Genomic DNA, 113717 nt, shown 5'->3' with positions numbered 1-113717 from the left:
AGGAATAACACCACACATCGAGATTTTGTAACTGAGAACTCTCCTATAGAGTTCCTCAGGATCTAAGTTCAATATAGCATCTATGGCAAAAGAGTCGTACTTCTCCGCTTCCGATTGAGAAACGTAATGGGAAAAATCAGTACTGATGACAATTAAAGCGTCTTCTTCCTTGAGTACCTCAGCCAGAACTTCTCCAGCGGCGACACAATCACTGTAAGATATGTACTGATAAACTATTGGAACAACTGAAAGATCCTCTCTGTAGTTAGAGCAGTGCTGCAGAAAGGGAACCTGTACCTCTAAGGAATGCTCATAGATATGTGCCGTAGTATCTGCTTCAAAAGGATAGTTTTTCACAAGCTTAGAAGTTATCCTTTCATTTATAGGAACTTCTCCTATGGGAGTTATCCACATACCATCGGGATAAACAGCTACGGGTTTTCCAAGCCCCGTGTGATTTGGTCCCATGATAACGTTTGTAGCTGGAATCTCAACCCTGCTATACGTTTCACCAGCTATTTTTCCAGAATAGATGTACCCAGCATGAGGAACGATAACAGCTTTTGCGTTTATCTTAGGAATATTTTTTCTACAAAAGGATTCAAGATATAGTTTTAATTCTTCTGAACTTCCCGGATAAAACTGCCCTGCAACCGCCGGATACCTAACCATCCTCCCCTCCTTCCACACACAATTTTCCTTGTTAAACATATATTTACTTTTGACAAATTTCCATCGAGGTGGAAAGAATGAAGAGAATTATGTTTAAATCAAAAATCCATAGAGCAGTAGTGACAGGAGCAGACTTAAATTATGAAGGAAGTATCACTATAGATTCAGAGCTTATGAAATTAGCAGATATCCTTCCATACGAAAAGGTTGACATATACAACATAACAAACGGCGAAAGGTTCTCAACCTATGTGATTCCTGGAAAACCCGGAAGTGGAGAAATCTGTCTCAACGGTGCTGCTGCAAGGAAAGTCCAAAAAGGAGATAAAGTTATAATTGTTACCTACTGTGAACTTGACGAAGAAGAGATAAAAGACTTCTCTCCAACAGTTGTATTGGTTGATGAAGAGAATAGACCTGTGAAAGTATCACAGACTTCAGGGGGTCTTTTAGTCAATGAATAGTAAATAGTAAACAGTGAGCAGTGTGGGTGGGAAATAATCACCCACACTACTAAATTATCTTTCAATTTCCCCTTTTATAAACCTGTAAACAAGCTCCTTTGCCTTCCAGTCAGGATACTGAATCGGTGGATGTTTCATAGTGTACGAGGAGATTGAGTAGAGGGGTCCTCCTATTCCCCTATCCAATCCCACCTTGGCACATCTGATGGCATCTATTGCAGAACCTGCACTGTTTGGTGAATCCTCAACAGAAAGCTTAAGCTCAATATACATAGGAACATCACCAAAGAGTCTGCCTTCAAGTCTGATGTAGGCTATCTTGTTATCTTTCAACCACGGAACGTAGTCACTTGGGCCAATATGGATATTGTTATCATCCATAGGATAAGGAATTAGGGATCTTACAGCCTCAGTTTTTGAAACTTTCTTTGTCTTTAATCTCTTCCTCTCTAACATGTTAAGGAAATCTGTATTTCCACCAAAGTTCAGCTGGTAAGTCCTGTCTATTGGTACTCCTCTGTCACTCATGAGAGTTGTAAGAACCCTGTGAGTGATAGTAGCACCAACTTGGGATTTTATGTCGTCTCCAACAATTGGAAGTCCTTTTTCCTTAAACTTTTTAGCCCACTCCTCATCAGAAGCAATAAAAACAGGAACACAGTTCACAAACGCACATCCTGCTTCAAGGGCACACTGGGCATAGTAGCGTGTCGCTTCTTCAGAACCAACCGGAAGATAGTTAACAACAACTTCCGCACCACTTTCTTTCAGTACTTTTGTAACATCAACAGGTTCTTTATCAGCTGGAACGAACCTCTGGTCCTCTGGATAGTCAAGCATGTGCTCTGCAAAGCCATCCATTATGGGGCCCATCTGTACTTCAACACCCATTTCAGGAATATCAGGACAAAAAACTGTGGTACAGTTAGGCTTTTCAAATATGGCTTTGCTCACATCCTTACCGACTTTCCTGGCGTCTATGTCAAAAGCTGCTACTACTTCTATATCCCAGGGCTTATATCCCCCAATATCGTAATGCATAAGTCCAGAAATTTCTTCTTCCTTTTTGTTCTGATAGTAGTAAATACCCTGAACTAAAGAACTTGCACAATTTCCCACTCCAACTATTGCTAACTTTACCTTTTTAGACATTTATTCTCCTCCCTTTTGGTACTTATCAGCAAGAAGCTTAAACTCCTTTATTTTACTACTGATATCATCAAGTATCTTCCCCATTTCCTCAACAATTAGAGGAAACTTCTCAGCGAGACTTTCAACGACTTCCTGTATGATTTTCTCTCTCTCCTCTTCAGACAGGTAGGGCTTGTTCCTTAAAGCATCTTCTATCAGAGCCATTTCAAGAAGTCCTAAGGTTAACAGAAGAGGATTTAGCTCATCAGCCTTGAATCTTTGTTTAAGGAAATTCTCAACCTGCTCATAGTTACCGTCTGGACGAAACTTAGAAAGTTCAAGGTTTAACCAGAGATCAGCAGCCCTAAGACCGAGCCCTTTTACCGCTTTATCATCTATCATCATCTATCTCTCCAGTTCCATGAGTTTGGCTCTTGCTATACCAGCTTCAGGAGTATTGGGATATTTGCTTATAACTTCTTGAAGTATCTCCTTTGCCTTATCTATTTCTCCCATACCTTTATAACAGAGAGCAAGCTTCAACATTGCAGCCGGAACTTTGTTTGCATCAGGATACTTTTCTATAACCTGATTGAAGTAGTTTACTGCCGTTTCATAATCATTGTGAGAATAGTAAATCTCTCCTATCCAATAGAGAGCATTATCTGCCAGAGGGCTATCTGGATATTGCTCAACAAGTTTTTCAAATATTGATTTTGCGGTTTCAAGATCACCAGCCTCCATTGCGTTAAAAGCCTGCTTGTAGAGATCTTTATCTGAAACTTGAACAACTGGTTGTGGCTTTTCCTCTTGTACTGTTTCTTCTTTAACAGTTGGAGATGGTACAGTGATGGTAGAAACTGTTTTTTCCACATTTTCCATTTTTTTCTTAAGTTCAAAAATCTGCTGTTCGTTCTCCGCCACTTTGTCTTCAACATGAGAAATTCTATTTTCAAGAGAAGTTATCTTTGTTGAATTGAGATCTGTTTTTGCTTTGAGAAGCTCTATCTCTTTTTTCAATTGAGATATTTCCGTATTAATGGGTTGTTGATTCTGAGCACAGCTAAAGAGAACTATAGAAGCTAAAGGAAAAAGTAAAAGTTTTCTCATTGAGCACCTCCTAATAAACAGTTCTACATTTCATCATATTTCCCCATATAACATTAATCTTTCTATACTTGCTCTTTGTATTTACAGAACATAAATTTACTACAAAATTTGAACGGAGCAAATACCTTGCTCTTAACACTCTCCATTGCCTCTTCCAAAAAGAGTACAGTCAATAAACTGGAAAGAGCATTTAAAACCTTCCAGCAGTTTAAAAACCTCCTCTATCTTTGTGCACTGGAATATTACCAGAATGCAGAAGATATAAAACCTTTCTTATCTAGAACATTTCTTGAAAAGTTTATCAAAGGAAGAGAAGAACTTCACTTTGAAAATGAAAAGATAGAAAAGTGGAAAAAAGAGCTTGTTATCCTGTGGATAGAAAAGATAGGCTCAGATACAGCAAAATCACTCGTTGGAGTTGTAGCAAAAGAGTTCAAAAGCGTGTTAGAAAAGTGGAAAAACGGAGAAAAAGCATCACTACCAAAACCGAAAAAACTTGATTCCCTTTACTCCTTCACACTCGAAACCAACCCCAATATGGTGGTTGATAAAAGAAAACTAAAAGGGAAGAGAAAATCTAATCACATAGTGGTTAGAATCGGAAAGGACTTTGGAGCGGTCAAATTCAAAGTTCCAGAGAATCTGGAAATAGAACACATCAGAATAAACTGGTCAGCATCAGGAGAGGTAACCTATCTAATCAGCTATGAAATTCCCGAAAGTAAAGTTAACCTGAACAGAGATTATTTCCTGTCAATTGACTTAGGAGTTAAAAACCTGCTTTCAGCAGTTTCAAACAAAGAAGATTTACCTTCGTTTATTATCAACGGAAATCCAATAAAAGCATTCAACCAGTGGGTAAACAAGCTATCAGCAAAACTCCAGAGTGAAGGAAAAGAAATCGAACACAAAAAGTTGTGGAACTACAGGAAGAAAAGGATAGAGCAGGTATTTGGAATGGTATCAAACTTCATAGTTTCTATCTGCTTGAAAGAAGGAATAGGAAAAGTAATTATTTCGGAATCTCTGACTGAAGAATACCAGAAAGAAGGAATAAAAGGGAAAAAATTCAATCAGGAATTCAGACAGATACCACTTGGGAAATTGATACAGAAACTTGAATATAAGTGCCAGTTAGCAGGAATAGAATTTCTCAAAGAATCAGAACCTTTTACTTCTCAAATTTCGTCAATAACAGGAAATATAGAAGAAATTTCTGGAAAAGACAGGAGAGAAATAACAGACGAAGATATAAAGAAACTTAAATTCACAGGAAAGAGGATAAAGAGAGGTCTTTTCAAAGACCTAAAAATCAACAAGGTTTTTAATGCGGATTTAAACGGAGCATTAAACCTGAATATACCCCACAAGTCTCCAAACCTTTGTCCTATAGGCATTTACCAGACAAAAACCTGCAAGAACGCTTAACACTTAGGCTTAAGCCATCATGGATACTGTAAATTCCTTTGTAAAAGCTATATTTTTTCTGTCCAATCATCTCTCAACTTATTGAGCCAACTGTTCTTTCAATCCATTCCATTCTTAAGACTTTGTATTTCAAGTACTTATGAAAATGTGGGGCATAGTCAGGAGCATTAAACATAGCGATTAAGAAGTTAGGAAAGAGAGTTAGAGAAGGATTTTTAAAACTTTCAAACTGGATAGATAAGCTCTGCAGAGCGGTTAAACTAACTCTCTTCCCTCATCAAAAGTATTCCCTGAGTCTCTTATTTAAAGAGATAAGGGATAGTAATTCCTACCTCACAAGAGGTAGCGAAGAACATCTGATAACGATAGCTAATGGTTACTAACAAAAACTATCATTTTTCAGATGTTCCAAGTTCCATTTCACACTCTTCAACCAACTCCTTAATTAGTTCATCAACGTGGTACATTCTATCAACTCTTCCAACGTTACTTCCAGAAAACACAAGTCCCTCTTCCACATCTCCGGCAGCAGACTTTAACAGAACATCAGCAATACAGTAGATCGAGTCAGAACCCGAACAGGTCTTAAGACAATTATAAGGACACGAATGAGGTATCTTCCCCTCCTTCTCAAGTCTCTCCGTAAAAGGATTTCTCACTGCATGAGCTGGCATACCCACCGGACTTTTTATATAAATAGAATCTTCCGGTTTTGCTTTTATTATATACTCTTTGAATTCTGGAGCGGCATCACACTCATAAGTTGCTATAAATCTTGTGGCAATTTGAACTCCCTTCGCACCAAGTTCAAAAGCCCTTGCCATGTCCTTGCCATCAAAAACACCGCCAGCAGCTATAACAGGAATGTTCTTTACAGCTTTCACTATTCCAGGAAGAACATCCCAGAGACTCTCCATTGTTCCGAGATGTCCGCCAGCCTCACCACTTTCAACAATTATGGCCGCTGCTCCCAATCTCTCGGAAAGCATTGCTCCTTTTGGAGTAGCAACAATTTCTATCAGGGGTATATCAAAGAGATTACATATCTTAAACACATCCTTACCAAAACCTGCTCCCTGAATTATTAGATCAGCCCCTGCATCAATGGCTGTCATTAGGAGCTCGTAAAAGTGAGTAAGAGCATACATTATGTTGACACCTATAATTCCATCAGGTGCCAGCTCCTTTGCTTTTCTAATCTCCTCTGCAAGTTCCCAGGCATAGTGGTAGGGTTTCAAGCCAAGTTTCTCTACTTCAATTCCCTTACAGGTCGTCTTTTTCGGTTTTGATCTATCCTTCTCATGGAGAAGAACTGCAGAGATAACACCTATCCCTCCAGCATTTGCAACAGCAGCAGCAAGTTTATGGAGGGATACTTTTGCACCCATACCACCCTGAATTATTGGATACTTTGGTTTTAAGTGCTTAATCTTTAGCTCAGGCAGTTTGCTCATCCAATCTCCCTCAAAATTTTTTCTATGGATTCAAGGTCATCTGAACTGATAATTTTAAATCCTTTTTTACTCAAAAGTGCAGCAGTCACTCCCATTCCTTCTTTCAACTGGTCGGTTTCAAATTTATAAATTTTTTTCACTCCGCAAGATGGACTTTTCTCCTTCAATATGCAGGCAACAACTCTATCTCTCAAAAGCTCTGCTACATGTAGAGTTTCATAAGCACCTTTTAGAAAATTTTCAGTCACATCTTTCTGATCACCTTCAACTGTCAGAACTTTTCCCGTTCCATTTAGCACGTCTCTTCCATCTTTTCCAAAAATCTTTGCTGGAGGTCTGGGAGTTGAAAGTCCACCAAGCTGCTCAGGACAGAGAGGTATTATCTTTCCCTTTTTGAAAGCCTCAACCAGAATTTCACACCTGTTGTTCCCACCGTTGTACTTACAGTTAATACCAACAAGACAAGCACTCACAATCAAAACACTATCCATCCTTTATAACCACCATGTGATAAGGTTCCGAAGCTATTCTTTCAGCAACTTCTTTGAGACGGGAAAGAGGAATATTTCCAACTAAATCAAGGATTTCTTTATCAAATGAAGTTCCCCTTCCAAGAATTTCCCAAACCCCTAAGTACCAAGCTTTCTTCATTCTCGTTTCATGATCCAACTCAAAGTTTCCCCTAAAAAACTGTTTTGCCCTTCTGACATTCTCTTCAGTCACAAATTCCGGTAAACGCTCTTTTAATTCCAATAAAGCTTTTCTTACCTCTTTCTCTTTCTCTGGAGATGTTCCTATGTAGAAGAAAAGCCTTCCAGAACTTCTTCTTGATGGAAAGAATGAACCGGTAGAGTAAGCAAACCCTCTCTTTTCTCTCAGTTCCTGAAATAGAAGAGAACCTATCCCTTCTCCCAGAAGAGTGTTAAATAGCTTGTAATCAATAAATTCCTCCTGAAAAACAGAAGGAGCATTAACGCAGACCATAATGAAAACTTGTGAAGATCCTTTTCTTTTTACTTCCAGCTCTTCTGTATCTTCTATTTCTTCCACAAATGGAAAACTCTGTTTCACTTCCTTGGTTCTCAACTCATTCAGCAAGTCAAGGACTTTCTCCTGATGTTTTAGTTCTCCACAGAACGAAAAAAGAGTATTTTGCGGTAGAACAACATCTTTAAACCAACTCCCAGCATCTTCAAGTGTCAATGGTTTAACAGTTGATTCACTCCCATAGGGTAACTTCTCGTAAGGGGTACCGCTATAGGTTAAAGCCATCAGTTTTTCATAGGCAAGAGAAAAAGGATTTTCCTTCCTTGATCTTATAGCTGCCAGAAGGGTTTCCTTTTCAACTGAAAAACTTTCTTCAGTAAACCCCGGTTCTTCTATTACTTCCTGAAGGAGCTCCATGTATTCCTTCAAACCATCAGGAACGATTTGAAACTTGATAAAAGAGTAATCGTTTGAAACGTCAGAAACAAACGGAGTCCCCAACTGCTCCTGAACTTTTGCAAATTCAAGAGAACTTCTCTTCAGACTCCTCTTGAATGCCGTTTTAAGAGAGAGAACCGTTATTCCCGTTTTTGATCCTGGTTCAACAGAAGATCCTCCAGGCAGAAAAACCGCACAGGCTAAGATATCAAGTCCATCCACGTGGTTTAATATTACTTTTAATCCATTCTCAAGTTCCACAAACTCCATCAGAAATCCTCTAAGGCTGGAACTACAGGTAAAGAAGAATAGTCTGCATCCTTTACTATTACATTCCTCCCTTTGACCTCTATCCTGCCATCGACAAACCACTTAACAGCTTGAGGATATATCCTGTGTTCAAACTGCAAAATCTTTCTGCCAAGAGTTTCTGGCGTATCATCAGGTAGAACTGGTACTGCAACCTGAACTATTATAGGACCTGTATCTACTCCCTTATCAACAAAGTGAACTGTAGCACCCGATATCTTCACTCCATATTGAAGAGCCTTTTCATGTGGCTTTAAACCGGGAAAAGAAGGAAGAATTGCAGGATGAATGTTCATTATCCTGTTTGGGAAACTATCCACAAAAACTTCTGAAACAATTTTCATATACCCTGCCAGACAGACAAGATCAACCTGGAGATATTTTAAGATAGAAACAATTTTCCTATCGTAATCTTCCCGTGAAGGATGGCTATAGGGATCCACATATATCCAGTTAATTCCTAACCTTTCTGCCCTTTCTATTGCCCCAATATTCTTCTTGTCAACTATAAGGACAGCTATCTCTCCATTTATCTTTCCAGACTTAACAGCTTTGGCAATAGCCTCAAAGTTAGAACCTCTACCCGAAGCTAAAACTGCAATCTTCATTCAATTACCACCTTTCCTGTACCTTCTCTTATCTTACCTATCCTGTAAACTGTCTCTCCAGCTTCTATTAGCACTTTTTCTGCTTTCTCTACATCTTCAGGAGAAACAACAATACAAAGCCCAATTCCCATGTTAAAGGTTTTAAACATCTCCTCTTCCGAAACGTTTCCCTTCTCCTGAATAAATCTGAAAATTGGAAGCACTTCCCACGTTCCCTTTTTAATAACAGCATCAACAGACTCTGGAAGAATCCTTACAAGATTTCCAGGGATTCCACCACCTGTAATGTGGGCAATTCCTTTAACTTCCACTTCTTCAAGAAGCTTTAGAACAGGTTTTACATAAATCTTTGTAGGAGTCAAAAGAACTTCATAAACTTTTCCACTTAGCTCTTCTACAGATTCATCAATTTTAAGCTCAAGTATTTCAAAGAAAAGCTTCCTCACTAAAGAATACCCATTACTATGAATTCCGGACGACGCAAGCCCTAAAACAACATCTCCTGGCTGAATGTTCTTCCCTGTTATATACTTTTCTCTGTCAACAATCCCAACAACAAATCCTGCAAGGTCGTACTCACCTTCAGGATAAAAATCTGGCATTTCTGCTGTCTCTCCACCTATCAAAGAACAACCAGCGATTTCACACCCCTTTGCTATTCCCTTTATAACGTCTGCTGCCGTCTCAACAGAGAGTTTTCCAGTAGCAAAGTAATCGAGGAAAAAGAGCGGTTTCGCTCCAACTGTAAGAATATCGTTAACACACATTGCCACCAGATCTATCCCCACCGTATCGTGGACATTTGCGGCTTGTGCTACTTTTAACTTTGTTCCAACACCATCTGTTCCTGAAACAAGGACAGGATCTTTGTATCCCTTAGGAATAAGGTACCCTGCTCCAAACCCCCCTATTCCTGCAAGAACGTTTTCATCAAAGGTTCTCTTTGCAAAAGGCTTTATCCTATCAACAAGCTTTTCTCCAGCTTCTATATCTACACCAGCATCTTTGTAGGTTAATCCTTTCTTCATTTTTCCTCTCCGTAGTTAAATTCTCCATCAAAGAATATAGGAACCTCAAAAGCAAAGTGTCTTTTCGTCCAGCCCTTACTATTCCCCAGTTCCCTCTCTATGTGTTCTTCAAAACCTTTCACTCTTGAATCAAGAGCATCTGCATAAGCAAGAGTTACTGCTTCAAGGGTTTTCGGCTTCTTCGGAGAACCGTGTTCATACTCCCCATGATGGGAAAGAATGCAGTGAAGCAATTTTACTTTGAGGTCGTGTGGAAACCCCTCTATTCCGTCTATTTTCTTAGCCACCATTTCGCAGCTCATATAGAGATGTCCGAGAAGAATTCCTTCAGTCGTTCTTGAAATCGCTACATCAATCTCATACTCGTAGATCTTTCCAATATCGTGGAGTATAGCTGCGGAAATAAGGAGATCCCTATGGATACTCTTAAACCTCTTGGCTACCGTTTCGCAGATCTCAACGACTCCAAGTGTATGTTCTAAGAGACCACCTATACAGGCATGATGAATGGTTTTTCCAGCGGGAACTCTCAGAAACCTTTCCACAAAGGAATCATCATAGAAGAACTCTTCCAGAAGTTTCTTCAGATAAGGATCCTTTACACTATCAATGATCTCAAGAAGACGGGCAAACTGCTCTTCTATGTCGAAACGGCTCTCACAGATAAACTTCTTTGAATCAAACTCTTCTGGACTGGCTATTCTTATCTCTTTCAGCTTAGGTTGAACATTTCCCTGAAAATGCTCAACATGACCGGAAACAAAGACAACATCTCCTTTCTTAAAAATGGCCAGATCAGCATCCTTTGGAGGCTTCCACCAGAGAACAGGAACAGTCCCTGTTTTATCAGATAAAACAAGTCTCAGATAAGGTTCTCCCGTCCTGTGTTTCTTAATCTCAACATGTTCAATAACAAAATAGCCTTCAAATGGACTCCCAACAGGCAAGGAATAGACATCCCTTATATACGTATCCACACTGTCTCCTTGTTGTTTTTTTCATATGGAATTATAAACCAGCATTTAAATAATTCCGTCCGTGGAGAGAAGCGTATATAAAATTTGCTCTTTTTCTTAACCCCTTTACCAAAGGAGGAATACAAGAACTCTTCTTTTTCTAAAGGGAGTTGGGCAAATTTCAGATAAACTACCAATAAAAAAAGGTCTCCTCATGAGGAGACCTTTCAATCTATACCTGACAATTAGAATCCAATTTTAGAAATAAAAGCAGCTGAAGCGTCAACAACGGGGTTAATCCAGATACCAAGAACGATCAAGAAGACTGCCATAACAGCAAGAGGAATAAGGATGAAGTTCTTATCAGAAGGATTGTTAAGAGGTTTCTCTATTGTAGGTTCTTCAAGATACATCTGCTTCGCTATCCATATGTAATACGCAACAGAAAAAGCACTGTTCAAAAGACCAACAAGCGCAAGCCACGTCATTCCAGCATCAACCGCTGCAGTAAAGACAAATACCTTACTGATAAATCCCGCCATTGGCGGCACACCTGCAAGGGAGAGGAGGAATATCAGGAAAAGAGCAGCAAGAAGAGGCTCTCTCTTACCAAGCCCCTTATAGTCATCCATTGTTCTTGCACCCCAAAGATAGAGAAAAACTGCAAAACAGAGGAATGCAGCAGTCTTCATAAAGACATAAGCAACAGAGTGATAGAGGATACCAGTTACACTAACAGGAACAGCAAGTGCAGCAAATGCTATAAGTGTGTAACCTGCATGAGCAACAGAGGAGTAAGCAAGAATTCTTGAAACTCTCTTCTGAGCAAGAGCTAAAAGGTTTCCGACTGTCATTGTAATTGCTGCAAGAAGAGCAAATATGAAAGTTAGATTGGAAGAAATCGTCGGAAGAGCCTCATAAACAACCCTCATAAGAGCAATGAATGCAGCACTCTTAGATATACCGGTCAGGAGCGCAGCTACTCCAGGGCAAGTTCCATCGTAAATATCTGGTCCCCAGAAGTGGAATGGAAATGCAGTCAACTTAAAGCCAAAACCAGCCAAAATAAAGATTGCTGCGAGAGCAACAAGTGGATCTCTAAGGAGTTCCCTTGCTAGAACTTCAAAATCAAAACTTCCCGTAATTGCATAGAGAAGTGATACACCAAAAAGCATTGTTCCAATAGCCAGAGCACTATTGAAGAAGTACTTGACACCTGCTTCCATTGACTTATCATCGAATGAGAAAAGAACCATTAAGTAAGTTGGCATTGTCATAAGTTCCATAGCAATAATGAGAGAAACAAAGTTGGTACTTGAAATAAGAAGAAGAGCTCCTGCAGTAGAAATAAGAAGAGCTGCTACAAGCTCGTTAACAAATTTATCTCTTTGTGCAATCCAGTAAATGACTAACATTGTCATCCAGGATGCAACCAGAATGAGCATACCTATCAGTTGAGTTACACTATCCGTAACGAAGAATGAGGAGAGAAGTCTCTTTCCATCTCCCGAAAGCAGAATCAGAAATCCAGCAAGGATATAACCAACACTGGAAATAATTGCCCCTAAAACACCAGATATCCTGAATATCCTGTTTATTACCGGCAGGAATGCTCCTGTGAGAGCTAATATCAGTATTCCAGCGAGAAAGTTAATGTTCACCTGCTACCCCCTACTTAAAAAGTTGTGCAAAGGCATCTACTACAGGATTGTAAAGGTTAAAGACCTTAGAAGGCACAATACCAACTAAGATAAAAGCTGCAATGTACATCGCAAGAGATATATTCTCTACTGCCGGCAACTCCTTAAGTGTTTTCAATTCCTTAAAAGCTTCCCTTAGTGGACCAAAGACTGCTCTTTGGAGCATCCACATGAAGAATCCAGCACCGAGAGCACTGGCAAGAGGAACAATAACCATTATCCATCCATAGTAGTCAAATGCAGCAACCATTACAGTAAGCTCACCAACAAACCCTGCAGTTCCGGGAAGTCCAACAGCAGCAAGAACTCCTATCACAAACATGGTCATAAGGCCCGGAATCTTCTTCATCAAACCACCAAGTTCAGAGATATACCAGGTATGGGTTTTGTGATGAATGTAACCAGCAATCATAAAGAGGATAGAGATAATAAGAGCGTGACCAACCATCTCATAGAGAGCTGCAGAAATTCCAGCAGCCGTTATGGCAGAAAGACCTAGAAGAACAAATCCCATGTGGTTAATACTTGAGTAAGCAACCATCCTCTTGATATGGTCTTCGGCAAGAGCTCTAAATCCTGCATAAAAGATCGTTAGAACAGCAATAAACGCCATTAGTGGAGCAAAAAACTTTGAGGTCTCAGGCAACATAAAGATTTCCCATCTTAAAAGACCGTAAGCACCCATCTTAAGAAGAAGTCCTGCAAGAAAAACTGAAATTGGAGAAGGCGCCTGAACGTGAGCATCAGGAAGCCATGTATGGAATGGAACAACAGGCATCTTCACTGCAAAACCTATAAACATGAGTATCCATATAAGCTTTGCTATCCCAGGATCCAGTTTAATGCCAAGAAGATTCATAAAGTCGAAGGTGTGTGCATTCAAGAAAAGAACGATAATTCCGAGGAGAAGGAAAACACTTGCAAGATGGGTATAAATAAAGAACTTCATTGCAGCATAGATTCTGTTTTCTGCACCCCAGATACCAATGTGAAAGAACATTGGAACAAGAGTAAATTCCCAGAAAATAAAGAACCAAAGAAGGTTCAGTGATGCGAAAACACCAACCATAGGACCAAGGAAAGCCAATATGAGGAAGAAATAGGCTCCCGGTTTCTCCACATTCCACGAAGAGAGCGTTACAGTAATTGCGAGAAAAGCAGTAATTGCAAGTAAAGTCAGAGAGATACCATCAACTGCAAGGTGAAGGTTAAAATCAAAAGGCGGATAAATTTTGTAAAATTCCTCAAAGGCAAAACCGTTACCGGGATATTTGACTATCAGATAAGCAGTACACAGTGCAAGGAAAACTCCAACTGCAAGAGAGAGGTATTTGGGGATATCCTTATTTACCTTCTCCCCCAGCCAGGCAAATGGCGCTGCCAGAATTGGTAAAAGTATCATACTAAGAAGAACCATCTACTCCTCCTCATACAGCTAAGATGATCAGAGAAAGTGCTATTACACCTGCTACAAAGTAGGTAAGGTAGTGAATCAGGTCTCCAGTCTGCATCTTCCTACATCTATCCCAGCAGGCTAAGGAAAGTTTTGCAGTTCCGTTCACCGCTCCATCAACAATGTTGGTATCAACCCACTCAACAGCTTTCGCAATAGAACCGTAGAAGATATTTCTACAGACCCACTTGATTGCATCATCAATCATCCATCCTTTGTAGAGGAAGGTGTTTATTGCCGCTCCCATCGGATGAGCAAGGAACTTTTCAGTACTAACAGTTCTCTTGAAGTAAATGAGATAAACGATTGCAAAAAGAACAAACATAACAATTAACGTTGCCACAAGCAGGTTGGCGTAGAAAGGCTCGTGTACTTCACCAAATAGGAAATGGATGATCTGCTCTTTATAGAAAGCGGTAATAAGAGTAAATGCTGCAAGAATGTATAGAGGTACCAGCATTACAGGGTAAGCTTCTCTCGCATGCTTTGATTTTTCAGATGGCTCTCCTGTAAAGACAACAAACCAGAGCCTGAAACCGTAAGCAATACTAAGAACTGCAGCAACAAAGGTTAAACCAAATATCACAGGATTTCCAAAGTGGAAGACTTCAGCAAGTATCCAGTCCTTACTGAAGAATCCGTTAAACGGTGGAATACCTGACAGAGCAAGAATACCCACGAGGAAGAGTAGTGCTGTCTGCGGCATATACTTATAAAGTCCACCAAGCTTAAATGCGTCTTTTGTGTGGTGTGTCATGTGAATAACAGCACCTGCTGCAAGGAAAAGGAGTGCTTTAAAGATTGCATGGCTTGCAAGGTGGAATATACCGGCAGCAACAGAGCCAACCCCAAGACCCACAAACATAAGTGCCAAGTGTTCCATCGTGGAGAAAGCGAGGATCTTCTTGATTTCGGTGTGAGCCATTGCACCTGTCGCTGCAATGAATGCAGAAAGAGCTCCAACAAACGCAACCATGATGAGAGCATAAGAGTAGTCAAAGAACGGGAACATCCTTGCAACAAGGTAAACACCCGCATTAACCATCGTAGCAGCATGAATAAGAGCAGAAACTGTTGTCGGACCTTCCATAGCATCAAGAAGCCATGGAAAGAGAGGAAACTGTGCTGATTTTCCGATTGCACCAATGAATATGAGAATAGAGATTATGAGACCAAGCTTTACGCTGAAAGCACCTGCAACACTTAATGCGTTAAGCTCCTGAAAGTTAATCGTTCCAAGGAATATCCAGGCAACGATGATTCCTGCAAGCATAAAGACATCACCAAACCTCGTCATTACAAAAGCTTTCAAAGCAGCCTCAGCTGCACTCTTCTTCCAGTACCAGTAACCGATCAGAAGGTAGGAACAGAGACCAACACCTTCCCAAAAGATGTAGAGCCCAACCAGATTGCTTACAAAAACGAGTCCCACCATAGAGCCAATGAAAAAGAGCTTTTCAAAGTAGTACCTATGAGGAGACTCATCCTCTTCCATGTAACCTCTGGAGAAAACAATATCAAGGAAACCGATTCCTGTAGCGATCAGAGCCATAATGATCGAAAGATGGTCAACGTAAATTCCGAGAGGAACAGAAAAACTTCCAAATCTGAACCACTCAAACTCATGGGCTATTGGATAGCCACCCATGTTAAGGGCTATGTAACAGGAAAGTCCAAATCCAGCAATTCCTGTAATAGCCGCAACCCAGAAGGAGTTCCATTTCTCTGTAAACTTACCTACAAGGAAAGCAAGAATGCTTCCAAGGAAGAATATTCCTATTGTCAGATAGGCTAACTTCTCCATACTACCACCTCAGGTTCCTGATTTTGGATGGTATAACTTCGCCAAATCTCTTATAGAAGACGATGACTATTGCAAGACCAACTGCTGCTTCAAGGGCAGCAAGACCTATTGTGAAAAAGGTGAAAATCTGCCCGTCAAGATTCCTCTGAGCCGAAAAGATGACAAAGTTCAGGTTGGCTGCGTTAATGATCATCTCTACCGAGAAGAGCATTCTGATTACCGATTTTCTGGATAGAAGACCGTACACCCCAACCGCGAAGAGTGAGAAAGATAAAAACAGATAAGCATGAACATCTGCTTCAAGTAACATTTACTTTGCCTCCCTCTTCTTCGTAATGATTGCATTAGCCATATAGAGAATGGCGGAGACTATAAAACCGAGAATTATCGTGAAGAACGAGTACTTCTCAACAAAAACAGTTCCAAGTTCTTGAGTTGAGTAAACCTTGTAAGGGAATGTATCTATAGCACTCAGGAAAGAAAGTCCCGTTCCAAGAACAAGGATTATGAGACTTAAAACTATAGCAGTTACAGCTTTTCCAGGCGGCTTTTTGTAACTCTCTCCAATCATCATAATTGCAAAGAGAACGAGAATAGTTACACCACCTGCATAGATAGCAAGCTGAACTCCACCAAGAACTGGCATCCCAATCCCAAAGTAAACGAGGGCTATTTCAGAAAGGAGAACCACAAATGATATTGCTGCCCAGAGAAGTGACGTGGCTTCTAAAGCCACTATTGCAGATATGATAATCACCCCATAGATGATCCAGAAGTAAACGTTCATGATTACTCCTCTCCCTTTTTCTGCTTTTCAGCTTCCTGCTTTTTTTTCAGGGCTTCCTGTTTCTTGTTCTCTATCATCTCTTCCATCTTTTTGGCCTTCTCGATTGCTTCTTGAAGGTTTTCTGGTTCAAAGATAAACTTTGTAAGGTTGTCCCAGGTTCCTGGTTCTACGTACATCTCATAGGTATCTGTAAGCTTTATAGCTTTTTCAGGTTTTACCGGACAGGCATCTTCACAGAAACCACAGAACATACATTCATTAGCTCTAACACGAGGCACAGCCCTTGGTTTCTTCACTCCTGTAGGAATCATCTCTATACAGTTAACAGGACATGCTCTTGCACAGAGACTACAGCCGATACAGAGCTCCGCCTTTATAACGTGCTTACCTCTATAGTGATACTCTCTCCTTATTCCCTTGTCCCACCAGATTTCTGTAGCCTTCGGTTCAAATAGTGCTTTTGTTACCCTTATAACCTTCTTGGTCGCTTCTACCGGTATCTTAAATGCATCTTTAAGTTCCATTGGCAACTCCTTAAGCAAAGATCATTTTGATGGAAATGATGAATGCAAGATTTAAAAGGGCAAGCGGGGTTAGAACCTTCCAACAAAACTTAAGAAGTTGATCCATTCTAATCCTTGGTGTTGAAGCTCTTACAACAAAAGTAAATACATAGAGTAAAAATATCTTCAGAAGGAACCATACAATCCCTGGAAGAACCGGTCCCTTAAATCCTCCAAAGAAAAGAGTTACAGCAAGTGCATACAGACCAAATAGCTCAATTAGTTTTGACAAAACAAGAATTGCATAGTTGAAACCACCAAACTCTGTCAGGAATCCATAGACAATTTCCTGTTCTGCCTCAGGAATGTCAAATGGCGGTCTATCTGTAACTATCAGTGTTGCAGTGATGAATATCAAAAATGCAGGCAACAGGACAATAAAACTTAACCAGGAACTGCTTTGAACTATCTCCACGTGATTTAGAGTTCCATAAAAGACAGCAGCAGCAAGTGCTGAAAGCCATAGAGGAATTTCCCCAGAAATCATCTGGTTAACGACCCTCAATCCCCCAATGAAAGAATATTTGCTTTTTGAAGCCCAACCTGCGTAGAAAAAGATAGGAGGCATACTTGTAACAATTGCAAGAGCTATAAGAAGGTCAAAGCTGGTACTTACTATAAATGAGCTACTTGAGAAAGGTATAAACGCAATGAGGATTGCTACCATAAGAAAAGCAACAAACGGTATTAATGAAAAGAGAAGTTTATTGGCTCTCCTCTGAATTATGAATTCCTTTTGTAGAAGCTTAAAAACGTCTGCCGTTGTCTGAAGCAGTCCAAACTTACCAACATAATAAGGACCAGTTCTCAGATGAACATCTGCCAGAACCTTCCTCTCCATGTAGAAAACCATCAGGAAGACTACCAGCAGGAAAAGGAATCCCGGAAATATAAGTGCTTTAATCCACGGTCCCATCTTTCCTCCTACCTGTCAATATCACCATGACACATGTAAAGTGACGCAAAGATTACAGGAACGTCTGCAAGTTTTATTCCCTTCATCATTTCAGGCATTGCCCAGAGGTTTGCAAAAGAAGGAGCTCTCATTTTCAGTCTGTAAGGTCCAGTTCCCCCATCACTTATGAGATGAAATCCAAAACAACCCCTTGCCCACTCAACGTTTACATAGGCCTCTCCTGGAGGAACCTTAACCGGAAACTTTGTTCTATATTCACCTTCAGGAAATCCTTCTATTGCCTGTCTGATTATCTTTGCAGACTCTTTGAGCTCCTCAAAGATGACACAGTATCTCGCGTAAGCGTCCCCTTCTTCTTTTGTAACCACATTGAAATCAAGCTCTCCATAAGCCGCATATGGATAATCTTTCCTGATATCAGAAGCCACACCAGAAGCTCTTAATGCAGGACCTGCTAATCCCAGCTCAATAGCTTTCTCTTTTGGAACAACTCCTACACCCTTTGACCTCAACTTTAGAGTTGGGTTATCAATAAAAACCTCTCCATAACGAGGAATATACTCTTTCTCAAGGAAATCAATTGCTTCAAGCATCTTCTCTATAAACTTTCCAGTAGGTTCATACCTGACACCACCCGGAACTATGGAAGCAGTGGCAATTCGCTGACCTGAATAGACCTCAAATGCATCTAAGAACTTTTCCCTTGCAATCAGAGACCACTGCGTCGGTGTATGAACACCAAGAACACCAACGAACCCACCAAGACCTATCAGGTGACTGACTATTCTTCCACCTTCACAAAGAATAGTTCTCACGTAGTCCGCTTTTTTTGGAACTTCAACACCGGCAATCTTCTCGGCAGCTATAGAATATCCGGTCATTGTTCCAAAGTTATCTATGAAGCAAGCCCTTTCTACGTTAACAATGGCATTAATCCATGTTCTATACTCAACAAGCTTCTCAAGAAGTCTCAAAACGTAACCTATATCCGGATCAACCTTTACAACCTCATCACCATCAACCCAAACCTTCAATCTCATAGGACCACTGGCAGGGTGCTGGACACCCCAGTTAAGCTGGAGAATCTTCTCTTGAAGAAGCCCCAAATCTTCACCACTTATTTCCTTTTTCTCCTCCACTACAAAAGTGAATCCTGCCTGAGTAATGCTGTTCATTACTTTTTCTCCTTGCGATGCTTTTTGAAATCGTAGGATTTTCTAAGTGGAAACGTCCCTTCAGCCCAGTCTGGCAAAAGCATAACCTCAAGCCTCGGATTTCCAACAAACTCTACTCCAAACATCTCCCAGACTTCTCTTTCATGAGGCTGAAGAGCGGGGAAAATGTCACACACACTGGGAACAGTAAGATCATTCTCCGGCAGAGTTATCCTGACAATTACAAATTTCTTTTCCTGAATGTTCTCAATCACGTAGTTGACCTGAAAATCCTCACCTTTCGGCGTATAATCAACAACCGAAACAGTATGAGGATAGTTAAAACCTGAACGCTTTAAGAACTCAAGCAAATCTTTTATTTTCTCTCTATTTCCATGAATGAGTAACATGTTAGTATCGTAGGGTTCAGACTGAAAACCAAATTCATTCTGTACTTTTTCTTTAATCTCTTCTAACATCCTTTCCCCACTTAATAGTTGATCTCTTCCATTCTGTTTGGATATCTCTTTGCAGCATTTTCTCTATCTCTAAGGATTATTTCCTTTAACCTGAGAAATCCCTCAAGGATAGCTTCTGGGTTTGGTGGACAGCCTGCAACAAAGATATCAAATGGTATGTACTGAGAGACATCTACCGCTACGAAGTCTGAATCCCAGTAAGGACCACCACCTGCAGCACAGGCTCCCATCCCGAATACGTATCTTGGCTCTGGCATCTGCTGGTAAACCCTTAGAAGAACAGGAAGAACTTTTTTTGAAACAAGTCCTGTAACGATTATAAAATCAGCCTGTCTGGGACTTGGGGTCATCATAAAACCATACCTTTCCCAGTCAAAACGGGGTCCCATAAGGGCTAAAACTTCTAAGGAACAGCACCCACTACAGAAGTGGACTCCCCAAGGAGAGTTGGATCTTGACCAATCAAAGAACTTTAAAATCATTCTCTCTTTCCTCCAAGCATAACGTAAGAGAGGGGAATCATCAAAAGAAGTGAAAAGAGTATAAATATCCATCCAAATGCAGGGTCACCTTTTCCTATTGCGTAAAGGACAAAAAGAACCCCCGCAATATCCATTGCGATAAATATGATTGCGTAGAAGTAGTACTGAAAGTTGACACTGGAAATAATCGGTTCAGGAGCAGGAAGACCACACTCGTAGGTATCCTCTTTTACTGGATGAGGGTTCTTTGGAGCAACGGCAACCGTAAGGAGCCATAGAGATAATCCTGCAAGTGTCATAACAACTATAAAGGCTATAAAGTTGTAAAGCATTTCCCGTCTCCTATGCCCGTTAGTTTAATATCCTACCAAACTGTAAACAAATTGTAAATGTTTTGTAAACAATCCGTAAAAATACCCTCTTCTGGAATTTTAGATAAAGAATCCACGATTGTCAAGGATTATAAAGTTTTAATAAAAAACACAAGAGCATTAAGGTATACTACCAGAAGCTGTTCTTTCATTCCCTACATATTAATTAGCTAAAGAATTTCTTTCGAAATTCCCCTGACTCTTACTTGTCCTTCAGAACGATAATAAACAAAGTTTAACCAAAACGTCCAGTTATGTAATCCTCTGTAAGCTTCTCTTTTGGTTTGATAAAGAGTTCTTCTGTCTTGTTAAACTCTATCAGTTCCCCCAGATACATAAAAGCCGTATAGTCTGAAACCCTCGCAGCCTGTTGCATGTTATGGGTAACAATTATTATTGTGAGCCTGTCCCTGAAACTAACTACTAATTCCTCAATCTTTCCAGTTGAAATAGGGTCAAGAGCAGAAGTTGGTTCATCAAAGAGAAGAACTTCAGGTTCAACCGCTATGGCTCTTGCTATACAGAGTCTCTGCTGCTGACCACCTGAAAGACCAGATGCAGGATCTTTTAACCTGTCCTTAACTTCATCCCAAAGAGCCGCATCTTTTAAAGCCTTTTCCACCCTGTCTTCCAGTTCACTTTTATTCTTTATTCCTTTTAACCTTAAACCATAGGCAACGTTATCAAAAATAGACATTGGAAATGCCGTTGGTTTCTGAAATACCATCCCAACTCTGCTTCGTAATCTAATTAGATCGTAATCCTTTTCAAGGATATTCTCTCCATCCAGAAGTATTTTTCCTTCATACCTATTTCCAGGATAGAGGTCATGCATTCTGTTAAAGCACCTGAGCAATGTTGTCTTTCCACATCCAGAAGGACCTATCAAAGCCGTTATTTTCTTCTCTGGAACCTTAAATGAGATACCTTTGAGGGCATGTTTAGTCCCATAGTAGAAGTTTAGGTTTTCAACACTTATCTTTGGCTTTTCCTCTATCTCAATTACGTATGCCATAAACTCCTCCGTTACTTCTTAAACTTCCAGTGGGCTATCACTCTTCCAAGGATGTTTGCCCCAAGAACACCGGCAGTCAGGATTATAGCAGCAGCCCAGGCAAGTTTTTGCCAGTATTCGTATGGGCTCATCGCATAGTCATACATCGTAACAGTCAGAGAAGCCATCGGCTGTGCCATATTGAAGGTAAAGAAGTTGTTGTTGAAAGATGTAAAGAGTAATGGAGCAGTTTCTCCTCCAATTCTTGCAACGGAAAGGATAACCCCGGTTAAAATTCCGGTTATTGCAGCCCTATAAACAATATCCTTTATCACCTTAAACTTGGTTGCTCCAAGAGCATAACCAGCCTCTCTGAGCTCCGGAGGCACAAGTCTCAGCATATCGTCAGTCGTTCTCAGGATTATTGGAATCATCATTACAGCAAGAGAAAGAGAACCCGCTATTCCCATAAAGTGTCCAACAGGCTTAACCAGAATTGCATAAATGAATGTACCAATTACTATTGATGGAACGCTCATCATTATGTCCGATAGGTCTCTAACGATGTTTGCCAACCTGCTGTTCTTTCCATACTCGGCAATGTAAGTTCCGGCAAGTATTCCAAGCGGTATTCCGATAACCGTTGCAGTTAGGACAATCATCGCCTGTCCCACAATTGCGTGTTTCAGTCCCCCCGTTTCTTCACCAGGAGATGGTGGGTCTCCTATGAAGACTTCAAGAGATAGCGTAGAAAATCCTTTGTAGAGAAGCGTTCCCAATATCCAGAAAAGCCACATAATTCCAAAGAGGGCTGCTATTGTTGAGAGAACGAGGATAATGTTATTGACTATCTTTCTCCTTGTAAATGCGTCCAACTCTTACCTCTCAACCTTTTTCAGGAATACAAACTTTCCTATAGCTATGACGAGGAAACTCATAACAAAGAGTATGAGAGCAAGGTAAAAGAGACTGGAAAGGTAAAGATCTGTATCTGCTTCCGTAAATTCATTGGCAAGTGTTACTGTAATTGAGGTTGCTGGTTCAAGAAGCGAATGGGGAATTACAGGCTGGTTACCCATTACAAATGTAACTGCCATTGTCTCTCCAAGAGCTCTTCCAAGAGAAAGAATGATTCCTCCAATCACACCAAGCTTTGCATAGGGAATGACAACATCCTTCATAACGTCCCACTTTGTTGCACCCAGAGCGTAGGCAGACTCCTTTAAAATGTTGGGTACCATATTGAAAGAATCCCTCGCAATTGCCGCAGTAAAGGGAAGAATCATTATGGAAAGGACTATTGAAGCTGTTAGAAGGCCTATTCCTGGAGTATAACCAGCAAACCACTCTCCAACCACCGGAATTTTCCCAAGTGTTGCATGAATTAAAGGTTGAACTTTATCTCTCATAAATGGTGCAAAGTAGAAAAGTCCCCACATACCATAAATGATACTTGGAATTGCGGCAAGAAGCTCTACAGCAACGCCCACAGGAGTTCTTAGAAAGTGGGGAGAAATCTCTGTAAGGAAAATTGCTATTCCAATGGCAACAGGAACAGCTATCAGAATAGCAATTACTGTACTTACAAGGGTACCGAAAATTGCTGGAGCTCCACCAAACTTCTCCATAGGTGGATTCCAGACTGTAGAAGTGATGAAATTCCAGACTCCAAAAGTATGAATGGAAAGGGCAGATTCTTTATAAAGAACAAAGATGAGCATTGCCAAGATAACCATCACAAGCAGAGTAGAAGCTAAGGCTATCTTCCCAAAAGTCCAGTCTGCCAGATAGCTTTTCTTCACAGCTTTCATCCTCATTGCAAATTTTCATTGGTAAGTATAGCTTTTTTTCTTGAAAAAGTGTCAACAGAACCAAACAATTCAGACAAGGAGATAACATGGCAAACAGAGGAGATTTCGTTCATCTCCATCTCCACTCCCAGTACTCAATCCTTGACGGAGCGATAAAGATAAAAGACTTAGTAAAGAAAGCAAAAGAGTATGGAATGCCTGCCGTTGCAGTTACAGATCACGGTAACATGCATGCATCATACGAACTCTACAAAGAATGTACCGCTGAAGGAATAAAACCAATTATCGGTCAGGAATTCTACATAGCTAAGGGCTCAAGGTTTGATAAGCAAAAAGGCAGTGAGGGAGAAAAAGGAAGCTACCACCTGGTCCTTCTGGCGAAAAATGAAACAGGTCTCAAAAATCTTATGAAACTCAGTTCGATAGGTTTCCTTGAAGGCTTTTACTACAAACCAAGAATAGACAAAGAGGTTCTTGAAAAGTACAGTGAGGGTTTAATCGCCCTTTCTGCCTGTATTCAAGGAGAAATCCCAATCCTCTATCTCCAGGGAAGGGAAGAGGAAGCCAAAAAGGCTGCAAAGTGGTATAAGGAACTCTTCGGAGATGATTTCTACCTTGAGATTCAATACCACGGCTTAAAAGACCAGCCGAGGGCAAACCAGTTTCTCATTAAACTCTCAAAGGAGCTCGATATCGATCTCGTTGCAACAAATGATGCCCACTACCTCGAAAAAGAGGACTGGGAAGCCCACGACGTTCTCCTCTGTCTCCAGACGGGTAAGAAACTATCCGACGAAAACAGAATGCGGTTTCCAACGAAAGAGTTCTACTTCAAAGATGCTCTCGAAATGCTCGAAGTCTTTAGAGAAGTTCCCCACGCAGTCTTTAACACTCTCAAAATAGCAGAGAAAATTGACGTAAAGATAGAAAACTCTGGATATCTGCTGCCAAAGTACGACGTTCCAGAAGGCTACACCTACGAATCTTTCCTGAGAGAACTTGCTGAAAAAGGGCTTGAAAGGAGATTCAAAGAACAGGGCATAACTGACGGCGAGACAAGACAGAAGTACTACCAGAGATTGAACCACGAGTTGAAGATAATTTCGGACATGGGATTTCCCGGTTACTTTCTCATAGTTTGGGATTTCATTAACTGGGCAAAGAAAAATGGAATTCCAGTAGGACCGGGAAGGGGTTCAGCAGCTGGATCACTTGTAGCTTACGCAATTGGAATTACAGACATAGATCCTTTGAAGTTTAACCTCCTCTTTGAGCGTTTCCTGAACCCTGAGAGGGTTACAATGCCCGATATCGATGTTGATATCTGTCAGGAAGGTAGAGACAGGGTTATCCAGTATGTTAGAGAAAAATACGGTGAAGATAAGGTATGCCAGATAATTACCTTCGGCACAATGAAAACAAAGATGGTTGTAAGAGACGTTGGAAGAGTTCTCGGGATTCCACCAAAAGAAGTTGATAAGTTTGCAAAGCTCATTCCAAACGACGCAAAGTCAATTGAAGATGCAGTTGAAAAAGCTCCAGAAATCAAGGAACTTGCTGAAAAAGATGAAACAATTGCAAGACTTCTCAAGATTGCATCAAGACTTCAAGGGCTTGCAAGACAGACAGGAGTTCACGCAGCTGGAGTTGTTATCGCTCCAGATACCCTTACAAAGTACATTCCTCTTGCAAAGAGCAAGGATGGAGACGTAACAACTCAGTACGATATGGGACAGGTTGAGGCGCTGGGACTCCTCAAGATGGACTTCCTTGGATTGAAAACCCTCACAATCATCGATAAAACCATAAAACTGATAGAAAAAAGACACGGAATAAAAATTGATTTAGCCAATCTACCTCTTGATGATGAAAAAACCTTCAAACTCCTTCAAGAAGGAAACACAGTTGGTGTCTTCCAGCTTGAATCTCAGGGAATGAGAAACTTGATGAAAAGACTTAAACCATCAGTATTTGAAGATATTATTGCCCTTGTTGCTCTATACCGTCCAGGACCTTTGAACTCTGGAATGGCAGAAAGCTATATAAGGAGAAAACACGGTCTTGAGCCGGTTGATTACATATTCCCTGAACTTGAACCCTACTTGAAAGAGACCTACGGTCTTTTCATCTATCAGGAACAGATAATGCAGATTGCGAACGTCCTTGCTGGATACTCCCTCGGAGAAGCTGACATCTTGCGCCGTGCTATGGGTAAGAAAAAGAAGGATGTTATGGAGGAGCAGAGAAGCATCTTTGTTACAAGAGCAGTCGAGAGAGGCTACCCAAGGGAAAAGGTTGAAAAGCTCTTTGACGATATAGCCAAGTTTGCAGAGTACGGTTTCAACAAGTCCCACTCCGCCGCTTACGGTTTCCTTGCCTATGTGACTGCATATCTGAAAGCCCACTACCCGAAAGAGCTTATGACCACAATGCTCTCCATCGATTACGACAAAACCGATGAAATCGTAAAGCTGATAAAGGACTGCAGAGAAAACGGAATTCCCGTCCTTCCACCAGACATAAACAAAAGCAATGCTCTCTTCTCCATAGAGAATGAAGGAATAAGGTTTGGACTTGCAGGAATAAAAGGGGTTGGAGAAAAAGCTGCCCAGCACATCATTGAAGTAAGGGAGAAAAGAGGAGAGTTCAAGGATATTTACGACTTCTGCGAAAGGGTTGATCTGAAACAGGTAAACAGGAAAGTCATTGAATCACTGATAAAAGCTGGAGCCTTTGACTCTACGAGGATCTCAAGAGCCGCAAACCTTGAAGTCCTTGACAAAGCAATGTCTGTTGCACAGAGTCTCCAGAAGACGAAGAGCAAAGGACTGATGAGCCTTTTTGGTGATGAAACCGAAATCGTCAACAAGGAGTTTCCAGACACAAAAGAGTGGCCAGACAGGGTAAAGCTTGAGTACGAAAGACAGGCAATAGGGTTCTACCTCTCAGGACATCCTCTCCTTGAGTACAAAGATATTATCCAGTTCAGTTTTAACTCAACCTCTGAGAAAGATGAGTGGAAAGACGGTCAGGACGTCAAATTAGCTGGTGCCATAACGGAAGTAAAAACAAAAAGAACACAGAGAGGGGACCTCTGGGCAACTGTTGAAATCTCAGACCTTGAAGGAACTGTTTCTGTTTTAGTCTTTCCAAACGTTTACAAGGAAAAGATGGAGCAGATTACAGAAGGAAACGTTGTCATCATAGAGGGAAGTGTAAGGGAAGAAGAGGAATCAAAATCGGTTATAGCAAAAGATATATATCCTTTAAACGATAAAATACTCAGCGAAGTTAACAATATTGTGATCAAAATGTACGATGAAGAGATAACAGATGAATTCCTCTCTACTTTGAAGGAGTTTATAGAGAAAAATCGTAGTGAGAAAGGTAAGCCTGTGATCATAGAGGCAAAATTGAAGGATTGTTTTGTAAAATTGCAACTCCACCCTGACTATTCATTACCCGTCGAACCTGAAGTTTTTAAAGAGCTCCAAAGGATAATTCCAAAGGAGAGAATAACCGTAAACTGAGGTGAAGAATGCAAACGTTGTTTGAATTTGAGAAAAAGGTTGATAAACTAAGAAAGAAAATAGAGGAACTCAAGTCTATGGGAAGATTTGATCCGGTGGTAGTGGAAGAAATAGAGAAAAAATTTCAGAAGAAGATAAAGGAGTTTTACGAAAATCTTTCTCCCTGGAATAGAGTTCAAATAGCTAGGCATCCAGACAGACCTCATACCATTGACTACATAAACAACGTCTTTACAGACTTCATCGAACTTCACGGAGACAGACATTACGGGGATGGGAAAGCGATAATCGCCGGTTTTGCAAAGTTTGAAGGAATCCCTGTCTGCGTAATAGGTCAGGAAAAGGGCAGGGACACAAAGGAAAAGATAGCGAGAAACTTCGGAATGCCACTTCCTGAAGATTACAGAAAAGCTCTAAGAGTTATGAAACTGGCAGAGAAGTTTAGAAAACCGATAATCACTCTTGTGGACACTCCAGGAGCTTTTCCAGGAATAGAGGCTGAAGAACACGGCCAGTCAGAAGCTATAGCAAGAAACCTCTTTGAGATGGCAAAGTTAAAAGTTCCTATTGTTAGCGTTGTTATCGGTGAGGGAGGTTCTGGAGGAGCTTTAGCAATAAGCGTTGCAAATAAACTCCTGATGCTCGAAAACGCAATCTACTCCGTTATCTCCCCTGAAGGGTGTGCAGCCATTCTCTGGCAGTCTCAGGACAAAGTGAAAGAAGCCACCGAAGCTCTCAAACTTACATCAAGAGATCTCCTGAAACTGGGAATAATTGATGGAATCATTCCGGAACCTCTCGAGGGAGCTCACAGGGACTACGAAACAACTTTTAAAAACTTCAGAGAGCACGTTTCAAAAGCTTTGGATGAGTTGCTTGAACTCACTCCCGAAGAGCTTGTAAAACAGAGATATGAAAAGTTCAGAAAAATAGGGATTTAGATTCTACTTAAGAAAAACTGCAACTAAGCAATAAATATCCGTCATTCTGTACAAATGAAAAATTTCAATCTTACTTAACAGAATGACGGAGCTATGTTAATTATCCAGTTATTTTCTTGATTAAAAGAGATACAATTTCTTCTGGATCCCTTTTCTCTAAAAGTTCTCTTGCCACTTCTCTTATTCTGTCAGGAATCCTGTCGGCACTGGCAGAGAGGAGTTCCTCTTTGAGTTCTTTTAAATCGTTTGCTCTGAATCTTTCAGGTTTGATATTTTTCAAGCCCTTTATTCTGTACATTCTCCTCTTTTCGCTATCCGCGACAAGGCTGATTGCAGTCCCTTCTCTTCCAGCTCTTCCAGTCCTTCCAATTCTGTGAACATAGCTCTCAGGATTTTCAGGGAGTTCGTAGTTTATAACAAGCCCAACATCTTTGATATCAATTCCCCTTGCTGCCACGTCTGTTGCCACAAGGGTTTTAATCCTTCCCTCTTTAAAGGCTTTCATTACATTCTCTCTCTGCCTCTGGGAAAGGTCTCCGTGGATCGCTCTTGCGTTTATTCCCCTCTTCTGAAGTTCTTTCTCAATATCCGCTGCATCCCTCTTTGTCTTAACAAAGACTATAGTTGAAGTCCCCTCGTTCTCCTTCAGGAGTTTCTCAAGGGCTTTCAGCTTATCTTCATTTTTTACAAAGATGATCCTCTGATGAACCTTCGGTGTTATTAGACTCTTTCCGACCTTAATCGTCTTGTAACCGGATTTCAGATACTTATCTATGAGCTTCCTTATCTCATAAGGCATTGTCGCAGAAAAGAGAAGAGTCTGTTTCTCTTTCGGCGTTTTTGAAAGGATCTCCTCTATATCCTCAATAAAGCCCATATCGAGCATCTGGTCTGCCTCATCGAGAACGGCAAACCTGACCCTATCCAGTCTCAGAATACCTCTGTTTATCAAGTCCTTTACTCTTCCAGGAGTTCCAACAATTATCTGGTTTCTACCCCTCCTCAAAATGTTCGCCTGTCTCTCTATAGAAACCCCACCATAGATTGGATAGGCAGAAACTCCTTTGTTCTTACCAATAAGTGAAAGCTCGTGAGCAACCTGAATTGCAAGCTCTCTCGTTGGAGTGAGGATTATCGCTTTAATACCTCTCTCTCTTGGACTGATTTTTTCTACTATTGGAATACCAAAAGCTGCGGTTTTACCAGTTCCTGTCTGTGCCTGTCCAACAATGTCATGTCCTTCAAGGGCAAGAGGAATTGCTTCTTTCTGAATCGGCGTAGGATTTTCAAATCCCATCTCCTCTAAGGATCTCTGAATCCTTGAATCAAGCTGATCAAACGTAAACTCCATTTTTTCTCCTTTCTTAATAAAAATTGCCACGATCCCGCCGCCGTTTCAGACGGAACCGTGGCAACCAATTTTAGTTAAATTTCAATTTCCGTTAAAGTCTTTCAACTTCAACAGCTTTAAGACCCTTGTCACTTTCAGTGATATTGAAGGATACTCTTTCTCCCTCTTCAAGAGTCCTAAAACCTGTTCCAGAAATTCCTGTGTAGTGGACAAATACGTCCTGTCCGTTGTCGGCAGTTATAAAGCCGTACCCTTTCTTTGAATCGAACCACTTAACTGTTCCTGTGAGCTTCTCCATGTGTCTTACCTCTCTTAAAAGTTTCTCTTAAAGCAAAAAAGCCCTGAAGGCAGAAACGGCATGCCTTCAGGGCTTCTCTATTTCCGGTGCTGCCTTCAAACCAATAATTGGAAAGTAATTTAATCCTGATGCAACTTTTGTCAAGCTTCCACTTCTACTTCTTCAATAAACTGGTAGGAGCTCTGAGGAATAATTAGAGTTCTCTTTCTCACTCCTTGCTTTTTCAAACGTCTATACTCGTTAACATCTTCACTAAAAGAAAAATAACCAACTACCCTTATGTGTGAATCATTTATGAATTGGAGCTCCTCTGCAAATATAAAACTTCCTTCCCCACAGCGAGGACAATTTGGAGAGCAGACTATAATATAGAGTTTCATAGAAGCTTCCTCCTGAAGTTTTATTGTATTATTAACTACCAAAGTTTACTACTTCCTTTCCCCTGAAAGGAAAAGGAACCAAAGATAGCAAGTTGGATAGCTAACTTCGTAATCTAATTTAGAATAGAAGATGGCAAAAATCAAACAGAAGGCTGAAGATTTCAAGGTAACGGAAGTTCTGCAGGAAAAACTCCAATCAAGAGGCAGACACAGAGTTTACAGACTCTGGAAAAAAGGACTGGAAACTGAAGAAGCTTTAAGAAAAATTGCTAAATTATCAGGAATTCCCATTAAAACTATCTCTCACGGTGGTTTAAAGGATAAAAACGCTATTACTGAGCAATTCATTTCAGTTCCAGAAAAGTTTCGCCTGAAGGAAATTTCCTTTCCAGATCTAAAACTTTCATTTTCTGGCTTTCTTGATAGACCTATTTCTCCTTCCATAGTAAAAGGGAATCTGTTTGAAATTTTAGTGAGAAACGGAAAACCGCCTGAAGATAGAATCAAGATTCTGGAAAAATATGGAATTCCCAACTACTACGGAGAACAGAGGTTTACATCTGTTAGAGGCAACGAACTCTTTGCCAGACATCTATTATCAGAAGACTTAAAGAATGCTCTCCTCTACCTTTTTCGACCGGCTGGATGGGAAGGTTCAAGAAGTAGAAGAGGAAAAAAGGTTTTTCTGAAAGGTGACTATAAAACTGCTGCTAAATTTCTATCCGGCTGGAGAAAGAAAGTTTCACTCTTTTTAGAAGGAAATCCAGCAGATTTTGAAGGAGCTTTCAAACTTATTCCCGAGTCAGAAATTGCTTTCCAATTGAACGTTCTCCAGAGTTACCTTTTCAATGAGTATCTAAAAGAACTGATAAAGGCGAAAACGACAAATTATTTGACTTTCAAATACAAAATGGGAACAATGATCTTTCCTATCGAAAAAGTTGAAATTCTTGAAAAGCTTCCCGCTTTTACTCCAGATATGGAAATTCCATTTTACGAGGAAAAATTAGAAGAACTCAATATCGATAAAAGAGGACTTGAGAAGTTCAACAGGCTATTTCACAGATTTAAGAGAAAAACCGTTGTTCCGATCAGGAATTTTGAAGTTCAGGAAGTGAAAGAAGGAACTCTCTTCAAGTTCCTCCTTCCTTCTGGTTCCTACGCAACAAACGTAATAAGATTTCTGTACGATGCAGTATAATCTTTAGCCCTAAAAGGGATTATAAATCTGGAGGTTTAGATAGATGTACAAAGTCTTGGTTACAGAGCACATAGCAGAAGCCGGAATTGAGCTTCTCAGAAACCAACCAGACGTTGAGTTAACTTACGATCCTGAGCTTTTCAGGAACTTTGACAAAATCCTTGAAATTATTCCAGAGTACGACGCAATCATCACAAGGAGTGGAACACCTGTCAACAAAGAACTCCTTGAAAAAGCCAAAAAGCTAAAAGTTGTCGGAAGAGCGGGGGTTGGAGTTGATAACATTGATCTTGATGAAGCATCAAGGAGAGGAATCTTAGTCGTAAATGCTCCAACCGGTAACACCCTTGCAGCAACAGAACACACAATGGGAATGATGATCTCCGCTGCAAGGTTGATCCCTTACGCCCACAAATCCCTGAAAGAAGAGAGAAGGTGGGACAGAAAGAAATTTATGGGCGTTGAGCTTGCCGGAAAAACCCTTGGAATCATTGGTTTCGGAAGAATCGGTTCAAGAGTTGGAATAAGAGCAAAAGCCTTTGACATGAAGGTGATAGCTTACGACCCATACATTAAGAGGGAAAAGGCAGAAAAGCTCGGAGTTGAACTTGTAGATGACCTTGATGAACTCCTCCGCCGTTCAGACATCATCACAGTCCACACACCTCTTACCGATGAAACCAGAAACATGATCACAAAGAAAGAGATTGAGAAGATGAAAGACGGCGTTATCCTCCTCAACATTGCAAGGGGAGGAATAATAAACGAAAAAGATCTATACGAGGCTTTGGTCAGCGGTAAAGTTAGAGCTGCAGCTGTTGACGTCTTCACAAAAGAGCCTGCAACAGACAACATTCTCCTTGATGCTCCAAACATTATTGTTACTCCCCATATTGGTGCAAACACCTTTGAATCCCAGACAAATGTTGCAGTAATCATTGCAAACCAAGTCCTTGCTGCACTAAGAGGGGATGAAGTAGAGTTTGCAGTTAACGCCCCTTACGAGGATACTGCTGCTGCTAAGGTTCTAAAGCCTTTCATGGAGCTTGCTGAAAAGCTTGGTCTCTTCGCTGTTCAAGTTGCATGCTCAAGGTCAAAGGAGATAGTTCTCGAATACAGAGGAGACCTTGGAGAGGACCTGAAACCTCTTACTACTGCCTTCCTCAAGGGATTCTTGGAGAAGATCGTTGATATTCCAGTTAACCTGATTAACGCTCCATTCCTTGCAAGAGAGAAAGGCATTTCCATTGTAGAGGTAAGAAGACCTGAAGGAATAAACTTTAAGAAGCTTATGAGGGTTACATGCAAATCCGACGCTGGAGAGTTCACAATTGCCGGAACCGTTATGGATGAGCAGTTCCCCAAAATTGTTGAGATAAACGGTTTCCTCTTTGATCTAACTCCAGAAGGGAAACTTTTGCTCATTAAGAACTTTGACGTTCCTGGAGTAATCGGAAAGCTTGGCTCAATCCTTGGAAAATACAACGTTAACATTGCAGGATTCCAGCTTGGAAGGGTTGAAAGAGGAAAAGAGGCTAAAGGTGTAATCTTAGTTGATAATGATGTTCCATCAGAGGCAATCAGCGAGATTAAGGATATTCCGGAGATTTTAGAGGTTAAGCAAATAAATCTATAGATTCACATTCCGCTAACCCCTCCCATCAAGGGAGGGGAAATATCTTCACTATCCACTAACCCACTTCTACAAAATCAAATTTTTCACCAAACCTAAACTTCATAAGCTCTTTAAGGTCATCCAGTCCTTCAAGCTCTGGATTTTTCTCTACCAGTTTCTGGGCTTCTTCCCTTGCTATTTTCAGAATTTCAAAGTCTCTTCTCAAGTCCGCAATCTTAAAATCTCCGAGACCTGACTGCCTCGTTCCGAAAATCTCACCGGGACCCCTAAACTGAAGGTCAGCCTCGGCAATTTTGAAACCGTCGTTTGTTGATTCAAGAACCTTCAATCTCTTTATTGAATCCTCTCCAGCATTTCTCTTTGTAACAAGAAAACAGTAAGACTGCCTATCTCCTCTACCAACCCTACCTCTTAACTGGTGGAGCTGCGCTAGTCCAAAGCGTTCGGCGTGTTCTATAACCATTACAGTTGCCTCTGGAACGTCCACTCCAACCTCAATAACGGTTGTCGACACAAGAACCTGGTAATCCCCCTTTTTGAACTTCTCCATCACATCGTCTTTCTCTTCCTGCTTCATCCTGCCGTGGAGAAGTCCAACGGAGTAGGGTTTCAGTTTCCTTTCCCAGTACTCATGCATTTCGATTGCAGCTTTGAGCTCCAGTTTTTCAGACTCTTCTATGAGCGGATAAACTATGTAAACTCTATTTTTAGCTTTTAGCTCTTTAAGGAGAAGGTCAATTAACTTCTCCCTTTCATCCTCAAAGAGAATCTTCGTTTCCACAGGCTTCCTTCCAGCCGGGAGCTCATCAATCACTGAGACGTCAAGGTCTCCATAGGCTGTCATCGCAAGAGTTCTCGGAATTGGAGTCGCAGTCATTACGAGAACATCTGACATCTTTCCCTTTTTCTTCAACTCAACTCTCTGCTTCACACCAAACCTGTGTTGTTCATCTATTATTGCCAATCCAAGATTTTTAAACTCAACAGTTTCCTGAATAAGGGCATGCGTTCCAACAACAACTTGAATAAATCCTTCTTTTATTGCCCTGTACATCGTCTCTTTTTCCTTCTTTGTCATGCTTCCGGTCAGGAGCCCTACCCTTACCCTGAAAGGCTTTAAAAACTCCTGAAACTTCTTAAAATGCTGGTTTGCAAGAATTTCAGTTGGAGCCATTACGGCGACCTGATATCCGCTCTTCACTGCAAAGAAGGACGCAGCAGCAGCAACAACAGTTTTTCCACTACCAACATCTCCCTGAACAAGCCTGTTCATAGGCTCTGGACTTCTCATATCTTCGACTATCTCTTTTAGAACCCTCTCCTGAGCTCCCGTCAGTCTGAAAGGAAGGGCTTTTTTAAATTCATCAATCAGCTCTTCACTAACAGGAAAGGCTATTCCTTCCTCTCTCTTTATCTTCTGTCTGTGAAGAGCAAGGGCAAGCTGAAAGAGAAAGAGCTCATCGAAAATCACCCTCTTCTGGTAAGGAGTTTTAAAGTTCAAAAGCTCTTCCGCCTCCTCATCGTGAGGAAAGTGGACTCTCCAGAAAGCTGTAACAGCATCAGGAAAAGAGTTCCTCTTCAGGATCTCTTCAGGCAGATACTCTGGCAAGAACGGGACAACTTTTCTAACTACACTCCCTATATCTCTTCTGAGAATTGACTGCTTTATCCCTTCAGCTGAGTGATAAACTGGAAGGATCACTCCAAGCTTTTCAAGCTTCCCTTTGTACTTATCGAAAATCTCAACTTCAGGATGAACCATGGAATAGCCGCCCAATTCCCTCTTTGCCAACCCGTAAGCAAGAACCTCTTTCCCCAGCTCTTTTGCCTTTGAAAAGAGCACCCTGTAGTAGCCAAAAACTTTCTCCTGAAGGAAAATAAGTGTAACCGTTCCAGTTTTGTCGTATAGGATTACCTTGAGCAGCTTTTTCCTCTTCTTTGAGGTCTCAATTACCGATAGATTTACAACTTTCCCTTTAACAAGGAAAGTCTGGTTGGGTTTTAGAAAACCCATCGGCGTAATCGTTGTCCTATCTTCATATCTGAAAGGAAGATAGTAGATGGCATCGAGAATAGTCTCTATTCCAAGCTTTCGAAGTCTTTCAACCGTCTTTTTCCTGATTCCTTTGACCGTTGAGATTGGCTGGAAAAACGCCTTTATAGGGTACGTCTTCTTTTTTTCTATCTTCTCCTGAACGGATATTATTCTCTCTTTCGGAACCTCTTCCCGCCTTGCCTTTTCTATATCCTCTTCAGAAAACTTGAGAGTTATAACTGAATGGAGCTCCTTAAAAAACCTCTTCTTTTGCTCTTCTGTAAAGGAGTCATACTTCTCAAGGAGATTCAAAACCTTTGAAACCCAGGCTTTTCTCTTCCTGTCAAGATGGGGCTGGAGCTCCTTCAGTAGAGCAGAAATCGCCCTGTCAGGGTCTTTAACCCTATCGAAATACTTGAAATTGTCCTGAACAATCAGGTTAAGCAGTTTTTTAACTCTTTCTAAGGTTTTCTTCATCAATTTCCCTTAATGGTTCTTCGGTAACTATATTTTAAGCTACAATAGCCATTTGTTATCATTTCAGTTAATCAACCTTACGGGAAGGAATATGAGAAGAGCTCTTTATCTGTCAACTGCTTTGTTGGTCTTTTCTTCGTGTGTCACTTTACCAAAAAAAGAGACATCACCTGTTCAAAAACCAGAACCTGAAAAGGTAGAAGAGAAAACAGTAACTCCATCTCCTGAGATTGTCCAAAAAGCGAAAAAGGAAAAATACAGACCCGGAGCTATTTACTACTACATGGTCTACCTTAACGAGAAAGGAAAAGGCAACCTACAAAAAGCTTACGAATCAATAAAAGAAGCCGTCAAAGAGGATCCGAATAACATCGAGTATCTCCTTGAAGCAGCAAAGTTTGCGGCAAATCTGAAAAAAATGGATGATGCAGAAAAGTTTACACGGAAGGCACTCTCCATAGACCCCGAGAACCCACAAGCTCTAAAACTCTTAGCTGGAATCTCCATTGTAAAAGACAAGAAAGCAGAAGCGGAAAAGTACTACAAAAAGGTTCTCTCCATTGCCCCAGATAAAGATACTTACATAATGCTGGCAAACCTCTACATCAACGAGAAGAGATATTCTGAAGCAGAAAAGATCCTCACAGAAGCTCTAAAAAAGTATCCAGATAACTTTTTTATCTTCTATTTTCTTGGAGAAATCTACTTCCTTGAAGAGAAAACAGATAAAGCAAGGGAGTACATAGAGAAATCAATTAAACTAAACCCCGACTTTGAAAGTGCATACATTCTCCTTGGAAAGATCGCCCTAAAAGAGAAACGTTATAAAGAGGCAGAGAAATTCCTCAAAAAAGTTCTGGAAGAAAATCCAGACAACATCTACGCGCTGAAGGAACTCCTCGTAATCTACCTCAAAGAAAATAAAACAGACGAAGCCATAAAGATAATCAACAAACTTGTTGAGTTAGAACCGTACAACCTTAAACTTCTATCCTGGGTTGCTGCCAACCTCTTTGAAATGAAAGAGTACAAAAAGGTTATCCCAATAATAGAGAGAATTACAAAACTCAACCCTGACAATCCAAACGTCTATTTCATGTTGGGACTTGCTTTTGAAATGTCGAGAAATTACGAAAAAGCCCTTGAAGCCTACGAAAAGTCCCTTGACCTTTACCCTGAGAATCCAACCGTTCTGGAAAGGACAGCTCTTATTCTTTACAAAATGGATAGATTGAACGATGCGAAAGCATACTTTGAAAGACTATGGCAGCTAACAAATAAACCTGAATATCTCCTGAAAGTTGCAATAATTGCTGACAGAGAAGGAAACACTGAGGAAGCCTACAACCTCTTAAAAGTGTGGAAGAAAGAGTTTCCCAATTATGGAGAGCTCTACTTCTACCTTGCTTACTTTGCTGAAAAGCTTGGAAAAGACGAAGAAACCGAAAAGTATCTTAAAAAACTACTTGAAATAGAACCATCTCCAGACGCCTACAACTACCTCGCTTATTTCTACGCTAATAGAGGAATAAGGCTAAAGGAAGCTGAAGAGCTCATTCAAAAAGCCCTTGAGGCTGAACCGGAAAATCCGGCATTCCTCGATACAATGGGATGGGTTCTCTATAAAGAGGGTAGATACGAAGAAGCCTGCAAATACCTGAAGGAAGCTCTGAAGAAAAAGAAAGATGACTCGGTAATAAACGAACACTACGGCGAGTGTCTATACAAAATGGGAAAACTGAAAGAAGCTAAGGAACATCTTCTTAAAGCTTTTGTCGGCGTCATGAAGGATCCATCAATTCAAGAGGAAGAAAGAGGAATACTACAGAGAATTGGAAACCTTCTTAAAGAGATTACCCACATGGAGGAGAAAGAATGAACACGACAATGATAATCTGGGGACTGATAGCTTTCCTCATTATTGGTCTTCCAACAATTACCGGACTCATGAGAGTAAACGCTGCCCTTAAATTTCTGCTTAACGAAGAAAAGAGAGAATTTTCTCCTCTAAACGCAATCAAACCCGGTGGATTCGCTTACGCTCTCACTTTCAGTTTTAAGATAACTTTCCTTACAGCAATCATCCTTGACTACATCGAGTACGTTAAGCAGACCTACTTCATTGTTTCTCTTTACATTTTCTTTATCATGCTCGACTTCATAATCCAGAATTCCGGTCCAGAGTATGCTACACTCTCAAACAACATGAAGAGCGCTTTCATCGGAGCAACTCTTATTGCCCTTGTCATATTCGTTGAAAACTTTCTGATACAGAGAAAACTCAAGAAGATAATCCCAACAGAAATTGAAAACCTCAGGAAAAACAGAATCTCACCAGCACTTAGAACATTTGATCAGAAAGCATAAGGAGGTGAAGAATGAAGATTACATACACTCAGGAGCTCCCGGCTAACAAAAAGGCTGATGCTCTTGTGATAGGTGCCTATGAAGGAATGAAAAACCTCACAAAAGAGGAAGCATCACAGCTTAAAAGTCTGAATTTCTCTGGAAAAGCCGGAGAAGTTGTTACACTTCCTGGAACGGAGAATTTCAGAACACTTATCTACGTCGGACTTGGAAAGAAGAGCGAGCTCAAGTCTGATACTGTAAGAGTTGCAGCGGCAAAGGGAGTAAAGAGCGCGAAAAAAGTGAAGGCTAAGAAAGTGGTCTTTGAACTCCTTGGTGTGGACAAACTAAAAGAGAAAGCTGCAAAAGCCGTTGCAGAAGGAATTGTTCTTGGTAACTACCAGTTCAAAAAGTATAAAAGTAGAAAAGAAGAAAAATTCGAAATAGAAAAAATTACTGTTGCTGGAGAAAAGGAGTACAAGAAAGAGTTTGAAATTGGCTACATCTTAGCAGAAGCTGCAAACTTCACAAGGGACATTGTTAATGAACCAGGAAATGTAGTAACTCCAGAGAAACTTGCTGAAATCGCCGAAGAAATCTCAAAAGAGTACAGCTTCAAGTGTAAGGTCTTCAAGGAAAAAGACCTTGAGAAAAACCAGATGGTTGGAATTCTGACAGTCGGCAGGGGAAGCAAAAACCCACCGAGGTTCATTCACATTACCTACAAACCTAAGAATCCAAAGAAGAAAATCGTTCTGGTTGGTAAAGGCGTAACCTTTGACAGCGGCGGCCTTAACATAAAGCCTGAACAATTTATGAAAACAATGAAATCAGACAAAGCTGGCGCCTGTGCAGTCCTTGGAATAATGAAGGCAATCGGACAGCTAAAACCTGACGTTGAAGTTCATGCGCTAATTCCAACCGTCGAGAACATGCCAGGTGAAAAGGCTTATAGACCGGATGATATTATCGTTTACAAGAACGGTAAGAGTGTCGAAATCCACTCTACAGACGCCGAAGGAAGGCTCATTCTTGCAGATGCTCTCATTTACGGCTCTGAACTTGAACCAGACGTAATGATTGATATGGCAACATTAACTGGAGCCTGTGTTGTTGCACTCGGACACTACACATCAGGTCTCTTTACAGAAGACGACAAACTTGCAACCACTCTCCTCAAACTCTCATCAGAAACTGGTGAAAAAATGTGGAGAATGCCACTGGATGAAGATCTAAAAGAGGATATCAAAGGAACGTACTCTGACCTTCAAAACGTTGGAAAGACAAGGTATGGAGGAGCAATAACTGCTGCTCTTTTCTTGAAGAACTTCGTTGACTCTGAAAAGGTAAAAAGCTGGGCTCACATAGATATAGCAGGTCCGTCATTCCTCGATAAGGAGTGGAAGTACTATTCAGCTGGAGCTACTGGACAGCCTGTAAGGACAATCGTTGAGTTTATTGTTGAGTCTTAATTTCGAGAAGGAGGGAGTTCCCCTCCCTCGACGGGAGGGGCTGTGGGAGGGGGGGTAAATTGAAAGATAGGGAGCTGCTATACTCCCCAAGAGAAGGGAGTCAGGGAAAAGGGAATAAGCACATCCGAAGGCACTTTAAAAAGAAAACTCCACTTTGACCATTCCTGCAAAGACATTATCGTTATCGCTGTTTCCAAGAGGATTTACAACGTACTGAACGTCTGGAGTGATTGCAAAGTTCTCTGAAATCTGAACTCTGTAGTAACCCTCAAAGTGGTACTCAGTATCGTCATTTTCTAACTTATCGTTCGGGATAAGAGCGGCTATACCAAGTCCCAACGTGTCATCAGGTCTTGAAGGAATTAGTCCGTTTATGCTTGCACCAAAGGAGTAAAACTGTTCAACTTCATAGACTTCATCGTTTGCAAAAGCCGCCCTTGCAAAAATGCCAACGTTCTCTGTAAGTTTCTGATCAAGGGAAATTCCAACTCCCCAACCCTCATCAGTTGATGGCTTTATAGCAGGATTGTCTATTGGTTGTCCAACTTTTATGTGATCAGCGGAATCATTCCAGAAGTAGATACGGTAATTTCCGGGAAGTCCATTAATCTCTGGTGAATACTTCAGCTGAACTGCATAGAATGGGTTGTCAAACACATTGTCGTAAAGGCTTTTTTCGTTAACAACCCACTCTGTTCCATCCCAGGAGATACCTGTTTGCTCGTTACTCTGAACAACTGCTGCAATCTCAAACTGTTCTGTAGGAGAAAATACAACACCAATAAGAGGAGCAAACTGGAATTCACCGTCAATTATAGGGTTATTCACAAAAGGTTTCCCTACAAACTGTGAATATTCGTCGTTTGCAAACTCGTTATCGTCAATAAAGACCGGAGGTTCTGTCTTACCGATGGATAGTAAGAGTTTTCCATCCAAGAACTCATGTGTATAGTAAGCTTCAAGAAGCTTAAATGTTGCTTCATTTTCTGGATTGTCGTCAGCAAGGGTGTTGAGGTTGGCAAAAGCTTCTATCTCGTCTGCTCCAGTTCCCTCTCCACCGTGGAGTCTCATGTAGAATTCGCCATTCTCTGAAGGCTTAAACGTTAGCTTTAAATCTGCAACGTATCCAACTCCAGAGGGGTTTGAAAACTCTTTTCCATTAATTTTGTCAGCTGCTGCTCCCTGGTAATATCCAACAACTCCGCCGTGGAGCTCAAATGACTCAAGTTTTTGTTTCTTTTCAAGCTGCTCAATCCGCTGTTTGAGGAGTTCCAGCTCCTGTTTGAAAGCTTCATCGTCTGCTAATGCTGGTAAAGAGCTAAAAAACAGTGCTGCTGTCACCATTCCAAGCGCTTTTCTCATCTATTACCTCCTTTTTCGTCTTGTACGTTGCGCTCCTCCTCTCATATCGTTAGTATATACTAATTTAGTTAGTATTTACAGACAGTCAAGGTAATACCTGGAAGTCATGGTTAATCCAATTAGTATTACTATTATACCAAATTTGACTACTAAATAATTTTTTTCTAAAATAACGGTAAGATAAAATCTGCTTCGAGGAGGAGGTTCATGAGAAAAACGCTATTTACTTTGGCAACATTACTGGCAATGTCCACTACTGCACAAGCTCATTTTGTAGTTCTAAAACCCAGTTCAGACATTGTAGAAGGAAACAAAAGGGTAATAAAACTTGAAACAAGATTTACCCATCCAATGGAAGGTGGCCCCAATATGGAATACAAAATCGTTGATAGCGGTGCCTATCTAAACGGTAAGAAATACAAAGTTGACTGGAAAGAGCATCTCATTCCTGCTATGAAGGGGAACGACAAAAAAGTTCCCATGTATACAGCAACATTTAAAATCAGAAGACCGGGGGTTTACCAGTTTTATGTTGATCCAACCCCATACTTTGAACCTGCAGAAGGAAAGTTTATAAAACAGATAACAAAGGTTTACGTTGAAGCCTTTGGACTTGAGGATGGATGGGATGAACCAATAGGTCTAAAGGCAGAAATCGTTCCGCTTACGAGACCTTTTGGCATCTGGGAAGGTAACACCTTTAGAGGCAGAGTCTTTATAAATGGTAAACCTGCAGCGAACATTGACGTTGAAGTCGAGTATCTCAATACTAAGGGTGTAAAAGTTCCAGCAGATCCATTCGTTACGCAGGTTATAAAGACAGACGAAAATGGATACTTTGAGTACACAATCCCTTGGGCTGGTTGGTGGGGATTTTCGGCAATTGGCGAAGGAGGTATGAAGAAACATAAGGATGGAAAAAAATATCCAGTGGAACTTGATGCTGTTATCTGGGTAAAAGCATATCCTAAGCCTCGTGAGGTAAAGTAAAATGCACATATCTGAAGGTGTACTGCCTGGGTGGTTGCTCATAAGTGGCTGGGGATTAACAGCTATCGGAACCTACTTGGGATTGAGAAAGCTTGACAATAGAGAAATTCCTTTAGCGGCTCTTCTCGCCGCTACTTTCTTTGTAGCTTCTTTAATCCACGTTCCCATAGGACCAGCAAGCGTTCATCTGGTTCTAAACGGTCTTGCAGGAATTCTCCTTGGATGGACAGCATTTCCCGTGATATTGGTTGGACTGTTTCTTCAGGCAATGCTGTTTCAATTTGGTGGTATTACCGTTCTGGGCGTAAACACGTTCAACATGGCGTTTCCAGCGGTAATTGCCTACTATCTATGTAAAGGGTTGATAAAGAAAAGAGATGCCAAAAGTTTAGTCGTGGCAGGTGTAATCGCTGCTTTCGTAGCTATTATGGGATCTGGCATTTTAGTTGCGGCTGAACTTCTCTTTGTAGGAGAAGCCTTTAAAAAGACTGCAGAACTGGTGATATTAGCCCATCTCCCCGTTGCCATTGTGGAGTCTATCGTAAACGTTTTTGTCCTTCTCTTTCTTAAAAAGTCAGCTTCCGAAATCTTGGAGGGAATCAAATGAAAAAGCTCATAATAATTCTCATTACCATACTTTTTTCTGTACCAGCACTTGCCCACAAAGTATCTGCATTTTTAGATGTTGAAGGAAACAAGGTCACAGTTATCTCCTATTTCAATGATGGAACTCCTATAAAGAACGGTAAAGTAGAAGTTTACGATGAAAAAACGGGCAAACTCATTTTAACGGGCAGAACAAACAACGAAGGAGAGTTCTCTTTTAGTGTTAAAAAACCTTCGGATTACAAGGTAGTTGTAGTTGCAGAACTTGGTCATAAGGCTACTGCTGAAGTAAAAGCATCGGAGTTTAGTGAAAATCCTGAAAACGTAGAAGATACAGAGAAAAGTGAAACTTCTCAAGAAACTTTACAAAAAGCCCAATCCGTTCAGGTCACAGATTCAACCATTAATACAGAAGAGCTAAGAAAAATCATCAGGGAAGAGTTAAAGGCACAGCTTAAGCCTATTCATCAGAAACTTTTAAACACTGAAAAGAACCTTTCAAAAGTCTCTTTCAATGACATTTTTGCAGGTATTGGCTGGATTCTTGGCATTTTTGGTGCAGCAGCTTTAGTTTACTCAAGGAAACAAAATGGAAAATAGGTCATCTCAAGGACAGACACTTCTACACAAGATTGACCCAAGGGTAAAAATTCTCATCTTTTTTCTCTTTGCGTGGGGAATTGCCCTCACGTCTGATTTTAAAGAAGCCCTCCTTTTTACACCATTTGTGGCTATTCTGCTAATGGTAACAGGCAAAAACGTCCTAAAAGCACTTAAACCCCTGCTTTTTGCAAATACTTTTCTGATTTTTATTGTCTTGAGCATGATTTTTACTTATGAAAGTCCAAATATGATTCATTTTGGTTTCTTATCGCTATCTGTAGACGGTTTAAAGTATGGTCTTTTCCTATTTTTAAAGTCAAACGAAATATTAGTTTTAATGCTTTTGCTTCTCTCTACGTCATCTGTTTTTTCCATTTTCCACGCACTTCACCATCTAAAACTTCCAGAGCAACTTACTCAAATGTTGTTTTTTACCTACAGATACATTCACACTATAAAAGATGAATACGATACAATGATGAAGGCTGTCAAATGCAGGGGATTTAAACCCAGAACCTCTATTTTTACTTATAAAACCTTTGCCTATATATTGGGAAATCTTCTCGTAAGAAGCTACAGAAAAGCAGACAGGGTCTATAAGGCAATGCTCTGCAGGGGATTTAGAGGAACATTCCCCGTTTACACCCACTTTTCTCTTTCTATCAGGGATATAATATTTGTCGTCTTGAGCACAATGTTTTTCTTGGCGGTTGAGCTGTGGAGATTCTGAAAGTTGAAAACTTAAGTGTTAAAATCGGAGATAGGTATATCCTTAGAGAAGTTAATTTTTCCATCTCTGATGGTGAAAAAATTTTTATTGTAGGACCAAACGGAGCAGGAAAAACTACACTTATTGAAACCATAATGGGATTTGTAAAACCGGAATCAGGAAGTATTTACTTATTTGGTGAAAAAGTTCATACAGAAAACGATTTCTACAAGCTAAGAACAACAATCGGCTATATTTTTCAAAATCCTGACGATCAGTTATTTTCCCCAACAGTTGAAGAAGAATTGGCTTTTGGCCCTCTGAATCTTGGACTCAATAGGAAAGAAATTGAAAGAAGAATAGAAACTGTCTTAAAAAACTTAGGCATTGAACATCTTAGAAAAAGGTATACTCATCAGCTATCGGGTGGAGAGAAAAGGATTGTTTCAATAGCTTCCGTCCTTACTATGGAGCCTAAATGCTTAGTTATGGACGAACCATCAACAGGACTTGACGAGGAAAAGTTCTCCCATCTTGTCAGCTTTCTGAAAAACACGAATAAATCGATTATTGTAGTTACCCACGACAAAGAACTTATTGAAAAACTCAACTGGAAAATCTATAGAATGAAAAATGGCCAGCTTGTCAAAGCTTAACCAATTACTCTTCTCCAAAAAGTTCCCTAATCAGCCTTTCCCACTCCTCTTTGCACTCTTTTCCCTCGCAATTGTCAAGAGGTATTATAGAAGCCTTTTCTATAACTTCCCTTTCAACGTATATTGGAGCATTTACTCTTACTGCAAGGTTTATGGCATCGCTGGGTCTTGAATCAATTCTCAAAATCTCTCCATCATGTCTTTTCACTTCAATCACAGCGAAATAGATACCCTTATCAAAGTCATTGATAATAACTCTTTCTACACTTCCACCAAAGGCAGAAATAACCTCTCTTAACAAATCATAAGGAAAAGGTCTTGGTGGAACAGCGCCAAGGAGTTCAGTTTCAAGGAGTTCCGCCTCCCAGTTTCCCACCCAGATTGGAACAGCAAACCTCTCCTCGTCGTTTCCAAGGATTATGATGGGCATCCCGCTAAATCTGTCCTGAGTAATACCTATTACAGATACCTCTACCATGGCTTTACCCCTTAAACTTTTGCTTTCTGTAAAACTTTCCCTTTCAGGAAGAAAGGAGAAGTTTCTGTTATTTCAATGTCAACAAATTTTCCAATTAAACTTTCATCTCCATCGAAAACAACCAACTTGTTATCTCTCGTTCTTCCAGAGAGCTCTTTTCCTTTAGGACTCCAGCCTTCCACAAGTACTTCCTCTACCCCACCAAGTCTTTTTTTGTTTTTCTCTTCAGCTTGAGTTTTGAGAAGGTTCTGGAGCTCCTGAAGTCTTCTGTTCTTTTCTTCTTTTGGAACATCATCTTTGAAAGTGGAAGCTTTAGTAAAAGGTCTTGGCGAATATTCAAAAACAAATCCCTGGTCAAAAACGCAAGTTTCCACAAGTGAAAGAGTTTCTTCAAAATCTTCTACAGTTTCCGTAGGAAATCCAACAATAAAGTCTCCAGAAAGGGCAACTTCTGGAACTTCTTCTTTAAGCATCATCACCTTTTCAATATACTCCTCCCTCGTATAACCTCTGTTCATTTTTTCTAAGATTCTGTTTGAACCACTTTGGGGCGGTAGGTGAACATACGGACAGACCTTTTCTATATTCCTCATAGCTTCAACTATCTTTCTGCTAAAACCACAAGGATGTGAAGTCGTAAATCTAATTCTTTCAATACCCTCAACTTCTGAAACTATGTAGAGAAGGTCTGCAAGGTCTGTCCCCTCATAGTTGTAGAAATCAACATTTTGACCAAGGAGATGAATCTCTTTTACTCCCCTTTCTGCAAGTCTTTTTACTTCTTGAACAACGAGCTCGGGTTTTACACTCCTTTCTCTTCCTCTTGTAAATGGAACGATACAGTAGGTACAGAACCTGTTACAACCTCTTTGAACTGTAACGTAGGCAACGTAAGGATTTTCAAGATAGCTGTCTATTAACGGAACTCTATCTTCCTCAGGGATCTTAGAGTTTAAAACTTCAACAACTCTTTCCTTTTTTGCCCTTTCAATTAGTTCGTCAATTTTCATAAAGTTAAACGTTCCGAAGACAAGATCAACGTGTTCAAATCTGAGTATTGAGTTTCTCTCTTTTTGAGGAACACATCCACCAACGGCAATAATAGTATCCGGTCTTTCTTTCTTTATCCTCTTCAGATTCCCGATAAAGCTGTAAGCCTTGTTATCTGGCTTTGCCCTAACTGAACAGGTGTTAACAATGATTACATCTGCCTCTTCTGGAGACTCGGCTTTCTCGTAACCGAGGCCTCTCAAAATACCCGCCATCTTTTCAGAATCGTTAACGTTCATCTGACAGCCAAAGGTCTTTATGTAGAACTTCTTCATCTGTCTCCTGCAAGAGTGTTTGGTTTAAATCTAAGCTTAAAACAAGTAATCCTTCAATCTTCCATACAAAATCTATTCTCAATTACACGGATGTGGTATCGTCACACCCTTTGGATAAACTAAGATTTCTACCCTTCTGTTGAGAGACCTTCCCTCAGGAGTGTTGTTTGGAGCTATCGGTTTCTTAGGTCCACAGCCGAAGATGAGAACTCTCGTAGGATCAACACCGTTCAAAACAAGCTCATTCTTAACACTTTCAGCTCTCTTTTCAGAAAGTTTAACGTTGTAATCAAAAGAACCTGTGCTATCGGTAAATCCAGCAACAACAATTACATTATCAGGATTTTGAGAAAGTGTTCTTGCAAGTCTTCTTAGTGTTTCTCTTGCTTCCGGTTTTAACTGATAACTGTTGAGGTCAAAAAGGAGAGAATCTTTCAGGACAACTCTTACTCTATTTGGTTCTTTTACAACAGCAACAGGTTTGCTTTCTGTAATAGGAGCTCCTGTAACTTGTGGAGCTTCTGGATTGGTATTGTCAATCGGTTTAACTCCAAGATCTTCTCCCATCTGTTTTGCCTGCTGGTCAAGAATGTAACCGATGGTTCCACCTATTATGGCACCTGCTACTGCTCCAATTAAAACTCTCTCTCCCTTATTGGCACCCTTAGGACCTGTTGCAGCTCCTAGAACTCCTCCAGCAACAGCTCCAATAGCAGCACCTGTGACTGTTTTACTAGTTTGCCCCTGCTGTGTGGTTACACAACCTCCAAGAAGAAGTGCCGATACGGTAAATAATGCTAAAATCTTTCTCATAATTACTCCCTTCAAAACATTCTTCTCTGAATTTAAAACCTTAATGGGAGGATATCAATGAACGTCAAAGAGATAGCAAAAACAGCAAAAGAAGTTAGCTACAAATTAATCGATCTTTCAACGGAAATTAAGGACAGAACATTGAAAAAAGCGGCAGAACTAATAAAAGAAAAACAGGATTTAATTGAGAAAGAAAATCAGAAAGACCTCATTGCTGGAGAGGAAAAGGGACTTTCAAAAGCAATGCTCGATAGACTTCTTCTCAACGAAAAAAGAATTAATGGAATGATCCAGGTTCTCCAGGATGTTGCTTCTTTAAATGATCCAGTTGGTGAAGTTATAAAGATGTGGAAGAGACCCAACGGTCTTAAAATTGGAAAGATGAGAGTTCCACTTGGGGTTGTTGGAATTATCTACGAATCAAGACCCAACGTAACAGTTGAAGCTGCTTCTCTCTGTATAAAGAGCTCTAATGCCGTTATCTTGAAAGGTGGCTCTGAAGCCATAAACTCAAACAGAGTTCTTGTAAACATCCTGAAAGAAGCAGCAGCTTCAGAGGGCTTTCCAGAAGAAGCAATTCAATTCATCGACACAACAGACCGCTCTGCAGTCAAAGAAATGCTTCAGCTTGATGAATACATAGATGTAATCATCCCAAGAGGTGGAGAGGGACTCATCAGGTTCGTTGCAGAAAATGCAAGAATGCCAGTAATCAAACACTACAAAGGTGTCTGCCACGTCTTTGTAGATGAGTTTGCAGACCTTGAGAAAGCATGGAATATCTGCTTCAATGCAAAGGTTCAGAGACCTGGTGTCTGTAATGCAATGGAGACAATGCTGGTTCATTCAGCAATTGCCGATGCATTCCTTCCAACGATGATTGATATGTTCAAAAAAGTCAAGGTAGAACTGAGGGGCTGTGAGAAAACACGCAGCTACGATCCAGACTACATTAAACCCGCAACAGAGGATGACTGGTACGCTGAATATCTCGACCTTATCCTTGCAGTCAAAGTTGTTGACTCTCTTGATGAAGCTATTGACCACATTAACACTTACGGTTCCCACCACAGCGATGCAATCGTTACGGAAAACTACACAAACGGAATGAAGTTTCTAAACAGAGTTGATTCAGCAGCAGTCTATATAAATGCTTCCACAAGATTTACAGACGGTAACGTCTTCGGACTTGGTGCAGAGATGGGAATTTCAACCGATAAAGTTCATGTTAGAGGTCCAATGGGACTTGAGGATCTAACAATTCCTAAGTACATCATCTTTGGAGATGGACAGATTAGGGAATAAAACCTTCTCCCGCCCTCTGGCGGGAGCTTTTAAAGGCTTTTTAGGAGCGAAATTTTGATTACAAAACCTGAAGTTGGAACTTTCTTTTTTTGGTTTTTCTTTGTTGTTACAATTGTATGGACACTTGTAGCGATCTTTCAAAAAATGTGGGAGTTGTGGAGAGGGAAGAGGAAAAGTTGAAAGCCCTTTTTGGAGGAAGTTTTAACCCTGTTCATGTTGGTCATCTTATAGTTGCAAGGGATATTCTTGAGACTTTCGGATTTGAAGAAATTATTTTCGTTCCAGCATACCTGCAGCCTTTAAAGGATAAACTTTTCCTGCCTCCAGAGCTCCGTCTGGAGCTTCTTAAAGCTTCAATAGAAGGAGAAAAAGGATTTTCCGCTTGGGATTATGAAATTAAAAAAAGGGGAATCTCCTATACAGTAGACACATTAAGGGAATTCTGGAAAATCCATGGAGAGAAGCCTGTTTTCATAATGGGAGCGGACTCGTTTGAATCGTTTCACCGCTGGAAAGAGCCAATAGAGATTTTGAAATTAACAAAGATTATTGTTGTTAAAAGACCTGGATATAAAATCAATGTCAATGGAATTGCTCAAAAAATCGGATATCCAATTAAGTTTTCAGAAGTTAGCAAAGGAGAACCCATTGATAGCAACATATTTAGCGAAATAGACGTCCTCATCTATAGCGGCAGACTGATAGAAATTAGTTCAACAGAAATCAGAAATCGGTTGAAATCGGGCAAAAGCATACGGTATTTTCTCACAGACAAATCTGAGGAAATTTTAAGGAGGTGGCAGGAAAATGCCTTTCAGAAAGATGTTTAACAAAATGACTCTCAGGGATATTCCACCAGTAGAACTTGAAGGAAAGAAGGTCTTCGTAAGGGTTGACTTTAACGTTCCCATTGAAAACGGTGTTATCCAAAATGACAAAAGAATTAGAGCAGCACTTCCAACCATCAACTACCTGATAGACCACAAAGCAAAAGTTATCCTCTGTTCCCACCTTGATAGACCAAAGGGGTGGGATCCAAAGCTTACTTTAAAGCCTGTTGCAGATAGGCTTTCAAGACTTCTTGAAAAAGAGGTTAAGTTCATTTCAGATTGTGTCGGTGAAGAGGTTGAATGGGAAATTGATAACCTTAAAGATGGTGAAGTTGCACTACTTGAAAACGTGAGGTTTTACAAAGAAGAGACAAAGAACGATCCTGAGTTTGCCAAAAAACTTGCAAGACTTGCAGACATCTACGTAAACGATGCCTTTGGAACTGCCCACAGAAAACACGCCTCAACTTATGGAATTGCCCAATATGTAGAAGTTGCAGTTGCAGGATTCTTACTTGAGAAAGAGATAAAGTATCTCCAGAAAGCTCTCGACAATCCAGAGAGACCTCTCGTTCTGATAATTGGAGGTTCAAAGGTATCTGGAAAGCTTGAGGTAATAGAAAATCTTCTGAAAATTGTCGATAAGATGCTCGTTGGTGGTGGAATGGCCTACACGTTCCTGAAAGCTGCTGGATATAACGTTGGAAAATCCCTTGTTGAAGAAGAGCTTCTTGACACTGCAAGAGAGATAATGGAAAAAGCCAATAAAAATGGTATCAAGTTTTACTTACCTGTTGACAGCAACAACGCTGATGAATTTTCTCCTACAGCCCATGCAAAATTAACAACCTACAAAGAAATTCCAGACGACATGATGGGACTCGATATTGGTCCTGCAACTGTAGAACTCTTCAAAGAAGCCCTCTCAGACGCTAAGACTATCCTCTGGAATGGTCCAATGGGAGTTTTTGAATTTGAAAAGTTTAGCTATGGAACTATGGAAGTAGGAAAAATTGTAGCTTCCCATAACGAAGCTCTGAGAATTGTTGGTGGTGGAGATAGCGTTGCAGCTATTGAAATGCTCGGTCTTGAACATCAAATAGATCACGTCTCAACCGGCGGTGGTGCGTTCCTTGAGTTTCTCGCAGGTAAGCAACTCCCCGGCGTTATGGCTCTAACAGACAAAGAGTAATTTTTTCTGTCCCCCTTAAGGGGGACTTTCCGTTTTAATAAATAATAAGATTTACTCCTCTGCTCCTCAAATAAGGAATCTCCTCCTGTTTATCCACACAATCAATCAGAAACCAATCCCTCTTTTCCGTCGAGACCAAAAGTCCCGGAACTTCAAATTTCGAACGTTCACCATCACTTCCTGGTGGCTCTACAACAACGAGATTCACCCGTTTGTGAACAACAGGAATCAACGAAAAGATTTTCTCCACATCACGAATAAAATCTCCAGAAAGCACTACAACCTTATATCCTTCAAGCTCCAGTTTTACCTTTTCTTCTGGATCAACAAAATCAAAAGCCACAAACAGATGATTTTCAGGAAATTCAACTCCTGAATCCTTGAGCACCCCTTTTTCCCCAATAACAATTCTCACCAACTCTGCAATTTTTTCAATCCCACCACCAGAGAGAATCCTTAGTTCTCCTTCCTTTCCTTCAAGTTCCTCTCCCTCTGGTTGTAAAACTTCTACACCATAGGTTTTTAATAGGTTCACAAGAACAACAGGAGTATCTCTTTTTAGGTTTATAACTATTCTGTTTCCAGTGGAAACGTTATAACTTAAATAATCATACTTATAGATTAATACATCTTTCATTCCCAGAACGAGTTCTCCATTTTTCTCAACAATTCCAAAGTTTAAGTTGATTATGTCTTCCAGTAAGTTTTTTAACTCTCCTGGCTTTATTACTCTTATTCCAATAGCTCCAAGCTCTTCCTTCAACTCCCTATTCAAGCTATCGGTGAAATCGAGAATGTACTCTTCACCGTTAATAGAAATTTTTGGATTTTTTCTAAAGTCCACTCTTCCACTCTTAAGGAATATAGCACCACTTTTATCTATTTTTCCCCCGAGCATACGGATTGCAGGTAAAAAACTCTCTATCTTCTTAGGTATTCCCTGCGAGGAATCTCTCATACCAACAGGTAGTTTGAGTTTCTGTCCCGCATAGATAAGATTGGGATTCTTTATTCTGTTTACATCCACTATAGCATCCATCATAGTTGGAGGTAATTTGAATTTCCTCATTATTCCTGAAAGGGTATCTCCATGTTTTACTTTATAAACAATAAAACTGTGATTATTTACCTCTTTTGGATCTTTGTGTTTGACAATCTTAATCTCGTAAACTTTCGAAAAAGCAGCTTCCGTCAAAAGAAAAAAAATCAAGACAAAGAGCTTAACCATCTTTTCATATCCTCTAAAGCTCTTTCTGCGAGATATTTTCTCCTTTCCTTTTTGTTTCTAATCTTTTTCTCTGGTGGCGGAAGAAGACCAAAGTTTGCATTCATCGGCTGGAAAGTTTTAGGATCAGCTGTAGTGATGTATTTTAACAGAGCTCCAATCATTGTAGTCTCTGGTGGATAAACCAACTCTTTTCCCTCATTAAGCCTTGCAGCATTCAAACCTGCAATGATTCCGGTTGCTGCTGACTCTGGATACCCTTCAACTCCCGTTATCTGTCCGGCAAAAAAGACCTTTGGGTTTTTCCTGAGCTGAAGAGTTCTTAAAAGAAGTTTAGGAGAGTTTATAAACGTATTCCTGTGAATACTTCCAAACCTTGCAAACTCAGCGTTTTCGAGTCCTGGAATCAACCTGAAAACCCTCTTCTGTTCAGGGTACTTAAGCTTTGTCTGGAATCCAACAAGGTTCAGAAGAGTTCCCTCCTTGTTCTCTTTCCTTAGTTGAACGACTGCAAATGGCCTCTTTCCTGTTCTTGGGTCTATTAGCCCCACAGGTTTTAGAGGACCAAAAAGGAGAGTCTGCTTTCCCCTCTCTGCCATTTCCTCTATCGGCATACATCCTTCAAAGTAACAGGCTCTTTCAAAATCCTTTAGAGGTACTTTCTCGGCTTCCATGAGGGCGTTATAAAACCTTTCGTATTCTTCTTCAGTCATTGGACAGTTGAGGTAGTCGTCTCCTCTTTTACCGTACCTTGAACCCCAAAAACACTTGGAGTAGTCAATTGTGTCTGCATAGACTATTGGAGAGATTGCATCGTAGAAGTGGAGTTCCTCCTCTCCAAGATAGTTTCTCAGGTATTCAGAGAACTTATTAGAAGTCAGTGGTCCCGTTGCAACGATTGTTATTCCCTCTTCTGGAAGTTCTGTTACCTCTTCTCTGATAACCTCTATGTTTGGGTGTCTCTCTATCTTTTCAGTTATGTACTCTGCAAACTTTTCTCTGTCAACAGCTAAAGCTCCTCCGGCAGGAACTTTTGTTTTCTTTGCAGCTTCAACTACTACAGAGCCAAGGAGTTCCATCTCAGCCTTTAAGAGACCTCTGGGAGTTGTTACGTCCTTCCCTCCAAGAGTATTACTACAGACAAGTTCTGCAAAAAGATCTGTCTTGTGTGCTGGAGTAAACTTTTCAGGTCTCATTTCAAAGAGTCTAACCTTATGACCTTTCTCAGCAGCTCTATAAGCAGCCTCAACTCCAGCAAGACCTGCACCGATTACGTTTATGATCTCTTTCACTTTTCCACCTTCTGAATTAAATTTCTCAATCAAATTTAGGTCAGGGAGTAAACTTTGAATAGAATTTTAAGAGATTTAGAAAAGCTAAAAACTCTTGTTTCAAATATCAGAGGGCAGGGAAAGAAAATAGTATTCACCAACGGATGTTTTGACATAATCCATGCAGGCCATGTTGACTACCTTGAAAAGACAAAATCTTTTGGAGATATTCTGATTGTTGGAATGAACAGCGACTCCTCAATAAGAAGAATAAAAGGAGAAAAAAGACCCATTGTTCCCGAAGATTACAGAGCAAGAGTCCTGATAGGCTTAAAAGCCGTTGATTACGTTTTCATCTTTGAGGACGACACACCTTACGAGGTCATCAAAGCAGTTAAACCGGACGTTTTAGTTAAAGGAGCAGACTGGCCACTGGAAAAAATCGTTGGAAGAGAGTTTGCGAAAAAAGTCGAAAGAATTCCTTTTAGATATGACATATCAACAAGCAAGATTATTGAAAAGGTAATTTCTCTCTATTCTAAATAGAAAACCGTTATTCTGATTGCGCTTTGCCTTTCCCCCCTTTATCCCATTTGCAAAGGGGGAAGCCCCCCCTTACCAATAAACTAATGACTGAATTAAGGGTTTACCTTTCTTACAAGTTTTAAGATCAATGCTTTCTGTGTATGGAGCCTGTTCTCTGCCTGATCCCAGACAATTGACCTATCACTTTCAATGATCTCGTCCGTTACCTCTTCTCCCCTATGGGCAGGAAGACAGTGCATAAAGAGAAAATCTGGTTTCGCATGTTCAACGAGTTCTCTATTTACTTGATAAGGCATAAATATTTCTTTTCTCTTATCAGCCTCTTCTTCCTGTCCCATACTTGCCCACACATCCGTGTAGATAACATCTGCATCTTTTACAGCTTCTATTGGGTCGTGGGTTACAACTATTTCAGCTCCAGTATCCTTTGCAATCTCCTTTGCCTTTTCAACGTACTCTGGAAGAGGTTCAAAACCTTCTGGGGTTGCAGCGTAAAATCTCATTCCCATATAGGCTGCACCTATCAGCCAGGAATTACACATGTTATTTCCATCACCCACATAGGCAACCTTTAAACCTCTAAGGTTTCTTCTGTACTCCCAGATCGTAAAGAGATCTGCAAGAACCTGACAGGGATGTTCTTCATCTGTAAGAGCATTGATAACCGGAATATCAGAGTACCTTGCCAGCTCCTCAACTCTCTCTTGACCGTAAGTCCTGATCACTATCAGATCAACGTATCTTGAGAGAACCCTGGCTGTGTCCTTTATGGGTTCACCCCTTCCAAGTTGAGATCCTCTTGCATCCATATAGACACCGTGACCACCAAGTTGATAAACTCCCACTTCAAAGGAAACCCTTGTCCTTGTCGATGGCTTTTCAAAAATGAGAGCTGCCGTAAAACCTTCCAGTGGTCTATAGAGCTCCCCCTTCTTCTGTTTCTCCTTCAAAAATGCACTGAGTGAAAAAATGTTTTCTATAAAAAGCCTGTCTGCATTAAGCATTGATATGAAGTCCTTCATTCTCTCTCTCCCCGCAGTTTTTCGAGAAATATTTTGTACTGATTTTGTAAAAATTTAATTTTTTCCTCGTTCTGTGCAATTTTCTCTAAGAGCTCCACCGTCTTTCTTTCCACTTTGACAATCTCTGCCTCAATCTCCTCAATCCTAAAAATTATCTGTTTTAGAAAAAAATAGAGTTTTACGGAAAACAGGAAAAGGACCAGTATGGCTATAAAAATCAATAAGAGAAGAAACTGAACCACTCTACTATCCTCCCCTTTGAGATTTTATCCTTAAAGGTTTCTCCTTCCCCTTGCGAAAGAGAACTAATTGTAACTTCCCCTGAAGGTAAAAAAACCAGAATAGATAAATATCGTTCTGAACTCTCTTTTGCTAAAAATCCTACAGCCTCTAAGCTTTTACTCGAAATGCAGAACCTCGAGTTAATCTCCGAAGAAACAACCTTACCGGGCAATATCATGTATTCCAGTTCTTTCCCAGCTGGTAGCTCTATTTCCTCTTCTCCCACTTGTATGGCATTCTTTTTAAAATCTGCACATAGCTCAATCGCCTCAGAAAAACTAAAAAGAGAACTCATTGCTGTTTTCAATCTGTTCTCAAAATTCTCTTGAGAACCACTACCAAAGTTAACAAAAGCAGGAAACGTAACTACCGCTGCCAGTGATATTATCAGGAGAACAATTACAAGCTCTAAGAGAGAAAATCCTTTCTTCATCTTACCTTCCCGCAGTTGAAAATTCCTCCCTTAAGGAATAGTTAACTATGTATCGATTTCAACACGGTTAGATGTAACTATTACCTTTCCTTCAACACAATATCTCTTGACAGGACATTCTTCCAATTTTGGTCTCTCTCCATTTTTCCTGTAGTGACACCCGTATTTACTCAGCAACCAAAGAGGTCTGAACATTTCTATGGGAACTATACCTGAATTCTTCAATCCCTCTTCCCACACTTTTATAACCCTTTTCCTTATTGTGTCATTCATTCCCTTCGAAGAATACCTCCCCGTTATACAACCTGTTGTAAAAGTTGCTCTTGCAATATGAACGTCAACCGGAATTGGAAGCTTGTGCAAGTTCCTAAATGGTAGAGCCGTTTTATCCTTTAGACTTCTTATCCAATGGGGAAAGACCTTTATTCCCGAAAGACTGGGAAAGTGTTCTTTCTTTTCTCCTGCTATAAAGTCCTTAAACATTTTCCCCACATCATAATCGTAGGTCTCAAAAAGCCGCTTTATACTTCCCCCATAGTATTCATGGAGGGCTTTTGATATTTTAAACCAGATCTCTGAATCCTTTTCTTTTTTCATAGCAAGCTTATGCTTGCTAAGAGCAGACCTTAAATTTTCCTTTCCTTGTTCCATAACTTTTTCCGGATGGAAAACCCATTTAACTTCTTCATCCTGAATGGTAAGTACGGAACTCTTCCAGAGTTTCTCGGCATTTCTCATGTAGTCAAGAGCTGTTGTCAAAGTTATAAACCTCAGGAATTCTTCCTCTGTAAGGTACTTTTTAAGGGATTCAGCCGTATCATCAGGGAGCTCTTTCCTTCCAAAGATTCCACCCTTGTTAAGGGTTTCTATTAACTCTTCTGCTACTTTACTGGCTCTCCGAGGATTTAAAACAAGATTTACTTTCATTGTTTAAAACCCTTCCAATGAAAGTATTTGAAAATTCCCCTTATCTGAGGAAAGCACAGGGGAATTTCTAATCCCCTCCTTTATCTACTCCTCGTAAGAAAAGTTCAACATCCCCCCTTCCTAAAGGGGACACTGGGTTTCCTCTGAACTTCGTATTTTCCAAAGTATTTTTCAAATAGTATCACTCTTCTAATAGATTTAGACTATTGATTATAATATCATCGGTGGTAGGTTAATATCGTTTACCATTTTCCAGTTGCTTCTGGAGGTAACTTGGGTATTTTCAACTTTTTCAGAAGAAAAAGAACAGAAGAAGAAGAATTCAGCCGGGCTGTCGAAGCTAAAGACTACGTAACGATAGTCAAAGTGGGAAAAAGCCTCCTCCAGAAAAATCCCGATTCAGTGTCCATCATTAAATCTTACAGTGATGCTCTTATAAAGCTCGGAAAAAAAGAAGAAGCAATAAATCTTCTTCTTGAATTTGCAGAAAAGAAAACAAGAGAGGAATACTACGACATCGCCATTGCCATTTTGAAAAAAACCTTGAAAGTTGATCCCCTCAACATCAAGGCTTTAAAACTTCTTGTTTCTGCTTACCACAAAAAAGAACTATTCTATGAAGCGTTTAAAACACTCGAAGAAACTTACTGGCGATTTAAAGAAGCAGGTCTGCCAACTTCCAGCATAAAAGATCTCTTAGAGAGATTTATTCAGGATCAATTTCATCCTCTTTTCTACGAAAAATTTGCCGATATTCTCAAAGTAGAGGGCTATACTGAAGAAGCATTCACAAACTATGTGCTTGCTGGAAATCTCTATGTCAATCTTCATAACTACAGAGCAGCTCTAAGAGCATTTCTCAAAGCCCGAGAGATCAAGAAAATTGAAAATCTGGATAGACAAATTGCTGACGTTATTGCTAACAGCGATAAAGGACTGGAATTTGTCCTCAAATTAATCATCGATAACAGTTCTAATTTGGATTTCCTCAAGTTCTTGGTTGATACATTTAAAGCATCCAATAAACTGGATGCCTTTAAGCAAATAGTTAAAAACGTTCCAGATCCAAAGATTAAGTATTTCCTCTACGCACTTATAGACTTTGAACAGGGCGAAGTTGAAAGTGGTTCTGAATTTATGGAAAGACTCAAAATAGTCGATAGAGAAGCCTATGACAAACTACTTTCAATAATGACATTTAGACACCCGGAATACTCGAGACTCATTACAGAAGAAGTGGAATCGGCTCAAGTTTTACCAGAACCAGAAGAAATTCTCCATGTTCTGGATCAGGCCATCGATCTATCAGATATGGTTTCTCATTATGTGGAAGAAGTAAGAGAAGACAGAAAAGCCATTGATAGGGAAATAAAACAAATTGAGACAGACGGTATTAAGTACATATCAATGGCGGAAGCCATGATTGGACTTGGCAAATTTGATAAGGCCATCGAAAATGCCAAGGAAGCACTTAAACATGAAAACTCTTTCCTAAAAGCAGCAATTCTTATTACCACCGCTCTCAGACTCGAGGGTAAATTCAAAGAAGCAATTGACTTCTTAATGGGTATTCTTAACGACAGAAAATTAACAGAAGAACAGCAAGCAAAACTTAAACAGGCACTCGGAGAAGTTTATGAAGCAATGGGAGAAAAAGAACGAGCTCTTATCTGGTACAAAGAAGCCCATAGAATTTTGAAAGACCCGGATCTTAAGGAGAAAATCAATAAACTCGAAAAGGAAAGGGTCTCTTGAAGTTAATAAGTTCTCTTTACGTTCACGTTCCTTTCTGTAAAGAAAAATGTATTTACTGTGACTTTTACTCGATTCCTGACTTTTCGCTGGTTCCAAAGTATAAGAAAGCTATCTTTGCGGAACTTTCTCTCAGAGCTCCCGAGTTTGTCCAGTTTCCAACAGTCTATTTTGGGGGAGGAACTCCTTCCAGTCTGGAACCTGATTTCTTTCAATCAATTCTTTCACGAATTGGACAGTTCTCTGAAGTTACGGCTGAGATAAATCCTGAAGATGCAAATTATGATTACCTATCTGCTCTCAAAGAAGCAGGAGTAAACAGGATAAGCCTTGGAGTTCAAAGTTTCTCAGATAGGGTTCTGGAAAGACTGGGAAGGAGACAAAAAGCAGCCGATAACATTAAAGCTATTGAAACTGCACTTTCAGTTTTCGGTAATGTCTCAATAGATATCATTTATGGAGCTCCAGAACAGACTATCCTCGAACTGGAAAAAGATCTATCAACAGCTCTTTCCTTTCCAATAAAACATATCTCCCTCTACGCTCTTACCGTCTATGAAGAAACTCCTCTATATGAACTTACAGAGAAAGGAATAGTAAAACTTCCTGAAGATAGCGCTTTAAGTGAAATGTACTACTTTATAAGGGATTTCCTGATAGATAAAGGTTTCAAACACTATGAAATCTCAAACTTTGCAGTTTCAGGTTTTGAATCAAAACACAACCTTAACTACTGGCATCTGAAAAACTACATAGGAATTGGACCCTCTGCTGCATCTTACGTTGACAGAAAATACTGGAAAAATGTCAGCAATTTGAAGGCATTCACCAGCAAACTGAACAGAAACGAGCTCCCTGAAGAAGAAGTAATTATCTATTCAGAGGAAGAGGAAAAAGAAATAAAGTTGATAATGGGGTTGAGACTAATTAACGGAGTTGATTTAAGGGAAATTGGATTGCTTGAGAAGTTCAAAAAAGCTCTTGAAAAGAGCCAGAAGCTGAAACTCCTGATAGAAGAGAACTATCTAATTTTCAGAGAACCTGTCCTAAAGCTTGGCGAAAAAGGGCTGTTTGTTTCCAATGCAGTAATATCAGAGATTATCTCGGAAATCTTTTAATTCACTCCATAATCTTTCCTTCCCTTTTTAACCTTTTAATCAGATGATCCTCCTCTCCTGCTTCTATCCATCCTTTTGCTCTTAAAACGCAGCTATCACACTTCCCACAAGGGACTTCAGTTCCCCTATAGCAGGAGATTGAGTGGGCGTAATCAGCTCCAAGGGAAAGTCCAAGTTTTATGATTTCACCCTTCGTCAGCTTTATGAGTGGAGCGTGAATTTTCCACTTTTTCCCTTCCGCGCCAAGCTTTGTTCCTCTATTTAGAGCCTCCTCCATTGCAGAGAGAAATTCTGGCCTGCAGTCAGGATAACCGCTGTAGTCAACAGCATTCCAACCGCCAACAAGGTTTGTTGTATTCCTGCTTTCAGCGTAGGCCGCCGCTATTGAAATGAATACGCCGTTTCTAAACGGAACGTAAGTAACTGGAATTCCCCTCTCCTTTATCTCCTCAAGCGAGCAGGTTTCAGGAACTTCTATACTTCTATCCGTTAAAGCAGAAGCTCCAAACTTTGAAAGGTCAACCTCAAAGAGAACGTGCTCCTTTACTCCGGCATTTTTAGCCGTTATCTTCGCCATTTCTATCTCTATTGAATGCCTCTGTCCGTAGTAGAAAGTAAGTGCATAGACTTCGTCAAAGTTCTTTTTTGCCCAGTAGAGAGCAGTTGTTGAGTCAAGCCCTCCAGAAAATATCACAACAGCAGAACTCATTAAACCTCCCGGCATTCATTTCAAAAGTTGTTAAATTCTCCTTTCGTAAGGAGAATACAGGGGGGTCAAAAATTACTGCTACAAAAATCCCCCTGACACCCTTTTTAAAGGGGGAAACTTTTAGCATTTTTTGAACAGAATCCCAATGTCCTATTTGACTGAAAAAACTTTACAAACTAAAATTACGCTGACGACTATTATAATTCATCGGGAGAGGAACCTTGACCTTTCAGGAAATTATATTCACTCTTGAAAAATACTGGGCATCAAAAGGGTGTATTATAGCTTCGAGTTACGACGTTGAGCAGGGTGCTGGAACAATGCACCCATTTACATTTTTAAAAGTTCTTGACAAAAAACCCTGGAACGTCGCCTACGTTCAGCCCTGCCGTCGTCCAGCAGACGGAAGGTACGGTGAAAACCCCAACAGGCTCCAGCACTACTTCCAGTTTCAGGTTATTTTAAAACCCTCACCGGAAAACTCTCAGGAACTCTACCTTGGAAGCCTTGAAGCTCTTGGGATAAAACTTGTTGAACACGACATAAGGTTTGTTGAGGACGACTGGGAATCTCCAACTCTTGGAGCTTGGGGGCTCGGCTGGGAAGTGTGGCTTGATGGAATGGAAATAACCCAGTTTACTTACTTTCAGCAGGCAGGTGGAATTACTTTAGACCCGGTCTCTGTAGAGATTACCTACGGCTTAGAAAGGATCGCAATGTACATTCAAGGAGTTGACAATGTCTACGATATAGTCTGGACAGAGGGCGTAAAGTACGGTGATCTCTACAAAGAAAACGAGTATCAGTGGTCTGTTTACAACTTTGAAAAGGCTGATGTTGAAATGCTCTTTCAGCTTTTCAATATGTACGAGAAAGAGTCTCTTAGGCTTGTTGAAGGAGGACTTGTCCTTCCTGCCTACGATTACTGCTTAAAGTGCTCCCATATCTTTAATCTCCTTGATGCAAGGGGTGCAATTTCAGTTGCCGAAAGGGCAGCATTCATTGGAAGAGTTAGAAAACTTGCAGGAAAGTGTGCAAGGAAGTACTTAGAACTTGAAGAGGTAGAAAGTGAAGGCGCAGAATCTACTGGTTGAAATAGGGTGTGAAGAGCTTCCCGCTTCTTTCATAGAGCCAGCTCTCAAATTCCTAAAAGAAGAAATCAGAAAACACCTTGAAAATGCTCATATCCAGGCGTCAAATATTGAAACTTTTGGGACGCCAAGGCGTCTAATTCTCCTTGTCTACGATATTCCAGAGGTTCAACCAGACAGAGAAGAACTTCTTGTTGGACCATCCGTAAAGGCTGCCTTTGACAGCGAAGGGAATCCCACAAAGGCAGCAATCGGCTTTGCAAAATCAAAGGGAGTTTCTGTAGAAGAGCTAATCAGAGTATCAAATCCCCCCGGGAAGAAGGGAGAATACGTAGCTGTCAAAAAGCTCATCAAGGGAAGACCTGCAAGGGAGATACTATCTGAAATCCTCCCTGAGCTTATCCTTTCGGTTCCCTTCAAAAAAAGTATGAGATGGGGAACTAAAAAGATCAGGTTTGGAAGACCAATCAGGTGGATTGTTGCAGTTTACGGAGAGGAAACCATTCCATTTGAAGTAGACGGGATAAAGAGCTCTAACGTTTCCTATGGACACAGATTCCTTTCTCCTGAAAGCTTTGAGGTTGAAAACGTAAACGAGTTTGTCGATGAGCTTGAAAAAAGGTTTGTCGTTGCTGACATAGAAAAGAGAAAGTCAATAATTCTGGATGTTTCTGAAACCCTTGCAAGGAATGTTGGTGGAGAGCTCCTTAAAGACGAGGAGCTCCTTGAAGAAGTTACAAACCTTGTTGAATATCCTTATCCGATCCTTGGTAGCTTTGATGAGGAGTTCTTAAAGCTTCCAAAGGAAGTACCTGTTGTCGTAATGAAGGATCATCAGAAATTCTTCTCCGTTGTTGACGAAAATGGAAACCTCAAGAACTACTTCATCGGCGTTTCAAACATAAAACCCGTTGATGAGAGCGTTATCCGTAAAGGGTATGAAAAAGTCTTAAGAGCAAGGCTTTCAGATGCACTCTTCTTCTTCAACGAAGACAGAAAGAAAAGACTCGAAGAGAGAGTTCCAGAACTAAAGGGCATTGTCTTCCACGAAAAGCTTGGAACAATGCTCGATAAGACAGAAAGGCTTGAAGAACTAGCTCCCGTGATTTCGGAACTCATCAACGGAAAAGACCTTGAAGAAAAGGCAAAAAGAGCTGCACACCTCTCAAAAGCCGACCTTTTAACAGAAATGGTAAACGAGTTTCCAGAACTCCAGGGAACGATGGGAAAGTACTACGCTCTCCTTGACGGCGAAGATGAAGAGGTGGCAGTAGCTTTGGAGGAACAATACTTCCCAAGATTCTCTGGAGACAGAGTAGCAAAAGGCAGAATTGGTATTTCTCTCTCAATTGCAGAAAAAATTGACAACCTTGTTGGATTCTTTGGAGTTGGAATAAAACCTACAGGTTCGGCCGACCCATTCTCATTAAGAAGGAATGCAATTGGGCTGATTCAAACAGTTCTTGAAAACAAAATCCATTTCAATCTTCTTCCAATTCTCCAGAAAGCAAAGGAGATTTACGTTAGATCAGGAATAGAGATTTCAGAAAACGCTCCACAAGAAGTCCTTGACTTTATAAAGGAAAGGCTTAAAGTTCTCCTCCGGGAAAAAGGCTTTAGAGCCGACACAGTTGAAGCTGTTCTCTCTGTAACCGATGACATTTATGACGCACTCCTTAGAGCTGAGGCAATTGACACTCTCAGAAAGAGTGAAGAGTTTGAGGATGTTCTTATAACTATGAGAAGAGTCGTAAATATTATCCCTGAAGGGTTTGAAGCTTCTCCATTTGAACCAGAAGGAAAGTATGAAGTTGAACTCTATGAAAAGTTCCTCTCAATAAGGGAAAAACTTTCAAGTCTTATTTCGTCCGGAAATTACAGGGAAGCACTTCTTCTCATCAAGGAACTAAAGCCTTACGTTGATGCTTTCTTTGACAACGTTATGGTAATGGATAAGGACGAAACAGTTAGAAATAGAAGGCTTAGCCTTCTTAAAACTATTGCTGATGAACTTCAAAAGCTCGCAGACTTTTCAAAAATCGGACTTTAAGGGGGCAGGAGATGTCCAAAAAGATGGTTTATTACTTCGGCGGTGGAAAAGCCGAAGGAAAAGCAGATATGAAACTTCTCCTCGGTGGCAAGGGAGCGAATCTTGCTGAAATGACAAACCTTGGTTTACCAGTACCTCCTGGAATAACAATAACAACAGAAGTTTGTAAGGAATATTTCAAAAACGACTGTCAATTCCCTGAAGGGATGTGGGAGCAGGTTCTTGAGGGGCTTGCCAAAATAGAAAAAGAGATGGGTAAAAAGTTTGGGGATAGGGAAAACCCTCTCCTCGTTTCTGTAAGGTCAGGAGCTCCCGTTTCAATGCCGGGAATGATGGACACAATCCTCAACCTTGGCCTCAACGACGAAACTGTTGAAGGCCTTGCGAAATCAACAGGAAACGAAAGGTTTGCTTGGGATTCTTACAGACGTTTCATTCAGATGTTTGGAAACGTTGTAATGGGAATCCCTCACGATAAGTTTGAAGCGCTCCTTGAGAAGAAAAAAGAGGAAGTTGGAGCAAAGGCAGACGTTGACCTAACTGCTGAAGACTTAAAAGATCTTGTAAAACAGTACAAGGAGCTCGTTAAGAAAGAGACCGGAATGGAATTTCCTCAGGATCCTTATGAACAGCTTAAAATGGCAATAAAAGCTGTATTTGACTCATGGAACAACCCAAGAGCTATCAAGTACAGGGAAATCAACAAGATCCCAGAGGACTACGGAACAGCTGTTAACATTGTTGCAATGGTCTTTGGAAATATGGGAGACACCTCTGGAACGGGAGTTGCATTCACAAGGAACCCATCTACAGGTGAGAATGTCTTTTACGGAGAATACCTGAAGAACGCGCAAGGTGAAGACGTCGTTGCTGGAATCAGGACTCCACAACCTCTCACAAAGGCTCAGAAAACATCTCCAGATCAAACATCCCTTGAAGAAGAGTTCCCTGAAGTTTACAAACAGCTTGAAGAGATCAGAGAGATACTTGAGAAGCACTACAGAGATATGCAGGATATTGAATTCACAATAGAAAACGGCAGACTCTGGATGCTTCAGACAAGGACAGGTAAGAGAACTGCCAGAGCTGCTGTCAAGATCGCAGTTGATATGGTTAAGGAAGGTCTTATCACTAAGGAAGAAGCAATATTGAGAGTTGATCCTCTCATGATCAATCAACTTCTCCACCCAATGATCGATGAGGAGGACAGGAAGAGAGCTATCGCCGAAGGAAGGCTTATAGCCAAGGGACTTCCAGCAGCTCCAGGTGCAGTTTCTGGAAAGGTTGTCTTCTCTGCTGATGAGGCTGTAGAACTTGCTGAAAAAGGAGAGAAAGTAATCCTCGTAAGACACGAAACATCTCCAGAAGATATTCACGGAATGCATGCAGCCGAAGGTATCCTTACTTCCCGCGGTGGTATGACTTCCCACGCTGCAGTCGTTGCAAGAGGAATGGGTAAAACCTGTATTGTTGGTGCCGAATCCATCCACGTTGACTACGAAAATGAGGAATTCAGAGTTGGAAACGCTGTAGTTAAGAAGGGTGATATCATAACAATCGATGGTTCAACAGGTGAGGTCTTCCACGGAGAGATTAGGACAATTCCTGCTCAGATCTCTGGCGAGTTTGAAGAGCTCATGAAGTGGGCAGACGAAATAAGAGATCTCCAGGTAAGAGTAAACGCAGACACACCAGAAGACGCAAGGCAGGGAAGGGAGTTCGGAGCAGAAGGTATAGGACTCTGTAGAACCGAACACATGTTCTTCAAGGAAGAGAGAATCCCTGTTGTTCGTGAAATGATCCTTGCAAAGACCGAAGAGGAAAGGAAGAAAGCTCTTGAGAAGCTTCTCCCAATGCAGAGAGAAGACTTCATTGCAATCTTTGAGGTAATGAACGGATTACCAGTTAACATAAGACTCCTTGACCCACCACTTCACGAGTTCCTTCCGAGGACAGAGGAAGAGTTTGAAAGAACTGCAAAGGAAATGGGACTTCCAGTTGAAGAGATCAAGAGAAGGGCTGAGGAGCTTCATGAAGTTAACCCGATGCTTGGTTTGAGGGGTTCAAGGCTTGGAATTGCATACCCAGAAATCTACGAAATGCAGGTAAGGGCAATTCTTGAAGCTGCATGCCACTGCAAGAAAAACGGCATAGAAGTCCTCCCCGAGATAATGCTTCCTCTTATTGCAGACGACAGGGAACTCTACGAACTCAAGAAACTCATAGATAATGTTGCCGCAAAAGTTTTCCTTGAAACAGGAATTGAAGTTCCATATCAAGTTGGAACAATGGTAGAAGTTCCAAGGGCAGCTCTTATTGCAAACCAGCTTGCCCATTATGCTGAGTATTTCTCCTTTGGAACAAACGACCTTACACAAATGACCTTTGGTCTCTCAAGAGACGACTCTGGTAAGTTCATTGGAAAGTATGTTGAGCTCGGAATTCTCAAAGGGGACCCATTCATGCACATAGACGAAAACGGTGTGGGTCAACTAATAAGGTTTGCAATTGAGAAAGGAAATGAGACAAGGCCCGAAATCAAGACTGGAATCTGCGGTGAGCACGGTGGAGATCCAAGGTCAATAAACTTCTTCCAGAAAATAGGAGTTAAGTACATAAGTCCATCTCCATTTAGAGTTCCAATTGCAAGACTCGCTGCTGCTCAGGCAAAGATCAGACAGATGAGGGGAGAGCTTTAAGCTAAGTTCAAGCATTTTCAAATTGAGGGGGCTCTTGCCCCCTTTTTTTATTTGACTCACACTATTTTTTACATAGAATTTGAACATAATCCAAAGATGGAGGTTAAAATGAGATTCCTCTTGGCTCTCCTCGCAACTTCTCTCCTCTTTTCCTGTTCTAACGCACAAGAAAAAGAAAAAATCGAAAACAGGAAAATGAGTGTTCAGGAAGAAGAATTGATAATCAGGGCAGTTTTAAAACCGCTCTCTGTTAGAGGAGTGGAAGTAAAAGAGGTAAAAGCGATTAAGGATTCACCTGTTGAAGGTTTAAGAATGTTTGAAGTAACCATTATTGACAAAAAAAATAACAGATTGGTGAGAAAGTATATCTGGATGTCCGAAGATGGCAAATACCTTGCATTGGATCTTTTTAAAGTTAAAAAAGAAGGAGAAGAGGTCGCCATAATTCCTCTAAAACCGAAAAAGAGTGAAGTTCCCTTAAAGCAGGATCTCTCGTGGCTGAAAGCTATAGATGAGAAACTTCAGAAAGCCAATATTCCACACGTCATAGGAAACGGGAAAAATAAGGTTTATATAATCTGGGATGTCTACTGTCCATTCTGCTATAGACATTTCAAAGAGGTTGCAGGTAAAAAAGCTCAGGAACTTGATCTCCAAATTCACATGATTCCCCTTCCAGTTCATGGAGAAAGATCCCTGAAAGGCTTTGTTTACTTCACGCAGCTTGCCAGAAATGAAGGAATGAAAAGTGCCATAGAAAAGATGTTTTCCAAAGGAAATGGAGATTTCATGAAATATGCAAGAATCTTCTCAAAGGAAGTTGACGAAAACTACAGCAAGATTCCAGAGAAAGAGAGAAAAGAGCTCGACAAATTCTACAAGGATCTTCAGAAAGAGCTCCTCTCTCACAACATCCACGCAACCCCTACAATCATCTACATTCCACCTACGGAAAAAGAAAAAGGTTATGTCTTTGTAGGATTCAAACCCTTAGAAGAGATCATAAAGCAGAAATAATGGAAAAAGGAATTAGAGTAGAAAATTTAACAATTGGATATGGAGAGCCCCTTGTTAAGGGGCTCTCATTTTACATGGCAGAAAGCGAATTCTGGATTGTTGTAGGTCCAAACGGGGTTGGAAAGAGCACGTTATTGAAAACTATCCTTGGAATAATTCCGCCATTATCCGGAAAAGTTTTTATTCACGGCATTGACTGCACAAAAGGGTGTGATGAAAAGAGATTCCTGAGTTATGTTCCTCAAATGGAAGACTACTCTCACAACTTTCCTGCAACAGCTTTAGATGTTGTCCTTTCTGGCTTTTTCCCAAGGCTTAATAGATTTCAAAAACTAACTGACAGAGAAAGAGAAGTTGCCTTCCACTGGATGAAACTGCTGGGAATTGAATCAATCGCTAATAAACAGTTCAACACCCTGTCCGGCGGTCAACAGAGGAAAACGCTTATAGCAAGAGCCCTTGTTAGCAATCCCCACTACATTTTTCTGGATGAACCAACAACAGGTGTTGATCTGAAAAGCAGTAAAAGGATTTTAAAAATCATTCATAAACTCAACAAGGAAAAGAGATTTGGAATACTTATGGTTACTCATGATATAAACTTTGTCTGGGAATATATAGAAAAGGTAATACTCATAGGTTACAACGAATACTTCATAGGAAACAAAGAGGAAATTCTTAACGAAAAACTCCTTTCAAGAATTTATGAAGTTGACGTAAAGATTGCTGAAACCGAGTATGGTCCTATTTTCTTAGTTGGAGATAAACACCTATAACTTGGATGCTAAAATTCCCCAACCCTTTTAAAAAGAGGAAGTCTAAATTTTCCCCTTTGCAAAAAGGATATAGGGGGTTAAGTTATAATTTCTATTCAAATTAAATCCCTTCAAAGGAGTAAAAGAGATGGGAATGACAATTACTCAGAAGATACTTGCTGACCACGCTGGGAAGAAAGAGGTCTATCCTGGCGAACTGATAATGTGCAAAGTTGACATTGCCCTTGCAAACGACGTTACAGCTCCAATTGCAATAAAGCAGATTAAAGCCCTCGGCGCTAAAACCGTATGGGACAGAGAGAGAATTGCCCTCGTTCCAGACCACTTTGTCCCTGCGAAGGACATAAAGGCTGCCGAACAGGTAAAAATGATGAGAGATTTTGCAAGGGAGTTCAACATTAAACACTTCTGGTCTGAAGGAAGGGTTGGAATCGAGCACGCCCTCCTTCCAGAGCAGGGTGTTGTTGGTCCTGGAGACGTAGTAATAGGTGCTGACTCCCACACCTGTACTTACGGAGCTCTTGGAGCTTTCTCAACAGGAGTCGGTTCCACAGACATGGCTTATGCATGGCTCACAGGAGAAGTCTGGTTCAAAGTTCCTGAACAGATGAAGTTCATCTACTACGGAAAACGCCAGAAGTGGGTAAGTGGTAAGGATCTTATCCTCTACGTAATTGGAATGATCGGCGTTGATGGAGCTCTCTATAAGACAATGGAACACACTGGAGAAGCCATCAGAGATCTTCCAATGGATGACAGATTCACAATCTGTAACATGGCAATTGAAGCTGGAGCGAAGAACGGAATCATCGAACCAGACGAAAAAACTCTCGAATACGTTAAAGGTAGAGCAGAAAGACCTTACAAGCTTTACAAGTCCGATCCAGATGCTGAATACTCAGAAGTCTATGAAATAGATGTTTCAAAGATAGAACCTCAGGTTGCATTCCCATACCTTCCATCAAATACAAGACCTGTTACAGAAGCAACACATGTAACAATCGATCAAGTTGTCATCGGTTCCTGTACAAACGGAAGGATTAGCGACCTCAGAGTTGCTGCTCAAATACTCAAAGGTAAAAAGGTCAATCCAAACGTAAGATGTATCGTTATTCCTGCAACTCAGGAAATTTACAGACAAGCTATGAAGGAAGGACTTATAGACATATTCATAGAGGCTGAATGTGTCGTTTCAACACCAACTTGTGGTCCATGTCTTGGTGGACACATGGGAATCCTTGCTAAAGGCGAAAGGGCTATTGCGACAACCAACAGAAACTTCGTCGGAAGAATGGGGCACCCTGAAAGTGAAGTCTATCTTTCATCTCCAGCAGTTGCTGCCGCTTCTGCCGTTCTCGGTAGAATCGCCCATCCTGATGAAGTCGTTGGATCTGAAAGCTAAGCGAATTTTCCATTTTCCGGTGTCAGACTCTATGTCTGGCACCATTTACTAAATCAATACTTTCTGGAGAAAAAACTTGGATCTTTTCGAAATAAGAAACTGGTTTGCCCACAATCTCTGCGATTATCTGAGAGAAAAAGAAAATGAAGATTTAGAAAAACTATTGACTGTAATAGAGGTTATTGAAAAAGAAAATGCTGAAACTGAAGAAAGAATTGGAAAAGTAATCGTTTCTGAATTCCCACTAATAAAGAAAAAAAATAATAAGCTAAGCCTGAACAGAGAAGAATTAGACCCATTTACTGAAGAATATCTCAAAGAAAAAGCAACCACTTACAGAGAATTCCTCCAGTCCCTTGAAGAGTTTGAACCGGTAGGTAATGACATAGAAAAAAATATTCAGATGGCGAGGAAACTCTTTAAGGCAAAACTCTACTTTGAAGTTCACGAACTCCTTGAAGAGCTCTGGATGGGAGAATTCGGAAAGTACAGGGAATTTCTTCAAGCCTTAATACAACTTGGGGTGGCTTATTACCATCTAACAAACTACAACCTTAGGGGATTTGAACTCCTCTTGAAAAATGCGAGAGAACTGCTTGAACCTTACTCAGGAGAAATTCACGGAGTGAATGTTAATCGACTGAAAAAAGAACTTGAAAATATAGATCCAGATAAGATTATAGAGTTTTGATAAAATAAAAACCTATAACTAATCCAAAGAGTGGAGGGAAATATGAAAAGCTTTAACGACGGTCTTGCAAAAGGTCTCGGGATAGGAGCTACAGTTGTCGGACTCATGATGATGACAATGTTTTCCCTTTTGCCACTTGGTATTTTCTCTCAGGTACTTGATCTTGAACACTACATGGGACTGAAAATAAGCCTCGCTGCCATTTTTGCTCTCATCACATTTTCATTCTACGTAAAGTATGTTAAGAGCATGAAACTTCCACCAATTGTCTGGGGATTTGGAACAATGATATCCCTCCTCATGTCAGGAGTTCTCTTCTTCGTTACAGTCGATGTCGTCCTGAAAATCATCGGCCTGGAGTAAGATGGATTTAAGGCAGTTAGAAGTATTCACAAAAGTTTTTGAACTTAAAAGTTTCTCTAAGGCTGCTGAAAAACTCAGCATATCCCAGCCAACAGTTAGTGCTCATATTCAGAATTTAGAAGATGAATTGGGATTACGACTTTTTGACAGGGTTGGAAGGAAGGTAGTTCCAACCCATGAAGCTAAAATACTGTATAGACACGCTGTAGAACTCTTAAAAAAGAAAGAAGAAGCACTTTCAGAACTCCTTTCAGTTACAAAGAAATCTAAGGGAACTCTAAGAATTGCAGCAAGCAATATACCTGGAGACTACCTGATACCCCACATACTTCCAAAGCTGAAACACATAATGCCTGAAGTCATAATCCAGGTTGAAATCCTTGACTCAAAAAAGGTCGTTAAGCAACTAAAAGAAGCCATACCGGAATACGACATCGGATTTGTTGGTTCGAAGATTGGCGACCAGAAGTTAGAGTACAAAAAAATTCTGGATGATGAAATAGTTTTGATAGCTCCCCCATACTATCGGTCAGAAACCATAAAAATTAAAGAAATAACAAAATTTCCCCTTATCTTCAGAGAGGAAGATTCAGGAACAAGGTTAACCGTCGAAAAAGCTTTAGAAGCAAAAGGCATTAATCCTATTTTTCTCAACGTTGTTGCATTCTTGGGAAGCAACACAGCTATAAAAGAAGCTGTAAAGAAAGGCGTTGGCTTTGGTCTTGTATCAAAATACTCCATTCAGAGAGAACTTGAATGCAACAAGTTGAAAACAATAAAAATAGAAGGTCTTTCCATAAAAAGAAGCTTCTACGCAGTCAGGAGAAAGGATATTACCCCCATACCTGCTGCAAGAACACTCTGGGATAACCTTGAGAAATTCTTCAACTCTGTAAATACCTAATTTTGTTAATGGCATCTCTGTAGATTGGCTGATCAATGAACTTTCTTCTGTAAGTTATCCCTCCTTTTCCTTCTTTAAGTGCTTCTTCATAAAGCTTCACAATCTCCTTAGCTTCCTCTATCTCCTCTAAGGAAGGGGAGAAAACTTCATTAGCTATCCCTACCTGCTTAACCGAAATACACATTTTTCCATCAAATCCAAGTTCTTTCTCTCTTTCTGCCTCTTTCCTGAAACCTTCCAGATCCTCGTAATCCTGATAAGCTGGGGCAATCGGTGAAACGTTATGAGCTCTACAGGTAAGAACAAACTTTTCTCTAATGTAGTCTGCAAATCTTGACGTTTTTAAAAGCTTCTGGGAAAGCTTTAGGTCTGCAAAAAGATCAAGTATTCCAAGGTATGCAGCATTAACTCTCTTAGAAGCTCTTAAAATCTCTCCTAAATTCTCAATTGCTCTTCCAGTTTCAATCGAAAGTTGTAATTTTATAGTTCCCTCCTCTAATCCTTTCGATAGTTCAAAAGCTTTTAAAATTCCCTCAAGTACAACGATGTCTTCTGCTGTTTCTACCTTACTAAGGCGAATAGCATGGGGAATAACTGAAAGGAGCTTAGTTATATCTTCCCAAAAATATTGTGAATCAAGAGGATTAACTCTTATAACAATCTCTTTTGAACCATCAAAAGAGGTGTTAGTTAGAAACTTCCTCAAAAATAATCTGGCAAAAGGCTTATTCTTATCTGAAACTCCATCTTCTACGTTAAAAATAATAATATCGGCATCCCTACTAAAAACCTTTCTCAAGTGTTTAATTCTATCTCCAGAAACTATAAGTGCAGACCTTCTGAAAGGCTTTTCAAAAAATTTTCTTTCCTGAAGATTTTCAGGATATCTTTCCAATTCTTCAACTTTCAACTCATCTGCTAAAACCTTTTCACCCAATTCAAAAAGCTCTTCCACTACTTTCCTCCAGATTCACACAGTCAGAAATAACGGGGCAAAAGCCCCGTGAAATTTTACTTGAAAGTTAAATTAACACCAGCAAAGAATGCTCTTCCCATTGTGTTGTAGCCGTAGGCAAGCTCGTAATCTTTATCTGTCAGGTTAATGCCTTTAAGGTAGAAGTTAACCCTGTCGTTAAGCTGGTAAGAGGCGTAACAGTTGTAGGTGGTGAAAGATGGAAGAGTAACGTTTTCCCACTGAAAAATCTGGTTATAGTAGCCGTCTTTTCTGGAACTATAATGTTCTACCCAAAAAGAAAACTTTGCTTTATTCTTAGATAAATTAAGACCAACAGTATAACTATTTTCTGGTCTTCTAAGAACAAAGTTTTCATCTCCTCTTGCTGAAAGATGTGTATAACTTCCTGTTAAAGTCAAGAAGTTTAAAGGCTTCCACGAAAGTTTTGTTTCTGTACCTTCTGTTTTACCAGAAGCATTGATAAACTTAAAGTTTGTATAATCCCAAACAACACTTGAAAAAATATTATTTTTGAAATAAGAAATAGATAAATCTAAGTTATAAGGCAGTTTTTGATGTAAACCAACAATCCATCCTTCAGATTCGTCAGGAACCAAAGAAAGATTTCCAAACAAAGTATTGTACATTTGATAAAGTGTTGGAGCCTTAAAACCAGTTCCGTATTGTCCTTTAAAAGTAGTGCTTGTAGGTAGGAATGTATAGGCAGTAGAAATTTTGTATGTAGTTTTATTTCCAAATTTGCTATGAAAATCTCTCCTCAAAGCTATCGTTGTATGTATTCCGTAATAGTCAGAATGAATTTCTCCAAATATAGATTTAGCATGGACGGAAGGACTACCAGTGAAAGGTATTTCAGCCTTTTCTTGTTTATAACTTACACCACTAGTTAAAAAAAGTTTCTGGTTTACATAGTAAGTGGGCTGTAAGGTGAAATATCTTGTAATTCCCACATAACTGCCATAACTATATTCTCTATTTTCTTTGTTATTCCCGAACTTCGTGGAGAGCACAAGATTATCGCCTAAGATAGCATCAACGTTAAGATTGGTAAAGAAGTTGTCATAAGTTGTATACGTATTCTCATCGAGAGCTCCATTGTCATACTCTACTTTCCCTCCCTTAACTTTGAAATTACCGCTAATCTTCAAATAATCAGTAAGATTCCAGCCGTAGCTTATCCAACCTGTTCTATAGTTATATCCATCGTTATCAGCTTCATAACGAGAAGTATTTTTCTCATTAGTAGCGCTAAAGCCGTTGGTTTTGAAATTCTCAAAAGCAAAAGAGAAATAACCATCCTTTAACTTGAGTGCAGAATAAATGTTTTCCTTAAAGGTTTTATACTTTCCACCTTCAAATCCAAACTTAAATTCATTTTCCTTAGGTTTTTTAGTAATAATGTTAATTACACCAGCAATTGCCTCAGAACCGTAAAGAGCTCCTTGAGCTCCTTTAAGAACTTCTATTCTCTCAACATTGTCTAAGTCTATATAAGCGAAATTCGCCTGAGTATCCATTAAACTTGGATCATTTATTGGTACCCCATCAATCATAACCATAATGTGCTTTGTCGGAAGCCCTAGCATGTAAACGCTATATGGAGATTGTCCTGGTCCACCTGCCGGGCTAACATGCACCCCCGCAACATACTTCAAAACATCTGCAATGCTTGTAAATCCATACTTTTTAATTTCTTCCTGAGTAATGATATCTACGTCATCACCAACATGCTCCACAGGAACTTCTACCCTTGTAGCCGTTACCTGTACTTCTGGTACTTCCTCAGCAGAAGCTCCAGAAACCAGAAGCAGAGAAAGCACAAGCAGCTTTTTTCTCACCCTTTACCTCCTGTGTATGGTTTTATGAAAATTTCATTTTGAGATTTCAGAATCCTTAGCTTTGTGTCAAAGAGAAGTTCAACATTCTCAAGAAACTCCTCCTTTCCACCAGAAAAGAAAAGCCTTCCGTTTTTCAAACCTATAAATCGATCTGCAACATCAAGGAGGAAGTTGAGATCATGAGCGGTAATAATCACAATCTTCTTTCTCTCTTTTAGCTCCTTTAGTATCTCTGCCAAAAATGGAAGAACCTCAACATCTAAGAAAGCTCCAGGTTCATCAAATAGATAAACGTCAGGATCGATAAGAAGAAGCCTTGCTATGAGAACCTTTACTCTCTCTCCACCGCTGAGGGTAGAGAAAATTCGATCTTTCAGATGGGAGATATTCAGTTTTTTTAGATAAGTCTCAACCTTTTCAATATCCTCATCAGCCAAAGAAGGAAAAAATCCTTTTAATGGAACCAATGAAGATAGTAAAAATTCAAAAACTGTATAAGGAAAAGAAATTTCCAGTATCTGTGGAAGATAGTTGACTTTTAAAACCCTTTTCCTGATGGACAACTTTTTCAGATCTTCACCATCAAGAAGCACAAAACCAGAATAGTTCAAAAATCCACCAATACACTTGAGAAGTGTTGTTTTTCCAGAACCGTTTTTACCTGCAAGACCTATAACCGATCCTCTCTCTACTCTAAAAGAAATATCCTTTAGAATTTCTCTATAAAAAAGATTCTTAGCCTCTAACAATGGAATACCTCCAGACAATATAAAGAAAAGTTGGAACGCCAATAATGGAGGTAATTACCCCAACAGGCAGAACTATCGGTGAAAGAACGTTCTTCGCCAATCCTTGAGAAAAAACAAGAATGCTTCCTCCAAGGATAAAGGAAAGAGGCAAAAGCTCCCTCTGGATTCTAAATCCCAGAAACCTGACAGCATGAGGAATTACAATTCCAACAAAACCGATTATTCCTGTTTTCGCGACAAACACAGAAACGAAAGCAGAAATGACCAAAATGTAGAGAATCTTTTCCCTTTCGTGAGAAATACCAGAAAAATAGGAAAGCTCATCCCCAAGACTTAAGGCATCAAGCCGGAAAGCAACTGGCAGGAAGATTAGAAGGGAAAGAAGAGCAATCAATAGATACCCAAAAGCTTCTCTAATATCAAGAGAGGGAATGTAACCAAGAGAAAAAAAGAGAGCATCCTGAACAGAATAGAACGGAATCACTGCAAAGAAGAAAAGTATAAGTGCCGAAAAAAAAGCGTTGATTCCCACTCCAAAAAGGAGAATCTTAAGGTTCTCTTTCAAGAAAAGAGCCGCTATAAAGATGAGCAGAACCGTGAAAAGCCCTCCAATCAAAGCTCCGAACTCAATACTTATTCCTTTCCAAGCTCCAATTGTTGCACCGAGAGCCCCCCCAGCAGAAACCCCGAGGATATAGGGATCTGCCAGAGGGTTTCGGAAGACTCCCTGGAAAACCCCCCCTCCCACTCCAAGGAGCCCTCCAACGGCAAAGGATAAAAGAAGTTCTGGAAGTCTTATATCAAGCAAAATCGTTCTGTTAAATTCTGGAAGTTCCCAGAAAAGAGAAAAGAAAAAACTCCCCAAGACAACGATTATGACAATCATCCATTTAACTATTTTCTGCAAACCTTATCCTCCACTTCTCTGAGACCGATCAGAATTCTGGGACCTGGATGAAGCAGATTATCAGGCGTAACAGAAACATTCTTTATAGAAAACTTCTTTAGAAATTCCCGTGCACCTTTAAGTTTTTCTCCCTTAAGAGATAAAATCGCCAGATCAGGCTTATTCATAACAACAAACTCATTTGATATAACCCCAAACGAGACATCAGGAATGACATTTGCTCCACTCAGGCTGAAAGCCTCTCCAATAAAACTTTTACTACCAGCTACATAAAGCGGCTGGTAGGAAATAATTACAAGTAGTCTTTTTCCATCCAGACAAAATGAAAGCTTCTTTGCTTCACGCTTTAAAGCAATTTCAAACTCTTTTTTCTTCTCTTCTCCATTACTGGAAAGAAGATCACCGATGACTCTTATGGCATTTTCAACATCCTCTAAGGAAACAAACCTTAAAACGCGAACTTTAATTCCAAGATTTTTCAGTTTCTTAAGAACTTTTTCAGGAGTAAGGTTTGAAGCTATTACAAGATCAGGATGAAGAGAGTAAATTTTTTCTAAGTCGGGATTTACAATACCCCCAACCTTTATTTTCTTTCTGACATCTTCAGGATGATCACAGAAAACGGTAACGCCTATTAACTTATCACCAGCCCCAACATAATAGATAATCTCTGTTATTGCTGGAGATAGAGAAACGACCCTATCGTAAGAGTAAGCCGGTAAAAAAGTAAAAAGAATCCCTACAATAACAAAGAAAACTCTCACTCTTCCTCCTTGCCCTGAACCCCCGCAGGGCAAAAGACATTCTCGCGCAGGCCGGTCTCCCGGCTCACAGGGTTAAACAGGCTTTAACCTTCCCAGAGAGGGAGCTCTCACCCACACTCTCCAGTGGTTAAAGCCCATTATTTGTTCCCTGCTCACGGTTGCGGGGACAGCGCCGGACTTTCACCGGACTTCCCGTTCACCTGCGCAAGGGAGATTATACTAATTTACAGGTCTTTTCAGGTAAAATAACATTTACTTTAAATCTATGTTCTTGGAGAGAGCAGAAAATGTCAAAATTTCAATTTGCAAGGATAGATAGACTTCCTCCATACGTTTTTGCTGTTGTAAACGATCTCAAGACAAAGATGAGACGTGCAGGAGAAGATATAGTTGACCTTGGAATGGGGAACCCTGATCTTCCCACACCCCAGCACATAGTTGATAAACTCTGTGAAGCTGCTCAAAATCCTAAGAACCACAGGTACTCTCAGACCAAAGGACTCTACAAGCTAAGGGAAGCTCTATCACTCTGGTATAAGAGAAAGTACAACGTTGATCTTGACCCAGAAACAGAGGTTATAACAACTATCGGTTCAAAAGAAGGGCTTGCTCACCTTGCCCTTACTCTTATAAATCCCGGAGACGTTGCGATTGTTCCAAGTCCCGCTTATCCTATTCATCCCTATTCGATAATCATCGCAGGCGGAGACGTTAGATCTGTTCCTCTGATTCCAGGAGAGGAAGATGGATTCCTCGACTCCATCATCAAAGCCTACAAAGAAAGCTGGCCAAGACCAAAGCTTTTAATCCTCAACTTCCCTCACAATCCAACAACTGCCTGTGTTGACCTCTCTTTTTTTGAAAAAATCGTTGACTTTGCGAGAGACAACAACCTGATTGTCATTCAGGATTTAGCTTACGCTGAAATAGCTTTCGACGAATACGTTCCTCCAAGCATCCTCCAGGTAAAAGGTGCAAAAGAGGTTGCAGTTGAGTTCTACTCTCTCTCAAAGACCTATTCGATGGCAGGCTGGAGGGTCGGATTTGCGGCAGGGAACAAAGAAATAATCCACGCCCTCTACAGGATGAAAAGCTACCTCGACTACGGAATGTTCCAGCCAATTCAGATAGCTGCAATCATTGCTCTGAAAGGGGATCAGTCCTGTGTTGAGGAGTACAGAAAGATTTACGAGAAAAGAAGGGATGTCCTTGTTGAAGGTTTAAATAGAATCGGCTGGAAGGTGGAAAAACCAAAAGCCACAATGTTTGTCTGGGCTGAAATTCCTAAGGAATTCCAATCCATGGGCTCCTTGGAATTTGCAAAGATGCTCCTTTTGGATGGTAAAGTTGCCGTCTCCCCAGGAATAGGATTTGGAGAGTACGGAGATAAGTATGTAAGATTTGCCCTTGTTGAGAACGAACTCCGAATCAAACAAGCTGTCAGAGGAATAAAGAGAGCCTTCGAGAAATACGGACTGAGGAAGATAAACGTTTAAGAGGAGAGAATGGATAGTCTAAAAGTTGGAATAATCGGCTGTGGAACGGTCGGTGGAGGCGTTGTAAAGCTCCTAATAGAGAATAAAGAGATCATCGCGGAAAGAATCGGCAAAAGAATCGACATCGCTTTTGTTGCAGATAAAGATGTTGAAAAGGTTAAAAAACTCGGCGTTCCTGAAGAAAAGATAGTTGACGACGGATTTAAAGCACTTGAAAGAGAATGTGACGTTGTTGTTGAACTGATTGGTGGAACGACAATTGCAAAGGAGATAATCCTCTCAGCCATAGAGAAAGGAAGAGACGTCGTAACTGCAAACAAGGCTCTCCTTGCGGATTACGGTGAGGAACTGTTTAAAAAAGCAAGGGAAAAAGGAGTCTCTTTAAAATTTGAGGCAAGCGTTGGAGGTGGAATACCTGTCATAAAGGCCCTAAGAGAGGGACTTGCAGGAAACAAAATTGAAAGGATTTACGGAATCATAAACGGAACGGCAAACTACATCCTCACTGAGATGACAGAAAAAGGAATAACCTTTGATGAAGCTCTAAGGAAAGCACAGGAACTAGGATACGCTGAAGCAGACCCGACACTTGACGTAGAAGGGTACGACGCTGCTCACAAGATAGCAGTTCTCAGCACACTCTCGTTCTGCAAATGGGTAAAGACTGAAAATGTTTATGTTAGAGGAATCAAAGACATTACACCCCTTGATATAGAGCTCGCCCGTGAATTTGGCTATAAAGTAAAGCTTCTTGCAATTTCAAAGCTCGTCGATGAAGAGTTAGAAGTTAGAGTCCATCCAACAATGATTCCAGAAAACCACATCCTCTCAAACGTTAACGGCGTTTTCAATGCCTGTCTGATAGAGGGAGACTTCGTTGGAGATACTCTCTACTACGGAAAAGGAGCAGGCGAAAAACCAACCGCAAGTGCCGTTGTCAGTGACATCATCGATATTGCAATTGGGAATAGGTATTCAGTTCCAGAATGTCTGTTCAAAGATGAGGAAAAGCTAAAAATAAAAGCTCCAGAGGAATTCATCTCCAGTTTTTACCTAAGATTTACAGCAGTAGATAAGCCGGGTGTTCTTGCGAAAATTTCAAAAATTCTTGCAGATTACGGAATAAGCATAAAGATGGCTCTCCAAAAGAGCATCGATATCAATGGTGGTGTTCCAGTTGTAATGACAACACATCCAGCCTGTAAGAGCAAAATCCTGAAGGCAATTGAGGAAATAGACAGGTTAGACGTTATTCTCAGTCCAACATTTGTCTGCATGATTGAGGAGTTGTAGAGATGATTATTGTAGCCCTTGATTTTGACTCTAAGGAAAAAGCACTTTCATTGATTGACAGGATAAAAGGGAAGATAAACCACTTTAAAGTGGGATTGGAGCTCTTTTCAAGGTGCGGAATAGAGATAGTAAAAGAGATTTCAGATAAAAACTGCAAGGTTTTCCTCGATCTCAAATACCACGACATACCAAATACAGTGAAATCTGCCGCTAAAGTGGCAGTTGAAGCCGGTGTCTGGATGTACAACATCCACGCTCTTGGCGGTTTTGAGTTTATGAAATCGGTAGCTGAGTTCAACAAAGAATATGCTCAAAAAATTGGAGTTGAAAGACCGCTTCTCATTGCTGTTACAATCCTTACAAGCATGGGAAATGAGGATTTAAAACAAATCGGAATTAATACAGATGTTGAAACAGAAGTCCTGAAACTTGCAGAGCTGGCAAAAAGGGCGGGACTTGACGGTATCGTCTGCTCAGCAAAAGAAGTGAAGAAAATAAAAGAGAACCTCGGAGAGGACTTTTTAACCGTTACTCCTGGAATCAGACCGGCCTGGGCATCAAAGGATGACCAGAAGAGAATCGTAACACCAGCAGATGCTGTGAAACTGGGAACTGATTACATGGTTATTGGAAGACCAATAACAAGAACGGAAGACCCAAAAGAAGCAGCAAGGAGAATAACTGAAGAGATTCAGACTGCCCAAGAAAAGTTTTAAGCTCTACAAGGTGGTGTATTCAAAAGACGCTTTTTACCCCCCCTTACAAAGGGGGGAACAATTTAAGAAGAATACAAAAGACTAATACCTGATTGATAGGAATGAAGCTAAGTTATTGGCGGGATAAATCTATTTCCTCTCCTATAACACAGTACCTCTTGCCGCCTAATCTTCCAACAATCCCTTTTTGAGTTTCAAGAATTTCAGGATCATAGTGAATTGCGACAACCTCGCCAATGACCAAATCCATTGGAGTATCGCCAATTTCAACGATTTCCTTCAGCTTACATTCAAGGGCTGCTGGAACACCTTTTACCCTTGGAGGTTTAACCATCAAGGAGGGTTCAAGAGCTATCCCAATCTTTTCGGCTTCACTCTCTTCAGGTGGGAAGTCGTTCCCTGTCTCCACCATTTTATTGAGAAAATCTTCACTGACAACGTTTATTACAAACTCTCCTGTTTCTCTGATGTTCCTTCCGGTGTCCTTTTGGGTTCCATCTTTTCTCTTTCCGATGGAGACAACAACTATAGGAGGCTTCGTTGTCACTGCATTATAGAAGGAAAAGGGAGCCAGATTAACGACTCCCTCATTTGAAACGGTTGTAATCCAGGCTATGGGTCTTGGAACAACTGTATTGAAAATCAACTTGCTAATCAGCTTCTGGTCAGTTTCCCCAACCTTTGCTGTTTTCATTAGCCGTTAAACTCCTCCTTGTTGAGAAGTTTCACTGTAAAGGTGAGAGCTTTTCCGGCAAGAGGATGGTTGTGATCTATTGTCACTGTCTCATCGTTAAAGTCAAGAACTGTAACCATTATTGTCTGTCCATCTGGAGTTTGACCGTAAAGAACTCCTCCTTTTTGGAGCTCCACTCCCTGAAAGTACTGTCTTGGTAAGGTTTCTATAAGCTCTTCCCTTCTTTCTCCGTAAGCCTCTCCGGGAGAAAGTGTAAAGGTTTTCTCCTCACCAACTGCCATTGAGGAAACTTCCCTTTCAAAGCCTGGAATTACCTCGTTTCTTCCTGACACGAATCTGAAAGGTTCCCTTCCCTCACTCGTGTCAATAACTCTTCCTTCTGAGTCTCTGAGTGTGTACTCAATGGTGTAGATGTAGTTCATGCCTTCTCCTTAAAATTTTTAACCACTATACTACAGATTTTGATAAGTTTCCATAGCTGCGGAAACCGAATCACCAAACTTAAAGTTTCTATATCCAAGCTCATAAAGTGCAAACTCAACAACTTCAAGGCCTGTCAGGATGTCAAGTATATCAACGTATCCCATGTGGGAAAGTCTAAAGATTTTCCCTTTCAGATGTTCCTGACCGCCGGCAATTGTGATTCCGTATTTCTCCCTTGCGATTTTCACGACGTCCTGGCCGTTGATTCCTTCCGGCGAAAGAACTGCTGTAACACCGTTTGCAGGTTTTTCAGAGAGGAGCTCAAGTCCAAGAGCCTTAACTCCAGCCCTTGTTGCCTCTGCAAGCCTTTCGTGTCTCTTTGCAACGTTTTCAAGTCCTTCCTCTTCAATCATCTTGAGAGCTTCATTGAGGGCAACAACAAGGTTTACACCTGTGGTGTAAGCTGTCTGTCCCTTTTGCTGATTCTTAAGCTCCTTCTTTAAGTTGAAGTAGTAACTTCTTGATTCTACCTCCGACAGTCTTTGCTGTGCCTTTTCATTCAGAGAGATAACAGCAAGCCCTGGAGGTGTCATCAAAGCCTTCTGTGAACCGGTTATTCCAACATCAATTCCCCATTCATCCGTTGGTATATCATAGACTCCGTAAGCTGTTATTCCGTCCGCTATAAGAAGCACATCGGGGTAGCTCTTAAGGAGCTCTCCAATGCCTTTGACATCATGAATTGTTCCTGTGGAAGTTTCACAGATCTGAACGAGAACACCCTTAACGTCTGGGTTTGTTTTTAAAGCTTCTTCAATATCCTCGAGTCTAACGCTTTTTCCCCACTCAACTTCAATAACAATCGGTTTCACTCCAAAAGTCTCACAGAGCTCCTTCCATCTCTCTCCAAACTTACCACCAACAACTACAACTGCACTATCCCCAGGATTGAAAAGGTTTGAAACAGCAGCTTCCATCGCTCCTGTTCCAGAAGAAGTGAGAATAAGAACCTCTCCTTGCGTCCTGAAAAGTCTTTTAAGCCTTTCCTTAGCTTCAAGGAAAATTTCCTTAAACTCAGGAGAGCGGTGGTAGAGTGTGGATTTCCCCAGAGCTTCAAGAACTCTCTCTGGTACCATTGTTGGTCCCGGTGTTAAAAGCCTTTGCTTTATCGGTCTCAAGGTCAACCTCCTATTCCGTAATTTTTCTACCTTAACCCAACTTGCTACCCATTCTTCCCTAATTACCCTCCCTTGATGGGAGGGAACTAAAGGTAGCAAGTTAAGTTATTTTAATAAACCCCCTTAGCAAGGAAAAAAGTTGAACTTTCCCTTTTCTAAGGAGGGTTAGAGGAATCCAATTGCTATCCAAGAACTTTTAAAAACTTCATGACTATCGTCTTCTCTCCGTAGTTCGCAAAGAATGCCGTTACCTTTGCGTTTTCTCCAGCTCCTTCTATTCGTCTTACAACTCCCTTTCCAAACTTCTTGTGAAAGACAAGACGTGGTCTTTTCTCCTTTTGAACATTTTTTACTGAAATCTCTTTAGTAACTGCAGGTTGTGATTCCCTCTTCTTTACCTCCTTAATTAAATAAGGAGGAATCTCTTCAAGAAATCTTGATTTCCTTGTATCCCTGTAACTTCCAAAGGTTCTTCTTCTCTTGGCGTAAGAAAGAGCAAGTAGTCTTTTAGCCCTCGTTATTGCAACGTAGAAGAGCCTTCTCTCTTCCTCTATTCCTTCTTTTGTATCAAGGCTCTTTATATGAGGGAAAAGTCCCTCCTCAAGCCCTGTAATGAAGACAACGGGAAACTCCAGCCCCTTTGATGCATGGACTGTCATGAGAGTAACCTTTTCTTCCTCCTCTATCTCGTCCTGATCTGAAGAAAGAGTGATAGTGCTCAAAAACTCTAAGTAGAGATCCTCTCCTTCCAGTTTCTCCCTCTCTGAAAACTCCTGAACTGTGTTACCAAGCTCTTTTGTGTTCTCCAGCCTCGATTCCCAGTCCTCTGGATTTTCCTTCCTCAGATACTCCTCATATCCTGTTGAAACAACAATAAACCTTATCAGATCGTAGGGTTTGAGCCGATGGAGTTTTTCCCTGATTTCTTCAATTGTCCCTATTAAGTCTTCAACAGCTCTTTTCTGCTTCTCCATCTTCAGTTGAGAAGAAAGAATCTTCAGAGCTCCAATGTTGGAGCTCTCCTTTTCAAGAATCTCCTTCAACTTTTTTTCTACAGCAGAACCAAGCCCTCTCTTTGGAACGTTCAGAATTCTCAAAAGGGAAATGGTATCTTTTTCAAAAAGAGCCACTCTCAGGTAAGCTATAATGTCTTTAATTTCCTTCCTTTCGTAAAACTTCAACCCTCCAACGATCTGATAGGATATACCCTCTTTCCGTAAAGCATCCTCAATAACTCTCGATTGAGAGTTTGTTCTGTAAAAAACAGCAATTTCAGACGGTTTAACTCCTTTTTTTAAAAACTGTTTAACCGTCTTTGAGACAAAGTTTGCTTCATCTATGTCGCTTTCAGTAGCATAAAGTCTTATTGGCTCTCCCGCAGGATTATCTGTATAGAGCTTTTTCCCTTTCCTAAGTTTATTGTTTTCAATAACTGCATTTGCAGCGTCAAGAATCACCTTCGTACAGCGGTAGTTCCTCTCAAGTTTTATTATCTTTGCATTTGGAAAATCCTTTTCAAAGGAAAGAATGTTATCTATATTCGCCCCTCGCCACGTGTAGATACACTGATCCTCATCTCCCACAACACAGATGTTCCCTTTCTCCTTTGTCAGAACTCTTGCGATTTCATACTGAACCCTGTTTGTATCCTGGTACTCATCTATGAGAACGTACTGGAAGAAGTCGGAATACCTCTTCTGGAGCTCTGAATCTCTCAAAAGTTCCCTTCCGTAGATCAACAGATCATCGAAATCAAAAGCGTTGTTCTCCTTTAACCGTCTGTTATAAGCCTCAAATATCTCTCTTATCCTGTCGTAGTAGATGGTCATGCTGTCTACAGAGTAGAGACCGTTCTTTATGTTGCTTATAACCGATGCTATGGCTGATGGATTGTAGAGTTCAGAATCAAGGTTCATATCCTTTATTATCTCTCTCAGTAACCTCTTTTTATCATCTGAATCCAGAATGAGAAAGTTTGGCTGATAGCCAACCTTTACGCTGTGAGCCCTTAAAAGCCTCACACAGAAAGAGTGAAAAGTGGACACAAGGACCGGTGCCGAACTTCCAACCAATCCTTCAACTCTCTCCTTCATCTCTCTGGCAGCTTTATTTGTAAATGTAACTGCCAGAATCCTCTCAGGTTTGTACTTCAACTCTTCAATCATGTAAGCAATCTTATAAGTAATAACTCTCGTCTTTCCAGAACCTGCCCCTGCTAAGATAAGGAGAGGCGAATCAAAGTAGAGTACAGCTTCAGCTTGCTCCTTGTTGAGACCTTTAAGAAACTCCTTCAATTCTTTTCTCCTTTGTGGATTCTAATTTGTGGATTATAATAAGTAATTAGGGAGGGATTATGAAAGCCCAAATTCTTAGTTCTAAAAATCCTATCTTACGACTTGCCCTTGAAGAGATAGCAAGTGAACTAAAATACCCTTTTGATTTCGTCATACTTGCCGTATCTCCAAGATATCCTTATTACGATGTTCCTATTTTCATTTCAGAAATTCTTCAAGTAAAGGGAGAGTCTTTTCTCGCCTTTCATGCCATTGATGCTTTTGAAAATACAAACCTTATAGAAAACGGTATAGTTGCTTGTTTCATAACGTTTGAGAGAGAGGGAAGAATAAAGAAGTTTACAGCGTCAAATATAAAACCTTGTAAATTTAAAACCTTAGTAAATAAAACAGCAAACTACATATCAGACAATAGTTCTCTATTTCACATAATAATCTCTGACTATTCTAACGGATATTTTCCACTTTTTCTGAAACTCCTCAGTTCCGAACTTGAAAGAAGGAAAATTCCTCCAGACATGATTTGTGGTGCGATAGCTTCAACTTCTGTAAAAAGCGGAATAAGGAAGCCAGGATATCTGTTTACCGACAATAAGGTTATAGAAGATGGCTTTGTTATTCTTAGCTTTGAGAACATCGAAGGCAAGATCGGCTTATCTACAGGTATATTCAAAAGAGGACCTGTTTATGGAATTACTTCCGGAGAGGACTTCAAGATTTATGAACTTGATGGAAAACCTGCAAGTTGTCTTCCCAAGAGCATCTTGAGGGGAATTGGAGAAGATCAAAAGGAATACCTCTGGTACACTCCTTTCGCAATTATCAATGATGAAGGAGATCCCATTGCTTTAAGAACTTTCAAGGACTTTAACGATGAGTACATAGAAGTTTGGGCTCCAATTAGCAAAGGGCAAAAAGTTAAGCTTTCACTTGTCATACCGGAAGAAATTCTAAAAGACACGGAAAGAGTTGCGAAAAAACTGAAATCAGAAACTGGAATTGCCGACCTCTGTTTTGACTTTTCCTGTACAGCAAGGCAATACACACTTGAAGACCGAGCAAAAGAAGAATTAGAAATTTACGGAAGCATAATAGATGCCCCTCTCTTCGGTTTCTTTACCCATGGTGAGATAGCTCCCAACATAGAAGGAAAAAGACTTGAACTCCACAATCAAACTTCAGTTGGAATAGTTTTGAAGGAGATATGATGAAAAGCGAAATCAAACTAAAACTCATTTTCAACTTCTTAGAAGAACTTACCAGAAAGTACAACGAAACATTTGAACTTAAAGAAAAATTGATGAAAGAGCTTAAAGAAAAAGCTATGTATGACCCTCTTACAGGAATCTACAATCGCTATGTTTTGATAGAGTTCTTAGAAAAAGAACTGGAAAGATTAAAAAGAACACGAAACGGGAAAATTTACGTTATATTCATGGACTTAGATCATTTTAAAACTATTAATGACATACTCGGTCACAAAAAGGGAGATGAAATTTTGAAACAGGTAGCAGAAATTCTAAGAAACAGTTTCAGAAAGTACGATATTGTCTCAAGATTCGGAGGAGACGAATTTGTTGCTGTTTTAATAGGCAACAACAGTGAAAATATAGACTCCATTTTAAACAGAATTAGAGATAAAATAGAATCTTCTTTTTCAGATTACGGTATTTCCATAAGTTATGGCATTGCTATTGCCCCTGATGAAGGAATTGAGGCTTATGAACTAATCCAAATTGCTGACGATAAGATGTATGAGATGAAAAGAAAAAAGAAGACATCTCCTCCTTCTTTAGAGAAGAAAATATCTTCTCAACTTTCTCCTTAAAGATTTCAGCAGTAAATGGCTTTACAATGCAGTTACTATAGTGAATAGTGAACTGTGAACAGTAACTACTTACCAATCATTGCTCACTATTTAGTAGTTTTTGAAGAAAAATACCGTTCACGGTTTATAAACTATTGTTGAGATAGCATGTTTATAAACTAAAATATTTCCTCTGTAGTTTCTCATCTTTAGAACAAATCTGTCAAATCCTTTTAGCTTGCCTTCAAGTTTACTTCCACTTCTAAAGTAAACTATAACCCTTTTCCCCATAGCCTGGCGCAGCTCCCTACTTTGAACCCCCCCTAAGTGAGAAGAAGCTATAAGTTTATAACCTTCTGTCAGTTTATCCTCAATTTCTTTTTTCTGCTCCTCCGTCGGTATAGGAGGAAGAACTGGAATGAACATTGCAGGCCTTATAATTAGTTCATCTTCGTGCTCTTCATAAACAATATCACCTGAAGATTTCATTAAATGCAGAAGCGGTTTTATGCTTTCTGGTCTAACCGAAAGCCTCTCCGCCAGTTCTTCAATTGAACCTCTAAACTCTCCTTCCTCTTCCAGAAGCTCTATCAGTTCTATCTGGGCATCTTCAAGAGTTTTATACCTTTTCATCCCAACTACCTGATTAATCAAAAATTATTGTTGCAATTGCGTGCTTATAAACAAGAGATTTACCCTTAGGTGCTGTCATTGCCAGAGTGAAGTTATCGAAGTCAAGAAGTGTTCCTTCAAGTCTGGTTCCACTGATAAGAAAAACTGTAATCTCCTTACCTATCAGCGAAGTCAGTACTTGATCCTGAAGAGAAAGCTTCTTTTCTTTTTTCTTTTTTTCCTTTTCTTCTTTTTCTACTGCTTCCTGTTTTTCATCCTTTTGCTGTACTTCTTGAACTTCAACTTCTTGAGACTCCACTTCCTGAGGCTCCATTTTCTCTTCTTTTTCCTGTTCTACCAGAGCCACCACAAGACCTTTTCCACGTTTTGATTCAGCTTTTACTAAAGCCTCTTCCTCTAACTCAGCAAGAGCTTTTTTAACAAGATAAGGAGTTGAGTTAGCAAGATGTGCAAGTTCTTCTAAGGTTCCCGAATACTCCCCAAACTCCGAAAGATATTCTCTTAACCAAATTTTAACTTTTTCGGCTTTCGATGGAGAAGCCATGATTTCCTCCGAGTACATTGTATAGCTTCAAGAGCCTTATTTTAAGAAGACTTTTCTGAAATGGAATAAAACCATTCACTTCATAATTAAAACTTAAAGCAAAATCATAAAAAAGCAAAGATTAACTTTTAATCTTGGGTAAAATTTTATTCTCAAGAATTTTCGTGTCAAGAGCTCCCATTATAAAGTTTTCATCCTTTAAAAGTTTTATATGAAAAGGTATCGTTGTTTTAAGATTTCCTTCTATCACAAATTCTGAAAGTGCTCTTTCACCTCTTTTTATTGCTTCTTCTCTTGTCTCTCCCCAGACAATTAGTTTTGCAAGCAGAGAGTCATAGTACTGGGGAACTGTATATCCTTCATAAATGTGTGTATCTACTCTTACTCCAAATCCTCCGGGAATTAGTAGTTTTTCTATTTTCCCGGGAGCAGGCCTGAAACCTTTCTCATAATCCTCACAGGTTATTCTGAATTCTATAGCATGACCTTGCAATTTCACATGATCTATATCAAACTTTTCTCCTGCAGCAGCCATAATCTGCTTTGCAATTAAATCCTTCCCGGTCACAAGTTCTGTAACAGGATGTTCAACCTGAATACGGGTATTCATTTCAATAAAGTAAAAGTTTTTATCCTTATCAACGAGAAACTCTACTGTTCCAGCTCCTTCATAGTTAATAAATTCAGCAATTCGTTTAGCAGCATCAGAAAGCTTATTTCTCAAATCATCATCTACAAATGGAGAAGGAGCTTCCTCAAGAACTTTCTGATGTCTTCTCTGAAGAGAACACTCTCTCTCTCCAAAAGTTATAACATTTCCAGCCTGGTCTGCAACTATCTGAATTTCTATATGACGGGGATTTTCTACGTACTTTTCAATGTAGACTTCCCCACTTCCGAAAGCAGCTTCAGCCTCAGCCATTGCCGTAACAATAAGAGTCTCTGCCTCTTCCGGAGAAGTGATGAGCCTCATTCCCCTGCCGCCACCACCGTGAGCCGCTTTAACAAGAACCGGATAACCAATCTCTTCACATACCTTTAAAGCTTCCTGAACACTTTTTACTATCCCACTGCCTGGGACAACAGGTACACCAGCTTTTATTGCAACTTCCCTTGCCTTTGCCTTATCTCCCATCAGAACCATAGTCTCTGGAGAAGGACCTATGAACTTCATTCCACAGGCTGTGCAAATCTCAGCAAAACCTGGATTTTCAGACAGGAACCCATAACCGGGATGAATCGCATCAGCACCGGTTATTTCAGCTGCAGAAATAATAGCCGGAATGTTTAAGTAACTCTCCTGTGGAAGGGGACCACCTATACAGACTGCCTCATCTGCGAGAAAAACGTGGAGTGAATCCCTATCGGCAGTAGAGAAAACGGCAACCGTTTTTATTCCAAGTTCTCTACATGTGCGTATTATTCTGACAGCAATCTCACCTCTGTTTGCTATGAGGATTTTTTTAAACATAAGAGACCACCTTACGCTTTTTCTATATAGAAGAGAGGTTGACCGTACTCTACAGGCTGACCGTTCTCTACCAGAATCTTTCTTACTATGCCAGAAACCTCTGACTCTATTTCGTTCATAACTTTCAGGGCTTCAATGATACACAGGGTTTGCCCCTTTTCTACATAGTCACCTTCTTTCACAAAAGGTTCTGCTCCAGGAGCAGGAGCCCTGTAAAAAGTTCCAACCATAGGAGATTCTACAACGTAATAGTCCTTTGCAGGTTCAACGACCTCTTCCTTTTCTGCTTCAACTTCCCGAACGACTGTTTCCTGAACAGGAATCTCTTTTACTTTCTCTCTGGCAAACTTTGCCCTTAGCTTTATCCCCTCAGTTTCTATCTCTATTTCCTCAATTGAAGTGTTTTCAAGGGCTTTGAGGAGATCCTTAACCTTGTCTAACAAAACTTCCTCCCAAATGTAGTTCCAACTTTACAGATTTCCAATCACCTAAGCTTCCAGTCTTCCACACTACTTAATGTTAACCCTTTCTATGTACTCTCCAGTCTCTGGATTCACCCTTACGTAATCACCTGGATTTATAAACATAGGTACCTGTACAACAGCTCCTGTCTCAAGAGTAGCTGGCTTTGTAACGTTTGAAACGGTATCACCCTTAAATCCTGGTTCCGTATCTGTAATTTGAAGGACAATGCTCTTAGGAAGCTTAACGGAAATAGCTTCTCCCTTGTAGAACTGAACCATCACTGTTGTGTTTTCTTTGAGAAACTTTGCTTTATCTCCTAAAGCAGATGCAGAAACTCCAACCTGTTCATAGGTTTTTGTGTCCATAAAGTAATAGAACTCCCCGTCATTGTAGATATATTCCATTTCTCTTTCTTCAAAATCGGCCAGCTCTAATTTCTCACCTACTTTGTAGGTTTTCTCAACAACGTTCCCAGTCTTCAGATTTTTAAGCTTTATCCTGGCAAAAGCCTGTCCTTTTCCAGGTTTAACGTGTTCGTAGTCAATTATTTCGTAAGGATATCCTTCAATCTCAAGCTTCATTCCCTTTGTTATCTGGTTTACATCTATGGATGCCAATTTCAACCTCCAGAGAGAAATTTTAGAAATTATAACAGTTGTTTTAGCCTATGGTAAAATTTCAGCTGGAGGTGGGTTTGAAGAAGTTATTACTGTTATGTTTTCTGCCTTTTGTTTTTTCCTTTACGATGTGTGGGAACAGAGGGGATCCTTTACCACCCCTTCAGTTTTCTCCAGAAACACCGGAAATCTCAGGTATTGATCAGGTGTATAGGAACTTACTGGTAAAGTGGCAACCAGTCAAAAAGTTTTCAGATGGAAGGAAACTGGCAAATCCAGAAGAGATTTACTACATAGTCTCAGTCAACTTCGGAAAAGAGAAAGCAAAAATAAAAAACACTTACTTCCTTGACAGTAAAGTGGTTTCTGAAGGTGAAAAAAGATGTTACACCATCACTGCTGTTTACAGAGGAAAATATTTCAGCCAACCTTCAGAACCTTTTTGTGCTGTGGCAAGAAAGCCGATAGAAGAAATACCTGAAATTCTAAGTTACGTCGCCGGTGACGGTTTTGTTAAGTTTGAGTTTAAACCAATTACTGATTATTCCATAGAAGTTTTCAAAAACTCGTCTCTACACATTTCTCCCTACAAAACTCTTCCTCCCAAAACTTCTGAGTTCGTCGATAAGAACGTAGTAAATGGTAAAGAGTACAGTTACAGTTTCAGATTCTCAGAAGGTAATCTGAAAGGAAGGTTCTCAAAAACCTATAATTTGACCCCTGAAGACAGGACACCTCCAGAACCACCGGCAAATGTATTCCTGATAAGAAAAGGAAACAGTTGCACTATCCTCTGGGATCCTTCACCCTCTGAAGATGTAAGTGGTTACGTAATCCTTAAACGTGAAAAGGTTGTAGGTTCTACTGGAAGAGGTATATACTTTCTCCTTCCAAATTGTCCAAAAGGTTCTTACTATGTCAAAGCTGTAGATAAAGCAGGAAACTTTTCAAAACCTACAAAAGCGGAGGAGGTAATAAATGAAGAAGGTAGCAGTGATAATGGGAAGTAAATCCGACATGCCTGTTATGGAAAGCTGCACAAAGACTCTTGACGAGTTTGGAGTTCCTTACGATGTAAAAGTCCTCTCAGCCCACAGGACAATTGATGAGGTCATTGCCTTCTGTGAAAAGGCAGAAGAGGAATACGACGTTATTATTGCTGCTGCTGGATATGCCGCCCACCTTGGTGGAGTAATTGCTGCTAAAACAACACTTCCTATTATTGGAGTTCCTCTCGATGCATCTCCCCTAAAAGGGATAGACTCCCTCCTCTCAATCGTTCAGATGCCAGGCGGTATACCTGTAGCCACAGTAACAATTGGAAAGGCCGGTGCCAAAAATGCAGCAGTTTTAGCTGTTGAAATAATGGCAATAAAGTATCCAGAGCTGAGAGAAAAACTCAAGAAGTATAGAGAGGAGATGAAGAGAAAGGTTTTAGAGGGTTAAATTATGAAAGTTTACCCTGACTGTATTCCATGTTTTATGAAACAGATACTAAACGTTTCGAAAATTGCGGAAGTTCCAGATTCTCTCACAATAGAGATATTGAAAGAATCGGCAAAGTTCATTGCAAAGGATCTGAGATTTGATAAATCGCCGGGACACAACGCCACATTCTTACACAGAATTTTCAAAGAGAGGACAAAAATCAACGACCCTTACAAACTGCTAAAGGACAAGTACAACGAAATCGCCCTTAAGCTTGAACCTTATCTTGAAGAGGAGTTCTACAGGAAATCTGACGATCCACTTTCCATTGCTATAAGGCTTGCCGCTGCAGGAAACGTCATCGATTTTGGAGTCCCCAGAGAATTTGACCTGCTGGAGGATATTAAAAACCTTCTTCATCTTTCCTTTGCCTACTTTGATGTTGCGATACTTGAAAGGTTCTTTGTTCCTGGAAAACAGGTTCTCTACGTCGCTGACAATGCAGGTGAAATAGTCTTTGACAAATTTTTGCTTAGAGAACTCAAAAAAAGAGGGCTTAAAGTTGTCCTTGCTGTCAGAGGTGGTCCCATACTGAACGATGCCACGGTGGAAGATGCCCTTAAAACAGGAGCAGCAGACATTGTTGATGAACTGATTACCACAGGAAGGGATTTTATCGGTATAGACTTTGATTTCGTTTCCGAGGAGTTTAAACAGCACTGGGAAAAGTCTTTCTTTATAATTTCAAAAGGGCAGGCAAACTTTGAAACTCTTGATGGAATAGATTCAAAGGATATTTTCTTTATACTCAAAGCAAAGTGTCCTCCCGTTGCTAAGGAATTGAAGTGTCAGGTCAACGATCTCATTTTCCTCTACAACAAACACCTTTTAGAGATAAAAGAGAGTGAGGATTCTCAGTAAAAAGGATTTAACAGAAGTTGTTAAGGTTTTAAAATCGGGAGAGCTGATCTGCTCTCCCACCGATACTTTGTTTGGAATTCTTGGAAATGCTTTAAGTAAAGAAGCGGTAGATAGGCTCTACTCCATAAAAAAGAGAGACCCTGAAAAGCCGCTCATCGTTTTGTTTGATGCGGTTGAGCGGCTGGAAGAATTCGGCATTATTATCCCTGTAAATTATTCAACCGGTTTTAGAAAACTCTATCCAGCTCCTATTACTGCTATCTTGCCGCTTTCTGAAAAAAGTCCTTTTAGAGAAATTTTTAAAAGGAACAATCTTGCCATCAGAATACCGGATGATGAATTTTTGCGGCAGCTTATAAGAGAAACGTTTCCATTGTTTGCTCCAAGTGCCAACCCCCAAGGCAAGACTCCTGCAAGGAGCTGTGAGGAGTGCAGAAGGTATTTTGAAGGACAGATTAACTACTGTATAGAAGGAAAATCTAAGGAAGTTCCATCAACAATTGTTGATTTGACAGGAAAGAAACCTTTGCTTGTAAGAGAAGGTGCTGTTAGATTTGAGGAGATTCTGGAGGTTTTAAGTGGAGAAAAAGCTTAAAGTTGTCTTTATGGGAACACCTGACTTTGCCGTTCCATCTCTCAAGGCACTTCACGAGGCTGGATATGAAATTCCTCTTGTTATTACTCAGCCGGATAGACCTGCGGGAAGGGGTAAGAAAATAACACCTCCTCCTGTAAAAGTTCTGGCTGAAAGCCTTGAAATACCGGTCTATCAACCTGAAAAAGTTAAAGGAAACGAGAAGCTCATAGAGAAACTTAAAGAAATTTCCCCTGATCTAATCGTTGTTGCAGCCTATGGAAAAATCCTTCCAGATGAGATTCTGAATTTGCCGAAATTTAGATGTATAAACGTTCACGCCTCTCTCCTTCCAGAGTATAGAGGAGCTTCACCTATTCAATCTGCTCTTCTTGATGGAAAGGAAAAAACAGGTGTTACGATAATGCTCATATCCCCAGAACTTGACGCTGGAGACATAATCTCACAGAGGGAAGTCCCTATAGAAAAAAGCGATAATGCTCAAATTCTCCACGACAAACTGGCAAAGGTAGGAGCTGAACTCCTCGTTGAAACTATCCCTCTCTACGTTTCTGGAGAATTAAAACCTGTACCCCAGGACAATTCTAAAGCCACCTACTGCAAACCCATAACAAAAGAAATGGGCAGAATCGAGTGGACTCTCCCGGCAGAGAAGATATTCAATATGGTAAGAGCTTTCACCCCTTGGCCTTCAGCCTACACCACATTCAGAGGGAAGAGGGTAAAGATAACAAAAGCCGAACCTATTGATGGAACTGGAGAACCTGGAAAGATAATTAAAGCTGACAGAGAACTTGTAGTTGCTACAGGAGAAGGAGCTCTTAAAATAGAAAAACTCAAACCCGAAGGTAAAAAAGAGATTTCAGGTGAAGAGTTCATCAGGGGTTATAGAGTACAGACTGGTGATTTCTTTACCTAACTATTATATATTTCAGTAGACATTCCCAACTTATAACCTTTTGCAGTTACATTTACTAATTTGCTATTTAACGCTTTCATACAAATTTTCATAATGGTAAACTCTATTAGAGAGGATTAAGTACTATGAATCTTAAAGAAAAAATCGAAGAGTTTAAGAGAAAAGCCAGAATGAGCGGACTTAAGGTAACACCTCAGCGTGTTGCTGTCTATAGAGAAATCATCTCAAGACACGACCACCCTTCTGCTGAGGAGTTATACGAGAGTCTGAAAGATAAAATAGACGGTATTTCCTTGACAACTGTCTACAGAACGCTTGCCAGCTTAGAAAAAGCAGGACTGGTAATGAGAGTCCCCACATTGAGGGATAAAGTACACTATGATGCAAGAGTTGAACCCCACAGCCACTTTGTATGCCTTAACTGTGGCAGAATTTATGATACAGAAATTGTTCCAGAAGTAAATACTGACAAGCTGGAAAAGGAAGGTTTTAAAGTTTTAAACTGTACTATTCTCTGTTACGGCATCTGTAACAGATGTAAGGTGGAGAATGAAGAAGCATAAACTTCTCATGGATCCTGTTTATGATGAATTTATAATGGTGGAGAGAGGGGGAGCACTCGAAAAGATCCTTGACAGTTTCTACCTCCAGAGACTCCGATACATAAGACAATTGGGCCCCTGTTATTACGTATATCCGGGAGCTGAACATACCCGATTCCAGCATTCTATAGGAGTAATGTGGCTTGCAAGAAAAGCCCTGAATTTCTTGAAGTTAAAGGGTTACCAGATAGACGAGTTCCTCTCAACCTCTATCCTTGTTGCTGCACTCACCCATGACCTTGGACACTCGCCCTTTTCCCACGCCCTTGAAGGAGTAATTATTCCTCAGAGGCATGAAGAACTCACACTTTATGCTCTAAAAAGCCTCTCTGAAGAAACAGATCTTGAAAGAGATCTCATAGATAACGTAAAGAAGATACTTTCGAAAGAACACCCATTCCCCTTTTCCTATCAGCTCATATCCAGCCAGTTAGACTGCGACAGACTTGACTACCTGAGAAGGGACGCTTTCTACACCGGGGTTTCTTTTGGAAAGATTGATGTTAACAGAATTCTGGTTTCTGTACTTGTTGAAGATGGAGAACTGATATGGAGCTCCAAAGGTTTTAATGCCCTCGAAGCTTATGTAATGTCCCGTTACGAAATGTACTGGGCAGTCTATTTCCACAAAGTCAATCTTTCTGTTCAAGTTCTCCTAAAAAAGATCGTTGAGAGAATAAAAGAACTTCTTCTGGAAGGAAATTCCCTCCAGATGGATCACACACTTTCAGAAGTTCTCAAAGAGGAAAACGTTGAAAAGTTCTTCAGATTGACAGATGGAAACGTTATCTCTTCAATTTACTCTTTAATGGATTCAAGAGATTCAATACTGTCAGATCTCTGCAAAAGGCTGGTCAAAAGAAACTTCTTTAGAACTGTCGAGGTTACACCATTAGAAGTTCTTCAGTATAGAGAACTGGTAGAAAAAGCAGGATTTGATCCCCGTTTCTACTTTGAAGTTATTGAACCCTCAAAGGTTGCCTACTCCTACTATTCTCCATCTGGAATGGACATAATAAAGGTAAAAGTTGAAGATAGAATTGAAGAACTCTCCAACGTAGCACCAACTGATGCTCTCAAAGCACTTTCAAGAAAAGTTTCCAGAACTTACGTTGTGCTTCCAGAAGAAGTTTTAAGTTAGAACTCAGCCGAATAGATAATCCTGAGTGGACACGCTGGGATACAGTGTCCACAGCCGACGCACTTATCCTTGTCAAACTCCACCCTGAAGGTTTTCTGGTCAAGGTAAAAAGCGTTGGTCGGACAAGGCGCTATACATGCTCCACAGTGGATACACTTCTCATCCTCGCGGAAGATGTCCAATTCCAAAGGTTTTATCTTTATTTTGAGACTTCTTAAAAACTTTACTGCCTCTCCTATCTTTTTCCTGTCGCCGCGGAGCTCGATTACCGCAGAACCTTCCATCTTAGGAAGAATCTCTGCCCTCAGTATGTTAACAATCAAATCGTAATCCTTAACAAGCTTGTATATAACCGGCTTATCCCAGGTCTCTTTCGGAAAGTGAAGAACAAGCCTTGTGGAAGTTTCTTTCATTTACCTACCTCACGCCTTTACTATCTGAACAGGAATCTTCTTCCTGACAAAAACTTTAACAAAGTTCTGGAACTTCCCTGTCAATCCTGCTTCTCTTGAAATTAATGCAAACATCAAGTCTTCGTCCCCTTTTACTCTGAAGTAAAAGCTGTAGGTATAGATAAGCCAGGTCTTCTTGAAACCTCCTGCTGCACCTTCAACCTTCTTCCAGTCAATCCTCCTTACAACGTTACCCCTGAAATCCTGAACCTTTATCTCCTTAGGAGTAAGAATTAACTGGAAATTCTTAAATATAGGTCTTGACTGATAAAGGACAAATCCAGCAAAAATAACAGCAAGAGCTATAAATATCCAGCGCCAGAACCCTCCCATAAAAAGAGCACTAACAAAAAGCAACAAATCAACTGTCAGCGGAAAGATAACAAATGCAAGATCCTGTTTAACTCTAAACTCTTTCATTTTTTTAACTCCTTAGCTTATCTCCAGCATCTTCTCAATGGCGACTCTGGCTCTTTTAGCTATCTCCTCAGGAACTTCAACTTCAAACTGTTCTCTCTCAAGAGCTTTAAGAAGTCTATCAACAGTTGTCATTTTCATCTGGTCACAAACAAACTCACTGTAAGCTAAAATAAACTCAATATCCGGTCTCTCCTTCTTAAGTTGATGAATTATTCCCTCTTCAGTGCCAACTATTACTTTCTTTGCTGTTGTCTCCTTTACAAACTTAAGAATTCGAGAAGTACTTCCAACGAAATCAGCCATATCCCTTATCTCTTTTTTACATTCCGGATGAACGGCAAAAACAGCATCTGGATTTTCTCTCTTTCTCCTCTCTGCATCTTCAACAGTCAACTTTTGATGAACAGGACAGTAACCACTCCAGACCTTTATCTCCTTACCTTTAACCTTTTCAGCAATATAACTTCCGAGGTTCTTGTCAGGAACAAAGAGAATTTTCTCAGCATCAATGCTCTCTATAACTTTAACTGCATTTGCAGAGGTACAGCAGATATCTGAAACCGCTTTTACATCAGCAGAACTGTTTACGTAGGTAACAACAGCATAATCGGGATTCTCTTTCTTAAATTCCTCAATCTCTTCAGCAATTGCCATATCTGCCATGAGACAGCCAGCTTTGTAGTATGGAATAAGTACCTTCCTCTCTGGATTCAGAATCTTTGCGGTTTCAGCCATAAAGTAAACGCCACAGAAAACGATGATATCTCCATCAGCTTCCTTAGCCTTTCGCGCAAGCTCTAAGGAATCACCGACAAAATCTGCAACGTCCTGAATCGCTCCATCAACGTAGTAGTGGGCAAGTATTACAGCATTTTTCTTTCTCTTTAACTCTTTTATCCTTTCAATCTTGTCCATTTTCTACTCCCACTCAATTGTTCCAGGTGGCTTTGAAGTAATGTCATAAACTACCCTGTTTACCCTTTCAACCTCATTGATTATCCTGTTTGAGATTCTTTCAAGAAGGTCATATGGAAGCTTCACCCAGTCGGCAGTCATTCCATCAACGCTCTCAACAGCCCTTAGGGCAATCACATAGTCGTAAGTTCTAACATCTCCCATAACACCAACGGTTTGAACCGGTAGGAAAACAGCAAAGGACTGCCATATCTTATCGTAGAGTCCTGCTTTCTTTATCTCCTCAAGAACTATTGCATCAGCTTCACGCAAGATCCGTAGATACTCAGGCTTAACTTCACCGATTATCCTTATCGCAAGTCCCGGTCCTGGAAATGGTTGTCTCTTTATGATCTCATCAGGAAGTCCCAACTCTTTTCCGAGCTCCCTCACTTCATCTTTGAAAAGCTCCCTAAGAGGCTCAATAAGCTTAAAATTAAGCCTTTCCGGAAGCCCCCCAACATTATGGTGGGTCTTAATAGTTGCAGAAGGACCTTTAACTGAGACACTCTCTATAACGTCTGGATAGAGTGTTCCTTGTGCTAAAAACTCTGCATTTGGAATCTCCTTAGCAGCCTTTTCAAATACCTCTATAAAAGTGTATCCGATTATCTTCCTCTTCTCTTCTGGATCTGTCACACCTTTTAACCTTTCTAAAAAGAGTTCTGAAGCATCAACGGTTCTAAAGTTCTTCATGTGAAATTTCTCTTTGAACGTCTTTTCTACAGACTCCCTCTCTCCTTTTCTAAGGAGTCCTGTATCAACAAAGATTGGATAGAGCTGGTCGCCAATTGCTTTGTGGAGAAGTGCAGCAACAACGGAAGAGTCAACACCACCAGAAAGTGCACATATGACGTTTTTATCACCAACAGTTTCTTTAATCTTCTTAATCTCATACTCTATAAAGTTCTCCATTGTCCATGTAGGCTCACAACCACAAATCTTAATTGCGAAGTTCTCTAAGATCTTGTCCCCATACTGGCTATGCTTGACTTCCGGGTGGAACTGAACACCATAAATCTTCTTTTCACTGCTCCTTATCGCAGCATAGGGAGCATTTTCCGTTTTTGCTATTGGCTCAAAACCTTCCGGAATCCTCAGAACTCTGTCTCCATGACTCATCCAGACAGTAAATTTGCCCGGAAGACCTGCAAAAAGATCAGAGTTGTCTAAAACCTCAAGCTCAGCCCTTCCGTACTCATGCCTTTCTGCTCTTACAACCTCACCACCAAAAAGGTAAGTAATAAGCTGCATTCCATAGCAGATTCCAAGAACTGGAACTCCGAGCTCAAAGACCTTCCTGCTAACCTTCGGAGAATCTGGTGCATACACACTGGCAGGGCCACCAGAAAGAATGATTCCTTTTGGTTTAAATTCCTTAATCTTTTCAATCGGGATGTTGAAAGGATGAATCTCACAGTAAACATGCTTCTCTCTGAGTCTTCTCGCTATCAGCTGCGTGTACTGAGAACCAAAATCCAGAATAAGTATTTTGCTTTCATGAATGTCCTTTACCATCTCTCTCTCCTAAGCTTTCTTTAGAATAAAGTAGAGAAAAATAAGTGAACCAACAAGACCTACTAAAAAAATAATAATCAATTCCAGTAATTTTGTATCCATTTGCTTTCTCCAGAAGCGGTTAGAGATGAGGGTATTTTACCAGAATAACCCCCTTCAGTCCCTCTTAGCAAGAATGAATAACTGAAGCTCCCCCTCTTCTAAAGAAAATAGGAAAACTTACAATTTCTTCTTAAACCTTTCAAAAAGTTCTCTCCTCCCTATAACCCTTATATTCCTGAATTTGTAAAAGCTGAAAAGCTTCTTTATGTAACGAACAGTCAAATCCCCATCCAGCCCACTGCAACAAGGAATTACTTTCCTGTCATCTTTGCACAAGTAAGGCAGATTATTCATAAAGTGCAGCTTCGAACCCTTCTTGCTTCTTTTCGAAAGAGGATCTCTCCACTGTCTTCCCATGTTTGATTTACATTCATGAACTTCAAGGAAACTCTTAGAAGAAAATGCCACATCTATCTCTTTGTCTGAGATTTTTTTTGATTTTTTGAACATCTTACACTGGTTTACTCTTTTGGATCGATCTTCAAATGTAAAAGGTCCTAAGGTCGAAACGAGAATCTCAAGGAAATTTCCCCTCTGCTTATCTGTTCCTCTGACAAAGAAACTTTTAAGAAGCCTGAAAAACTCTTCAGATTGGGAAAAGTTAAGAAGTCCAAGCTCCTGAACTTCCCTTACAGTCAGGAACACTCTTTCTGCTCTAATCCTATCAGAATCTGTTGGACGAAAACTGTGTATGAGGTCAATCACAAATATAAAGAGACCAGGATTTTTTCTTAAGAATCTCAAAAGCTCTCTTATTTCCGCTGTTTCAATTCTTTTAAGTCTTTCCCCTCTTCTACAGCTACAACTCATACTCTACTTCCCTTACCGTTATTCCCGCTTTTATCAGATAGATAGGAATTAAAGAAATAAGTTCTTCTACTTTATTTTTCATTACCTTCTTGGAAATCGTTTTGTTTGTTACCTTCCTGTTTAGGATTAAATTTGTAATGTTGACAAACCGCACATTTGCAATTTGCTCATCACCAGAAGTAAGTGAACCAAATATTTCAACTGTTACTCTACAGGTTTCCTTTTCCCTTTTTACATCCGTTACAACTTTAAGGTTTAAATCACAATCCATCCTTTTGCCGGCAACTCCCGGGTCAACGAAAACTTCCTGAAGAACCCAATAGCTTGATTTTTCTATCATTCTCTTTCCTCCAGAAGCCTTACCACCTCATAGAGATAGTCTATGGAAGAAGTAGCCCAGACCCGTAACTCAACTTCTCTTTCACTTCCTGACTCCTCTGCCCAACGCAGTCTTTGAAAAACCCTATAAAAAGAGCTGTAAATTACCTTTTTTTTCATTATTGAAGAAGAATCCAACTTCTTAAACTTCTTCTCAAGAAAACTTAATCTCTTCCTTCCTTGTTTTCTAAATATCTCTTTAATCGCACGATTTGTAACCCTGTCTGAAGGTAATTGCTCGACAATTTCTAAAAGCTTCTCTCTGAAAAGCGAAAATGCTTCAGAGGGCTTCAAATGGTAAATCGCCGGTATGTTTTTCTTTTTTATCTTGACAGTAATCTTTATCTCCGCCATGTTAAAATTTTAGCATTATGAAATATGAAATATTCATTTCACAAAAACCATACGACGGTAGAGAAATGGAAGAAATCAAAGGAATACCTGTTATAAAGCCTATTCAAATCCACGGAAATAACGTTGCTTTTGTGGGTCGTTCAATAAGTCGCAGACCTAAAGCAGACGCCTTAATTACAGACAGTAAGAACTTCTGGATTGGGGTTCTAACTGCCGATTGTCTTCCTGTATTTCTCATCGGAGAAGGAGTGGTTGGAATAGTCCACGCTGGATGGAGAGGAACTCTCAAGGGAATAACTTTTAATGCTGTCAAATACGTCTCTAAGTTTTCAGCAATTAAAAAAGCAATACTTGGAGTTTCCATTTGCGGAAACTGTTACGAAGTCGGAGATGACGTCTTTTCTCTTTTCCCCGGAGAATACTTAAAATGCTTCAGGAAAACAGAAATGGGTAAATATCTCTTTGATCTCAAAGAAGCAAACAGAATCCAACTCAGAGCTGCTGGAATTTACGAAATAGAAGAGATAAACAAGTGTACAGTATGTAACAATGACCTATTCTACTCCTACAGGAAAGAAAAAACAGACAAAAGGATACTTTCAGCAATAAGGATTATCTAATGGAAGAAACTCTAATCTCCATTGCCCTTCTCTTCAAAAAAGGTTTTGGTCCCCGCTCATACATCTCTCTTATTGAAAAATATGGCAATCTATCTGAAGCTCTGAAAGAAGAAAAGATTGAACTGGATAGAGAACTGAAAAAAGCTGAAAAAGAGATAGAAAATGCGAAAAAACTTGGAATTGAGATAATTCCATTGTGCTCAAAACAGTATCCACCATTGCTCAAAGAAACTCATCAACCTCCAATAGTCTTGTACATTAAAGGAACCTTTCCTCAATTACCCTGTATCGCAGTAGTCGGTTCAAGGAAAACTTCAGACTATGGAAGGAGAATTGCATTTTCGATTGGAAAGTTTCTCTCAGAAAATGGCATCTCCGTTGTCAGTGGTCTTGCGTATGGAATAGACTCCGCTGCCCATAGAGGAGCCATCAAAGGAAATGGGAAGACTATAGCTGTTCTTGGAAGCGGTGTTGATCGCATGTATCCAAAAGGAAATACAGGGCTTGCAGAGAAAATAGTTGAAACAGGAGGTACCATCGTTTCCGAGTTTCCCCTCGGGACAAAACCATCAAAAGAAAACTTTCCAAGAAGAAACAGAATAATAAGTGGTCTTTCCCATGCCATTGTAGTAGTTGAAGCAAGAGAAAAAAGCGGAGCCCTGATAACAGCTGACTTTGCAGCGGAACAGGGAAGAACCGTTTTTGCAGTCCCGGGAAACATAGACTCAAGCCTTAGTAGAGGAACAAACAGATTAATAAAGGAAGGCGCTATTCCCCTTCTTGAACTTGAGGACATATTTGACGAGTTACCATTTTTGAAAAGATCCTTTTTTAAACAACAGATACCTAAGAAGTTCAAGGAGATCTATGAACTTCTATCCAGAGCTCCTCTTACAGTCGATCAGATTGCAGATGAGCTTGAAGCTGATATCTCAACTCTCATGACCCTTCTGCTGGAGATGGAGATATCGGGATTTGTAAGAAAAGAAGGAGGAATCTATACGATATGCTGAGAGAGATTCTTAAAACCGAAATAGAAAAAAAAGGATTTGTCACTTTTGATAGATTTGTTTACTTAGCCCTCTATCATCCTGAGTATGGTTACTACACAAAAAAAAGAACAAAACCTGCTCCCGGCGAAGATTTCTTTACCGCACCTGAGCTTTCATCAATTTTCGGAAAAGTCATCGCAAACCACATCAGAAAAATCTCTGAAAAGAGGAATATTCCCCTCAGAATACTTGAACTGGGCGGTGGAAAGGGCTTTCTTGCAAAGGATATCCTCTCTTCCCTACCAGTAGAAGAGTACATAATACTCGAAAAGAATAACATCGCTAAGGAGATTGTTCATAGGGTCAAAATTGTAGAAAACCTTAACGAAATAGAAAACTTTTCAGGTTTTGTAATTTCCAACGAATTCTTCGATGCATTTCCGTTTAAAAGGATAAGGAAAATCAACGGAGAGCTCCGTGAAGTAGTGCTAAGGAAAAAAGAAAATGAACTTTTTGAGGATACAATCCCTTTCACAGAAGAAATTTCCTGCGAACCAGAAGAGGGCTGTGAGTACAGTCTCTTTACTGGCTGGAAATCCTTCTTAGAGAACCTTTTTAAAAAGTTTCAGAGTGGCTATTTTCTGACGATAGACTATGGAGACTTCTGCAAAAACCTACGGAACAGAAGAGAAGGCACGTTTTTATCTTTCAGGAAAAATAGAGCTGAAAGGGATTATCTAAGGTTTATCGGTGAAGTTGACCTCACCTCAAGAGTTGATTTCTCCTATCTCAAAAATCTCCTTGCAAGATATCTCACATCAATCGAAATCAAACCTCAGTCAGAATTCCTGCTTTCTGAAGGAATAGAACAGTTCCTGTCGCCTGAAGACGCTATAACCGCCCTTACACTGATAGTTGATATGGGAAGGAAATTTAAAGTTTTGTCAGGATTCAAGAATTAATTAACCAGTTTAAAAAGTCTATTAAATCTTGGTAAGTGTTTCTCTCCGTCCCATGAGAAAAATATTATCCTTGCAATGCCAACTATCTTATCCCTGTCAACGAATCCCCAGAAGCGGCTATCGTAGCTATTGTTTCTGTTGTCTCCCATCATGAAGTATTTACCTTCTGGAACGATAATAACCTCAGTATTGTCTCCTCTAATTCCTGTTTTTAGGATAAGATGCTTCTTTTCTCCTTCTTCTTTTCTGGGAAGAAACTCGTAAAACAGTTCACCCTCATGTTTCTCGCCTTTCTCATAGTAAATGTAGTTACCGGCAGGTTTGTACTCACAGGGCTTTCCGTTTATGTAAACCTTTCCATCAATAATCTGAAGTTTATCTCCCGGAACACCGACTATCCGCTTAATGTAATAAACATCCTCATTCAAAGGAAAATGAAATACAACAACATCTCCCCTATCAGGTTCCCTAAGGTGGTAGATAACTTTATCTACCAGAATAAAATCTCCAACAAGAAGTGAAGGAATCATAGAACCTGAAGGGATATGGAAGGATTGAACAAGAAATGTTCTTATGATCAATGCTAAGATTAACGCTATTGCAAAGGATTTAAGGTTTTCTACTAATTTGTTGTTCATTACCAACTCCAGAATAATAAAATTTGATTGTGAAATTATACTCTTGAAAAACAAGGAGGAATCCACATGCAATTCCTTAGAATCTTGATAGGTTTTATTGTTACTCTCTTCTTTCCGTTAGCAGCAATGGGAAAAGACAACCAGATATCCATTTCCTACTCCAATTCAGCAGGAAATACGGACACTCAAACGCTTTCCATTGGTTATAACTTAGAAAGAAACTGGAATGGTTTGAGGTTTTACTCAGACGGCTCTTACCTCTACAAGGAAGATAGTGGAAAGGAAACAGCAAATAAACTTACAATCAACAACAGAGGTGAAGCAGATATAACTGGAAGGATTCTGTTTTTTGTCAAAAACTTTATAAAGAGAGATAAATTTTCAGGGTACAACCTACGGTTTGGCTTGGGTCCCGGTATAGGTTATCAACTGATCAAAAAAGATAATGAAAATCTCAAACTTTTCTTAGGTACAGACTTTACCTACAACGATTATACAGAAGGAGGAACTGAAAGCTATGCTTCTGGAGATGTCAGCTTAGAATACAACAGACAATTACTTGAAAATCTGTTATTTACCCAGAAAATCTCATATCTTGTCTCCTTTAAAAACAGCGATGATTACTTCATCCACAGCGAAACAAACTTCGAGGTGCCAATTACAGAAAAGATGGCGCTGGGCATATCCTACAAGGTTGATTACCATAACCTGCTACCAGAAGATGCTGAGTACCATACAGACAGAGTATTCTCAACAAGCCTGATTTATAGATTCTAATTCGATGAAAGATATAAGCAGCATCGCAGAAGAAATTCTTAGAGAAAGGGCTAAAAGTAAGTCCTTCATAACTTACGCAGAACTTACAAAAGAGATAAATAGACGGGCTGGTGAAAAGCTCATTCCCGAAAAGGGAAGAGCTATGGGCAGAATACTGTCTTCTGTGCTTCACGAAATCTGCAGAAGAAATTACAAACAAAAGGATATCCTGCCAGGCTCAATCGTTGTCCTGAAAAAGACAGGAATTCCATCAGAAGGTTATTTCAGATTTCTTCGAGAAGAGGGAATCCTGAAGGAAGAAGATGAAATCGAGTTCTGGAAAATGGAAGTAAGGAAAATTTTTGGAAACAGAAATTTCCCATAAATCAGAATTTCGCCTAACTTTTATCTTAGAATACTTAGAATTAAGGAGAATGATATGGGAATAATGCTATTTTTGATTCTCTTTCTTGTTTTCATTCTGGTAATTGTTCCTACGCTGATGAAAAACAGCAGAGGAACAGCAAACAGACCCAGAACTGTAGAGATTAAAGGAATTGATGGTTCTATTCTCAACTTTTCAGAAGATGGTGTCTCTTATTTCAAGGAAGGAAACTTCAGATTTTTCAGGAGCTCCGAGCTCAAACGCTTTTCCTTTGAAAAGTTAGACGAGAATACCTACGAAATCAAACTCGATAACGGTAAAGAGATAATAACCGTCCCTGTAAGAAAAGAAGAGCTCCAGAAACTCTTCACAAGAACACAATCCCCATCTGGAGAGCCAATCTACACCCCGGGATTCCCATGGCTTGGAACAATCCTTGGAACTGCTGCTGGATTTTTAATTGCAGATCTTATAGCAGACTCAATACACGAAGCAGTTGCACATCAAGCCGAAGAATTTCATAAAGAGGATACTGATTCCACAAGCTTAGATAACCACGATGAAGAAAAAAATTACACTATTCAAGATGATTTTGTAGATTATGACAACGAATTTGATACAGGAGACTTCTTTGACGATTTTTAAGGACGAAAAGCTCATTCAAGAGCTCTACAACGTAAAGAAACCATCTGCTTATTTACCTTTGGAGCTCAACCAGAAAGCTCCTTCATTTGAAGAGAGAGAAGTAAGGTTTGTCCTCACCTATCCAGACCTATATGAAGTTGGAAGTTCCCACATAGGTGGGAAGATTCTCTACCACGTCATCAACAACCTGACAGACTTTGCTCTCTGTCACAGAGTTTACCTTCCCCGTCCCGACATGCAGGAACTAATGAAAAGGAGAGGAATTCCTCTCTACACGCTTGAAGCTCTCCGCCCGGTGAAAGATTATGACCTCTGGGGACTTTCTTTCTCCTCAGAGCTTACCTTCACAAACGCACTTCAGGTAATAAAGCTTGCGGGACTTTCTTTCAGAAGAGAAGAGAGGGAAGGATTCCCCATCATCTTTGCCGGCGGTCCCTGTATGTACAACCCGGTTCCTATCTCTCCCTTTGTGGATCTTGTTTCCATCGGTGACGGTGAAGAAACTCTTGTTGAAATAGCGAAGTTAATGAGAGAAATTAAGAGATCCGGCGCAAGCAAAGAGGATTTCCTGCATGAAGCGAGAAAGATAGAGGGAGTCTGGGTTCCGGCGTTTGGAAAGTACCCTGTAAAAAAAGCGGTTTTCACCGGAGTAAAAGAGGGCTATTTCCCAACTTCTCCTCCTGTTCCAATCGTTGAAACAGCTCAGGACAGGATAGCAGTTGAAGCCGCCAGGGGATGCCTTAGAGGGTGCAGATTCTGCCAGGCAGGTTACATCTACAGACCTTACAGGGAAAAGGATGAAAAGCTCATCAAAAAACTAATAGAAGAAACATTTAAAAACACTGGTTACGAGGAAGCCTCCCTATCTTCTCTTTCAATCTCCGACCACAGCAGGTTCAACGTCCTTGTTCCTGAAATAATGGAAACCTGCTATAGAAAGATGATCTCCCTTTCTCTGCCATCGATGAGGGTAAAGGGATTCAACCCAGATCTTGCCTCTCAAATAATGCAAGTTAAGAAAACAGGATTCACCCTTGCTCCAGAGGCAGGTTCAGATAGGCTCCGAAGGATTATCAACAAAGAGCTTACAAATGAAGACCTCTTTAAAGCTGTAGAAGGTCTATTCTCAAGAGGCTGGGGAAGACTGAAACTCTACTTTATGATAGGGCTACCTTTTGAGCTCCAGGAAGACATTGACTCTCTTACAAGTCTACTCTGGCAGGTTTATAAAATCGGAAAGAAATACAGAGGAAAGAAACACCTTGCCGCAGGAATATCGATTTTCGTTCCAAAACCATTTACCCCATTCCAGTGGGAACCTTTTGCAAAGGAAGAAGAGGTAAAAGAAAAAATAGAGTACATAAAAAAGAAAGCTCCCAGAAGCTTCATCCTCCGATTTCACGACTACAGGCAATCCCTCATCGAAGCGATCCTTACAAGAGGTGATGAAGAAACCAGCAGGCTCCTTGAGGCTGCGCACATTGAAGGATGCCAGCTTGATGGATGGGACGAGTTCTTCAACTGGGATGGATGGCTTAGAGCTTTTGAAAAGACAGGATTTAACATTGAAAAGGCAACAGGAAGAAGGGGTCTTGAAGAAAAACTCCCCTGGGATTTTATAGATGGTGTTGTCAGTAAAAACTTTCTCCTCAGAGAACTTAAAAAGGCAGAAGAGGAGCAGTGGACTCGAGACTGTAGAATTGTCGGCTGCCACGCCTGCGGTGCCTGCACACCCCAACAGATAAAAGACCTGAAAAACTATCCTATACCGGAAAAAATAGAGTTCAAAGTTCCTCCAAGACCAAAGAGGGAGTTTCTACTTAAAAGAAAAGTTGCTCTTGTCTTTGAAAAGACAGGATTTGCAAAGTATCTCTCTCTCCTCGACCTCACAAGGGCATTTACAAGAACCTTCCGCAAGTTCGGGCTACCCTTAAGATACTCACAAGGGTTTAATCCCCATCCAAAGATAAACATCCTCCTTGGACTCCCTGTAGGCGTTGAAGGTAAAGGAGAAATTGTTGAGATAGAACTCACGGAAGAAAGTTTCAACTTTGAAAAGTTCATTAGACGCTCGAAGGACTTCCTGCCAGAAGGTTTAAAGTTCAAAGGCTTCATAGACCTTGAACCTAAGGAAACTCTTTTAAGTAAAATAAAAACGGTAACATACACAATTGTTCCATTTACTGAGTACGACCTCTCCCCGCTTAAAGAGGAAAAATTAATCAGCAGAAAAGGGAAAGAGGTCATTCTGAAGGATCACATAGCTCTGCTTAAAGAGGAGAAAGGCAGGATAGAAATTGCCACGAACGTAATAAATGGCAATATTTTAAACATTCAGGATATACTAAACTGGATAGGATTGAACCTTGGAACAGCAAAGGTGTGTAGAGAAGCGCTCATCCAAACCTAAGAAACAGATACTGATAAACGCCCACACAAAAGAGGTCAGAATCGCTATTTTAGAAGATGGTCAGCTTGTAGAGTTCTACGTCGAGAGAAAGGGAGACAGGGGAATTGTCGGAAATATTTACAAAGGAAGAGTCATAAAAATTGTTCCTGCCGTTCAGGCAGCTTTCGTTGACATAGGAATCTCAAAAAAGGCATTCCTTTACGTGAGAGACGCAGTTACACTTGAATTTGAGGAAGAAGACGATCTATTTGATGAAACAACACAAACTCAGGAAATTGAGCTCCCATCCATAGAAGAGGTTCTCTCAGAAGGGCAGGAGGTCCTCGTTCAGGTTTCGAAAGAACCCATAGGAACAAAAGGGCCCAGGATAACAACAAACATCACAATTCCCGGCCACTACCTTGTTCTACTTCCAACTGTAAACAAAATCGGAATCTCCCGGAGAATTACAGACGAATCGGAAAGGGAAAGACTGAAAGAGATAGCAGAAAAGATCAAACCTGAAGAGTACGGAATCATAGTCAGAACGGCAGCAGAAGGAGCCACCGAAGAAGACCTCAAGAAAGACCTCGACTACATACTAAAGGTATGGAAAGGACTAACTGAAAAGTCTGAAAACAGGCCACCTCCATCACTCCTCTACCAGGATCTGGAAATAGTACCCAAAACCCTGAGAGATCTTCTCACAGAAGACGTTTCAGAAGTTATAATAGATTCAAAAGCTGAGTTTGAGAGAGCTGTAAACTTTGCAAAAGCTTTCATTCCAAAACTTGCAGGAAGAATAAAGTACTACAACAAGGATATCCCCCTTTTTCAGCGGTTTGAAGTGGAAAAAGCCATCGAAAAAGCCCTCTCCAGGAAGGTCTACCTTCCCAACGGTGGCTACATCGTGATAGATGAAACCGAAGCTCTTGTCTCCATTGACGTAAACAGTGGAAAGTTCAAGAAGACGAAAACCCTCGAAGAAACAGCCTTAAAGATAAACCTTGCTGCCGCAAAAGAAATTGCAAGACAGCTCAGGCTGAGAGACATAGGTGGAATTATTGTCATTGACTTTATTGATATGAAAGAAGAGGAGAACAAGCAGCTTCTCCTAAAAACCCTTGAAGAAGAACTGTCTAAAGATAGAGCAAAGACCAAGATAGTCAGCATGTCCGACCTTGGGCTTGTAGAGATGACGAGAAAAAGGGTCAAAAAGAGTCTGGGTAAAAGTCTCACAATGACCTGCCCCTACTGTGAAGGAAAGGGAAGAGTGAAATCGGTTGAAACTGTAGCTTTTGAAATAGAAAGAGAGATCCTGTCCCTTTTAAAAATAAACCACTCAAGCTCAAGGATAATAAAGGTCTATGCAAATCCCTTAGTAGCTGAGAAGTTAAAAGGAGATGAAAAAGATATAATTGATAGAATTGAAGAGATCTACAAAAAGGAAATCAAGGTTATTCCTGTTGATTACTATCATATTGAAAAATTCACAGTCGTAAGAGGATAGGAGGCGATCTTGCGAAAAGGGATAGTTTTTATTGTTTCTTTAATATTCCTCTTCTCCTGCGAGAGGATTCCAAAGACTACAGAAGGTCTCTACCAGAAGGGAATGCAGGCTGCACTTGAAGAGGATTGGGGAAAATCGGCTGAAATGTTAGAAAAAGCCCTTCAAGGAGAGCTCCCACCAAAGAAACAGGAGATAGCAAAGATTACCCTTGCAAATGCCTACTTTAACGATGAAGACTTTGAGAATGCAGCCCTCAACTACGAGGAGTTCTTAGAGCTCTATCCTGCGTCTCCAAAGGCAAAGGATGCTCTATTTAGACTCGGAGTTTCCTACCTTAACCTTGTGAAAGGACCCGAGTGGGATCAGACCTTTACAAAGAAAGCAATTAATGCGTTTGAAGAGTTTATAAAGAGATATCCAGATGACCCACGAGTGGAAAAAGCCAGAACCTATAGAAAAATCGGAAGAAAGATACTTGCAGAACACGAAGTTTACATTGCTGGAACCTACGATATGATCCACAAATTCACAGCCTCTATTCACAGATACAAAGACATAAAAGGGAAATTCAGCGACGTAGAACCTATGGATAGACTCGATTACCTAATAGGAAGGGCTTATTTCTTCACTACTCTCCAGTCTGAGGAAGAAATAGAGAGGTTAAAGAATCAACTCAAAGATGAGAAGGAAAAACTGAACTCAGACGATCCAGAGATTAGAAAAGTTGCAGAGAACAGAATTAAACTTATAAAGAGCGACATTGAAAAGTGGAAAGAGATTGCAAAGGAAAACAGAAAAATAGGTAAGAAAATTCTCTCAGAAGTGGTATCGAAATACCCCCATTCCCCATACAGTGAAAAGGCAAGAAGAATCTTAAATGGAGAGGAAATTCTTAATGTTGAACCTGTCATCAATCCTTTAAAACGTTCACTATGGTGGAAAATAAAAGAAACCCTTTAAGGAGGAGGACTTGGATACCTTAGAGAAGCTAAAGCTTGCCCTGAAAACTGCACTAAACAAAAAGGCTGAGAACCCTGTAGTTATCGACCTGAGAGACCTCACAACACTTGCAGACTACTTCCTGCTACTCACTGCAAATTCTGACGTTCACGGAAGGACAATTGCCGATGAGATAAGGAAAAAACTCAAGGAGAATGGGATAACCCCATTGAGCATTGAGGGTTACGACAATGCAAACTGGATTTTAATGGACTACGGTGATTTCATCGTTCACATATTCAGACCCGAATTCAGGGGACTCTACAACCTTGAATCACTCTGGATGGACGCTCCACGAGTGGAGATTGCAGACCTCCTGCCGGAGGAAACAAGCGTTTGAAAGTAAAAGTTGTCGCCGTCGGGAAAATTTCTCCAATCCTAAAAGAAGCACAGGACTACTATCTAAGAAAATTTAAGAACATAGAGATTGTGGAAGTCAAAAAACAGCGAACAAAAGAAGAGGAAGGGAAAAAGCTATTGGAGAAGGCTAAGGGCTACATTATCGCCCTTGACGAAAGGGGGAGGGAGATGACTTCACGAGAATTTGCCTCCCTTGTTCAAAAACACCCTTTTATTACCTTTCTCATAGGTGGTGCAGATGGACTCTCTGAAGAAGTTAGAGAAAGGAGTAATTTTCTCCTCTCCCTCTCAAAAATGACACTTCAGCACGACATTGCAAGGATTGTCCTCTTAGAACAACTCTACAGGGCAGATCAAATAATTAAAGGAACGCCCTATCACAGGGGTTAGTGTAACTTGTGAACGGAGTTATCCTAAAAAAGTGTGTCTCATTATCCGTTTTTCTGAAAATACAACCACCCCTAACGAATCTTTAGCTGTTAGATTACTAAAAGAGTTTGCAGTTAAGGAAAAAGAACTTTGCATAACGAAGGTGGGTAACAGGAGGTTGTGTCAATAATTTTGTGTAAGCTATTAGGAGTACCTCCTGGAAAACATCTCCTTAAGTTCCTCCCTGGCTTCTAAAAAGCCATTAATTACCCTGTCAGACCATCTATCATTAAGCACTGCTACCCTGAGATAAACGAACTTCTCAACAGCACTAACCGACGGTAAAGCTCCTATTACCTTAACCCTCTTCCTTATCTCCTTTATCGTCCTTTCTATCAGATTTGTCGTGTATATCACTCTCTGAATGGACTCAGGATACTTGAGGAACGTAAGGAACTTATAAAGCTCCTGTTCCCAGGACTTTACAACCTTAGGATACTTTGATCCCCACTTCTCTTTGAACTTCTCAAAACCCCTCAGAGCCTCTTCTTCCGTAGAGGCTTGATATATCCTCTTTAAGTCCTTCGCTATCTTCTTCCTGTCTTTAGCTCTTACCTTGTTCAGAGTATTTCTCACTTTGTGAACCACACAGGATTGAAAGTCTGCTTTTGGAAAGTACTCCTTTATCCTTTCCTCAAGTCCAGTAACTCCATCAGCTACGAAAAGGAGAACTTCTCTCACACCACGGTCATAAAGCCTCTTTATCATTTCCAGCCAGCTCTCAGCTCCTTCCGAAGGATTAACTTCAAAATCAAGTATTTCTCTGTATCCTTCCTCATCTATACCAAGAGCAAAAAGAACAACTTCTTTCTCAACAGTATCTCTCCTGACAGATAGCCACATTCCGTCAAGCATTATGACTGAGTATCTCCTCTTGAGCTTTCTTTGTTTCCACTTGCTTATTTCCTCTAAGGTCACCTGCGATATCTTACTTATAGTTGAAGGCAAGTATTTAAGCTCAAACACGCTCTCAAGAGCTTGGGCTATTGTTCTTGCACTCATGCCAGAGGCAAACATTCCAAGGATTAAGTCCTCAAGGTTGATGTCTCTCCTTTTGTAAGGTTCTATCAGCTTAGTTCTAAATCTTCCTTCCCTGTCCCTTGGGATTTTCAGGTTTTTTAGTTTTCCTACAACAGTATCAAGGTTTCTGACGTAAAAACCGTTCTTTGTTCCTCCATGTTCTTTAAGAAACACTTCTCTTTCAGCTGTCATGATTGACTCTAAGGTTTGTTTTACCACTTCTTTAACGAGGTCTGGTAAAATCTTCTGTAGTTCCATTTTTGCCTCCTGGGGTTGGTATTTGTGGGGTGTTCCCCAGGAGGTTATCCCATTTCTCAAGCTTACACAAAATATCGTACACTACCGTAGCAGAGGCTAAATTAAAAATGTTGTTTTAATCCCTGATAGGTATCCCTCTCCTCAAATCTTCTTCTTATCATTTGAATTACTCTGTTCTTCTCCCTATGGCTGCACCATTCGGGACCGATCAAGAGGTCTTCTGGAGCTTCTCCGGTAATTCTCTGGATAACAGTCTTTCTCGGTAATCTTTCGATAAAGTCAACGACTAAATCCACATACTCCTCAAGCGTTAAAAGTCTGAAGCGCTCCTCAAGGTAGATTCTCTCAAGTGCGGTACTTTTTATCACGTGAAGTGGATGAATCTTTACGCCATCAATTTTCAGTGCTGCTAGGAAATCCGCCGTCTCCATCATGTCATCGTAATCTTCTGTTGGAAGACCTAAAATTGTATGGACGCAAATGTTTATTTCCGGAAACTTCCGGGTTCTCAAAACGGCATCCACAAAATCGGAAACACCGTGTCCTCTATTCATCCACTTTAAAGATTTAAAATGGGAACTCTCAAGTCCATACTCTATCCAGACAAGATATCTGTCTGCGTAGGAATTTATCAGCTCTAAAGTCTCTTCGGAAACACAGTCTGGACGGGTGCCAATGATAAGGCCTACAACTTCTGGAAATTTCTTAATTTCATCGTATATGGACTTCAAAACTTCCGGTGGAGCGTAGGTATTGGTGTATGCTTGAAAGTAAACGAGAAATTTCTTTGCTTTGTAGCGCCTCTTAACCCTTTCTATTCCCTCAGCTATCTGCTTCTCTATCTCCTTCCTTCTCTTTTCAGGATCGTAATCAGAGCCAGAGTAACAGTAAATACATCCCCCTTTCCCTTTAAAGCCATCCCTATTAGGACAGGTGAAGCCGGCATCTACTGTTACTCGATAGACTCTTTCCCCAAATAGATTTTTAAGGTATCTGGAATAGGAGTAATACCTCTCCATTAAAGTTCCTCTTCTTCCTCCTCAAACTCTATACCGATAGGTATGAGCTCTGCAACATCGGAGAGTCCCCACTCATCAAATTTTTGATTACCAAAGTCTTCACACTCAATTGGAATAGCCAAAAGATATCCCTCTCCCGACCTTCTGCAGTGCTCTGCAATTGCTTTTGCTCTCTTCTCTGCTTCTTCCGTTTGAAGAGTCTGACAATCTTCAACCTGAACAGCAATTTGCTGCCTTTCCCCACTCTCATCGGTGTAAACAGCTAAAAAGTCAGGAAGATACTCCTCTTCAGCTTCAGGTTCGTAGATTTCGAACCCCTCTTCATTCATTATTGCCGCCATAATTTCAATAAGTTCTTCCCTTGAAAGTCCCTGCTCCATTTTCAATTCCTCCAGATTTTTCAGAGTTTCTAAGATTTTAATTTATAATTCTTCCTAACAATCACAAGGAAAACGGAATGATAAGCTCCACAAATATAAAAGTAAAGGCTCAAGAACTTCTCAAACCCTTTGCGGAACGGGCAGGATCCGTAGGGGTATCACCAAATATCATCACAGTTACAGGATTTGTCTTCTCTTTTATCTCAGGTATCACAATAGGCATGAACAACTTTTTTGTCGGAACACTCTTTTTCATTCTATCGGGTTTGTGCGATATGCTCGACGGCATTACTGCAAGAGTTAACGGAAAAACCTCAAGATTTGGGTCATTCCTTGACTCCTTTCTTGACAGATATTCAGATTTCTTCCCACTTGCAGGTATATCTATACTGGGGTTTTATCTTCAGAATTTCGACCTCTTTATCCTTTCTCTTCTCTCAATTGTAGGCTCTTTTGCAACAAGTTATGCACGAGCAAAAGCCGAATCTCTTAACATAGAGTGCAAAGTAGGAATTCTTGAGAGACCTGAAAGATTTTTCCTTCTCCTTGCCGGACTTATAACTGGATTTCTTGTTGAATGTCTCCTTATCCTTGCCGTCCTTTCAAACATTACTGCATTCCAGAGATTACTCTGTGCTGCGGAGAAACTCAAAAAGTGAAAAAATTCCTTCTACTGATTCTACTTGCCATTGTAACAGGAACTTTTCTCACTTCCATCTATGTTTACCGGTCTCTCAATGAAAAACGGGAAATTAATGTAAACATTCGAATAGAAAGAAATCAAAGTACCCGGGAAGTTCTGAAAAGACTAAAAGAACTCAATGCCATAGAAAATGAACAGATCCTCTATTTCTGGATCCGATACAAACACATTCCCATAAAAGCTGGTTGCTACAGGTTAAAAGGCACTTACTCTCCAGTAGAAATCGTTCAGGAACTGACGAAAGGCTCTCCCTGTCTCACAAAGGTAACAATTCCGGAAG

At 40.3% G+C, this 113717-nt stretch carries 118 protein-coding genes and 1 riboswitch (2 of these 119 running past the window's edge); of the genes, 54 read left to right on the top strand and 64 right to left on the bottom strand.

What is annotated here, in order from left to right:
• Positions 1-672, bottom strand: partial view of an AmmeMemoRadiSam system protein B gene (gene amrB / locus ACYQ3A_RS05465; RefSeq protein ID WP_459896137.1) — the 5' portion only. It extends 132 nt beyond the left edge of the window; the window shows 672 of its 804 coding nt (coding positions 1-672); it begins with the start codon at positions 670-672; the stop codon falls past the left edge of the window.
• A 77-nt stretch (positions 673-749) separates the two neighbouring features.
• Between amrB and panD the strand changes: the two genes are divergently transcribed.
• Positions 750-1136, top strand: coding sequence for an aspartate 1-decarboxylase (gene panD, locus ACYQ3A_RS05460; protein ID WP_459896136.1), 387 nt, complete (start codon positions 750-752; stop codon positions 1134-1136).
• A gap of 54 nt (positions 1137-1190) precedes the next feature.
• On the opposite strand, the gene ACYQ3A_RS05455 is transcribed toward panD, so the two are convergent.
• Genes ACYQ3A_RS05455 through ybgF form a run of 3 tightly spaced genes read right to left on the bottom strand, consistent with a single transcriptional unit; the run spans position 1191 to position 3377 of the window.
• On the bottom strand, positions 1191-2288 hold the full coding sequence (locus ACYQ3A_RS05455; protein ID WP_459896133.1) for an inositol-3-phosphate synthase: 1098 nt from the start codon (positions 2286-2288) through the stop codon (positions 1191-1193).
• Entirely contained in the window at positions 2289-2672 is a 384-nt protein-coding gene (locus ACYQ3A_RS05450) for a hypothetical protein (protein WP_459896131.1), read from the bottom strand.
• Entirely contained in the window at positions 2673-3377 is a 705-nt protein-coding gene (ybgF, locus tag ACYQ3A_RS05445; protein ID WP_459896130.1) for a tol-pal system protein YbgF, read from the bottom strand. It lies immediately after the preceding gene.
• Positions 3378-3503: 126 nt separating this feature from the next.
• On the opposite strand from ybgF, the gene ACYQ3A_RS05440 reads away from it, so the two are divergent.
• Positions 3504-4805, top strand: coding sequence for an RNA-guided endonuclease InsQ/TnpB family protein (locus tag ACYQ3A_RS05440; protein WP_459896129.1), 1302 nt, complete (start codon positions 3504-3506; stop codon positions 4803-4805).
• 392 nt (positions 4806-5197) lie between these two features.
• Here the strand turns inward: ACYQ3A_RS05440 and ACYQ3A_RS05435 are convergent, their stop codons facing one another.
• The 20 genes from ACYQ3A_RS05435 to pstC all read right to left on the bottom strand — a co-directional run bounded on the left by ACYQ3A_RS05435 (position 5198) and on the right by pstC (position 23099).
• Positions 5198-6259: an NAD(P)H-dependent flavin oxidoreductase gene (locus tag ACYQ3A_RS05435; protein ID WP_459896128.1), complete on the bottom strand. Its 1062-nt coding sequence runs from the start codon at positions 6257-6259 to the stop codon at positions 5198-5200.
• Entirely contained in the window at positions 6256-6750 is a 495-nt protein-coding gene (locus ACYQ3A_RS05430) for a 2-thiouracil desulfurase family protein (protein WP_459896127.1), read from the bottom strand. Before ACYQ3A_RS05430 ends, ACYQ3A_RS05435 begins: the two co-directional genes overlap by 4 nt.
• Entirely contained in the window at positions 6743-7954 is a 1212-nt protein-coding gene (locus ACYQ3A_RS05425; protein WP_459896126.1) for a M16 family metallopeptidase, read from the bottom strand. Before ACYQ3A_RS05425 ends, ACYQ3A_RS05430 begins: the two co-directional genes overlap by 8 nt.
• Positions 7954-8601, bottom strand: coding sequence for a phosphoribosylglycinamide formyltransferase (purN, locus tag ACYQ3A_RS05420; RefSeq protein WP_459896125.1), 648 nt, complete (start codon positions 8599-8601; stop codon positions 7954-7956). The genes ACYQ3A_RS05425 and purN overlap by 1 nt, the downstream gene beginning before the upstream one ends.
• Positions 8598-9629 (bottom strand): phosphoribosylformylglycinamidine cyclo-ligase, encoded by a 1032-nt coding sequence (gene purM / locus ACYQ3A_RS05415; protein ID WP_459896124.1) that lies wholly within the window; start codon positions 9627-9629, stop codon positions 8598-8600. Before purM ends, purN begins: the two co-directional genes overlap by 4 nt.
• Positions 9626-10606 carry a 3'-5' exoribonuclease YhaM family protein gene (locus ACYQ3A_RS05410; protein ID WP_459896122.1) on the bottom strand — a complete coding sequence of 327 codons (981 nt, stop codon included), beginning with the start codon at positions 10604-10606 and terminating at the stop codon, positions 9626-9628. Before ACYQ3A_RS05410 ends, purM begins: the two co-directional genes overlap by 4 nt.
• A gap of 224 nt (positions 10607-10830) precedes the next feature.
• Positions 10831-12246 (bottom strand): NADH-quinone oxidoreductase subunit N, encoded by a 1416-nt coding sequence (locus tag ACYQ3A_RS05405; protein ID WP_459896120.1) that lies wholly within the window; start codon positions 12244-12246, stop codon positions 10831-10833.
• A 10-nt stretch (positions 12247-12256) separates the two neighbouring features.
• Positions 12257-13702 carry a complex I subunit 4 family protein gene (locus ACYQ3A_RS05400; protein ID WP_459896119.1) on the bottom strand — a complete coding sequence of 482 codons (1446 nt, stop codon included), beginning with the start codon at positions 13700-13702 and terminating at the stop codon, positions 12257-12259.
• 10 nt (positions 13703-13712) lie between these two features.
• Complete coding sequence (locus ACYQ3A_RS05395) at positions 13713-15542, bottom strand: NADH-quinone oxidoreductase subunit 5 family protein (protein WP_459896118.1); 1830 nt, start codon at positions 15540-15542, stop codon at positions 13713-13715.
• A gap of 1 nt (position 15543) precedes the next feature.
• Positions 15544-15852 carry an NADH-quinone oxidoreductase subunit NuoK gene (gene nuoK, locus ACYQ3A_RS05390; protein WP_459896117.1) on the bottom strand — a complete coding sequence of 103 codons (309 nt, stop codon included), beginning with the start codon at positions 15850-15852 and terminating at the stop codon, positions 15544-15546.
• Positions 15853-16329, bottom strand: coding sequence for an NADH-quinone oxidoreductase subunit J family protein (locus ACYQ3A_RS05385; RefSeq protein WP_459896116.1), 477 nt, complete (start codon positions 16327-16329; stop codon positions 15853-15855).
• A 2-nt stretch (positions 16330-16331) separates the two neighbouring features.
• Positions 16332-16853 (bottom strand): 4Fe-4S dicluster-binding protein, encoded by a 522-nt coding sequence (locus ACYQ3A_RS05380; protein WP_459896115.1) that lies wholly within the window; start codon positions 16851-16853, stop codon positions 16332-16334.
• Positions 16854-16863: 10 nt separating this feature from the next.
• Complete coding sequence (locus tag ACYQ3A_RS05375; protein WP_459896114.1) at positions 16864-17808, bottom strand: complex I subunit 1/NuoH family protein; 945 nt, start codon at positions 17806-17808, stop codon at positions 16864-16866.
• An 8-nt stretch (positions 17809-17816) separates the two neighbouring features.
• Positions 17817-18983: an NADH-quinone oxidoreductase subunit D gene (locus ACYQ3A_RS05370; RefSeq protein ID WP_459896113.1), complete on the bottom strand. Its 1167-nt coding sequence runs from the start codon at positions 18981-18983 to the stop codon at positions 17817-17819.
• Positions 18983-19441, bottom strand: coding sequence for an NADH-quinone oxidoreductase subunit C (locus tag ACYQ3A_RS05365; protein WP_459896112.1), 459 nt, complete (start codon positions 19439-19441; stop codon positions 18983-18985). The genes ACYQ3A_RS05370 and ACYQ3A_RS05365 overlap by 1 nt, the downstream gene beginning before the upstream one ends.
• Positions 19442-19452: 11 nt before the next feature.
• Positions 19453-19923 (bottom strand): NADH-quinone oxidoreductase subunit B, encoded by a 471-nt coding sequence (locus ACYQ3A_RS05360; RefSeq protein WP_459896111.1) that lies wholly within the window; start codon positions 19921-19923, stop codon positions 19453-19455.
• On the bottom strand, positions 19920-20255 hold the full coding sequence (locus ACYQ3A_RS05355) for an NADH-quinone oxidoreductase subunit A (RefSeq protein WP_459896110.1): 336 nt from the start codon (positions 20253-20255) through the stop codon (positions 19920-19922). Before ACYQ3A_RS05355 ends, ACYQ3A_RS05360 begins: the two co-directional genes overlap by 4 nt.
• 274 nt (positions 20256-20529) lie before the next feature.
• The gene (gene pstB, locus ACYQ3A_RS05350) at positions 20530-21309 is read right to left on the bottom strand and encodes a phosphate ABC transporter ATP-binding protein PstB (RefSeq protein ID WP_459896109.1); all 780 of its coding nucleotides are present in this window, start codon (positions 21307-21309) and stop codon (positions 20530-20532) included.
• Positions 21310-21320: 11 nt separating this feature from the next.
• The gene (pstA, locus tag ACYQ3A_RS05345; RefSeq protein WP_459896108.1) at positions 21321-22163 is read right to left on the bottom strand and encodes a phosphate ABC transporter permease PstA; all 843 of its coding nucleotides are present in this window, start codon (positions 22161-22163) and stop codon (positions 21321-21323) included.
• A gap of 3 nt (positions 22164-22166) precedes the next feature.
• Positions 22167-23099 carry a phosphate ABC transporter permease subunit PstC gene (gene pstC, locus ACYQ3A_RS05340; RefSeq protein ID WP_459896107.1) on the bottom strand — a complete coding sequence of 311 codons (933 nt, stop codon included), beginning with the start codon at positions 23097-23099 and terminating at the stop codon, positions 22167-22169.
• A gap of 86 nt (positions 23100-23185) precedes the next feature.
• Between pstC and dnaE the strand changes: the two genes are divergently transcribed.
• Positions 23186-26629, top strand: coding sequence for a DNA polymerase III subunit alpha (dnaE, locus tag ACYQ3A_RS05335; protein WP_459896106.1), 3444 nt, complete (start codon positions 23186-23188; stop codon positions 26627-26629).
• 8 nt (positions 26630-26637) lie between these two features.
• A complete protein-coding gene (locus ACYQ3A_RS05330; RefSeq protein ID WP_459896105.1) occupies positions 26638-27570 on the top strand; it encodes an acetyl-CoA carboxylase carboxyltransferase subunit alpha in 933 nt (310 codons plus the stop codon).
• Between the two features lie 100 nt (positions 27571-27670).
• Here the strand turns inward: ACYQ3A_RS05330 and ACYQ3A_RS05325 are convergent, their stop codons facing one another.
• From ACYQ3A_RS05325 to ACYQ3A_RS05315, 3 genes are all read right to left on the bottom strand, one after another.
• Positions 27671-28921, bottom strand: coding sequence for a DEAD/DEAH box helicase (locus ACYQ3A_RS05325; protein WP_459896104.1), 1251 nt, complete (start codon positions 28919-28921; stop codon positions 27671-27673).
• 91 nt (positions 28922-29012) lie between these two features.
• The gene (locus ACYQ3A_RS05320; protein ID WP_459896102.1) at positions 29013-29219 is read right to left on the bottom strand and encodes a cold-shock protein; all 207 of its coding nucleotides are present in this window, start codon (positions 29217-29219) and stop codon (positions 29013-29015) included.
• A 140-nt stretch (positions 29220-29359) separates the two neighbouring features.
• Positions 29360-29599: a hypothetical protein gene (locus ACYQ3A_RS05315; protein ID WP_459896101.1), complete on the bottom strand. Its 240-nt coding sequence runs from the start codon at positions 29597-29599 to the stop codon at positions 29360-29362.
• A 130-nt stretch (positions 29600-29729) separates the two neighbouring features.
• Here ACYQ3A_RS05315 and truD point away from each other — a divergent pair, with 130 nt between their 5' ends.
• On the top strand, positions 29730-30800 hold the full coding sequence (gene truD / locus ACYQ3A_RS05310) for a tRNA pseudouridine(13) synthase TruD (RefSeq protein WP_459896100.1): 1071 nt from the start codon (positions 29730-29732) through the stop codon (positions 30798-30800).
• A 43-nt stretch (positions 30801-30843) separates the two neighbouring features.
• Positions 30844-32436, top strand: coding sequence for a phosphoglycerate dehydrogenase (gene serA, locus ACYQ3A_RS05305; RefSeq protein ID WP_459896099.1), 1593 nt, complete (start codon positions 30844-30846; stop codon positions 32434-32436).
• A gap of 55 nt (positions 32437-32491) precedes the next feature.
• Here serA and recG read toward each other — a convergent pair whose 3' ends face one another.
• Entirely contained in the window at positions 32492-34948 is a 2457-nt protein-coding gene (recG, locus tag ACYQ3A_RS05300; RefSeq protein WP_459896098.1) for an ATP-dependent DNA helicase RecG, read from the bottom strand.
• A gap of 91 nt (positions 34949-35039) precedes the next feature.
• Between recG and ACYQ3A_RS05295 the strand changes: the two genes are divergently transcribed.
• Genes ACYQ3A_RS05295 through ACYQ3A_RS05285 form a run of 3 tightly spaced genes read left to right on the top strand, consistent with a single transcriptional unit; the run spans position 35040 to position 38766 of the window.
• Complete coding sequence (locus tag ACYQ3A_RS05295) at positions 35040-36827, top strand: tetratricopeptide repeat protein (RefSeq protein ID WP_459896096.1); 1788 nt, start codon at positions 35040-35042, stop codon at positions 36825-36827.
• Complete coding sequence (locus tag ACYQ3A_RS05290; protein WP_459896095.1) at positions 36824-37315, top strand: hypothetical protein; 492 nt, start codon at positions 36824-36826, stop codon at positions 37313-37315. Before ACYQ3A_RS05295 ends, ACYQ3A_RS05290 begins: the two co-directional genes overlap by 4 nt.
• 11 nt (positions 37316-37326) lie before the next feature.
• Positions 37327-38766 carry a leucyl aminopeptidase gene (locus ACYQ3A_RS05285; protein ID WP_459896094.1) on the top strand — a complete coding sequence of 480 codons (1440 nt, stop codon included), beginning with the start codon at positions 37327-37329 and terminating at the stop codon, positions 38764-38766.
• Positions 38767-38901: 135 nt separating this feature from the next.
• Here the strand turns inward: ACYQ3A_RS05285 and ACYQ3A_RS05280 are convergent, their stop codons facing one another.
• Positions 38902-40128: a carbohydrate porin gene (locus ACYQ3A_RS05280; RefSeq protein ID WP_459896092.1), complete on the bottom strand. Its 1227-nt coding sequence runs from the start codon at positions 40126-40128 to the stop codon at positions 38902-38904.
• A gap of 207 nt (positions 40129-40335) precedes the next feature.
• On the opposite strand from ACYQ3A_RS05280, the gene ACYQ3A_RS05275 reads away from it, so the two are divergent.
• The 5 genes from ACYQ3A_RS05275 to ACYQ3A_RS05255 are packed head-to-tail and all read left to right on the top strand — an operon-like array spanning position 40336 to position 43692.
• A complete protein-coding gene (locus ACYQ3A_RS05275; RefSeq protein ID WP_459896091.1) occupies positions 40336-41118 on the top strand; it encodes a DUF4198 domain-containing protein in 783 nt (260 codons plus the stop codon).
• 1 nt (position 41119) lies between these two features.
• Complete coding sequence (gene cbiM, locus ACYQ3A_RS05270) at positions 41120-41725, top strand: cobalt transporter CbiM (protein ID WP_459896089.1); 606 nt, start codon at positions 41120-41122, stop codon at positions 41723-41725.
• Entirely contained in the window at positions 41722-42324 is a 603-nt protein-coding gene (locus tag ACYQ3A_RS05265; protein ID WP_459896087.1) for a carboxypeptidase-like regulatory domain-containing protein, read from the top strand. Before cbiM ends, ACYQ3A_RS05265 begins: the two co-directional genes overlap by 4 nt.
• Positions 42314-43057: a cobalt ECF transporter T component CbiQ gene (gene cbiQ, locus ACYQ3A_RS05260; protein WP_459896086.1), complete on the top strand. Its 744-nt coding sequence runs from the start codon at positions 42314-42316 to the stop codon at positions 43055-43057. The genes ACYQ3A_RS05265 and cbiQ overlap by 11 nt, the downstream gene beginning before the upstream one ends.
• Entirely contained in the window at positions 43045-43692 is a 648-nt protein-coding gene (locus tag ACYQ3A_RS05255) for an energy-coupling factor ABC transporter ATP-binding protein (protein ID WP_459896085.1), read from the top strand. Before cbiQ ends, ACYQ3A_RS05255 begins: the two co-directional genes overlap by 13 nt.
• Before the next feature lie 4 nt (positions 43693-43696).
• Here the strand turns inward: ACYQ3A_RS05255 and ACYQ3A_RS05250 are convergent, their stop codons facing one another.
• The 3 genes from ACYQ3A_RS05250 to ACYQ3A_RS05240 form a co-directional block, all read right to left on the bottom strand.
• On the bottom strand, positions 43697-44170 hold the full coding sequence (locus ACYQ3A_RS05250; protein WP_459896084.1) for a bifunctional nuclease family protein: 474 nt from the start codon (positions 44168-44170) through the stop codon (positions 43697-43699).
• Positions 44171-44181: 11 nt separating this feature from the next.
• Positions 44182-45495, bottom strand: coding sequence for a tRNA (N6-isopentenyl adenosine(37)-C2)-methylthiotransferase MiaB (miaB, locus tag ACYQ3A_RS05245; RefSeq protein ID WP_459896082.1), 1314 nt, complete (start codon positions 45493-45495; stop codon positions 44182-44184).
• A 78-nt stretch (positions 45496-45573) separates the two neighbouring features.
• The gene (locus tag ACYQ3A_RS05240; RefSeq protein ID WP_459896080.1) at positions 45574-46308 is read right to left on the bottom strand and encodes a YiaD family glycine zipper/OmpA-like lipoprotein; all 735 of its coding nucleotides are present in this window, start codon (positions 46306-46308) and stop codon (positions 45574-45576) included.
• A 57-nt stretch (positions 46309-46365) separates the two neighbouring features.
• Between ACYQ3A_RS05240 and ACYQ3A_RS05235 the strand changes: the two genes are divergently transcribed.
• The 3 genes from ACYQ3A_RS05235 (at position 46366) to ACYQ3A_RS05225 (ending at position 49635) form a co-directional block, all read left to right on the top strand.
• Positions 46366-47613, top strand: a complete 1248-nt coding sequence (locus ACYQ3A_RS05235) for a glutamate-5-semialdehyde dehydrogenase (protein WP_459896078.1) — start codon at positions 46366-46368, stop codon at positions 47611-47613.
• Between the two features lie 155 nt (positions 47614-47768).
• Positions 47769-48443: a nicotinate (nicotinamide) nucleotide adenylyltransferase gene (gene nadD, locus ACYQ3A_RS05230; RefSeq protein WP_459896076.1), complete on the top strand. Its 675-nt coding sequence runs from the start codon at positions 47769-47771 to the stop codon at positions 48441-48443.
• Positions 48421-49635 carry a phosphoglycerate kinase gene (locus ACYQ3A_RS05225; protein ID WP_459896075.1) on the top strand — a complete coding sequence of 405 codons (1215 nt, stop codon included), beginning with the start codon at positions 48421-48423 and terminating at the stop codon, positions 49633-49635. The genes nadD and ACYQ3A_RS05225 overlap by 23 nt, the downstream gene beginning before the upstream one ends.
• Positions 49636-49669: 34 nt before the next feature.
• Here the strand turns inward: ACYQ3A_RS05225 and ACYQ3A_RS05220 are convergent, their stop codons facing one another.
• Together ACYQ3A_RS05220 and trmFO are read right to left on the bottom strand one after the other, a co-directional pair.
• On the bottom strand, positions 49670-50863 hold the full coding sequence (locus ACYQ3A_RS05220; RefSeq protein WP_459896074.1) for a LysM peptidoglycan-binding domain-containing protein: 1194 nt from the start codon (positions 50861-50863) through the stop codon (positions 49670-49672).
• Complete coding sequence (gene trmFO, locus ACYQ3A_RS05215) at positions 50842-52152, bottom strand: FADH(2)-oxidizing methylenetetrahydrofolate--tRNA-(uracil(54)-C(5))-methyltransferase TrmFO (protein ID WP_459896072.1); 1311 nt, start codon at positions 52150-52152, stop codon at positions 50842-50844. Before trmFO ends, ACYQ3A_RS05220 begins: the two co-directional genes overlap by 22 nt.
• A gap of 63 nt (positions 52153-52215) precedes the next feature.
• Here trmFO and rfaE2 point away from each other — a divergent pair, with 63 nt between their 5' ends.
• Positions 52216-52677 carry a D-glycero-beta-D-manno-heptose 1-phosphate adenylyltransferase gene (rfaE2, locus tag ACYQ3A_RS05210; RefSeq protein WP_459897433.1) on the top strand — a complete coding sequence of 154 codons (462 nt, stop codon included), beginning with the start codon at positions 52216-52218 and terminating at the stop codon, positions 52675-52677.
• A 92-nt stretch (positions 52678-52769) separates the two neighbouring features.
• Here rfaE2 and argF read toward each other — a convergent pair whose 3' ends face one another.
• From argF to ACYQ3A_RS05190, 4 genes are read right to left on the bottom strand one after another with little or no spacing between them, the layout of a single operon-like run.
• Positions 52770-53699 (bottom strand): ornithine carbamoyltransferase, encoded by a 930-nt coding sequence (argF, locus tag ACYQ3A_RS05205; protein WP_459896070.1) that lies wholly within the window; start codon positions 53697-53699, stop codon positions 52770-52772.
• The gene (locus tag ACYQ3A_RS05200) at positions 53696-53941 is read right to left on the bottom strand and encodes a hypothetical protein (RefSeq protein WP_459896069.1); all 246 of its coding nucleotides are present in this window, start codon (positions 53939-53941) and stop codon (positions 53696-53698) included. The genes argF and ACYQ3A_RS05200 overlap by 4 nt, the downstream gene beginning before the upstream one ends.
• Entirely contained in the window at positions 53917-54414 is a 498-nt protein-coding gene (locus ACYQ3A_RS05195; RefSeq protein WP_459896068.1) for a prepilin-type N-terminal cleavage/methylation domain-containing protein, read from the bottom strand. The genes ACYQ3A_RS05200 and ACYQ3A_RS05195 overlap by 25 nt, the downstream gene beginning before the upstream one ends.
• Before the next feature lie 45 nt (positions 54415-54459).
• On the bottom strand, positions 54460-55341 hold the full coding sequence (locus tag ACYQ3A_RS05190; RefSeq protein ID WP_459896067.1) for an N-glycosylase/DNA lyase: 882 nt from the start codon (positions 55339-55341) through the stop codon (positions 54460-54462).
• 273 nt (positions 55342-55614) lie between these two features.
• Between ACYQ3A_RS05190 and ACYQ3A_RS05185 the strand changes: the two genes are divergently transcribed.
• Complete coding sequence (locus ACYQ3A_RS05185) at positions 55615-57096, top strand: hypothetical protein (protein ID WP_459896066.1); 1482 nt, start codon at positions 55615-55617, stop codon at positions 57094-57096.
• Positions 57093-58211, top strand: coding sequence for a radical SAM family heme chaperone HemW (gene hemW, locus ACYQ3A_RS05180; RefSeq protein ID WP_459896065.1), 1119 nt, complete (start codon positions 57093-57095; stop codon positions 58209-58211). Before ACYQ3A_RS05185 ends, hemW begins: the two co-directional genes overlap by 4 nt.
• Position 58212: 1 nt before the next feature.
• Here the strand turns inward: hemW and queC are convergent, their stop codons facing one another.
• A complete protein-coding gene (queC, locus tag ACYQ3A_RS05175; RefSeq protein ID WP_459896064.1) occupies positions 58213-58920 on the bottom strand; it encodes a 7-cyano-7-deazaguanine synthase QueC in 708 nt (235 codons plus the stop codon).
• A 221-nt stretch (positions 58921-59141) separates the two neighbouring features.
• Between queC and ACYQ3A_RS05170 the strand changes: the two genes are divergently transcribed.
• The 9 genes from ACYQ3A_RS05170 (at position 59142) to ACYQ3A_RS05130 (ending at position 69913) form a co-directional block, all read left to right on the top strand.
• On the top strand, positions 59142-60014 hold the full coding sequence (locus ACYQ3A_RS05170) for a glycine--tRNA ligase subunit alpha (protein WP_459896063.1): 873 nt from the start codon (positions 59142-59144) through the stop codon (positions 60012-60014).
• Positions 59989-62061 carry a glycine--tRNA ligase subunit beta gene (glyS, locus tag ACYQ3A_RS05165; protein WP_459896061.1) on the top strand — a complete coding sequence of 691 codons (2073 nt, stop codon included), beginning with the start codon at positions 59989-59991 and terminating at the stop codon, positions 62059-62061. The genes ACYQ3A_RS05170 and glyS overlap by 26 nt, the downstream gene beginning before the upstream one ends.
• An 11-nt stretch (positions 62062-62072) precedes the next feature.
• Entirely contained in the window at positions 62073-64760 is a 2688-nt protein-coding gene (gene ppdK, locus ACYQ3A_RS05160) for a pyruvate, phosphate dikinase (protein ID WP_459896059.1), read from the top strand.
• 108 nt (positions 64761-64868) lie between these two features.
• Positions 64869-65777 carry a DsbA family protein gene (locus tag ACYQ3A_RS05155; RefSeq protein WP_459896057.1) on the top strand — a complete coding sequence of 303 codons (909 nt, stop codon included), beginning with the start codon at positions 64869-64871 and terminating at the stop codon, positions 65775-65777.
• On the top strand, positions 65777-66553 hold the full coding sequence (locus ACYQ3A_RS05150) for a metal ABC transporter ATP-binding protein (RefSeq protein ID WP_459896055.1): 777 nt from the start codon (positions 65777-65779) through the stop codon (positions 66551-66553). Before ACYQ3A_RS05155 ends, ACYQ3A_RS05150 begins: the two co-directional genes overlap by 1 nt.
• Positions 66554-66680: 127 nt before the next feature.
• Entirely contained in the window at positions 66681-67955 is a 1275-nt protein-coding gene (gene leuC, locus ACYQ3A_RS05145; protein ID WP_459896053.1) for a 3-isopropylmalate dehydratase large subunit, read from the top strand.
• A 76-nt stretch (positions 67956-68031) separates the two neighbouring features.
• On the top strand, positions 68032-68646 hold the full coding sequence (locus ACYQ3A_RS05140) for a DUF309 domain-containing protein (protein WP_459896051.1): 615 nt from the start codon (positions 68032-68034) through the stop codon (positions 68644-68646).
• A gap of 42 nt (positions 68647-68688) precedes the next feature.
• The gene (locus ACYQ3A_RS05135) at positions 68689-69009 is read left to right on the top strand and encodes a hypothetical protein (RefSeq protein WP_459896049.1); all 321 of its coding nucleotides are present in this window, start codon (positions 68689-68691) and stop codon (positions 69007-69009) included.
• Position 69010: 1 nt separating this feature from the next.
• On the top strand, positions 69011-69913 hold the full coding sequence (locus tag ACYQ3A_RS05130) for a selenium metabolism-associated LysR family transcriptional regulator (RefSeq protein WP_459896047.1): 903 nt from the start codon (positions 69011-69013) through the stop codon (positions 69911-69913).
• On the opposite strand, the gene ACYQ3A_RS05125 is transcribed toward ACYQ3A_RS05130, so the two are convergent.
• Genes ACYQ3A_RS05125 through ACYQ3A_RS05105 form a run of 5 tightly spaced genes read right to left on the bottom strand, consistent with a single transcriptional unit; the run spans position 69894 to position 75147 of the window.
• Complete coding sequence (locus tag ACYQ3A_RS05125) at positions 69894-70868, bottom strand: HpcH/HpaI aldolase/citrate lyase family protein (RefSeq protein WP_459896045.1); 975 nt, start codon at positions 70866-70868, stop codon at positions 69894-69896. The two genes, ACYQ3A_RS05130 and ACYQ3A_RS05125, sit on opposite strands and share 20 nt — an antisense overlap.
• 56 nt (positions 70869-70924) lie before the next feature.
• On the bottom strand, positions 70925-72727 hold the full coding sequence (locus tag ACYQ3A_RS05120) for a TonB-dependent receptor plug domain-containing protein (RefSeq protein WP_459896043.1): 1803 nt from the start codon (positions 72725-72727) through the stop codon (positions 70925-70927).
• Complete coding sequence (locus tag ACYQ3A_RS05115) at positions 72724-73476, bottom strand: ABC transporter ATP-binding protein (protein ID WP_459896041.1); 753 nt, start codon at positions 73474-73476, stop codon at positions 72724-72726. The genes ACYQ3A_RS05120 and ACYQ3A_RS05115 overlap by 4 nt, the downstream gene beginning before the upstream one ends.
• Entirely contained in the window at positions 73463-74383 is a 921-nt protein-coding gene (locus ACYQ3A_RS05110; protein WP_459896040.1) for a FecCD family ABC transporter permease, read from the bottom strand. The genes ACYQ3A_RS05115 and ACYQ3A_RS05110 overlap by 14 nt, the downstream gene beginning before the upstream one ends.
• Positions 74371-75147 carry a helical backbone metal receptor gene (locus tag ACYQ3A_RS05105; RefSeq protein WP_459896039.1) on the bottom strand — a complete coding sequence of 259 codons (777 nt, stop codon included), beginning with the start codon at positions 75145-75147 and terminating at the stop codon, positions 74371-74373. The genes ACYQ3A_RS05110 and ACYQ3A_RS05105 overlap by 13 nt, the downstream gene beginning before the upstream one ends.
• 32 nt (positions 75148-75179) lie before the next feature.
• Positions 75180-75366, bottom strand: a riboswitch (cobalamin riboswitch).
• A 68-nt stretch (positions 75367-75434) separates the two neighbouring features.
• Here ACYQ3A_RS05105 and ACYQ3A_RS05100 point away from each other — a divergent pair.
• From ACYQ3A_RS05100 to pyrF, 3 genes are read left to right on the top strand one after another with little or no spacing between them, the layout of a single operon-like run.
• The gene (locus tag ACYQ3A_RS05100; protein WP_459896038.1) at positions 75435-76643 is read left to right on the top strand and encodes an aminotransferase class I/II-fold pyridoxal phosphate-dependent enzyme; all 1209 of its coding nucleotides are present in this window, start codon (positions 75435-75437) and stop codon (positions 76641-76643) included.
• A 9-nt stretch (positions 76644-76652) separates the two neighbouring features.
• Positions 76653-77936: a homoserine dehydrogenase gene (locus ACYQ3A_RS05095; protein WP_459896037.1), complete on the top strand. Its 1284-nt coding sequence runs from the start codon at positions 76653-76655 to the stop codon at positions 77934-77936.
• 2 nt (positions 77937-77938) lie between these two features.
• Positions 77939-78652, top strand: a complete 714-nt coding sequence (pyrF, locus tag ACYQ3A_RS05090; protein ID WP_459896036.1) for an orotidine-5'-phosphate decarboxylase — start codon at positions 77939-77941, stop codon at positions 78650-78652.
• Positions 78653-78764: 112 nt separating this feature from the next.
• On the opposite strand, the gene ACYQ3A_RS05085 is transcribed toward pyrF, so the two are convergent.
• From ACYQ3A_RS05085 to ACYQ3A_RS05070, 4 genes are all read right to left on the bottom strand, one after another.
• Positions 78765-79346, bottom strand: coding sequence for a flavin reductase family protein (locus tag ACYQ3A_RS05085; protein ID WP_459896035.1), 582 nt, complete (start codon positions 79344-79346; stop codon positions 78765-78767).
• On the bottom strand, positions 79346-79768 hold the full coding sequence (locus tag ACYQ3A_RS05080) for an FKBP-type peptidyl-prolyl cis-trans isomerase (RefSeq protein ID WP_459896034.1): 423 nt from the start codon (positions 79766-79768) through the stop codon (positions 79346-79348). Before ACYQ3A_RS05080 ends, ACYQ3A_RS05085 begins: the two co-directional genes overlap by 1 nt.
• Before the next feature lie 30 nt (positions 79769-79798).
• On the bottom strand, positions 79799-80947 hold the full coding sequence (locus ACYQ3A_RS05075) for a pyridoxal-phosphate-dependent aminotransferase family protein (protein ID WP_459896033.1): 1149 nt from the start codon (positions 80945-80947) through the stop codon (positions 79799-79801).
• Between the two features lie 182 nt (positions 80948-81129).
• Complete coding sequence (locus tag ACYQ3A_RS05070; RefSeq protein WP_459896031.1) at positions 81130-83241, bottom strand: ATP-dependent helicase; 2112 nt, start codon at positions 83239-83241, stop codon at positions 81130-81132.
• Between the two features lie 59 nt (positions 83242-83300).
• Here ACYQ3A_RS05070 and ACYQ3A_RS05065 point away from each other — a divergent pair, with 59 nt between their 5' ends.
• Positions 83301-84449: an FIST C-terminal domain-containing protein gene (locus ACYQ3A_RS05065; protein WP_459896030.1), complete on the top strand. Its 1149-nt coding sequence runs from the start codon at positions 83301-83303 to the stop codon at positions 84447-84449.
• A complete protein-coding gene (locus ACYQ3A_RS05060; protein ID WP_459896029.1) occupies positions 84449-85069 on the top strand; it encodes a GGDEF domain-containing protein in 621 nt (206 codons plus the stop codon). Before ACYQ3A_RS05065 ends, ACYQ3A_RS05060 begins: the two co-directional genes overlap by 1 nt.
• A 117-nt stretch (positions 85070-85186) precedes the next feature.
• On the opposite strand, the gene ACYQ3A_RS05055 is transcribed toward ACYQ3A_RS05060, so the two are convergent.
• From ACYQ3A_RS05055 to efp, 5 genes are all read right to left on the bottom strand, one after another.
• A complete protein-coding gene (locus tag ACYQ3A_RS05055) occupies positions 85187-85681 on the bottom strand; it encodes an RNA chaperone Hfq (RefSeq protein ID WP_459896028.1) in 495 nt (164 codons plus the stop codon).
• Positions 85682-85694: 13 nt separating this feature from the next.
• Complete coding sequence (locus tag ACYQ3A_RS05050) at positions 85695-86225, bottom strand: RNA chaperone Hfq (protein WP_459896027.1); 531 nt, start codon at positions 86223-86225, stop codon at positions 85695-85697.
• A gap of 121 nt (positions 86226-86346) precedes the next feature.
• Positions 86347-87696: an acetyl-CoA carboxylase biotin carboxylase subunit gene (gene accC / locus ACYQ3A_RS05045; protein ID WP_459896026.1), complete on the bottom strand. Its 1350-nt coding sequence runs from the start codon at positions 87694-87696 to the stop codon at positions 86347-86349.
• An 11-nt stretch (positions 87697-87707) separates the two neighbouring features.
• Positions 87708-88139, bottom strand: a complete 432-nt coding sequence (gene accB, locus ACYQ3A_RS05040; RefSeq protein ID WP_459896025.1) for an acetyl-CoA carboxylase biotin carboxyl carrier protein — start codon at positions 88137-88139, stop codon at positions 87708-87710.
• A gap of 66 nt (positions 88140-88205) precedes the next feature.
• A complete protein-coding gene (gene efp, locus ACYQ3A_RS05035) occupies positions 88206-88778 on the bottom strand; it encodes an elongation factor P (RefSeq protein WP_459896024.1) in 573 nt (190 codons plus the stop codon).
• Between the two features lie 77 nt (positions 88779-88855).
• Here efp and ACYQ3A_RS05030 point away from each other — a divergent pair, with 77 nt between their 5' ends.
• From ACYQ3A_RS05030 to ACYQ3A_RS05000, 7 genes are all read left to right on the top strand, one after another.
• On the top strand, positions 88856-89788 hold the full coding sequence (locus ACYQ3A_RS05030) for a fibronectin type III domain-containing protein (protein ID WP_459896023.1): 933 nt from the start codon (positions 88856-88858) through the stop codon (positions 89786-89788).
• Complete coding sequence (purE, locus tag ACYQ3A_RS05025) at positions 89757-90224, top strand: 5-(carboxyamino)imidazole ribonucleotide mutase (RefSeq protein ID WP_459896022.1); 468 nt, start codon at positions 89757-89759, stop codon at positions 90222-90224. Before ACYQ3A_RS05030 ends, purE begins: the two co-directional genes overlap by 32 nt.
• Before the next feature lie 3 nt (positions 90225-90227).
• The gene (locus ACYQ3A_RS05020; protein WP_459896021.1) at positions 90228-91127 is read left to right on the top strand and encodes a damage-control phosphatase ARMT1 family protein; all 900 of its coding nucleotides are present in this window, start codon (positions 90228-90230) and stop codon (positions 91125-91127) included.
• Positions 91111-91722: an L-threonylcarbamoyladenylate synthase gene (locus ACYQ3A_RS05015; protein WP_459896019.1), complete on the top strand. Its 612-nt coding sequence runs from the start codon at positions 91111-91113 to the stop codon at positions 91720-91722. Before ACYQ3A_RS05020 ends, ACYQ3A_RS05015 begins: the two co-directional genes overlap by 17 nt.
• A 10-nt stretch (positions 91723-91732) precedes the next feature.
• Positions 91733-92641, top strand: a complete 909-nt coding sequence (gene fmt / locus ACYQ3A_RS05010) for a methionyl-tRNA formyltransferase (RefSeq protein WP_459897432.1) — start codon at positions 91733-91735, stop codon at positions 92639-92641.
• A gap of 125 nt (positions 92642-92766) precedes the next feature.
• Positions 92767-93204, top strand: a complete 438-nt coding sequence (locus tag ACYQ3A_RS05005; protein WP_459896018.1) for a Fur family transcriptional regulator — start codon at positions 92767-92769, stop codon at positions 93202-93204.
• Positions 93191-94384 (top strand): HD domain-containing protein, encoded by a 1194-nt coding sequence (locus tag ACYQ3A_RS05000; RefSeq protein WP_459896017.1) that lies wholly within the window; start codon positions 93191-93193, stop codon positions 94382-94384. Before ACYQ3A_RS05005 ends, ACYQ3A_RS05000 begins: the two co-directional genes overlap by 14 nt.
• Here ACYQ3A_RS05000 and ACYQ3A_RS04995 read toward each other — a convergent pair.
• The 7 genes from ACYQ3A_RS04995 to ACYQ3A_RS04965 all read right to left on the bottom strand — a co-directional run bounded on the left by ACYQ3A_RS04995 (position 94381) and on the right by ACYQ3A_RS04965 (position 99372).
• On the bottom strand, positions 94381-94797 hold the full coding sequence (locus ACYQ3A_RS04995) for an NIL domain-containing protein (RefSeq protein WP_459896016.1): 417 nt from the start codon (positions 94795-94797) through the stop codon (positions 94381-94383). The two genes, ACYQ3A_RS05000 and ACYQ3A_RS04995, sit on opposite strands and share 4 nt — an antisense overlap.
• 9 nt (positions 94798-94806) lie before the next feature.
• On the bottom strand, positions 94807-95256 hold the full coding sequence (locus tag ACYQ3A_RS04990) for a hypothetical protein (RefSeq protein WP_459896015.1): 450 nt from the start codon (positions 95254-95256) through the stop codon (positions 94807-94809).
• A 12-nt stretch (positions 95257-95268) separates the two neighbouring features.
• On the bottom strand, positions 95269-96171 hold the full coding sequence (gene nadA / locus ACYQ3A_RS04985; RefSeq protein WP_459896014.1) for a quinolinate synthase NadA: 903 nt from the start codon (positions 96169-96171) through the stop codon (positions 95269-95271).
• A gap of 3 nt (positions 96172-96174) precedes the next feature.
• Positions 96175-97728 carry a glutamine-hydrolyzing GMP synthase gene (gene guaA / locus ACYQ3A_RS04980; protein ID WP_459896013.1) on the bottom strand — a complete coding sequence of 518 codons (1554 nt, stop codon included), beginning with the start codon at positions 97726-97728 and terminating at the stop codon, positions 96175-96177.
• A gap of 219 nt (positions 97729-97947) precedes the next feature.
• Entirely contained in the window at positions 97948-98640 is a 693-nt protein-coding gene (locus ACYQ3A_RS04975) for a hypothetical protein (RefSeq protein WP_459896012.1), read from the bottom strand.
• Positions 98630-98980, bottom strand: coding sequence for a hypothetical protein (locus tag ACYQ3A_RS04970; RefSeq protein ID WP_459896011.1), 351 nt, complete (start codon positions 98978-98980; stop codon positions 98630-98632). Before ACYQ3A_RS04970 ends, ACYQ3A_RS04975 begins: the two co-directional genes overlap by 11 nt.
• Positions 98977-99372: a hypothetical protein gene (locus ACYQ3A_RS04965; protein WP_459896010.1), complete on the bottom strand. Its 396-nt coding sequence runs from the start codon at positions 99370-99372 to the stop codon at positions 98977-98979. Before ACYQ3A_RS04965 ends, ACYQ3A_RS04970 begins: the two co-directional genes overlap by 4 nt.
• A gap of 65 nt (positions 99373-99437) precedes the next feature.
• Here ACYQ3A_RS04965 and pgeF point away from each other — a divergent pair, with 65 nt between their 5' ends.
• From pgeF to ACYQ3A_RS04950, 3 genes are read left to right on the top strand one after another with little or no spacing between them, the layout of a single operon-like run.
• On the top strand, positions 99438-99992 hold the full coding sequence (pgeF, locus tag ACYQ3A_RS04960) for a peptidoglycan editing factor PgeF (RefSeq protein WP_459896009.1): 555 nt from the start codon (positions 99438-99440) through the stop codon (positions 99990-99992).
• Positions 99992-101005 carry a DNA-processing protein DprA gene (gene dprA / locus ACYQ3A_RS04955; RefSeq protein ID WP_459896008.1) on the top strand — a complete coding sequence of 338 codons (1014 nt, stop codon included), beginning with the start codon at positions 99992-99994 and terminating at the stop codon, positions 101003-101005. Before pgeF ends, dprA begins: the two co-directional genes overlap by 1 nt.
• Positions 100999-101946, top strand: a complete 948-nt coding sequence (locus tag ACYQ3A_RS04950) for an SAM-dependent methyltransferase (RefSeq protein ID WP_459896007.1) — start codon at positions 100999-101001, stop codon at positions 101944-101946. Before dprA ends, ACYQ3A_RS04950 begins: the two co-directional genes overlap by 7 nt.
• On the opposite strand, the gene lepB is transcribed toward ACYQ3A_RS04950, so the two are convergent.
• Positions 101943-102584, bottom strand: a complete 642-nt coding sequence (gene lepB, locus ACYQ3A_RS04945) for a signal peptidase I (protein WP_459896006.1) — start codon at positions 102582-102584, stop codon at positions 101943-101945. The genes ACYQ3A_RS04950 and lepB overlap by 4 nt on opposite strands.
• A 66-nt stretch (positions 102585-102650) precedes the next feature.
• Here lepB and ACYQ3A_RS04940 point away from each other — a divergent pair, with 66 nt between their 5' ends.
• From ACYQ3A_RS04940 to ACYQ3A_RS04905, 8 genes are read left to right on the top strand one after another with little or no spacing between them, the layout of a single operon-like run.
• Positions 102651-103361, top strand: coding sequence for a DUF481 domain-containing protein (locus ACYQ3A_RS04940; RefSeq protein ID WP_459896005.1), 711 nt, complete (start codon positions 102651-102653; stop codon positions 103359-103361).
• A 4-nt stretch (positions 103362-103365) separates the two neighbouring features.
• Positions 103366-103725, top strand: coding sequence for a hypothetical protein (locus ACYQ3A_RS04935; RefSeq protein WP_459896004.1), 360 nt, complete (start codon positions 103366-103368; stop codon positions 103723-103725).
• 54 nt (positions 103726-103779) lie between these two features.
• Entirely contained in the window at positions 103780-104370 is a 591-nt protein-coding gene (locus ACYQ3A_RS04930; RefSeq protein WP_459896003.1) for a hypothetical protein, read from the top strand.
• Positions 104357-106780 (top strand): TIGR03936 family radical SAM-associated protein, encoded by a 2424-nt coding sequence (locus ACYQ3A_RS04925; protein ID WP_459896002.1) that lies wholly within the window; start codon positions 104357-104359, stop codon positions 106778-106780. The genes ACYQ3A_RS04930 and ACYQ3A_RS04925 overlap by 14 nt, the downstream gene beginning before the upstream one ends.
• Positions 106737-108269 carry an Rne/Rng family ribonuclease gene (locus ACYQ3A_RS04920; RefSeq protein WP_459896001.1) on the top strand — a complete coding sequence of 511 codons (1533 nt, stop codon included), beginning with the start codon at positions 106737-106739 and terminating at the stop codon, positions 108267-108269. The genes ACYQ3A_RS04925 and ACYQ3A_RS04920 overlap by 44 nt, the downstream gene beginning before the upstream one ends.
• Before the next feature lie 9 nt (positions 108270-108278).
• A complete protein-coding gene (locus ACYQ3A_RS04915) occupies positions 108279-109229 on the top strand; it encodes an outer membrane protein assembly factor BamD (protein ID WP_459895999.1) in 951 nt (316 codons plus the stop codon).
• 10 nt (positions 109230-109239) lie between these two features.
• Positions 109240-109608, top strand: coding sequence for a ribosome silencing factor (rsfS, locus tag ACYQ3A_RS04910; protein WP_459895998.1), 369 nt, complete (start codon positions 109240-109242; stop codon positions 109606-109608).
• Entirely contained in the window at positions 109605-110018 is a 414-nt protein-coding gene (locus tag ACYQ3A_RS04905; RefSeq protein WP_459895996.1) for a 23S rRNA (pseudouridine(1915)-N(3))-methyltransferase RlmH, read from the top strand. Before rsfS ends, ACYQ3A_RS04905 begins: the two co-directional genes overlap by 4 nt.
• Positions 110019-110201: 183 nt before the next feature.
• Here ACYQ3A_RS04905 and ACYQ3A_RS04900 read toward each other — a convergent pair whose 3' ends face one another.
• From ACYQ3A_RS04900 to ACYQ3A_RS04890, 3 genes are all read right to left on the bottom strand, one after another.
• A complete protein-coding gene (locus ACYQ3A_RS04900) occupies positions 110202-111335 on the bottom strand; it encodes an IS256 family transposase (RefSeq protein WP_459895995.1) in 1134 nt (377 codons plus the stop codon).
• A 101-nt stretch (positions 111336-111436) separates the two neighbouring features.
• The gene (gene mnmL, locus ACYQ3A_RS04895) at positions 111437-112354 is read right to left on the bottom strand and encodes a tRNA modification radical SAM protein MnmL/YtqA (RefSeq protein ID WP_459895994.1); all 918 of its coding nucleotides are present in this window, start codon (positions 112352-112354) and stop codon (positions 111437-111439) included.
• Positions 112354-112734 carry a hypothetical protein gene (locus ACYQ3A_RS04890; RefSeq protein ID WP_459895993.1) on the bottom strand — a complete coding sequence of 127 codons (381 nt, stop codon included), beginning with the start codon at positions 112732-112734 and terminating at the stop codon, positions 112354-112356. The genes mnmL and ACYQ3A_RS04890 overlap by 1 nt, the downstream gene beginning before the upstream one ends.
• A 77-nt stretch (positions 112735-112811) precedes the next feature.
• On the opposite strand from ACYQ3A_RS04890, the gene ACYQ3A_RS04885 reads away from it, so the two are divergent.
• The gene (locus ACYQ3A_RS04885; protein ID WP_459895992.1) at positions 112812-113393 is read left to right on the top strand and encodes a CDP-alcohol phosphatidyltransferase family protein; all 582 of its coding nucleotides are present in this window, start codon (positions 112812-112814) and stop codon (positions 113391-113393) included.
• On the top strand, positions 113390-113717 hold the 5' portion of the coding sequence (mltG, locus tag ACYQ3A_RS04880) for an endolytic transglycosylase MltG (RefSeq protein ID WP_459895991.1). Its footprint extends 707 nt past the window's final position; the window shows 328 of its 1035 coding nt (coding positions 1-328); its start codon is at positions 113390-113392; the stop codon falls past the right edge of the window. Before ACYQ3A_RS04885 ends, mltG begins: the two co-directional genes overlap by 4 nt.

The organism is Desulfurobacterium crinifex, assembly GCF_054656775.1.
The sequence above is the reverse complement of the archived record's forward strand: the minus strand, read 5'-3'. Positions and strand labels throughout refer to the sequence as shown.

Bases quoted from the DNA above. Each gene is read 5' to 3' on its own strand.
- ACYQ3A_RS05055 (WP_459896028.1), bottom strand. From the start codon at position 85,681: ATGAAAAGGTATAAAACTCTTGAAGATGCCCAGATAGAACTGATAGAG.
- truD (WP_459896100.1), top strand. From the start codon at position 29,730: ATGGCAAAAATCAAACAGAAGGCTGAAGATTTCAAGGTAACGGAAGTT.
- ACYQ3A_RS05265 (WP_459896087.1), top strand. From the start codon at position 41,722: ATGAAAAAGCTCATAATAATTCTCATTACCATACTTTTTTCTGTACCA.
- cbiQ (WP_459896086.1), top strand. From the start codon at position 42,314: ATGGAAAATAGGTCATCTCAAGGACAGACACTTCTACACAAGATTGAC.
- ACYQ3A_RS05425 (WP_459896126.1), bottom strand. From the start codon at position 7,954: ATGGAGTTTGTGGAACTTGAGAATGGATTAAAAGTAATATTAAACCAC.
- cbiM (WP_459896089.1), top strand. From the start codon at position 41,120: ATGCACATATCTGAAGGTGTACTGCCTGGGTGGTTGCTCATAAGTGGC.
- ACYQ3A_RS05195 (WP_459896068.1), bottom strand. From the start codon at position 54,414: ATGAAGAAAGGATTTTCTCTCTTAGAGCTTGTAATTGTTCTCCTGATA.
- ACYQ3A_RS04935 (WP_459896004.1), top strand. From the start codon at position 103,366: ATGAAAGATATAAGCAGCATCGCAGAAGAAATTCTTAGAGAAAGGGCT.
- ACYQ3A_RS05235 (WP_459896078.1), top strand. From the start codon at position 46,366: ATGAACGTCAAAGAGATAGCAAAAACAGCAAAAGAAGTTAGCTACAAA.
- guaA (WP_459896013.1), bottom strand. From the start codon at position 97,728: ATGGTAAAGGACATTCATGAAAGCAAAATACTTATTCTGGATTTTGGT.
- ACYQ3A_RS05380 (WP_459896115.1), bottom strand. From the start codon at position 16,853: ATGGAACTTAAAGATGCATTTAAGATACCGGTAGAAGCGACCAAGAAG.
- ACYQ3A_RS05100 (WP_459896038.1), top strand. From the start codon at position 75,435: ATGTCAAAATTTCAATTTGCAAGGATAGATAGACTTCCTCCATACGTT.
- ACYQ3A_RS05325 (WP_459896104.1), bottom strand. From the start codon at position 28,921: ATGGAGTTTACGTTTGATCAGCTTGATTCAAGGATTCAGAGATCCTTA.
- ACYQ3A_RS05395 (WP_459896118.1), bottom strand. From the start codon at position 15,542: ATGGAGAAGTTAGCCTATCTGACAATAGGAATATTCTTCCTTGGAAGC.
- ACYQ3A_RS05370 (WP_459896113.1), bottom strand. From the start codon at position 18,983: ATGAACAGCATTACTCAGGCAGGATTCACTTTTGTAGTGGAGGAGAAA.
- ACYQ3A_RS05365 (WP_459896112.1), bottom strand. From the start codon at position 19,441: ATGTTAGAAGAGATTAAAGAAAAAGTACAGAATGAATTTGGTTTTCAG.
- ACYQ3A_RS05285 (WP_459896094.1), top strand. From the start codon at position 37,327: ATGAAGATTACATACACTCAGGAGCTCCCGGCTAACAAAAAGGCTGAT.
- panD (WP_459896136.1), top strand. From the start codon at position 750: ATGAAGAGAATTATGTTTAAATCAAAAATCCATAGAGCAGTAGTGACA.
- miaB (WP_459896082.1), bottom strand. From the start codon at position 45,495: ATGAAGAAGTTCTACATAAAGACCTTTGGCTGTCAGATGAACGTTAAC.
- ACYQ3A_RS05135 (WP_459896049.1), top strand. From the start codon at position 68,689: ATGAAAAGCTTTAACGACGGTCTTGCAAAAGGTCTCGGGATAGGAGCT.
- dnaE (WP_459896106.1), top strand. From the start codon at position 23,186: ATGGCAAACAGAGGAGATTTCGTTCATCTCCATCTCCACTCCCAGTAC.
- ACYQ3A_RS05375 (WP_459896114.1), bottom strand. From the start codon at position 17,808: ATGGGACCGTGGATTAAAGCACTTATATTTCCGGGATTCCTTTTCCTG.
- ACYQ3A_RS05220 (WP_459896074.1), bottom strand. From the start codon at position 50,863: ATGGTTAAGCTCTTTGTCTTGATTTTTTTTCTTTTGACGGAAGCTGCT.
- ACYQ3A_RS05225 (WP_459896075.1), top strand. From the start codon at position 48,421: ATGCCTTTCAGAAAGATGTTTAACAAAATGACTCTCAGGGATATTCCA.
- ACYQ3A_RS04995 (WP_459896016.1), bottom strand. From the start codon at position 94,797: ATGAAAGAAACTTCCACAAGGCTTGTTCTTCACTTTCCGAAAGAGACC.
- ACYQ3A_RS05050 (WP_459896027.1), bottom strand. From the start codon at position 86,225: ATGGCTTCTCCATCGAAAGCCGAAAAAGTTAAAATTTGGTTAAGAGAA.
- nadA (WP_459896014.1), bottom strand. From the start codon at position 96,171: ATGGACAAGATTGAAAGGATAAAAGAGTTAAAGAGAAAGAAAAATGCT.
- ACYQ3A_RS05005 (WP_459896018.1), top strand. From the start codon at position 92,767: ATGAATCTTAAAGAAAAAATCGAAGAGTTTAAGAGAAAAGCCAGAATG.
- ACYQ3A_RS04990 (WP_459896015.1), bottom strand. From the start codon at position 95,256: ATGAAAGAGTTTAGAGTTAAACAGGATCTTGCATTTGTTATCTTTCCG.
- queC (WP_459896064.1), bottom strand. From the start codon at position 58,920: ATGAGTTCTGCTGTTGTGATATTTTCTGGAGGGCTTGACTCAACAACT.
- ACYQ3A_RS05065 (WP_459896030.1), top strand. From the start codon at position 83,301: ATGAAAGCCCAAATTCTTAGTTCTAAAAATCCTATCTTACGACTTGCC.
- ACYQ3A_RS05250 (WP_459896084.1), bottom strand. From the start codon at position 44,170: ATGGTAGAGGTATCTGTAATAGGTATTACTCAGGACAGATTTAGCGGG.
- ACYQ3A_RS04965 (WP_459896010.1), bottom strand. From the start codon at position 99,372: ATGGCGGAGATAAAGATTACTGTCAAGATAAAAAAGAAAAACATACCG.
- ACYQ3A_RS05450 (WP_459896131.1), bottom strand. From the start codon at position 2,672: ATGATGATAGATGATAAAGCGGTAAAAGGGCTCGGTCTTAGGGCTGCT.
- ACYQ3A_RS05155 (WP_459896057.1), top strand. From the start codon at position 64,869: ATGAGATTCCTCTTGGCTCTCCTCGCAACTTCTCTCCTCTTTTCCTGT.
- leuC (WP_459896053.1), top strand. From the start codon at position 66,681: ATGGGAATGACAATTACTCAGAAGATACTTGCTGACCACGCTGGGAAG.
- lepB (WP_459896006.1), bottom strand. From the start codon at position 102,584: ATGAACAACAAATTAGTAGAAAACCTTAAATCCTTTGCAATAGCGTTA.
- recG (WP_459896098.1), bottom strand. From the start codon at position 34,948: ATGAAGAAAACCTTAGAAAGAGTTAAAAAACTGCTTAACCTGATTGTT.
- ACYQ3A_RS04940 (WP_459896005.1), top strand. From the start codon at position 102,651: ATGCAATTCCTTAGAATCTTGATAGGTTTTATTGTTACTCTCTTCTTT.
- ACYQ3A_RS05130 (WP_459896047.1), top strand. From the start codon at position 69,011: ATGGATTTAAGGCAGTTAGAAGTATTCACAAAAGTTTTTGAACTTAAA.
- ACYQ3A_RS05330 (WP_459896105.1), top strand. From the start codon at position 26,638: ATGCAAACGTTGTTTGAATTTGAGAAAAAGGTTGATAAACTAAGAAAG.
- ACYQ3A_RS05430 (WP_459896127.1), bottom strand. From the start codon at position 6,750: ATGGATAGTGTTTTGATTGTGAGTGCTTGTCTTGTTGGTATTAACTGT.
- ACYQ3A_RS05400 (WP_459896119.1), bottom strand. From the start codon at position 13,702: ATGGTTCTTCTTAGTATGATACTTTTACCAATTCTGGCAGCGCCATTT.
- ACYQ3A_RS05290 (WP_459896095.1), top strand. From the start codon at position 36,824: ATGAACACGACAATGATAATCTGGGGACTGATAGCTTTCCTCATTATT.
- pstB (WP_459896109.1), bottom strand. From the start codon at position 21,309: ATGGCATACGTAATTGAGATAGAGGAAAAGCCAAAGATAAGTGTTGAA.
- purE (WP_459896022.1), top strand. From the start codon at position 89,757: ATGAAGAAGGTAGCAGTGATAATGGGAAGTAAATCCGACATGCCTGTT.
- purM (WP_459896124.1), bottom strand. From the start codon at position 9,629: ATGAAGAAAGGATTAACCTACAAAGATGCTGGTGTAGATATAGAAGCT.
- ppdK (WP_459896059.1), top strand. From the start codon at position 62,073: ATGTCCAAAAAGATGGTTTATTACTTCGGCGGTGGAAAAGCCGAAGGA.
- ACYQ3A_RS05385 (WP_459896116.1), bottom strand. From the start codon at position 16,329: ATGAACGTTTACTTCTGGATCATCTATGGGGTGATTATCATATCTGCA.
- ACYQ3A_RS05315 (WP_459896101.1), bottom strand. From the start codon at position 29,599: ATGAAACTCTATATTATAGTCTGCTCTCCAAATTGTCCTCGCTGTGGG.
- ACYQ3A_RS04970 (WP_459896011.1), bottom strand. From the start codon at position 98,980: ATGATAGAAAAATCAAGCTATTGGGTTCTTCAGGAAGTTTTCGTTGAC.
- ACYQ3A_RS05360 (WP_459896111.1), bottom strand. From the start codon at position 19,923: ATGATTTTAAAGTTCTTTGATTGGTCAAGATCCAACTCTCCTTGGGGA.
- ACYQ3A_RS05355 (WP_459896110.1), bottom strand. From the start codon at position 20,255: ATGCTTTACAACTTTATAGCCTTTATAGTTGTTATGACACTTGCAGGA.
- ACYQ3A_RS05240 (WP_459896080.1), bottom strand. From the start codon at position 46,308: ATGAGAAAGATTTTAGCATTATTTACCGTATCGGCACTTCTTCTTGGA.
- pstC (WP_459896107.1), bottom strand. From the start codon at position 23,099: ATGAAAGCTGTGAAGAAAAGCTATCTGGCAGACTGGACTTTTGGGAAG.
- serA (WP_459896099.1), top strand. From the start codon at position 30,844: ATGTACAAAGTCTTGGTTACAGAGCACATAGCAGAAGCCGGAATTGAG.
- nuoK (WP_459896117.1), bottom strand. From the start codon at position 15,852: ATGTTACTTGAAGCAGATGTTCATGCTTATCTGTTTTTATCTTTCTCA.
- ACYQ3A_RS04975 (WP_459896012.1), bottom strand. From the start codon at position 98,640: ATGAGTTGTAGCTGTAGAAGAGGGGAAAGACTTAAAAGAATTGAAACA.
- dprA (WP_459896008.1), top strand. From the start codon at position 99,992: ATGGAAGAAACTCTAATCTCCATTGCCCTTCTCTTCAAAAAAGGTTTT.
- pyrF (WP_459896036.1), top strand. From the start codon at position 77,939: ATGATTATTGTAGCCCTTGATTTTGACTCTAAGGAAAAAGCACTTTCA.
- ACYQ3A_RS05275 (WP_459896091.1), top strand. From the start codon at position 40,336: ATGAGAAAAACGCTATTTACTTTGGCAACATTACTGGCAATGTCCACT.
- ACYQ3A_RS05000 (WP_459896017.1), top strand. From the start codon at position 93,191: ATGAAGAAGCATAAACTTCTCATGGATCCTGTTTATGATGAATTTATA.
- pgeF (WP_459896009.1), top strand. From the start codon at position 99,438: ATGGAAGAAATCAAAGGAATACCTGTTATAAAGCCTATTCAAATCCAC.
- ACYQ3A_RS05295 (WP_459896096.1), top strand. From the start codon at position 35,040: ATGAGAAGAGCTCTTTATCTGTCAACTGCTTTGTTGGTCTTTTCTTCG.
- ACYQ3A_RS05435 (WP_459896128.1), bottom strand. From the start codon at position 6,259: ATGAGCAAACTGCCTGAGCTAAAGATTAAGCACTTAAAACCAAAGTAT.
- accC (WP_459896026.1), bottom strand. From the start codon at position 87,696: ATGTTTAAAAAAATCCTCATAGCAAACAGAGGTGAGATTGCTGTCAGA.
- ACYQ3A_RS05060 (WP_459896029.1), top strand. From the start codon at position 84,449: ATGAAAAGCGAAATCAAACTAAAACTCATTTTCAACTTCTTAGAAGAA.
- ACYQ3A_RS05095 (WP_459896037.1), top strand. From the start codon at position 76,653: ATGGATAGTCTAAAAGTTGGAATAATCGGCTGTGGAACGGTCGGTGGA.
- ACYQ3A_RS05020 (WP_459896021.1), top strand. From the start codon at position 90,228: ATGAAAGTTTACCCTGACTGTATTCCATGTTTTATGAAACAGATACTA.
- ACYQ3A_RS05085 (WP_459896035.1), bottom strand. From the start codon at position 79,346: ATGAAAACAGCAAAGGTTGGGGAAACTGACCAGAAGCTGATTAGCAAG.
- ACYQ3A_RS05080 (WP_459896034.1), bottom strand. From the start codon at position 79,768: ATGAACTACATCTACACCATTGAGTACACACTCAGAGACTCAGAAGGA.
- ACYQ3A_RS05320 (WP_459896102.1), bottom strand. From the start codon at position 29,219: ATGGAGAAGCTCACAGGAACAGTTAAGTGGTTCGATTCAAAGAAAGGG.
- ACYQ3A_RS04890 (WP_459895993.1), bottom strand. From the start codon at position 112,734: ATGGAGCAGGGACTTTCAAGGGAAGAACTTATTGAAATTATGGCGGCA.
- ACYQ3A_RS04900 (WP_459895995.1), bottom strand. From the start codon at position 111,335: ATGGAACTACAGAAGATTTTACCAGACCTCGTTAAAGAAGTGGTAAAA.
- ACYQ3A_RS05190 (WP_459896067.1), bottom strand. From the start codon at position 55,341: ATGAAAGTAAATCTTGTTTTAAATCCTCGGAGAGCCAGTAAAGTAGCA.
- mnmL (WP_459895994.1), bottom strand. From the start codon at position 112,354: ATGGAGAGGTATTACTCCTATTCCAGATACCTTAAAAATCTATTTGGG.
- fmt (WP_459897432.1), top strand. From the start codon at position 91,733: ATGGGAACACCTGACTTTGCCGTTCCATCTCTCAAGGCACTTCACGAG.
- purN (WP_459896125.1), bottom strand. From the start codon at position 8,601: ATGAAGATTGCAGTTTTAGCTTCGGGTAGAGGTTCTAACTTTGAGGCT.
- ybgF (WP_459896130.1), bottom strand. From the start codon at position 3,377: ATGAGAAAACTTTTACTTTTTCCTTTAGCTTCTATAGTTCTCTTTAGC.
- ACYQ3A_RS05150 (WP_459896055.1), top strand. From the start codon at position 65,777: ATGGAAAAAGGAATTAGAGTAGAAAATTTAACAATTGGATATGGAGAG.
- ACYQ3A_RS04950 (WP_459896007.1), top strand. From the start codon at position 100,999: ATGCTGAGAGAGATTCTTAAAACCGAAATAGAAAAAAAAGGATTTGTC.
- ACYQ3A_RS05455 (WP_459896133.1), bottom strand. From the start codon at position 2,288: ATGTCTAAAAAGGTAAAGTTAGCAATAGTTGGAGTGGGAAATTGTGCA.
- ACYQ3A_RS04930 (WP_459896003.1), top strand. From the start codon at position 103,780: ATGGGAATAATGCTATTTTTGATTCTCTTTCTTGTTTTCATTCTGGTA.
- ACYQ3A_RS04885 (WP_459895992.1), top strand. From the start codon at position 112,812: ATGATAAGCTCCACAAATATAAAAGTAAAGGCTCAAGAACTTCTCAAA.
- ACYQ3A_RS05280 (WP_459896092.1), bottom strand. From the start codon at position 40,128: ATGAGAAAAGCGCTTGGAATGGTGACAGCAGCACTGTTTTTTAGCTCT.
- argF (WP_459896070.1), bottom strand. From the start codon at position 53,699: ATGAAGGACTTCATATCAATGCTTAATGCAGACAGGCTTTTTATAGAA.